90 protein-coding genes, 5 pseudogenes and 1 CRISPR repeat array (1 of these 96 cut by a window edge) are annotated in these 115,343 nt (G+C 57.1%); of the genes and pseudogenes, 54 read left to right on the top strand and 41 right to left on the bottom strand.

Features of this window, described 5'->3' with window-relative positions; all coding sequences use genetic code 11:
* Positions 1-48: 48 nt before the first annotated feature.
* Together OGM67_11060 and OGM67_11055 are read left to right on the top strand one after the other, a co-directional pair.
* On the top strand, positions 49-540 hold the full coding sequence (locus OGM67_11060; GenBank protein ID UYJ34115.1) for a DUF4365 domain-containing protein: 492 nt from the start codon (positions 49-51) through the stop codon (positions 538-540).
* Complete coding sequence (locus OGM67_11055) at positions 537-1,685, top strand: hypothetical protein (protein ID UYJ34114.1); 1,149 nt, start codon at positions 537-539, stop codon at positions 1,683-1,685. Before OGM67_11060 ends, OGM67_11055 begins: the two co-directional genes overlap by 4 nt.
* A gap of 293 nt (positions 1,686-1,978) precedes the next feature.
* Here OGM67_11055 and OGM67_11050 read toward each other — a convergent pair whose 3' ends face one another.
* Together OGM67_11050 and OGM67_11045 are read right to left on the bottom strand one after the other, a co-directional pair.
* Complete coding sequence (locus tag OGM67_11050; GenBank protein UYJ34113.1) at positions 1,979-3,415, bottom strand: tyrosine-type recombinase/integrase; 1,437 nt, start codon at positions 3,413-3,415, stop codon at positions 1,979-1,981.
* 53 nt (positions 3,416-3,468) lie between these two features.
* On the bottom strand, positions 3,469-3,702 hold the full coding sequence (locus OGM67_11045; GenBank protein ID UYJ34112.1) for a helix-turn-helix domain-containing protein: 234 nt from the start codon (positions 3,700-3,702) through the stop codon (positions 3,469-3,471).
* 1,189 nt (positions 3,703-4,891) lie between these two features.
* Here OGM67_11045 and OGM67_11040 point away from each other — a divergent pair.
* Entirely contained in the window at positions 4,892-6,247 is a 1,356-nt protein-coding gene (locus OGM67_11040; protein UYJ34111.1) for a GH1 family beta-glucosidase, read from the top strand.
* A gap of 272 nt (positions 6,248-6,519) precedes the next feature.
* Here OGM67_11040 and OGM67_11035 read toward each other — a convergent pair whose 3' ends face one another.
* A complete protein-coding gene (locus OGM67_11035; GenBank protein UYJ34110.1) occupies positions 6,520-8,955 on the bottom strand; it encodes a glycosyl transferase in 2,436 nt (811 codons plus the stop codon).
* Positions 8,956-9,425: 470 nt separating this feature from the next.
* Here OGM67_11035 and OGM67_11030 point away from each other — a divergent pair, with 470 nt between their 5' ends.
* From OGM67_11030 to OGM67_11015, 4 genes are all read left to right on the top strand, one after another.
* A complete protein-coding gene (locus OGM67_11030; GenBank protein ID UYJ34109.1) occupies positions 9,426-10,442 on the top strand; it encodes a LacI family transcriptional regulator in 1,017 nt (338 codons plus the stop codon).
* Between the two features lie 76 nt (positions 10,443-10,518).
* Complete coding sequence (locus tag OGM67_11025) at positions 10,519-11,976, top strand: carbohydrate ABC transporter substrate-binding protein (protein ID UYJ34108.1); 1,458 nt, start codon at positions 10,519-10,521, stop codon at positions 11,974-11,976.
* 138 nt (positions 11,977-12,114) lie between these two features.
* Positions 12,115-13,092 carry a sugar ABC transporter permease gene (locus OGM67_11020; GenBank protein ID UYJ34107.1) on the top strand — a complete coding sequence of 326 codons (978 nt, stop codon included), beginning with the start codon at positions 12,115-12,117 and terminating at the stop codon, positions 13,090-13,092.
* Between the two features lie 81 nt (positions 13,093-13,173).
* Entirely contained in the window at positions 13,174-14,004 is an 831-nt protein-coding gene (locus OGM67_11015; GenBank protein ID UYJ36225.1) for a carbohydrate ABC transporter permease, read from the top strand.
* 240 nt (positions 14,005-14,244) lie between these two features.
* Here the strand turns inward: OGM67_11015 and OGM67_11010 are convergent.
* Positions 14,245-14,400: pseudogene (locus OGM67_11010) on the bottom strand (ATP-binding protein).
* Between the two features lie 1,503 nt (positions 14,401-15,903).
* Here OGM67_11010 and OGM67_11005 point away from each other — a divergent pair.
* On the top strand, positions 15,904-18,261 hold the full coding sequence (locus tag OGM67_11005) for a glycoside hydrolase family 3 C-terminal domain-containing protein (protein ID UYJ34106.1): 2,358 nt from the start codon (positions 15,904-15,906) through the stop codon (positions 18,259-18,261).
* Positions 18,262-18,274: 13 nt separating this feature from the next.
* Complete coding sequence (locus tag OGM67_11000; GenBank protein ID UYJ34105.1) at positions 18,275-19,603, top strand: family 1 glycosylhydrolase; 1,329 nt, start codon at positions 18,275-18,277, stop codon at positions 19,601-19,603.
* Here OGM67_11000 and OGM67_10995 read toward each other — a convergent pair.
* Positions 19,598-20,806 (bottom strand): AraC family transcriptional regulator, encoded by a 1,209-nt coding sequence (locus OGM67_10995; protein UYJ34104.1) that lies wholly within the window; start codon positions 20,804-20,806, stop codon positions 19,598-19,600. The genes OGM67_11000 and OGM67_10995 overlap by 6 nt on opposite strands.
* Positions 20,807-20,942: 136 nt before the next feature.
* On the opposite strand from OGM67_10995, the gene OGM67_10990 reads away from it, so the two are divergent.
* From OGM67_10990 to OGM67_10975, 4 genes are read left to right on the top strand one after another with little or no spacing between them, the layout of a single operon-like run.
* Positions 20,943-22,364, top strand: a complete 1,422-nt coding sequence (locus tag OGM67_10990; protein UYJ34103.1) for an MFS transporter — start codon at positions 20,943-20,945, stop codon at positions 22,362-22,364.
* 4 nt (positions 22,365-22,368) lie between these two features.
* Positions 22,369-23,979, top strand: coding sequence for a hypothetical protein (locus OGM67_10985; protein ID UYJ34102.1), 1,611 nt, complete (start codon positions 22,369-22,371; stop codon positions 23,977-23,979).
* A gap of 54 nt (positions 23,980-24,033) precedes the next feature.
* Entirely contained in the window at positions 24,034-26,364 is a 2,331-nt protein-coding gene (locus OGM67_10980; protein UYJ34101.1) for a DUF4982 domain-containing protein, read from the top strand.
* A gap of 15 nt (positions 26,365-26,379) precedes the next feature.
* Entirely contained in the window at positions 26,380-27,603 is a 1,224-nt protein-coding gene (locus OGM67_10975; GenBank protein UYJ34100.1) for a hypothetical protein, read from the top strand.
* A gap of 916 nt (positions 27,604-28,519) precedes the next feature.
* Here the strand turns inward: OGM67_10975 and OGM67_10970 are convergent.
* From OGM67_10970 to OGM67_10960, 3 genes are all read right to left on the bottom strand, one after another.
* Positions 28,520-29,401 (bottom strand): nucleotidyl transferase AbiEii/AbiGii toxin family protein, encoded by an 882-nt coding sequence (locus OGM67_10970; GenBank protein ID UYJ34099.1) that lies wholly within the window; start codon positions 29,399-29,401, stop codon positions 28,520-28,522.
* Complete coding sequence (locus tag OGM67_10965) at positions 29,398-29,994, bottom strand: type IV toxin-antitoxin system AbiEi family antitoxin domain-containing protein (GenBank protein ID UYJ34098.1); 597 nt, start codon at positions 29,992-29,994, stop codon at positions 29,398-29,400. The genes OGM67_10970 and OGM67_10965 overlap by 4 nt, the downstream gene beginning before the upstream one ends.
* Positions 29,995-30,118: 124 nt before the next feature.
* Positions 30,119-30,910, bottom strand: coding sequence for a tyrosine-type recombinase/integrase (locus tag OGM67_10960; protein ID UYJ34097.1), 792 nt, complete (start codon positions 30,908-30,910; stop codon positions 30,119-30,121).
* An 874-nt stretch (positions 30,911-31,784) separates the two neighbouring features.
* On the opposite strand from OGM67_10960, the gene OGM67_10955 reads away from it, so the two are divergent.
* On the top strand, positions 31,785-32,432 hold the full coding sequence (locus OGM67_10955; protein UYJ34096.1) for a Gfo/Idh/MocA family oxidoreductase: 648 nt from the start codon (positions 31,785-31,787) through the stop codon (positions 32,430-32,432).
* Positions 32,419-34,434, top strand: coding sequence for an ABC transporter permease (locus tag OGM67_10950; protein ID UYJ34095.1), 2,016 nt, complete (start codon positions 32,419-32,421; stop codon positions 34,432-34,434). The genes OGM67_10955 and OGM67_10950 overlap by 14 nt, the downstream gene beginning before the upstream one ends.
* Before the next feature lie 200 nt (positions 34,435-34,634).
* Here OGM67_10950 and OGM67_10945 read toward each other — a convergent pair whose 3' ends face one another.
* From OGM67_10945 to OGM67_10930, 4 genes are all read right to left on the bottom strand, one after another.
* Positions 34,635-35,576, bottom strand: coding sequence for an AsnC family transcriptional regulator (locus OGM67_10945; protein ID UYJ34094.1), 942 nt, complete (start codon positions 35,574-35,576; stop codon positions 34,635-34,637).
* Between the two features lie 96 nt (positions 35,577-35,672).
* The gene (locus OGM67_10940; GenBank protein ID UYJ34093.1) at positions 35,673-36,014 is read right to left on the bottom strand and encodes an ATP-binding protein; all 342 of its coding nucleotides are present in this window, start codon (positions 36,012-36,014) and stop codon (positions 35,673-35,675) included.
* A 281-nt stretch (positions 36,015-36,295) separates the two neighbouring features.
* Positions 36,296-36,463: a hypothetical protein gene (locus OGM67_10935; protein UYJ34092.1), complete on the bottom strand. Its 168-nt coding sequence runs from the start codon at positions 36,461-36,463 to the stop codon at positions 36,296-36,298.
* Between the two features lie 132 nt (positions 36,464-36,595).
* Entirely contained in the window at positions 36,596-36,880 is a 285-nt protein-coding gene (locus OGM67_10930) for a TnpV protein (protein ID UYJ34091.1), read from the bottom strand.
* 162 nt (positions 36,881-37,042) lie between these two features.
* On the opposite strand from OGM67_10930, the gene cas9 reads away from it, so the two are divergent.
* From cas9 to OGM67_10905, 5 genes are all read left to right on the top strand, one after another.
* Positions 37,043-40,276, top strand: a complete 3,234-nt coding sequence (gene cas9 / locus OGM67_10925) for a type II CRISPR RNA-guided endonuclease Cas9 (GenBank protein UYJ34090.1) — start codon at positions 37,043-37,045, stop codon at positions 40,274-40,276.
* Positions 40,277-40,279: 3 nt separating this feature from the next.
* Entirely contained in the window at positions 40,280-40,546 is a 267-nt protein-coding gene (cas2, locus tag OGM67_10920; GenBank protein UYJ34089.1) for a CRISPR-associated endonuclease Cas2, read from the top strand.
* A gap of 47 nt (positions 40,547-40,593) precedes the next feature.
* Positions 40,594-40,893: a CRISPR direct-repeat array (repeat unit 36 nt; unit sequence ATTATACCATACCAAGAGCTATTAGGGAACTATGAC).
* A gap of 32 nt (positions 40,894-40,925) precedes the next feature.
* Positions 40,926-41,210, top strand: coding sequence for a hypothetical protein (locus OGM67_10915; protein UYJ34088.1), 285 nt, complete (start codon positions 40,926-40,928; stop codon positions 41,208-41,210).
* A gap of 116 nt (positions 41,211-41,326) precedes the next feature.
* Positions 41,327-43,333, top strand: coding sequence for a glycosyl hydrolase 115 family protein (locus OGM67_10910; GenBank protein ID UYJ34087.1), 2,007 nt, complete (start codon positions 41,327-41,329; stop codon positions 43,331-43,333).
* Positions 43,334-43,466: 133 nt separating this feature from the next.
* Positions 43,467-43,844, top strand: coding sequence for a hypothetical protein (locus OGM67_10905; GenBank protein ID UYJ34086.1), 378 nt, complete (start codon positions 43,467-43,469; stop codon positions 43,842-43,844).
* Positions 43,845-43,846: 2 nt separating this feature from the next.
* Here OGM67_10905 and OGM67_10900 read toward each other — a convergent pair whose 3' ends face one another.
* Together OGM67_10900 and OGM67_10895 are read right to left on the bottom strand one after the other, a co-directional pair.
* A complete protein-coding gene (locus OGM67_10900) occupies positions 43,847-44,176 on the bottom strand; it encodes a hypothetical protein (protein ID UYJ34085.1) in 330 nt (109 codons plus the stop codon).
* Between the two features lie 95 nt (positions 44,177-44,271).
* Positions 44,272-45,051, bottom strand: coding sequence for a hypothetical protein (locus OGM67_10895; protein ID UYJ34084.1), 780 nt, complete (start codon positions 45,049-45,051; stop codon positions 44,272-44,274).
* On the opposite strand from OGM67_10895, the gene OGM67_10890 reads away from it, so the two are divergent.
* From OGM67_10890 to OGM67_10880, 3 genes are read left to right on the top strand one after another with little or no spacing between them, the layout of a single operon-like run.
* The gene (locus tag OGM67_10890) at positions 45,032-45,265 is read left to right on the top strand and encodes a hypothetical protein (GenBank protein UYJ34083.1); all 234 of its coding nucleotides are present in this window, start codon (positions 45,032-45,034) and stop codon (positions 45,263-45,265) included. The genes OGM67_10895 and OGM67_10890 overlap by 20 nt on opposite strands.
* 27 nt (positions 45,266-45,292) lie before the next feature.
* Positions 45,293-46,105 carry a polysaccharide deacetylase family protein gene (locus tag OGM67_10885; GenBank protein ID UYJ34082.1) on the top strand — a complete coding sequence of 271 codons (813 nt, stop codon included), beginning with the start codon at positions 45,293-45,295 and terminating at the stop codon, positions 46,103-46,105.
* 30 nt (positions 46,106-46,135) lie between these two features.
* Positions 46,136-47,185, top strand: a complete 1,050-nt coding sequence (locus OGM67_10880; GenBank protein UYJ34081.1) for a glycoside hydrolase family 88 protein — start codon at positions 46,136-46,138, stop codon at positions 47,183-47,185.
* Between the two features lie 77 nt (positions 47,186-47,262).
* On the opposite strand, the gene OGM67_10875 is transcribed toward OGM67_10880, so the two are convergent.
* Positions 47,263-47,580, bottom strand: a complete 318-nt coding sequence (locus OGM67_10875; protein UYJ34080.1) for an L-rhamnose mutarotase — start codon at positions 47,578-47,580, stop codon at positions 47,263-47,265.
* Between the two features lie 18 nt (positions 47,581-47,598).
* A complete protein-coding gene (locus OGM67_10870; GenBank protein UYJ34079.1) occupies positions 47,599-48,951 on the bottom strand; it encodes a glycosyl hydrolase family 28 protein in 1,353 nt (450 codons plus the stop codon).
* Positions 48,952-49,293: 342 nt separating this feature from the next.
* Here OGM67_10870 and OGM67_10865 point away from each other — a divergent pair, with 342 nt between their 5' ends.
* Together OGM67_10865 and OGM67_10860 are read left to right on the top strand one after the other, a co-directional pair.
* Complete coding sequence (locus OGM67_10865; GenBank protein ID UYJ34078.1) at positions 49,294-49,995, top strand: hypothetical protein; 702 nt, start codon at positions 49,294-49,296, stop codon at positions 49,993-49,995.
* A 3-nt stretch (positions 49,996-49,998) separates the two neighbouring features.
* Complete coding sequence (locus tag OGM67_10860; protein ID UYJ34077.1) at positions 49,999-52,761, top strand: beta-galactosidase; 2,763 nt, start codon at positions 49,999-50,001, stop codon at positions 52,759-52,761.
* A gap of 138 nt (positions 52,762-52,899) precedes the next feature.
* Here the strand turns inward: OGM67_10860 and OGM67_10855 are convergent, their stop codons facing one another.
* A complete protein-coding gene (locus OGM67_10855) occupies positions 52,900-53,745 on the bottom strand; it encodes an AraC family transcriptional regulator (GenBank protein UYJ34076.1) in 846 nt (281 codons plus the stop codon).
* 417 nt (positions 53,746-54,162) lie between these two features.
* On the opposite strand from OGM67_10855, the gene gnpA reads away from it, so the two are divergent.
* From gnpA to OGM67_10825, 6 genes are all read left to right on the top strand, one after another.
* A complete protein-coding gene (gnpA, locus tag OGM67_10850; protein ID UYJ34075.1) occupies positions 54,163-56,322 on the top strand; it encodes a 1,3-beta-galactosyl-N-acetylhexosamine phosphorylase in 2,160 nt (719 codons plus the stop codon).
* An 81-nt stretch (positions 56,323-56,403) separates the two neighbouring features.
* Positions 56,404-57,762, top strand: a complete 1,359-nt coding sequence (locus tag OGM67_10845; GenBank protein ID UYJ34074.1) for an extracellular solute-binding protein — start codon at positions 56,404-56,406, stop codon at positions 57,760-57,762.
* 121 nt (positions 57,763-57,883) lie between these two features.
* Entirely contained in the window at positions 57,884-58,765 is an 882-nt protein-coding gene (locus OGM67_10840; protein UYJ34073.1) for a sugar ABC transporter permease, read from the top strand.
* A gap of 70 nt (positions 58,766-58,835) precedes the next feature.
* Complete coding sequence (locus OGM67_10835) at positions 58,836-59,564, top strand: carbohydrate ABC transporter permease (protein UYJ36224.1); 729 nt, start codon at positions 58,836-58,838, stop codon at positions 59,562-59,564.
* Positions 59,564-60,025, top strand: coding sequence for a hypothetical protein (locus OGM67_10830; GenBank protein ID UYJ34072.1), 462 nt, complete (start codon positions 59,564-59,566; stop codon positions 60,023-60,025). Before OGM67_10835 ends, OGM67_10830 begins: the two co-directional genes overlap by 1 nt.
* On the top strand, positions 59,985-61,274 hold the full coding sequence (locus OGM67_10825) for a right-handed parallel beta-helix repeat-containing protein (protein UYJ34071.1): 1,290 nt from the start codon (positions 59,985-59,987) through the stop codon (positions 61,272-61,274). Before OGM67_10830 ends, OGM67_10825 begins: the two co-directional genes overlap by 41 nt.
* A 91-nt stretch (positions 61,275-61,365) precedes the next feature.
* Here the strand turns inward: OGM67_10825 and OGM67_10820 are convergent, their stop codons facing one another.
* Genes OGM67_10820 through OGM67_10800 form a run of 5 tightly spaced genes read right to left on the bottom strand, consistent with a single transcriptional unit; the run spans position 61,366 to position 65,629 of the window.
* Complete coding sequence (locus OGM67_10820; protein UYJ34070.1) at positions 61,366-62,475, bottom strand: NTP transferase domain-containing protein; 1,110 nt, start codon at positions 62,473-62,475, stop codon at positions 61,366-61,368.
* Positions 62,402-62,743: a LysR family transcriptional regulator gene (locus OGM67_10815; protein ID UYJ34069.1), complete on the bottom strand. Its 342-nt coding sequence runs from the start codon at positions 62,741-62,743 to the stop codon at positions 62,402-62,404. The genes OGM67_10820 and OGM67_10815 overlap by 74 nt, the downstream gene beginning before the upstream one ends.
* A 9-nt stretch (positions 62,744-62,752) precedes the next feature.
* Positions 62,753-63,565: an ABC transporter ATP-binding protein gene (locus OGM67_10810; protein ID UYJ34068.1), complete on the bottom strand. Its 813-nt coding sequence runs from the start codon at positions 63,563-63,565 to the stop codon at positions 62,753-62,755.
* On the bottom strand, positions 63,562-64,545 hold the full coding sequence (locus tag OGM67_10805) for an iron ABC transporter permease (protein ID UYJ34067.1): 984 nt from the start codon (positions 64,543-64,545) through the stop codon (positions 63,562-63,564). The genes OGM67_10810 and OGM67_10805 overlap by 4 nt, the downstream gene beginning before the upstream one ends.
* Entirely contained in the window at positions 64,538-65,629 is a 1,092-nt protein-coding gene (locus tag OGM67_10800) for an ABC transporter substrate-binding protein (protein UYJ34066.1), read from the bottom strand. Before OGM67_10800 ends, OGM67_10805 begins: the two co-directional genes overlap by 8 nt.
* Before the next feature lie 146 nt (positions 65,630-65,775).
* Here OGM67_10800 and OGM67_10795 point away from each other — a divergent pair, with 146 nt between their 5' ends.
* Genes OGM67_10795 through OGM67_10785 form a run of 3 tightly spaced genes read left to right on the top strand, consistent with a single transcriptional unit; the run spans position 65,776 to position 69,293 of the window.
* Entirely contained in the window at positions 65,776-66,537 is a 762-nt protein-coding gene (locus OGM67_10795) for an FAD binding domain-containing protein (protein UYJ34065.1), read from the top strand.
* Positions 66,538-66,549: 12 nt separating this feature from the next.
* Positions 66,550-67,020 carry a (2Fe-2S)-binding protein gene (locus tag OGM67_10790; GenBank protein ID UYJ34064.1) on the top strand — a complete coding sequence of 157 codons (471 nt, stop codon included), beginning with the start codon at positions 66,550-66,552 and terminating at the stop codon, positions 67,018-67,020.
* Positions 67,017-69,293, top strand: a complete 2,277-nt coding sequence (locus tag OGM67_10785; protein UYJ34063.1) for a molybdopterin-dependent oxidoreductase — start codon at positions 67,017-67,019, stop codon at positions 69,291-69,293. Before OGM67_10790 ends, OGM67_10785 begins: the two co-directional genes overlap by 4 nt.
* Positions 69,294-69,376: 83 nt before the next feature.
* Here OGM67_10785 and OGM67_10780 read toward each other — a convergent pair whose 3' ends face one another.
* Both OGM67_10780 and OGM67_10775 read right to left on the bottom strand, forming a co-directional pair.
* On the bottom strand, positions 69,377-70,222 hold the full coding sequence (locus tag OGM67_10780) for a MurR/RpiR family transcriptional regulator (GenBank protein UYJ34062.1): 846 nt from the start codon (positions 70,220-70,222) through the stop codon (positions 69,377-69,379).
* 35 nt (positions 70,223-70,257) lie between these two features.
* Positions 70,258-70,935, bottom strand: coding sequence for a GDSL-type esterase/lipase family protein (locus OGM67_10775; protein ID UYJ34061.1), 678 nt, complete (start codon positions 70,933-70,935; stop codon positions 70,258-70,260).
* Positions 70,936-70,961: 26 nt separating this feature from the next.
* Here OGM67_10775 and OGM67_10770 point away from each other — a divergent pair, with 26 nt between their 5' ends.
* From OGM67_10770 to OGM67_10735, 8 genes are all read left to right on the top strand, one after another.
* Positions 70,962-71,297 carry a hypothetical protein gene (locus OGM67_10770; protein UYJ34060.1) on the top strand — a complete coding sequence of 112 codons (336 nt, stop codon included), beginning with the start codon at positions 70,962-70,964 and terminating at the stop codon, positions 71,295-71,297.
* Between the two features lie 156 nt (positions 71,298-71,453).
* Positions 71,454-72,809 carry an extracellular solute-binding protein gene (locus OGM67_10765; protein UYJ34059.1) on the top strand — a complete coding sequence of 452 codons (1,356 nt, stop codon included), beginning with the start codon at positions 71,454-71,456 and terminating at the stop codon, positions 72,807-72,809.
* A gap of 149 nt (positions 72,810-72,958) precedes the next feature.
* Complete coding sequence (locus tag OGM67_10760; protein ID UYJ36223.1) at positions 72,959-73,840, top strand: sugar ABC transporter permease; 882 nt, start codon at positions 72,959-72,961, stop codon at positions 73,838-73,840.
* Positions 73,841-73,854: 14 nt separating this feature from the next.
* The gene (locus OGM67_10755) at positions 73,855-74,826 is read left to right on the top strand and encodes a carbohydrate ABC transporter permease (GenBank protein UYJ34058.1); all 972 of its coding nucleotides are present in this window, start codon (positions 73,855-73,857) and stop codon (positions 74,824-74,826) included.
* Positions 74,827-75,096: 270 nt separating this feature from the next.
* Positions 75,097-76,026, top strand: coding sequence for a dihydrodipicolinate synthase family protein (locus OGM67_10750; protein ID UYJ34057.1), 930 nt, complete (start codon positions 75,097-75,099; stop codon positions 76,024-76,026).
* Positions 76,027-76,037: 11 nt separating this feature from the next.
* Positions 76,038-76,487 carry a YhcH/YjgK/YiaL family protein gene (locus OGM67_10745; GenBank protein ID UYJ34056.1) on the top strand — a complete coding sequence of 150 codons (450 nt, stop codon included), beginning with the start codon at positions 76,038-76,040 and terminating at the stop codon, positions 76,485-76,487.
* 210 nt (positions 76,488-76,697) lie between these two features.
* Positions 76,698-77,399 (top strand): N-acetylmannosamine-6-phosphate 2-epimerase, encoded by a 702-nt coding sequence (locus OGM67_10740; protein UYJ34055.1) that lies wholly within the window; start codon positions 76,698-76,700, stop codon positions 77,397-77,399.
* An 11-nt stretch (positions 77,400-77,410) separates the two neighbouring features.
* On the top strand, positions 77,411-78,331 hold the full coding sequence (locus tag OGM67_10735; GenBank protein ID UYJ34054.1) for an ROK family protein: 921 nt from the start codon (positions 77,411-77,413) through the stop codon (positions 78,329-78,331).
* A gap of 117 nt (positions 78,332-78,448) precedes the next feature.
* Here OGM67_10735 and OGM67_10730 read toward each other — a convergent pair whose 3' ends face one another.
* From OGM67_10730 to xylB, 3 genes are all read right to left on the bottom strand, one after another.
* On the bottom strand, positions 78,449-79,939 hold the full coding sequence (locus tag OGM67_10730) for a fucose isomerase (GenBank protein UYJ34053.1): 1,491 nt from the start codon (positions 79,937-79,939) through the stop codon (positions 78,449-78,451).
* A 139-nt stretch (positions 79,940-80,078) separates the two neighbouring features.
* A complete protein-coding gene (locus OGM67_10725) occupies positions 80,079-80,705 on the bottom strand; it encodes a DUF4867 family protein (GenBank protein UYJ34052.1) in 627 nt (208 codons plus the stop codon).
* Positions 80,702-82,186 carry a xylulokinase gene (xylB, locus tag OGM67_10720; GenBank protein UYJ34051.1) on the bottom strand — a complete coding sequence of 495 codons (1,485 nt, stop codon included), beginning with the start codon at positions 82,184-82,186 and terminating at the stop codon, positions 80,702-80,704. The genes OGM67_10725 and xylB overlap by 4 nt, the downstream gene beginning before the upstream one ends.
* A 133-nt stretch (positions 82,187-82,319) precedes the next feature.
* Here xylB and OGM67_10715 point away from each other — a divergent pair, with 133 nt between their 5' ends.
* Positions 82,320-83,090: an AraC family transcriptional regulator gene (locus OGM67_10715; protein UYJ34050.1), complete on the top strand. Its 771-nt coding sequence runs from the start codon at positions 82,320-82,322 to the stop codon at positions 83,088-83,090.
* A gap of 45 nt (positions 83,091-83,135) precedes the next feature.
* Here OGM67_10715 and OGM67_10710 read toward each other — a convergent pair whose 3' ends face one another.
* From OGM67_10710 to OGM67_10700, 3 genes are all read right to left on the bottom strand, one after another.
* Entirely contained in the window at positions 83,136-85,295 is a 2,160-nt protein-coding gene (locus tag OGM67_10710; GenBank protein UYJ34049.1) for an ATP-binding protein, read from the bottom strand.
* Entirely contained in the window at positions 85,285-86,103 is an 819-nt protein-coding gene (locus tag OGM67_10705) for a transporter substrate-binding domain-containing protein (protein ID UYJ34048.1), read from the bottom strand. Before OGM67_10705 ends, OGM67_10710 begins: the two co-directional genes overlap by 11 nt.
* Before the next feature lie 299 nt (positions 86,104-86,402).
* Positions 86,403-87,323, bottom strand: a complete 921-nt coding sequence (locus OGM67_10700; GenBank protein UYJ34047.1) for an alpha/beta fold hydrolase — start codon at positions 87,321-87,323, stop codon at positions 86,403-86,405.
* Between the two features lie 154 nt (positions 87,324-87,477).
* Here OGM67_10700 and OGM67_10695 point away from each other — a divergent pair, with 154 nt between their 5' ends.
* On the top strand, positions 87,478-88,410 hold the full coding sequence (locus tag OGM67_10695) for a PfkB family carbohydrate kinase (protein ID UYJ34046.1): 933 nt from the start codon (positions 87,478-87,480) through the stop codon (positions 88,408-88,410).
* Positions 88,411-88,590: 180 nt separating this feature from the next.
* Positions 88,591-89,442 carry a helix-turn-helix transcriptional regulator gene (locus OGM67_10690; GenBank protein UYJ34045.1) on the top strand — a complete coding sequence of 284 codons (852 nt, stop codon included), beginning with the start codon at positions 88,591-88,593 and terminating at the stop codon, positions 89,440-89,442.
* Positions 89,443-89,495: 53 nt separating this feature from the next.
* On the opposite strand, the gene OGM67_10685 is transcribed toward OGM67_10690, so the two are convergent.
* The 5 genes from OGM67_10685 to OGM67_10665 form a co-directional block, all read right to left on the bottom strand.
* Entirely contained in the window at positions 89,496-90,833 is a 1,338-nt protein-coding gene (locus OGM67_10685) for a sodium-dependent transporter (protein UYJ34044.1), read from the bottom strand.
* 5 nt (positions 90,834-90,838) lie between these two features.
* Positions 90,839-91,972, bottom strand: coding sequence for a metallophosphoesterase (locus OGM67_10680; GenBank protein UYJ34043.1), 1,134 nt, complete (start codon positions 91,970-91,972; stop codon positions 90,839-90,841).
* 323 nt (positions 91,973-92,295) lie between these two features.
* Positions 92,296-93,693 (bottom strand): NADPH-dependent glutamate synthase, encoded by a 1,398-nt coding sequence (gltA, locus tag OGM67_10675; protein ID UYJ34042.1) that lies wholly within the window; start codon positions 93,691-93,693, stop codon positions 92,296-92,298.
* A 2-nt stretch (positions 93,694-93,695) separates the two neighbouring features.
* Positions 93,696-94,538, bottom strand: a complete 843-nt coding sequence (locus OGM67_10670) for a sulfide/dihydroorotate dehydrogenase-like FAD/NAD-binding protein (protein ID UYJ34041.1) — start codon at positions 94,536-94,538, stop codon at positions 93,696-93,698.
* Between the two features lie 772 nt (positions 94,539-95,310).
* Positions 95,311-96,381 carry a branched-chain amino acid aminotransferase gene (locus OGM67_10665; protein ID UYJ34040.1) on the bottom strand — a complete coding sequence of 357 codons (1,071 nt, stop codon included), beginning with the start codon at positions 96,379-96,381 and terminating at the stop codon, positions 95,311-95,313.
* 190 nt (positions 96,382-96,571) lie between these two features.
* Between OGM67_10665 and OGM67_10660 the strand changes: the two genes are divergently transcribed.
* Complete coding sequence (locus OGM67_10660) at positions 96,572-96,883, top strand: hypothetical protein (protein UYJ34039.1); 312 nt, start codon at positions 96,572-96,574, stop codon at positions 96,881-96,883.
* On the opposite strand, the gene OGM67_10655 is transcribed toward OGM67_10660, so the two are convergent.
* Both OGM67_10655 and OGM67_10650 read right to left on the bottom strand, forming a co-directional pair.
* Complete coding sequence (locus OGM67_10655; GenBank protein ID UYJ34038.1) at positions 96,843-98,045, bottom strand: hypothetical protein; 1,203 nt, start codon at positions 98,043-98,045, stop codon at positions 96,843-96,845. The genes OGM67_10660 and OGM67_10655 overlap by 41 nt on opposite strands.
* 193 nt (positions 98,046-98,238) lie before the next feature.
* The gene (locus OGM67_10650) at positions 98,239-99,099 is read right to left on the bottom strand and encodes a YitT family protein (protein UYJ34037.1); all 861 of its coding nucleotides are present in this window, start codon (positions 99,097-99,099) and stop codon (positions 98,239-98,241) included.
* Between the two features lie 486 nt (positions 99,100-99,585).
* Here OGM67_10650 and OGM67_10645 point away from each other — a divergent pair, with 486 nt between their 5' ends.
* Positions 99,586-102,801 (top strand): response regulator, encoded by a 3,216-nt coding sequence (locus OGM67_10645; protein UYJ34036.1) that lies wholly within the window; start codon positions 99,586-99,588, stop codon positions 102,799-102,801.
* Between the two features lie 423 nt (positions 102,802-103,224).
* Here OGM67_10645 and treR read toward each other — a convergent pair whose 3' ends face one another.
* Positions 103,225-103,947, bottom strand: a complete 723-nt coding sequence (gene treR / locus OGM67_10640) for a trehalose operon repressor (protein ID UYJ34035.1) — start codon at positions 103,945-103,947, stop codon at positions 103,225-103,227.
* Between the two features lie 228 nt (positions 103,948-104,175).
* On the opposite strand from treR, the pseudogene treP reads away from it, so the two are divergent.
* Positions 104,176-105,579 (top strand): annotated as a pseudogene (gene treP / locus OGM67_10635) (PTS system trehalose-specific EIIBC component).
* A gap of 30 nt (positions 105,580-105,609) precedes the next feature.
* The gene (gene treC / locus OGM67_10630; protein ID UYJ34034.1) at positions 105,610-107,235 is read left to right on the top strand and encodes an alpha,alpha-phosphotrehalase; all 1,626 of its coding nucleotides are present in this window, start codon (positions 105,610-105,612) and stop codon (positions 107,233-107,235) included.
* Positions 107,236-107,468: 233 nt separating this feature from the next.
* On the opposite strand, the pseudogene OGM67_10625 reads toward treC, so the two are convergent.
* A pseudogene (locus OGM67_10625) lies at positions 107,469-107,588 on the bottom strand (MerR family transcriptional regulator).
* A 67-nt stretch (positions 107,589-107,655) separates the two neighbouring features.
* Positions 107,656-107,850 (bottom strand): annotated as a pseudogene (locus tag OGM67_10620) (GNAT family N-acetyltransferase).
* A gap of 148 nt (positions 107,851-107,998) precedes the next feature.
* Here OGM67_10620 and OGM67_10615 point away from each other — a divergent pair.
* From OGM67_10615 to OGM67_10595, 5 genes and pseudogenes are all read left to right on the top strand, one after another.
* Positions 107,999-108,589: a TetR/AcrR family transcriptional regulator gene (locus tag OGM67_10615; protein ID UYJ34033.1), complete on the top strand. Its 591-nt coding sequence runs from the start codon at positions 107,999-108,001 to the stop codon at positions 108,587-108,589.
* A 102-nt stretch (positions 108,590-108,691) separates the two neighbouring features.
* Positions 108,692-110,074 carry a DUF1254 domain-containing protein gene (locus OGM67_10610; GenBank protein UYJ34032.1) on the top strand — a complete coding sequence of 461 codons (1,383 nt, stop codon included), beginning with the start codon at positions 108,692-108,694 and terminating at the stop codon, positions 110,072-110,074.
* Between the two features lie 21 nt (positions 110,075-110,095).
* Positions 110,096-112,141 carry an MBL fold metallo-hydrolase gene (locus tag OGM67_10605; GenBank protein UYJ34031.1) on the top strand — a complete coding sequence of 682 codons (2,046 nt, stop codon included), beginning with the start codon at positions 110,096-110,098 and terminating at the stop codon, positions 112,139-112,141.
* 230 nt (positions 112,142-112,371) lie between these two features.
* Entirely contained in the window at positions 112,372-112,521 is a 150-nt protein-coding gene (locus OGM67_10600; GenBank protein UYJ34030.1) for a DUF3846 domain-containing protein, read from the top strand.
* A 145-nt stretch (positions 112,522-112,666) separates the two neighbouring features.
* Positions 112,667-112,783, top strand: a pseudogene (locus OGM67_10595) (M23 family metallopeptidase).
* 21 nt (positions 112,784-112,804) lie between these two features.
* On the opposite strand, the gene OGM67_10590 reads toward OGM67_10595, so the two are convergent.
* Positions 112,805-115,343 carry the final stretch of an InlB B-repeat-containing protein gene (locus OGM67_10590; protein UYJ34029.1) on the bottom strand. It continues 2,558 nt past the right edge of the window, so the window shows 2,539 of its 5,097 coding nt (coding positions 2,559-5,097); its start codon lies beyond the right edge, outside the window; its stop codon occupies positions 112,805-112,807.

Genomic DNA, 115,343 nt, shown 5'->3' with positions numbered 1-115,343 from the left:
GAAATAGTATTTTTAAGGGAGGCAGCAGAAATGTACTCAACGAAACATATGGAAGATCTACAGATAAGTTACATATCTGCACTATGCGCCTCGGTAGGGATTGATTATGACATACAGGGCCATGATGCGGATAGCACTGATGCCATTATTAAAAAGAAAATCATTTTGCCCAACGGAAGCTGGTATTTTTCCCAATTAAGAATTCAATTGAAAAGCACTTTCGGTGAATCGCAGTATGAAGATAAGGGAGACCAAATCAAGTACAAACTAAAGGTGAAAAATTATAATGATCTTTGTACACAGGCGACGGCTCCTATTATTTTAGGACTGTTCATTCTACCCAAAGAAGATTCTACATGGGTTAATTGGAGCATTGATGAATTACTTGTAAAAGGCACTATGTATTGGATGGATTTTTCATCAAATACGCCTTCGTCAAATTCAGAAACGATAACCGTTACAATTCCAAAGTCTAATGTGGTTAGTCCTGACACGCTTCTAGAAATATTAACTAAAATAGCAAAGGAGGAATGGCCATGATATACTCTGTCGATTTTAAGAAGTTAACGGAGAAGATTAATCCGCTCTCTTTTGTTAAATATTTAAAAGATACTGGTTGGATGCAATTCCCAACAAAGAAAACTTACGTCAAAATATTTCAAATTAGTAAATCAGATAGTGATTTTTTTCAAGTCACAATCCCGATGAATCGTGATTTGTTGGATTACCAAGACGCAATGTATCAAGCTATAGAAACTGTCGCATTTGTGGAGGGTCAATCAACGGAGCAATTGTTATTATTTTTGCTTAATCCCAATACAGATATACTGAAAATTCGGCTGGACCGAAAAAACATAGAAGCAGGTAGTATCTTATTTGATGATGCTATTCGTGTTTATGAAAATGCAAAAAAGCTTATCGCAGCGACAGCCCAGGATGTTCTTCATCCCAAAAAGTATCATCAAGGTCGTATTGATGATGCTGTGTCACAGTTTATAAATAACTGTAAATTTGGACAAACTGAAATTGGAAGCTATGTTGTCTCGGTGGTTTGCCCTTTCGCAGAATTAGATGATGCCGAAGGATACAAACAGTTAAGTATTTTTTCCGAAGAGGAACAGTGTGCTGATTCTTTAACCAGAAAAGTGACCAATAGGATTATGTCGAATGTTTCGTTCATAAAAAATACAATTGATGAAGGAAATTATTCCAGTCTTAGCGATTCTGACAATATAAGTGCGAATTTTTATGAAGCGCTCGCAGGGCTAAACCTTAAAGAGGATGATACGAATCTTGAATTCATTGCTCAGTGGTCTCCTACGGTGAAAAAAAATCGTGCTTCATGCGACAGGATTATGCTTTCAAACAATTACTATGAACCAATTTCTGTTGCAACTTCACAATTAAGGGAGTGTATTTCTACAAAGACAAAGATATTTGGTCGCATAAAAAAACTCGAATCTTCACCTGATCCAGAAAAGAGGAACTCAGGGAAAATCACAATTGTTTATCTTAACGAGGAAGATAAGCCTCGTACAATCACAGCCAATTTGAATAAAGTGGATTATGAGAAAGCTATCGAGGCACATAGTCATGGAAATCATGTTGAAATTGTAGGTGATATTACCAATAGCGGAAAGAAAAATGCCACGATTACGTGCGAGTCTTTTGCAATATTAGATTAAAGAGCATCTCGAATATTTATTGAAATTTTAAATGTTGTTTAAGAAATCACTGCATTTGGTGGGTATCTTTTTTGTCACACTCAGACAACAAAAGCTCGTTGAAACGACAAGTTTCAACGAGCTTTTTTCTACCTTATGGCAAAAGTGGTAACAAGCTGGTAACTTTGACCCCAAAATGACCCCAAAACGCAAAAACAACTGCGGGTAGACTGCTGATTTTTCAACAGTCTACCCGCTTTTTGTGGATAAATCTTGCGCAGTTGGAGGGTAAATATAGGTGCGGTGTGGCTGCCCTACCCTGCTTTCACCAGTACCAACACGCTGTTGTTTGGCACGACGATCTGTTCCTGTTTGGTGGGAATGGGCGGGTTCTTGTATTGGCGCAGGGCTTTTTGGATTTGCTGCTTGACCTCCAGCAGGGCGGCGTCCAGCGTGGGGGCTTGTGCGGTGACTTTGGGGAAGTCAGGAACATGGGCAGTGCAGCCATCCGTGGATAAGGTGCAGAGTACAGGGTAGGGCCGGTTCTCTACGGAAATACTGTACTGCATCCCGAACATATCGTTCATCTTGTCCATTTCACGCCGCTTGTGTTCGTCCATGCTGTGGACATAGGTGTCCATTGTGAATGCTACGGAGTAATGGCCGAGAATGGCCGACAGTGTTTTGTAGTCCATGCCGCGCTCCAGCGCACGGGTGGCGAAGGTGTGGCGCAGGGCGTGGAAGGTAAAGTGTCCGATGTTGGCATCCTTCAACAATCGGTCGTAGTAATCCTTGAAGGTTTTCTGCTCAAAGTAGTGTCCAAACTCGTTGGTGACGATGAAGCCATCGTCGATGTACTTATCCCCTACCCGCTGCTTGTCCTGCGCTTGCTGCTGTTTCCAACGGGCAAGCTCGTCTGCCATTGTGCGGGTCAGCGGAATCGTGCGGCGGGAGTTCTTGGTTTTGGGTGTGCCGAATACGATCTCGGTTTTGTTTTCGCCGTCGTGGGCTTCGTACTTGGCAAGGCGGTTGATGGTACGCCTAACATGAAGTTGAGCGGTGGAAAAGTCGATGTCCTCCCACTTTAGTGCCAGCAGCTCCCCCATGCGTAACCCTGTACACAGGTCTAAGCGGATAAACACGCCGTAGCGGTGGCGGTAGCTGGCTTGCACCAGCGCCCGCTGCTGGTCGTTGGTAAATACTACAATTTCGGGCTTTTCTCCGCTGGGCAGGGTCACGGCATCGCAGGGATTATAAACCAGTAGATGCTCTTTTACAGCTTGCTGTAAGCACTTATGCAATGCCATGTGGTAGTTGCGCAAGGTCTTGGGGGATAAGCCTTCCTCGCGAAATTTGTAGTTGTAAAACTCCTGCAAGGTGTGCGGTTCTAATTTCTTTAATAAAATCTTTCCCAGTACACAAAAGTGCTTGTTGAGATAACTGCGGTAGCTGGCGTAAGTAGATTGCTTGACGGTGTCCTTCATGTAGGTGTCCAGCCAGTATTCATACCATTCGCCCAATGTCACCGACATAGGATCGCGCCAGCCCTGTGTGCGGACTTCGTGGGCTTGCTGCTGCAGGATTGCGATTGCCTCTTGCCGCGTGTTGCAGCAGGTGGATGTACGCCGGGGCTTGCCGGTTTTGTAGTCGATTCCGGCTGACAGTCGCACCTCCCACCGCCCGTCGGTACGCTGGCGGATGTTGCCTTCGTTATGCCCGCGGCGCAGGGCTTTTTTGGATGTATCTTTCACGGTGCATCGTCTCCTTTCGTGACATAAAGACTACCACAGGTACGACCACAAAGCTATTCATCATACCCGACAATCTTCGGGTTCTCGTTTTGGGCTTTATTGACCTTTTGCCTTTCCAGCCAGTCCAGTAACTCATCCCGCCGCACTAACAGTCGGTTTCCAATGTGGAACGCCGGGAAACTCGCGTCATGGAATATGCGGTAGGTGGTCGAGCGTGAGATGCCGAAGTAAGTTTGTACTTCCTTGGGGCTGACAACATTGGGTAAATTTTGAAATTCCGTGTTCATGGGTTCCTCCTATGTAAATAATTTATAAAAAGGTCTTTACTATATAGCCGCTGAGAACGGCGAAAATTACGAGGTTTTTTTAAACTGTTTAGAAAAAGTTCAAATTTTTAGAAAGATTCCAAATCATATCATACAGATAAGAAGTTGCAATTTTTGCAACCGTCCTCAAAATTTTTGAAAAAGCACCTCTACTATATAGCCGCTGAGAAACGGTCAAATATGTCGCAAAGAAAAAATATTTTAAAGATTTCGCATCTGACTAAATGCCCAAATACACTTCAATACCAGCATATCACCCATTGTGCTAAAAACCCTTGCACTTTTACAAAATATCTAAATCCATTTTAACAAGCAACGGGGCAAAAACCCTGCCACATTACTCAAAATAAAACAGGCAAGCCGCAGATTAAAACGGCTTGCCTGTAGAATGACGATGCTGACGGTGATGACGATGTTTTTGACATACCCCTTTACCCTATCCCACGAACACCGTCACCATCGTCACCACCGTCACGCTTATAGTGAAATGACGCTTGCAGTTTACTACTGCTCAAAACAAAAATAGTGATACTACGAGAAACACGAAATCAGAATGACGCAGATGACGCTAATGACGCTGAATCTGGGATATGGTATAGGGATATCCCCAAAACAGCGTCATTAGCGTCATCTGCGTCACTATCGTCACACAAGAGCAGCGAGGGGGTCTGGGGTACACCCCAGAAATGTGCATGTGGATGACCACATGCTATGCTAGCAAAACATATTCTCTCCCAAGGCGTGAGCAATCAAACTGGACACCAATACAAATTCGTATATATTTCAGAGTGAATCACTTCTGATTCATCCAAAAATCTTGACTCGAAAAAGTGAATCCGTTCTGATTCACTTTCCAAAGTGCTGCTATTATTCCCCTTCCTCCACGCGCGTGGTCATCACGGCGATGCTCTTTTTTCCGGGAACGGGGTAACGCACCTTCTTAAATGGCAAGAAAAAACAAGAATATAGTCATGGCGTTTTCAGAGAGCCGTGTTAGTCTATCTGATTCTTTCCAAGTACATTGTCCGCGGTATTGCGCTCGGCAGCGTGAAAGGGTAAAATAACACTTACGGAGGTGCAGTGCGCTTGCGCTGCACCTTTTTTGGTGTTTATGCGAAAAAAAACGACAGAAAGAACGGAGGAATACACGATGTCATTTCCGGAAAATTTCGTCTGGGGCGCGGCAACCGCAGCCTATCAGATCGAGGGCGCAGTGCAGGAGGATGGCAGGGGACTGTCCATCTGGGATACCTTCAGCCATACGCCGGGCAAAACAAAGAACGGTGATACAGGGGACATCGCCTGCGACAGCTATCACCGCTGGGCAGAGGATATTGCACTGCTGAAAGAGATGCACCTGAAGGCGTACCGGTTCTCGATTGCCTGGCCGCGCATCTTCCCGCAGGGCACGGGACCAGTCAATCCGGCAGGTCTTGCCTGGTATGACCGGCTGGTCGATGCGCTGCTTGCGGCAGGAATCGAGCCTTATGTCACGCTCTACCACTGGGATCTGCCGCAAGCCCTGCAGGACAAGGGCGGCTGGCTGAATGATGATACGGCAAAAGCCTTCGCCGGGTATGCCGCCGCGGTGGCCGCGCACTTTAAGGGGCGGGTGCGGTACTATTTTACCCTCAATGAGCCGCAGTGCAGCGTGGGGCTGGGCTACAGCAGCGGTGTACACGCACCCGGTTTCCGTCTGGATGACGGCTCGGTGTTTACAGCGTGGCACAACACGATCTACGCCCACTGCCTTGCGGCCGATGCGATCCGCAGGGCTGACCCCGATGCCCGGGTCGGCATGGCCCCGACAGGGCGCATCTGCACCCCGGCAACAGACGACCCTGCCGATATTGCGGCGGCCCGCGAGGCAACCTTTGCGCTGGCGGACGGAGACTGGACCTTCACCTATGCCCCGGCACTTGATCCGCTGTGCGGGCGCGGCTGGCCTGTGATCGCGGGCGGTCAGGCCCAGCGTGTGGTGGATGCCATCCCGCAGGAGCAGCTGGACGCTCTGCCGCTGGGCAGGCTGGATTTCATCGGGATGAACATCTACAACTCCGTCATGGTGCGCGCCGGGGCAAACGGCAAGCCGGAATTCTGCCCCCGGGCCGCAGGACATCCGCGCACAGCCATCGGCTGGCCCATCACCCCGGAGTCGATGGAGTGGGGGACACGCTTTATCTGGGAGCGGTACGGTCTGCCCATCTACATCACCGAGAACGGCCTTTCCTGCACCGACAGCATCCATCTGGACGGCAAGGTGCATGACCCTGCGCGCATTGACTTCACCCACCGCTATCTTCTGGCGCTGCGCCGCGCGATTGACAGTGGCGTGGATGTGCGCGGCTATTTCCACTGGTCACTGCTGGATAATTTTGAGTGGAGCGAGGGCTATAACGAGCGCTTTGGTCTGATCTATCTCGATTACGCAACCGGCAAACGAACCCCCAAAGATAGTGCTGCCTGGTACGCCAAGGTGGCCGAAACGAACGGAAATAATCTGTGAAAAGGCACGGTATGGCCCCTCGCTATGTGTTTGTTTCCTCTAAGAGATGCCCTCTGCGCGCTGATGGTCGTGCTTGCGATCGATGCAGAGAAATGCTCGCGGAATAACCATACCTGACAGGCTGCACACAAAAAATACTCCCTTATTCTGCTGCGTGCGCAGCAGGATAGGGGAGTTTTCTGGTTCGTGAAGCAGCACGCCGGTGTATAAAGACCGTACAGAAAAAGCAGCAGCCCACTGCGGACTGCTGCTTTGCGGTAAAAGGCGGGCGGTCAGCCCATGACGACCTTGACCTCTACGGTCGAGCCGGCGGGAACAGGGGAGAGGATGTTGCCGCTTACGGGCTTGCCATCCACGGTCATGGCTTTGACGCCCTTTTCCAGATGGTCAGGGTTCTCCACGACGATTTCATAGGTTGCCCCGCGCCAGACACGGCGCAGGGTAAAGCCGTCCATCTCGTGCGGGATGCAGGGATCGATCTTCAGCCCGGCCAGCGTGGGCTGGATGCCCAGGATATACTGGCTCACATCCACAAAGGTCCAGGCCGCCGTGCCGGTCAGCCAGCTGTTTTTTGCTTCGCCAAAGGTGGCGGCGTCGCGGCCAGCCACCATCTGGCTGTAGACATACGGCTCGGTGCGGTGGATCTCACTGATGTCCTCAATGTATGCCGGGCAGGTCTTTTTGTAGATCTCAAACGCGCGGTCACCATGGCCGACTACAGTCTCGGCACAGCTGACCCATGGGTTGTTGTGGCAGAAGATGCCTGCGTTTTCCTTGTATCCCGGGGGATAGCTGGAAATCTCGCCCAGCTCAAGGTGATACTTGGTGTAAGCGGGCTGCAGCAGCACAATGCCGTACTTTGTGTCGAGCTTGTCTTTCACGCTCTGCAGGGCGGTTACGGCTTCGCCGGTGTTTACGCCGATGCCTGCCATGACGCACATACCCTGCGGCTCGATGAAGATCTTGCCTTCCTCGCATTCCTCACCGCCGATCACATGGCCAAAGGCATCGTAGGCGCGGCGGAACCAGCTGCCGTCCCAACCGGCGGTCAGGGCGGCGTGCTCCATCGCGGCGGTCTCCTCGCGCACGGCGGCAGCTTCGTCGGTGTGGCCGGTGCTGTCAAGAATTTCGGCAAACTGGTTGCCGTACTTGACGTACATACCGGCGATGAACACGCTCTCGGCTACGGGACCCTCGCTCGGGCCGGTGGTCTGGAAGCTCTCGCCCGGCTCCTTGCTGAAGCAGTTCAGGTTCAGGCAGTCGTTCCAGTCGGCGCGGCCAATCAGCGGCAGACCATGCGGACCCTTGTGGGTGCGCAGGTAGCCAAAGCTGCGGCGCAGATGCTCAAGAAGCGGCTGTGCAAGGCTGTGGTCGTTGTCAAAGTCCACCGGTTCGTCCAGAATCGAGTAGTCGCCCGTCTCGCCCAGATAGGCGTACACGGCAGCAATCAGCCACAGCGGGTCATCGTTGAAGCCGGAGCCGATGTCCATGTTGCCCTTTTTCGTCAGCGGCTGGTACTGGTGGTAGGCGCTGCCATCGGGGAATTGGGTAGCCGCAATGTCCAGAATGCGCTCCCGCGCGCGGGCGGGGATCAGATGCACAAAGCCGAGCAGATCCTGACAGGAATCGCGGAAGCCCATGCCGCGGCCCGTGCCGCTCTCATAATAGCTGGCAGAACGGCTCATGTTGAAGGTGACCATGCACTGGTACTGGTTCCAGGTATTGACCATGCGGTCGAGCTTTTCATCGCTGCTCTTGACCGAGTAGGTGGACAGCAGGTTGTTCCAGTGGTCGTGCAGCCTGGCAAGTGCCGCATCGACCTGCGCATCCGTGGCATAGCGGGCAGCCATCGCCTGGGCGCGGGTCTTATTGATGACGCCGGGCGCGGCCCACTTCTCGTCCTCCGGGTTTTCTATATAGCCCAAAACAAAAATCAGGCTGCGGCTTTCGCCGGGCTGCAGGGTGACATTGACTTGATGCACGCCAACGGGTGCCCAGCCGTGGGCAACAGAGTTGGTACAACGGCCGTTTTCCACGACCTCGGGATTCGCATTGCTGTGCCATGCGCCTAAAAAGGCGTCCCGGCTCGTGTCAAAGCCGTCAATGGGCGTGTTGACGGTGAACAATGCGTAATGGTTGCGGCGCTCGCGGTACTCGGTCTTGTGGTAGATGGTGCTGCCCTCGACCTCGACTTCGCCGGTAGAGAAATTGCGCTGGAAGTTGGTGGAATCGTCCACAGCATTCCAGAGGCAGAACTCCAGATAGCTGAATATAGTAAACGATTTCGGTACATCACTCTCGTTGGTCAGCACCAGACGGTCGATCTCGCAGTTGTCGCCTACCGGCACAAACAGCTCCAGCTTCGCGGTCAGACTGTTCTTTTTGCCGGTAATGATGCTGTACCCGAGGCCGTGGCGGCACTCATAGCTGTCCAGCTCGGTCTGGGTGGGCTGCCAGCCGGGATTCCAGACGGTATCGCCATCCTTAATATAGTAATACCGGCCGTTAGAGTCCGCAGGTACGTTATTGTAGCGGTAGCGAGTGATACGCCGCAGCTTGGCATCCTTGTAAAAGCTGTACCCACCGGCCGTGTGGGAAACAAGGCTGAAGAATGCCTCGCTGCCCAGATAGTTGATCCACGGCAGCGGCGTGCGCGGCGTGGTGATGACATATTCGCGTGCGGTATCGGAAAAATGACCGAACTTCATAGAGACCCTCTCCTTACTTATGGAAAGCAGATAAAATCGTAAGTTCAAATCGAAAACGATTAAGTTATTACCCTTACAATACCGCGTTTTTCGGATAATTGCAAGGGCTGCGGCTGAATTTAACGATGATTTGGCAGGTTTCACAATTTGTGCGGCCGAAAATTGTAACGAAAAGCGGATGCTACCTATTATTTATAAGGATACTTTCTGGCTGTGGACACCCCAAAAGCAGATGGCAGTCAGGCTTGCAGGCCATTACTGGGTCGGAAAAGGCAGAAGAAGGCGCAAATTATGTCTCTTTTTCAGCGAAACTCCAAACGAAATTACCAAAACAGGTGTTTTGGCTTTTTGCAAATCGCCAAATCGAATCGAAATGCACAAAAAATGCAAAAAAGGCATTGATTTTATGGTTGACATATTGTATAGTGAAGATGCGAAAACGATTAAGGATGATGCAAGGAGGCGATACCATGGCATCCATCAAAGACATCGCAAAGGCATGCGGAGTCTCGGTGGCTACCGTGAGCAAGGCGCTGAACGGTCACAACGATATCAGTCAGGCTACCAAAGAAAAAGTGCGTGAGGCTGCAAGGCAGATCGGCTACATGCCAAACTCCGCAGCGCGGGCCTTAAAAACGAACCGTACCTATAATCTGGGCGTCCTTTTCGTGGACGAGGCGCAAAGCGGTCTGACGCATGAATTCTTCGCGGCTGTTCTGGACAGCTTCAAACGCCACGCCGAGGGCAGAGGCTATGATATCACCTTTATCAACCACAACATTGGCCACGGACACTCCAGTTACTTAGAGCACTGCCGCTACCGCGGCGTTGACGGCGTGATTGCTGCCTGCATCAAGTTCGATGACCCGGAGGTTATTGAACTGGCTTACAGCAACCTGCCGATCGTCACAGTTGACCATGTCTTTAACAACCGGGCTGCCGTACTTTCCGATAACACCGATGGTGTCCACAAGTTAGTGGATCAGCTTGCCGCGCTGGGGCATGAGCGAATCGCTTATATCCACGGTGAGAATCACAGCGCAGTCACCCAGAAGCGCCTGGTCGGTTTCTACCGTGCCTGCGCCGCCCATGGGATCACGGTGCCGGATGCCTACATCGTGCCGAGCACCTACCGCGATGCGAAAAGCTGCGCCGCTGCGACCCGTCAGCTGCTGGCACTGCCGCAGCGCCCCACGGCAATCCTCTTCCCGGATGACTTCTCCGCCATCGGCGGCATCCAGACCATCCGTGAGGAAGGACTTCTGATTCCGCGGGATATTTCGGTGGCCGGCTATGACGGTAACCTGATCTCGCAGATCATGTCCCCGCAGCTGACCACCTACCGGCAGGACACCGAAGCGCTGGGCCGCGCCGCGGCAGAGCTGCTTATCGAGCAGATAGAATCCCCGCGCACGGCATTGCCGGAGCAGAAGCTGATCTCCGGCAGCCTGCTGAAAGGGCAGTCCGTCGATGTCCCCAATCCATAGGTTCAAACCCGCGAGGATGCGGGTCACAATATCTGATTCATACATGAGTTCTTTTTTAAAAGGAGGAAAAGACATTATGAAAAAGGCAATGAGTTTATTGACCGCCACTGCAATGGCAGCCACCTTGCTGGCAGGCTGCGGCGGAGGCGCCGCAAGCTCGTCCGCAGCCCCTGCCGCTGATTCGACCTCTACCGAAGCCAGCAGCACGGCCGCAGAACCTGCTGCCGATGCAGCCGCAGAGGAGGGCAAGGTCCTGAACATCTGGTGCTGGAACGATGAATTCCAGTCCCGCTTCAACGACTATTACCCCGGCGTCAAGGAGATTGCCGCCGACAAGTCCACCACGACGCTGGATAACGGTGTCACCGTAAAGTGGACCATCAACCCCAACGATAACAACAACTACCAGAATAAGCTGGACGAGGCCCTGCTCAAGCAGGACAGCGCCGCTGCCGATGACAAGATCGACATCTTCCTGATCGAGGCGGACTACGCGCTGAAATATGTGGATTCCGAATATACGCTGGATGTCAAGAAGGATGTCGGCCTGACCGATGATGATCTCAAGGATCAGTACCAGTACACCAAGGATATCGTTACCGTGGATGGTGTGCAGAAGGGCACCACATGGCAGGCAACCCCGGGCCTGTTTGCCTACCGCCGCTCCATCGCCAAGGATGTGCTGGGCACCGATGATCCGACCGAGGTTCAGGCCGCATTGAGCGATTGGGATAAGTTCAACGATGTGGCTGAGAAGGCCGCTGCCAAGGGCTACAAGATGCTCTCCGGCTACGATGATTCCTACCGCACCTTCTCCAACAATGTTTCCGCCGGTTGGGTGGACGGCACGACCGTCAAGGTCGACCCCAACATTATGAACTGGGTCGATCAGACCAAGACCTACACCGATAACGGCTACAACAACAAGACCAGCCTGTGGAGCGACCAGTGGGCCGCCGATCAGGGCCCTGCCGGCAAGGTTTTCGGCTTCTTCTACTCCACTTGGGGCATCAACTTCACCCTGCTGGGCAACTCTCTGGCCACGCCTGAGTCTGAGGGAGGCAAGCAGGAAGTCGGCAACGGTATCTTCGGCGATTACGCAGTCTGCCAGGGCCCTCAGCCTTATTACTGGGGCGGCACCTGGATCTGCGCAGCAGCCGGCACTGACAACATCCCCACGATCAAGGATGTCATGTACTCTCTGACCTGTGATGCCGACATCATGACCAAGATCACCGAGGATACGCAGGACTACACCAACTGCAAGAGCGCTATGGATTCCATCGCAGCTGACCCGAACTTCGGCTCCGCATTCCTCGGCGGCCAGAACCACATTGCCCTCTTTGCAGAGGTTGCACCTACCATTGATATGTCCAACGCCGGTCCGTATGATCAGGGCTGCAACGAGACCTTCCAGAGCTGCTTCAAGGATTACTTTGACGGCACGGTTGACCTTGAGACCGCGAAGAAGAACTTCGAGGATCAGATCAAGGTCAAGTATCCTGAGCTGAGCAGCGTCGAATGGCCCGCCTGATGCGCTGACCGCACCGCAAAACTGAATCCATACTTATAACACAAGCCACGCCGGGGGCGGGTCAGCGCCCGCCCTCGGTTTTGTATTGTAAAGGCCCTGCCCTTCGTGGGGCAACGCCCGATAAGGAGGGTGAGACCTGTGAAAACCAAACGCAAAGGCATGAGCTACGCCAAATGGGGCTACATATTTCTGGCGCCGTTCTTTATTACCTTTTTCATCTTCCAGTTCTGGCCGCTGGCAACGACCATCTACTATTCCTTCTTTGAATATTTCCGCAGTGGCTTAAAGATCATCGGCCCCAACTTTGTAGGGCTGAAAAACTATGCCGCTATGATCCGGGAGGTGCCGAAATACTTCAGCAATACCATGATCATGTGGCTGATGGGCTTTATCCCGCAGATTATTGTATCACTGGTGCTGGCAGCGTGGTTTACCGATCTGCGGTTGAAGCTGCGGTTTCAGGGCTTCTTCAAGACGGTCATCTATATGCCCAACCTTATCATGGCATCGGCGTTCGCTATGCTGTTCTTTACCCTGTTTTCAAACGCGGAGACAGGGCCGATCAACTCGATCCTGCTCAAGCTCGGCATCGTGGCCGAGCCGGTGCGCTGGCTTTCCAATGTCTGGACAGCGCGCGGTCTGGTTGGGCTGATGAACTTCCTGATGTGGTTCGGCAATACGACCATCATTCTGATGGCTGCCATCATGGGTGTGGACCCCGGCCTGTATGAGGCCGCCCAGCTGGACGGTGCATCCTCGACCACAATGTTCTGGCGCATCACGATCCCGCTGATCCGCCCGCTGCTCGTCTACACGCTGATCACCAGCCTCATCGGCGGCCTGCAGATGTTTGATGTGCCGCAGGTTTTGACCAACGGCAAGGGCGACCCGAACGGCTCGACCAACACCATTATCATGTACCTGAACCAGCACCTGTACAGCAAAAACTACGGCACAGCCGGCGCTATCTCGGTGCTGATGTTCCTGCTCTGCGCGGTGCTTTGCGTCATCATCTACTTTACCCTCACGCAGGAGGATGACGGCCTGACCCGTGAGCAGCGCAAGGCTGAGAAAGCCCGCATCAAGGCAGCCAAAGCGGCCGCTAAGCATCACTAAGGAAGGAGCGTGAACGGTATGCCGAACGAAACCAAAACTGCAGCCACCACTACCGCAAAGGCAAGCAAAATTTACGACCCTATGCTGACACTGCAGCGTGCAGTGGCCTATATCGTGCTGTTTGTCCTCTGCTTTATCTGCCTGTTCTTCTTCTATGTGCTGATTGTCAACGCCACGCACAACAACTTTACCATCCAGCAGGGGTTTGACCCGCTGCCCCGCGGCAGCTTTGGCGTCAACTTCTTTAACACCACCCATGATGCCAATGTACCGATCCTGACCGGTCTGCGCAACAGCCTGATCGTGTCGGCTGCCTGTGCGGCGCTGTCGGTCTATTTCAGCGCACTGACGGCCTACGCCATTTATGCGTATGACTTCAAGCTGCGCAAGCTGGCCTTTACCGTCATTCTGCTCATCATGACGATGCCCACACAGGTTTCGGCGCTCGGCTTTTTGAACCTGATGGACTCGATGAAGCTGACCAACACCCTCTGGCCGCTGATTCTGCCGAGCATCGCCGCACCGACAGTGTTCTTCTTCATGAAGCAGTATATGGATTCGAGCCTGCCGCGCGACATTATTGATGCGGCGCGCATTGACGGCTCGGGAGAGTTCCACACCTTCAACACGGTCATTCTGCCGATCCTGAAGCCCGCCATGGCGGTACAGGCAATATTCAGCTTTGTGGGCGCATGGAACAACTACTTTATCCCGGCGCTGATCATCAACGATGCCAAGTGGAAAACGGTGCCCATTCTCGTAGCACAGCTGCGCAGCGCGGACTTCTTGAAGTTCGATATGGGCAAGGTGTATATGATGATCACCATTGCAATCCTGCCTGTTATGATCGTCTATCTGCTCCTCTCAAAATATATTGTGCGGGGCGTTGCATTGGGCAGTGTGAAAGGCTAAAAAAGTTTTATAGACCGTAAAAAGCGGGCGAACAGAAATGTTCGCCCGCTTCAGTTTGTCGAAAAAGCCCTTTTTCGGGTAGAAATGTAGGGCGCGTGTCTATCTCCGCGCTAAGAGCCGCCGCTGTGCGGCGGTTGCGCTCCGAAACGCGCCTGCGGGCGCAGTGACCGCGCCGCACCGCTGGCTGCGCGCAGCGCATAAAATCGCGCCGGACGGCGCGCGGTTTCACGGTATATCGTACTATTGGATAGGCTCCATGCGCGTCTTGATGATCTCGCTGATTTTCTCGGCGTCGCTGTCGGGTTCGGTCAGCCCAACGATCTGCCCGTCATCCGCCATGCCGAAAATAAGCGCGCCGCCCAGCGTGTTCGCAAAAGCGCTCATGCTCTTGCACCAGCTTTTGCGCGAACTATCGGTGCTTTAATTATACAACTTGGCAGGGTCGGTTTGCAATCGTAAGTTGTACTCTCCGGTGGTAAGTTGTACGCATGGCCGTAAGACCATAGCGGGATGAATCCAATTTTTTGTAGTTTTACGGATAGGATACGATAGTATATTAGTATTTTATTTATTTAATTATTTATTTGTGCAGGATTTACCTGTACAGGGAAATCCCGTTCAGGTAAATGCCTTTGCGGTAAAATAAAAAATCCCCGGAAAACGGGGAATTTGGGGCAATATTTGGCTGGGAGGGCACCGCTCCGACGCGGTGTGAATGCGCCTAAACAAGGGCGTTTCTCGCGGTGACAGGGGCGGTGTGCAGGGATGGTGTAGAGTTGGCTTGCGTACAACTTCTTGCTAGAGAGTAAAATTTCATCACCAGTTCGTTGGGCTTTTCACTTGCGTGAACCCTGTGATATGAGTATGCAGGACATTGTGACGATGCTTTGTCCCCGACCAGTGTGTGTATGCCACGGAGCACAGGATCCCATTTATCCTGTTGATAGTGTTCAACAGGTAATAGATCGAGCTGAGCAGGTTTATCGTGACGCTGGGTGCACCGACCATTTCCAATCTGCCATTTTCCCTAACGCTGGTCATGTGTTTGAGGAAGAACAACAGAAATATGCAATCGATTTCTTGAATAAATGGCTCTAATAATTTCTAGGCGTATTTGCGTTGGGTAATCCTATGATTGTGTGGACTTTTCTAGTTTACGGTGTAAATCACAATAAATTTAGGAGGCCGCATATGGAAAAACGTAAGGAAATCACGCAGAAAATGGAAACTGTTGCCAAAAAAACTGATTCGACATTCTTTCTTGGAGGGCGTTGAAAAGTGGCCACCGGAATGTTTCGGATTGTACTATCAGCCGCACCGCCCGGAGAAAGCCTTGTCCAAAACGCAGAAGCATAAATAATAGAAATTTTCTCGTCAAAATATAAGCCCGTCGCATCTCAAATGCGGCGGGCTTTTTTATGCCTGCTTCTCGAAAAATTCACAAAAAGTTCAAATAATTAGAGGACATTTTCTGCGCTATTAGCCTTTAAGATGATGAGCAAGGGAAAAACGAGCAGAAAAGAGGTGAGAGTGTGTCAAGTGCCGATCGACGCCAAGCCGAAATATTAGAACTGTTGTATATCCCCAAAACAGCGTCATTAGCGTCATCTGCGTCACTATCGTCACACAAGAGCAGCGAGGGGGTCTGGGGAACACCCCAGAAATGCGTTTGTGGATATCCAAACGCTATGCTAGCAAAACACGTCTACCCCAAAACGATGACAAACAAACCCGATACCCGCACAAATTCGTATATGCTCTCAAGAGTGAATCACTTCTGATTCATTCCCTGCGGCAGCCAGCCAAAAATTACAATTGCATCACGAAAATTACAATACGCAGATTCCACGGCACGCTATACTGGATACAGAATTCATTTACGAAAGGGAGGAAAACTGTATGCGTGCAAAATTGAGCAACTTACAAAGCATCCCGCAGGTGGTTGCGGAGATGACGCTGGATGAAAAATTGGATATGGTGGGGTGCTACCGCGCCTGCCACACACGGCCTATCCCGGATATGGATGTGCCCGCCATCTATCTGATGGACGGCGCGACCGGGCTGAATGGCACCCATGTGGTGCTGGACTACTTAACAGACCCCTGCCGTGCCGATGACCCGCGTACGGCGTATGCCACGCCGGAAATGGTGGCGCTGAACCGCGTTGATCGCAACGAGGCCGCGGAAAAGTACAAGGGCGATGCACTGATGACCGACCTTGTGGAGCAGGCGGCAAAATACCGTCCGGGCGGTCGGCAGCATATCAGCTTCCCGTCGGGCATCAACATCGGCGCGTCGTTTGACCCGATCACAGCCGAGACCATCGGCCACGCGGTCGGACAGGAATTGCGTGACGCCGGGGTGGATGTCTGCTTTGGTCCCAACGTGGATATTGCCCGCGACCCGCTGGGCGGCCGTAACTATGAAATGTACGGCGAGGACCCGGAGTTGGTGGCCCAGACCGCGGCAGCCTTTGTACGCGGTATGCAGAGCGCCGGCATTGCGGCCTGTGCCAAGCATTTCCTCGCAAACAATCAGGAAACGAACCGCAACACAACAAGCTCTAACCTTTCAAAACGGGTTATGATGGAACTGTATGCCCGTGGGTTTGAGGCAGCCATCGAGGATGGTCACGTCCTGTGTATCATGAGCGCCTACAACGCCGTGAACGGAGAGTTCACCTCGTATAGCAAAAAGCTGCTGACAGATTTGCTGCGCGGGGAACTGCACTTCGACGGCGCCATTGTCAGCGACTGGGGTGCAGCCGGGCAGAACAAGGAAGGTACGCTGGCGGCGGGTATGGATTTGATTCAGCCCGGTCCAAACGATATGACCGCCTGCAAACAGGCGGTGCAGGAGGGGCGGCTTTCCGAGAAAGTTCTGAATGATCGCGTGACCCATATCCTGCAGCTTATCGTGGAGATCAAACAAAATCAACGCCGCATCCCCGCGCAGTATGACGCCGATGCACTGCTGCAAACCGCCTGCAGAACCATTGAAGACGGCGCGGTGCTATTGAAAAACGAGAATGCCGTCCTACCGCTGGCCGAGACCCAGCGTGTTGTGTTCTGGGGGGCGCGCAGCCGCGACACACTGGAGTGTGGCAGCGGCTCCACGGCGGTGGAGACGGCCCTGCACAGCAATGTGCTGGACGAATACCGCAAACTGCGCGGCGCGGCGGCCTTTGAGGAATGGACCGATGCCGACACGCTGGTGTACACGGCGGCTGCCCCGGCTGGGGAAAATGTGGACCGCGAAAGCATGGCGGTAGAGGAACAAGACCGCACCCGCATGACCGAGGTGCTGAAGCAGGCAAAGCAGAAAGGCATGAAAACCGTCGTGCTGTTGAATATTTCCGGACCGGTAGAGATGGCGGACTGGCTGCCTTACGCGGATGCAGTGCTTTGCATCTTTATTCCCGGCTGCATGGGCGGCGTGGCAGCGGCACGTCTGCTGACGGGGCTGGCCGAGCCGGGAGGGCGCCTGCCGGTGACGTTCCCGATTCGTTACGAGGACACGCCCGCCTACCCAAACTTCCCCGGTGAGGGCAACGATGCCTACTACGGTGAGGGCGTGTTTGTGGGCTACCGCAGCTACGCAAAGCGCAAGTTAGCTGTGCAGTATCCGTTCGGATGCGGCTTGAGCTACACGGATTTTTCTGTGGAATTGTGTGAAAATGACTTCCGCTGGGATATGCGCACACAGGAAACACTGAATGTGCCTGTGCGGGTAAAAAATGTCGGCAGCCGCCCCGGCAGCGAGGTCGTGCAGATTTATACCCGCGAGGAAAAGCCCCATATGCTGCGCCCCGACCGCACACTGGTGGGGTATGCCAAGGTGCGCCTTGCCCCCGGTGAGGAAACCGTTGTGAATGTATCGGTCAGCAAAAAGGCATTGCGCTGCTATGACGCACTACTGGATAAGTGGGTGCAGCCTATCGGGGCGCACAAGCTGTATCTGGCATTGTCGGCGGAGAACATTTTGGCACAAGCCCCGCTGATGATAGAGGGTAAGAACCCCTATCCCTTGAACGGTGAAAGCACAATTGGGGAAATTCTTGAAAATCCGCGCGCAAAAGAAATCGTAAATCAATTCACGAACGGTATGTTCGATATGATGCCGAAAGAAACACTGGACTTCATGGTGTACCGCAAGCTGAATGATATTCTGTCGGTGGGCATGATTCAAGTCATCCCCGACACAGTAAAACTGAGTGCAATTCTGCAGGGGCTGTATGACCGGCTTGCAGAACTATAAAGGAGGAAACAAGATGAGCTTTCCGAAGAATTTTCTCTGGGGTGCGGCCAGTGCTGCTTACCAGATCGAGGGTGCCTACAATGAGGACGGCAAGGTTCCCGGTATCTGGGATGCTTTGAGCGAGGGGCACGTCAAGCACGGCGAGAACGGTACTATCGCCTGTGATCACTACCACCGCTACAAGGAGGATGTAGCGCTGCTGAAAAAGCTGGGCGTCAAGGCGTATCGCTTTTCCGTCAGCTGGCCGCGCGTGATGTCCGGTCCCGACACGGTCAACCCCAAGGGTCTTACCTTTTACAGCGACTTGGTGGACGAACTGAAAGCAGCGGGCATTGAGCCGATGGTGACGATTTTCCACTGGAATCTGCCCATGTGGGCGCACGAAAAAGGCGGCTGGTACAATGCGGAAATCAGTGATGATTTCGCCAACTACGCCCGTGTAGTGGCGGATGCCTTGTCCGACCGGGTGCGGTTCTGGTTCACCGTCAATGAGCCGACGACCTTCATCGGCAACGGCTACTTTACGGGGGCGCACGCGCCGTTTGAAAGCCTGATGCAGGAGCAACCCGCCGTGATGATGAACAAGCTGGCGGTGCTGACAAAAAATGTGCTGCTGGCCCACGGCAAGGCGGTTCGCGTGCTGCGCAGCCGCGCCAAGCTGGCCCCGAGAATCGGTATGGCGCTGAACGGCAGTGTCTACCTGCCGGAGAACGAATCGCCGGATGACATAGAAAAAGCCCGCACCCAGATGTTCCCGGAGCAGGCATTCTTCTCGCATTTCAACTGGTGGGCAGACCCGGCCGTTCTCGGCTGTGTCCCGGCGGGTCTGCAGCCATTCTTCACGGCGGAGGAACTGAAGGTCATCTGCCAGCCGCTGGACTTCTTCGGCTTTAACTGCTACAATGCCTCCAACTATGATGAGTACATGGGTCCCAACCCCGCCGTTGTGCCGGGTATGCCCCGCACGGCAATGGACTGGCCCATTACGCCGGATGCTCTGTACTGGGCGGCACGTTTCTTGACGGAGCGCTACCATCTGCCCATTATCGTCACGGAAAACGGTATGGCAAACATAGACTTCGTCATGAGCGATGGCGCAGTGCATGACCCCCAGCGCATCGACTTTGTCAAGCGCTATTTGGCAGGTTTACAGCGTGCCGTGGACGAGAACATCCCGGTGACCGGGTATCTCTACTGGTCCATCATGGACAACTTTGAGTGGGCGGAGGGCTACGATAAGCGCTTTGGTCTTGTGTATGTGGACTATCAGACCCAACAGCGCATCCCGAAAGATTCGTTCTACTGGTATGCGGATGTAATCAAAAACAACAGAATATCATGATTCGGTATGGTGTTGCCTGCGATATTGCATCGGGGTAACACCATATTCTTTTTTGAATACGTTCTGAAAATAGCTCTGGCTCGAAAAGCAGAGGTAGCTGCTGATTTCGGTCAACGTCATATCGGTATAATACAAAAGGCTTTTGGCTTCTTCCAGCCGACATTCCGCAATATAATTGCCCAATGTCTGACCGGTTTCTTTCTTAAAGAGATTCCCGGTGTAGGACACACTGCGCCCGATAGAGGCAGCTACATCGTCAAGGCGCAAAGGGGTATTCACATGATTGCGGATGTAGGACATACAGGTGTATACCTCGCGGCTGATACCCGCAGGCAGGCGCAGTTCTCCGAGGCGGCGGCAGAAATCCAAGGCAGCGTTTAATTGTAAACGATCAATTTCCGGCACCGTCGCGGCGCGCTCACAGTCCAGCACATAGCTGTCTATCAGCTGGTAGGTTAGTTCGACGTCCATTCCGGCAGGGATGGCGGACATCATACCGATTTTAGTGATGCAACCGATGAAAATGTTTTTTGCCTGCCGCAGCGGGGTATCAGCCATTGTGCCGTGGCCCACCCGGGCTGAACTATCCTGCATCAGAAAAGCCATTAACCTCTCCGGGTCGCCCTGCCGAATCAAATCGTAAAACATCAACTCCCACTGGTAGCTGTTGTGGAATTTCTCATTTTCCTTGCGCTCCAGCAGGTTCTCGACGGTATCGCGGCCAACAGTAAAGCTGTCGCGGTCGTTCGTCAAATCAAAGTAGACGGACGGGTCAAGGATTTCACCGTCCATGCAGTAGTAGAGATACGCGGCCTTGTCGAAAAATTCCAGCAGACTCAGATTTGGTGCGGCCTCCAGAATTGTATCGGCTGCGTGGCGCTGCGCAGCCGGGATTTGATTTTCTGCCATAAAGGCATCCACAAGGCTTTCATTGAGCCTTGCGTTATAGACAGGGCCGATAACGATCCGCCAGCCGCCCTTGATCCGGATGGAAGCATAGCCTGCATGGCTGGGGGTGGTGCAGATGTCCAGCGTCCGTGCAGGGTCACGGCCAGCAAACAGTGCAGCTGTGTTGCGCTGCGGCTCCTCCGGGTACTGCAGGTGACAGGTATCTCGTTTGTCGTATAGGGAAAATGCGATCCCCTCGGCCCGGAAAAACAACATACAGAGATTGGTGATGCGGATATAGCGTGCGGTATCCACGGAGCAGACCTCCCCACAGATTGATAATCTTATTTTACAATATCCAGTCAAATAATGCAATATGCATGGAGAGGCAGATGCTATACTAAATTCAGAAACAAGGGATGAGTTCCCTAAAAAACAGGAGGAAGACAATATGGCATTCGGTAAAAAAGAGCGCCCCACTGTGGATAAGGACGGCGCAGCGCTCGTAATGCGCAAACGCGACTATCTCGCGGACTTCTCCGGCCAGTTGGGTCTGGGCCTTATGGCAAACCTTGTAGGTCAGCTGCAATACTTCTACACCGATAAAGTCGGGCTTGCAGTCGGCTCCGTGGGTGTGGTCATGGTCATCGCCAAGGTCGTGGATGCGCTGACGGACATCTGGTTCGGCAATATCATCGATCACTCCAAGGGCGGCAATATGAAGTATTACAAGTGGATGCTTCGTATGGCGGTCCCGGCCGCGGTTATCACGGTAATGATGTTCACGGTTCCCATCAAAGCCGGTCAGATTCCGGCTGTCGCTTACGCACTGGTGACAAACCTGCTGGTTACGGCGGTCATCTACACAATGATTGCCACACCCTTTGCGGCAACCATGATCGTGCGCACCAGGAGCCAGCAGGAGCGCGGCAACATGGGCATTCTGCGTGCGGTCGGCAACTATGCTTCCGGCATGGTCATTTCCATCGCAACGATTCCCATCACGAATATGCTGGGCGGCACACAGGCGGCGTGGATCAAGTACGGCGCGGTCATTGCACTGATCGTTCTGCTGAGCTTGCTCATCTGCTACGCCAACGGCAGCAAGGCTATGCGTAAAGCGGTCGAGGATGACACCGCAGCAGCAGAGCCGGAGGAAGAACCCGTTAATTTTCTTACGGCAGTCAAGTGCCTGTTCGGCAACAAATACTGGGTCATCGTGCTGCTGTTCAACTTGATTACAGCGGTTTCCTCGGCCATCGCCGCGTCGTCCGGCGCCTACTACTGCAAGTGGATTTTCGGCAATGATAATCTGGTAGCCATTGCCGGTTCGGCCGGTCTGCTCTCCACGCTTTTAGGCTTTGTACTGTCCAACCCCATCATCAAAAAGCTGGGCGTAAAGGGAACCATCAATCTGGGTCTGCTGGGGTACGCAGCTTCCTGCGCAGTGCGCTGCTTTGTGCCGACCAATCTTGCAGCGTACATCGGCTCCGATCTGGTAGGAAGCTTTTTACAGATCCCTTTGATGTGCCTGTACGGCGTTCTGTTGGCAATGGCGGTCGATTACAATGAGTACAAATATGATAAAAAGCTGGTGGCCGTCTCTTCCGGTGCGATTGGCTTCGGCAACAAGGTCGGCGGCGGTCTGGGTGCGTTGGTTCTGGCACTGTTCCTGATGATTGGCTCCTACGATTCCACCCTAAGCGCGGCCACCACCTCGATGCGCTATGCTATCTACGCATTTTCCAACTATCTGCCCATCGTACTGAATGTGGGCATGTTCTTGATTTTCCGCGGCTTCGATCTGGAGGAAAAGCTTCCCGCCATGCGTGCGGAAGTTGCCAAGCGGCATACACAAAAACCGGAGGAATAAGACCATGAAATTCACGATTCCCGCAAATGCACCTGCAAAGCCGTTCCATAAGCACTGGCAGTTCTGCGTTGGCAGCGGTCATGCAGCCATGGCAATGCGCACCGATTACTGTGAGCAGCTCAAGCAGATCCATGACGAACTGGGTATTGAACGGGTGCGTTTCCACGGTATTTTCAGCGATGATATGCATACCTATGACACCATGTCCACGGTCATGCCGATGCCCGGCTCCGAGCAGGTGCCGTTCTATGAGAATAGCTTCCGCCTGCCGGGACTGGTCTATGACAATGTGCTGAAAGCCGGCATGAAGCCCTTTGTGGAGTTGAGCTTCATGCCCAGCCCGATGGCCAAGCGCCCGACACGCGGCACCTTTTACTGGAAACCATGCATTGCCCCGCCGAAGGATGAGGCACAGTGGCAGGCGTATATTCAGAAATTTGTCCGTTTTCTGCTGAACCGCTACGGCAAAGAGGAAGTGGAAACATGGTTCTTTGAGGTCTGGAACGAGCCGGACTTGAAAACTCCGTTCTTTGACGGCACGCAAGAGGACTATTTCCGTCTGTATGAAATCACCGCCAAGGCTGTCAAAGCAGTGGATGATAAACTGAAGGTCGGCGGTCCCGCCACCAGCAACAGCAAGTGGGTCGCGGCGTTCGTGGACTACTGCAAGGCCCATGATGCGCCGGTGGACTTCATCACGACCCATCAGTATGCAGGAGATCCCATCAGCGAGGTGTGTGACCAGAAAGACGCGGATCACATGAAGGATACTGCGGAGATTCAAGCGGAATACAAGGTCGATTTTGCCCAGCTGTTTGCCGGTTTAAAGCCGGAGGATGGCTTGCTGCCCATGTTCCGCCGCACGATGCTCGACAACACCGAGACGGATGACCTGAATCGTGATCTGCTGCGCGATGCCGCCGAGCAGGTACAGAAGCAGGCTGACGGTCTGCCGGTATACTATACCGAATGGAACGGCTGCGCAACCTTTGGCGCGCCCGGTAACGATACCCGTAAGGTAGCCGCCTACGATGTGCGCGCGGCTCTCAGTGCTGAGGATTTCATCGACGGATCCAGCATCTGGTGCTTCAGCGATATTTTTGAGGAAATTCACCCCTTCCCGGAGGAATTTCACGGCGGGTATGGTCTTGTGACCCAGCACGGTATTCCAAAGCCGCTTTTCCACGCGCTGCGCCTGCTGGGGCAGGCCGGGGATAAACGGCTGGAGCTGCCCGGCGCACTGGACGGCGAGGTGAGTGTGGCAGCGTTCCGCGATGCTGCCGACACACAGCTTACCGTGCTGGCTACCAAACAGAACCTGCACCACTTTGCAGGGCAAAGCACCCCGGCCACCCCGGTGGAGATCGAGGTCGAACTGGACGCAAAGCCGCAGAGCGTGCAGCTTTGCCGCATCGACGAGGAACACGGCAACCCGCTGAAGTGCTGGCAGGCAATGGGTGAGCCGGAGGACATGACCCCGGCGCAGGTACAGCAGGTCATTGATGAAAGTGCAGTGGACTACGCCCCGGCTCCGTATGAATATGCGGATGGCAAACTCACCGTAAAGACAGAGCTTGTCACCAACGACTTGGCTTTTATCCGCATCGTAAAATAAAACTGCGGGGTGCATCCGATCGATGCACCCCGTTTTGCGTAAAAGGGAGTTATTATGATATTGGATTTTAACGCCGATTGGCGCTTTTACAAGGCAGATGGAAGCTGCCGCACCGTGCATCTGCCCCATGATGCCATGCTGGAGGAACCCCGGCAGGAAAACTGCCAAAACGGCAAGGACTGCGGCTATTTTCCGGGCGGGAAATATGCCTATGAAAAGACGTTCTCTCTGCCGGGGGAGCACCTGAATGAGGCACTGACATTTTTGTTTGAGGGCGTGTATCAGAATGCAGTCGTTTATCTGAACGGCGAAAAAATTGCCGAACACCGTTACGGCTATACGGAATTTACCGCCGATGCCACCGGAAAAGTGCGTGCCGGGGAAAACACCCTGCGCGTCACGGTGGATAACAGTCTGGAACCCAACTGCCGCTGGTACACGGGCAGCGGCATCTACCGCCCTGTGCATCTGATGGTAAAGCCGAAAGACGGCGTGCGCCCGGTAAAGATCCGCACGGTGTCGATTGCTCCCGCCGTAGTTGAGGTGCAGACCGAAACCGAACACGCGGCGGTAGAAATTTGGGATGGCGCGCAGTGCGTGGCAAAAGGAGCGCCGGGGGTCATCGAGATCCCGCAGGCTAAGCTGTGGGATGCCGAACACCCGAACCTGTACACCTGCGTGGTCAAGACCGAAAACGACGAGGAATCCGTCCCGTTCGGCATCCGCACACTGACATGGAGCGCAAAAACCGGTCTGTGCGTCAACGGCAAGGCGGTCAAGCTGCGCGGTGGGTGCATCCACCACGACAATGGCATTTTGGGCGCCTGCGGCTTTGCCGATGCCGAGGAACGCCGCATCCGCATTATGAAAAAGGCGGGTTATAACGCCGTGCGCTGCGCCCATAACCCGGCAAGCCGCGCCCTGCTGGATGCCTGTGACCGCCTTGGTATGTATGTCATGGATGAGGCCTTTGACGGCTGGTACACACCCAAGACCTACCATGACTATTCCCGCATTTTTGCCGAAAACTGGCAGGATGATTTGACCACTATGATTGCCAAGGATTACAGCCATCCCAGCGTGATTCTGTATTCCATCGGCAACGAGGTGTCGGAAACGGCCTTTCCGCAGGGCGTGGAAACGGCTGACAAGCTGACCCGATTCGTACACGCGCTGGATGATACCCGCCCCGTGACAGCGGGCATCAATGTGCTGCTGAACGTCTACGCACAAAAAGGCATTGGCGTGTATAAAGAAAGCGGCCCCTACAAGCCGGAGCCGCTGCCGCCCAAGCAGCCGGAGGAGAAAAAGAAAGAGTCGGGTTCTGCGTTCTTTAATATGGTCACGCAGAATCTCGGTCCGCTGATGTTCTACATGAGCAAGGGCAAAAAAGGCGACGCTGCCTGCCGCGATGTGGCGGAAAAGCTGGATGTTCTCGGCTTGAATTATGCGGCTTCCCGCTATGAGGACGACTGCAAAAACTATCCGAATCGCCTGATGGTGGGCAGCGAGACGATTATTGGCGAGCTGCCGTACAACTGGGCGCAGGTGCAAAAGCATACAGCGCTGATTGGCGATTTTGCATGGGCGGCCATTGATTATCTGGGCGAAGCGGGCATCGGTCAGATGATCCCGCAGGATACGCCGGGTCTGCCGATTGCGGCGGGCAGCGGTGCGATTGATTTAACGGGAAACATTACAGCGGAAAGTTATTTCCAGCAGGCGGTGTGGAGCCTGCGCAAAGCACCTTACTTGGGTGTGCGCCCGGTCAACTGGAACGGCAGAAAAATGACGGGCAGCGCGTGGCGTATGACGAACGCCGTGGAAAGCTGGACATGGCCCGGATGTGAGGGGCAGAAAGCCACGGTGGAAGTGTACAGCGATGCAGAATTTGTGGCGCTGTACTGCAATGATAAGCTGATTGGCAAAAAGCGCACAAAGAAATTCCGCGCGATTTTCAAGCTGCCCTACCGACCCGGCACACTGAAAGCCGTGGCACTGGATAAAAGCGGAATCGCCCTTGGAGAAACCACACTGCAAACAGCGGGACAGAAAACCCGGCTGCACCTCGCCCCGGAGAAAACGACCTTGCGCGCAGACGGTCAGTCACTCTGTTTTATCCCCATCACGCTGACCGATACGGCAGGCATCTGGAAACCGTGCGTCAACGCAAAGGTTCATCTGGAAATCGAAGGTCCGGCTGCCTTACAGGCCCTCGGCAGTGCTGCAACACAGACGGATGAAACCTACCTCGGCAGCAGCCACACCACGTGGCTCGGACGCGCTTTGGCTGTCATTCGTGCCGGAACCGAGCCGGGCAAGGTGCGCGTCACGGTCACGGCAGAAGGGTACGAGCCGCAATATGTGGATTTGACGGTGGAGTAAAAAAGGTGGGCTTTCATGCTGAAATTGTACGATTTAACAACAGAATACAAACGCGAACCGCTGGGCTGGACGGGCGATGTGACGGCGTTCTGCCCCACGGCGGCGTTCAATGAGAACATTATGCCGTTTATGACCAAGTGGCTTCGTGACTTGGCCAGTGAACTGGGTCCCGATGTCAGTATGCCGCAGGTCGTGCCGAACATTCTGGGCAACCAGCAGGACGGCGCGGCGTTCTGGGGCGATGTGGTGACCGTGCTGCCGTGGACACTCTACCGCGCCTACGGCGACAAGCGCATTCTGCAGCACAGCTACGACAGCATGAAGCACTGGGTCGAGTTTATCGAGAGCCAGTGCGGCGAAAACGGGCTGTGGCAGACGGGCTTCCAGTACGGCGACTGGCTGGGGCTGGACGCCGAGGCGAATGCCTTGGGTGATGAGCGCAAGGGCGCGACGGATGACTACTTTACCGCCAATGTCTGCTTTACGTGGAGTTTGCAGATCCTTGCGGATACCGACGCCGTTTTGCAGTACACCGAGGACGCGCGCCGCTGGAGCCGCCGCCGTGAGGAGCTTGTGCGGGCGTTCCGCGCCGAGTATGTGACCCCCACCGGGCGTCTTGTCAGCGAAACGCAAACCGCCCTGATCCTGGCGCTGCACTTTGACATGGTGCCGGACGAGTTCCGCCCGCGCCTTTTGGACGCGCTGGAAAAGAACATCGGTGCGCATAAAACGCATCTGCTGACCGGGTTTATCGGCACGCCGTTTGCCTGCCTGACCCTGTCCGAAAACGGCAGGCACGACCTTGCCGGCAGGCTGCTTTTGCAGGAGGACGATCCCAGTTGGCTGTATGAGGTCAAGATGGGTGCCACCACCATCTGGGAGCGCTGGAATTCCATCCGCCCGGACGGCAGCTTCAACCCCGCCAACACCACCGCCGAGCTGACCCTGCCCGAGCAGACCGAGACGCTGACCTTGGGCAGCGGCAGCTACCACTACGAGTACGCCACCGAAACCAGCTTGAAAATAGACCGCTATTCGTTGGAAACCCCGCTGCGCGTCATCATGGAGCATCCGGTGGCGCAGGCGATTTTCCGGCAGTACGCGCCGGAATTTCTGGAAAATCCGATGTTGGAGTATGTGAAAGACGAGCCTATTACAGCCCTGCTTGCCTACGGAGAATCCCTGCGCCCGCTGTTTGAGCAGGTGCTGACCGCCATGAACCAAGCTGATAAGCGGTGAGTCTGTATAAATTATACTACGCCCAACATGAAAACTGCAATCGTAAGTTGTACTCTCCGGTGTTAAGTTGTACGCATCACTGCAAGATTACAGTGGCAAAAATTCGTTTTTTTGTAGTTTTACGGATGGGATACGATAGTATCTTAGTATTTCATTTATTTAGTATTTATTTGTGTTGGATTTGCCTGTACAGGGAAATCCCGTTCAGGTAAATGCCTTTGTGGTAAAATAAAAAATCCCCGGAAAGCGGGGATTTTGGTGCGGTATTTGGCGGGACGGTACACCGCGCCGATAGGCTGCAAACTCCCGCAAACCGGGGCGTTTCTCGCGGTGACAGGGGCGGTGTGCGGGGGTGCAGTGGTGTAGGGCTGCGTACAATTTCTTACTAGAAAGTAAAATTTCATTACGGATTCGTTGGGCTTTTCACTTGCGTGAACCCAGTGATATTGGTATCCACATTTCTCAATGAGACCAATGCTGCGCATTTATTTGAGCGGTGCAAGTCAGAATCCGTCTCACGAATTTGCCCCCAAAACTGCCCCCAAAAGGGTTTGGAACGGGTCAGCACGATGCAGCACTCTTTTGTACACATGGGACAAAATCCGTTCTGAGCCTTGGTACGCAATACCACCAAACCCAACAAAACAGCACTGTAATGCACAAATCTTAGATTTCTCATAACCCGGAGGTCGCAGGTTCAAGTCCTGTCTCCGCAACCAACAAAAGCTCGTTGAAACGATAAGTTTCAACGAGCTTTTTTCTACCTTATGGCAAAAGTGGTAACGATCTGGTAACTTTGACCCCAAAATGACCCCAAAACGGAAAAACGACTGCGCCCGGACGGTTGAGATTTTCAACCGTCCGGGCGCTTTTTGTGGATAAATTTTGCGGAGTTGGCAGGTAAAAATAGGAGCTGTCAGCGTTCCAGTGTGTGTGAACGCTTTGCTCGTTCTCGCTGCTGCTCTAGCCGGTTTTCCATGATTTTTACGGATGCCATGATTTTGTGCCAGTCGTGTTCGAGGACATAATCGTTGTCCTTGCAGAACTTGTTCCAAATTTTCTGTATTTCGCCATTGGATTCTACGGATTCAAGGATGGCTGCAAATTGCGGGATAAATCCAGTCGTGCGGCGTGTGTTGCTGGTTGCGAGGAATGCACGATACAAGGTCGCGTCGTTGATTGCAATGCCGGGTTTCCCAGTTAGCATATAAATGTCGTAAAAATCGCGCATCCGTGTATTGCTTGTGCCACGGTACATGATGGTTTCCAGTTTCTCGGCAAGCAGCGTTTCGAGATTGTAGCTCATAATCTGCAAACTGCGGTTCTCAAACATAAGCGGATACCGATATTCAATGGCTTGCGGAGTGATGGCATCGCCGGTAGATATGTCGATTTTTACTTTCTGCCGCAGACCGTCAAGCGTACCAATCAGCGTGAAACGCAAGCCGGGATAGTCATGTTCTTCCATAATGCTTTCTGCATTGGTAATGCTGAAAACCACGCCGTCCTGCAGGTCGATATTGACGATTTCTTGAATCGTCCGTGTAGCGTCCTCCAATGTCAGCGGCAGGGCGACTACGGTGGCATCAATATCCATTGTGGCACGTTGGTGGATGCCGACCATTGAAGAAACCAGCATCCCGCCTTTCAGTACAAAATGGCTGTTGTACTGGGATGCGGCGAGACGCTCTAAAAAGCGTTCCATCATGTAGGTGCGCAGCAGAGTCTGCGATTTCAAGCTGTCGCCGTGCGCCAGATTTTTGATTTTATCCTTCAGCTGTCGTGAGGTCTTGATCATAATAAAAACACCTCCAAGTATCGTCTTACATCATCCTCAACTTTCAGTGCGCGGCTGCACTGAATGAGATGAGGCAGGTTTTTGTGACCGTGCAGCATATACTCGCGGATGGCAGTTTGGTAGGTTTGCACATCCATAGCACCCCGCTGGCGAATGACATCGCAGAGTGTGCGCTCACGGTCATAAGTGGGAACGGTATTGCCAAAAGTGGTAGAGGCAGAGGTCAGCCCCAGTGTGAAAATCTCCGGGGAAACTGTATGCACAATCACGCCCTGCTTGCGCAGATGTGTGGCGTTGTAACCCTGTTTGACCGTAACATAGATGTGGTGCGGCTCGCGCTCCATCATACCGTGGAGCGCCAACGCCGACTGGTGGGAAAAAATGATATTGCTGTTGCGCAGGTGGAGAACATACATATCATCCGGCCATGCATCGCGTGATTGGTATACGCCATGCGCGACACGCTCCAGTTCTCGGCTGCGGGCGTATTCGGCAAAATAGGGCTTTGAGATGCCCTGCGCTGTAACCGCGCGGGTCGTGATGTAGCCGTTCCCCTGTTCCAGCATGGAATCAAGTTGTTCAAATTTTGTCATGTGGCTCACCTAACTTTCGCGCTTTAATTATAACAGATAAGAGCGTAAAAGTAAATACAAGATGGTACGCCTACTGAAAATTTCAACAGACGCACCATGTGGTGTTAAAAACTATTCAGTGGCATTACCCTGCTTTGACGAGTACCAGCACGCTGTTGGTTGGCACTACGATTTGGTCTTGTTTGGTGGGAATGGGTGGGTTCTTATATTGGCGTAGGGCTTTTTGGATTTGCTGCTTGACTTCGAGCAGGGCGGCGTCTAGTGTTGGCGCTTGTGTGGTGACTTTGGGGAAGTCAGGAACATGGGCGGTGCAGCCGTCCGGGGATAAGGTGCAGAGTACAGGGTAGGGCTGGTTCTCCACAGAGATGCTGTACTGCATCCCGAACATATCGTTCATCTTGTCCATTTCGCGCCGTTTGTGTTCGTCCATGCTGTGAACGTAGGTGTCCATTGTGAACGCTACCGAGTAGTGACCGAGGATGGCTGACAGGGTCTTGTAGTCCATGCCGCGCTCTAATGCGCGGGTGGCGAAGGTGTGGCGCAGGGCGTGGAAGGTAAAGTGCCCGATGTCGGCATCTTTCAACAGGCGGTCATAGTAATCCTTGAAAGTTTTCTGCTCAAAGTAGTGTCCAAACTCGTTGGTGACAATGAAGCCATCGTCGGTGTACTTATCCCCTGTCCGAATCTTGTCTTGCTCCTGCTGTTTCTTCCAGCGAGTGAGTTCGTCAACCATTGTGCGGGTCAGCGGAATCGTGCGGCGAGAGTTTTTCGTTTTGGGTGTACCGAATACGATTTCGGTTTTGTTTTCGCCGTCGTGGGCTTCGTACTTGGCAAGGCGGTTGATGGTACGCCTGACGTGAAGCTGGGCGGTGGAAAAGTCGATGTCCTCCCACTTCAGCGTCAGCAACTCCCCCATGCGTAACCCTGTACACAGGTCTAAGCGGATAAACACGCCATAGCGGTGGCGGTACGAGAAACACAAAATCAGAATGACGCAGATGACGCTAATGACGCTGAATCTGGGATATGGTATAGGGATATCTCCAAAACAGCGTCACGAGCGTCATTAGCGTCACTATCATCACGCAAGAACAGCGCGGGGGTCTGGGTGACGCCCCGGAAATGCGTTTGTGGATATCCAAACGCTATGCTAGCAAAACATGTTCCCGCTCAAAGCGGGGGGTAATCAAAGCGGATACGCATACAAATTCGTATATGCTCCAGAGTGAATCAGTTTAGATTCATCCCAAAATCTTGACTCGAAAAAGTGAATCAGTTTTGATTCACTCGGCGGAAAAATCCACAATTCTCGGTATATGCACCATACAATCCCGACGTGTGTAATTGATGCGGAAATCAGGTATCCAAAGTCGACAACTGCTTGTGCCTAAAAATACAAAGGACGCTGTGTTTCACTCTGCATCACTTTTGCAGAGCACATATCAGCTTGTGCGCAATGCTTTGGGTCGCAATCGCCCATGTATCAACTCCGTCTATCAGGTCAAACAGCATGGAGGTTGTACCTAGTGTGATGCGTTTGCGCTTAGCATTGGGAAAGTATCGTTTATGCCACAGCGTAGCAAAACGCGTCTACCCAAAACAGTGGCTATCATGGCGCGCATACAAATTCATACATTCCTCGGGCGTGAATCACTGTGGATTCACGTCTGTCGAAAAAGTCCAAATTTCAGACATAGGTTTTTTGCATTGAGTTGGGGATGGGGCGCGTGCTACAATCAAAGCTAGAAAGCTGTGCCCTTTTCCGGGCAAGATTGTAGGAGGAACTGTCAATGAAACTTCGACTTGGCATCATCGGCGCGGGCAACATTGCCTCCGCCCACATCCAAAATGTCCTGGACGGAAAATGCCCGAATATCGAGATTGTGGCCGTGGCCGACCGCAAGGAGAGCCGCCGCCAGTGGGCTGCCGAAAAACTGCCCGATGCCCGCATTTTCACCGAGGGCAGCGACCTTATTGCCGCCAAATGCTGCGATGCGGTTCTCATCGCCGTGCCGCACTACCAGCATCCCACGCTGGCCATCGAGGCGTTCCGCGCCGGGCAGCACGTCATGTGCGAGAAGCCCGCGGGCGTCTACACCTTACAGGTGCGGGAGATGATCGCCGAGGCCGACAAGCACCCCGAGCTGACCTTCGGCATGATGTTCAACCAGCGCACCAACTGCGTCTACCGCAAGATGAAGGAGATGCTGGACGCGGGCGAACTGGGTGAGCTCAAGCGTGTGAACTGGATCGTCACCGACTGGTATCGCACCCAGTTTTATTATGACTCCGGCGCATGGCGTGCGACCTGGGCCGGTGAGGGCGGCGGTGTGCTGCTGAACCAGTGCCCCCACCAGCTGGATACGCGCAAAGAATTTTTCACAAAAATTCTGGAAGTAGTTTCCGTCTTGGGAGGTGAACAGAGTGAACACGTATAAGCTGATTTTCCGAAATGTGTGCAAGAACATTCGTGACTATCTGATTTACTTTCTTACGCTGACCCTTTCGGTCAGTTTGTTCTATGCGTTCAATTCCATTTCTGACCAGCCGGCTTTTTCCAATATGGGCATGACCGGCACGCTCTTATATCGTCAGCTCGGCATTATGCTTTCTACGCTTTCCACTATGATTGCGGTTGTTCTGGCTTTCCTGATTCTTTATGCCAATCAGTTTTTATTGAAACGCCGCAAAAAAGAATTAGGCGTGTATATGATGCTCGGCATGAAAAAAGGGCGTATTTCCCGGTTGTTTGCAGGCGAAACGCTTTGTGTTGGCATCATTGCGCTGGGCACAGGATTGCTTTTGGGCTTTTTCTTTTCGCAAGGGTTTTCTCTGATTACATTGCGGCTTTTTGCAATCAATCTTGAAAAGTTTCGGATCGTGTTTTCAGCCGGAGCGCTTCGCCAGACCGTGTTGTGTTTCACAATCATCTTTTTTATCGTCATGCTTTTCAATATTCGGTCTGTCACCAATGTTAAATTGATCGACCTATTGACGGACGGCAGAAAAAACGAAAGTATGCAGACTGAAAACCGTATCTTGCCGGTTTGTCTGTTCCTGCTCTCGCTGCTTTGCATCGGAATTTCTGCCGCGCTGTTCAACAAAAACGGGATTCTGCCATCGCATGAAAATAATCTGTTCCAGTTGGCAGCGGCGGCATTGGTCGCGGGAACTTTTCTGCTGTTCTACTCGCTGTCAGCCGTTTTCATGCAAGTAGCAAGTGCAAGGAAATGCTTTTACCTGAAAGGTCTGAATACGTTCCTTGTCCGTCAGATTGGAAGCAAAATCCGAACCAATTATCTTGTGGTAACGGTTGTATGCGGATTGCTGACCATCACGATCTGCGCCGTGTCGATTGGCGCAAGCACAGCGCTTGCTATGAACAAAATGTCCCAATCTGCAACGCCCTATGATTTGAACGTGCTTTCCAATGTTTCGGTTGACGGGGACAGCGATATTGCTGCCTATCTCGCTGCACACGATATTACCATAAGCAACTACGCCAAAGCTACAGAGCAAATCAGTGTTTACGAGGCCGATATGACCTACTCTGAACTATTTGAAGGACAGAAAGTCAAATTTTGGCCGATTGATGAAAAAGTTCCTGACAGCAAGGTTTCCGTAATCTCCATTTCGGACTTGAATCGTGCCTTAGCCATGCAGAACAAAGCACCCATCACGCTGAACGATGGCCAATACCTGTTGAACTGCAACTACAATGGAACGTATCGGTATGTTGCTGCTGCATTGCAGAGCCACCCGGAAATCACGGTTGGCGGGGCGACTTTACAGCGTGCAGAAGATAAAGTTTTGCAGGAAACATACATTATGACGTCGGTTAGCAACAATGACCGCGGCACCTTGATCGTTCCCGATTCCGTCACCGCATCTCTTGAAAAAGATGTAAATGCGCTTTTGGTGCAATATAAACCCGATGCAGATTCCAATGAAGTTCTGCAAAAGATGATTCCGATTGGATTGGATAGTACACACGGCTATCGTTATGCCGAAAAGAACATGATGTATGAGACGTTCTACGGCCTCGATGCCTTGGTGAGCTTCCTTTGCTGCTATATCGGGTTGGTCTTTTTGCTGATTTGCGCCGCACTTCTGGCGTTAAAACAGCTTACCGAAACGACCGACAATGTGTATCGCTATGGCTTGCTGCAAAAGCTGGGTGCAGGCCGCAGGAAAATCGATCATACGCTTTTTGTGCAGACAGTCGTCTTCTTTGCCATTCCGCTAGTCGTCGCTGGCGTGTATTCTGCTTTCCTGATTGGCAAAGCAATGGCTGTGGTGGAAGAATTTATGAACATCCATATCGCAACCAATATCGGACTGACAATCGTTCTTTTTCTGCTTGTCTACGGAAGTTATTTCCTTGCAACGTATCTTTCCTGTAAACGTATTGTCACAGAACAGCGAGAATTGGAGGTCTAAACTATGTTGCCCGAAAATGTAAACTGGAATGCCGTATTGCAAAGCATCACCGACACATGGCTCCCTTTAGAAGATCATAGGTTTCGAAACTTGGTGAGTTGTGTAGTGCCCACATTTACAAGCCGCCAATAAGACCAATACCGGCAGGACACAATGCTTACGATGTCCTGCCGGTATTATTTCTGATATGGTAGTAGAATTTAATCGTCAACTTCCCAATGCCCGCTGAAGCCGCGACCGATGTAGCGGACATTTCCCATCGCCTTGATATGGCGGCGGATGGTTTTGTAGCTGACACCCAGTGCCATGCCGAGTTTTTCGGTGCTGATTTTATTGTCTTTTTTGATTAAAGCCAGGATTTTGGCATCCAAATCATCTTGGGGGACACCTTGGGGGACACGTTGAGGGACATCTTGAGGGACACCATAATTCAGGTTCGGCATAACGACCGTAAACTGGTAGCGGTCAGAACGGAATGTGGGACGCTTATCCTCGGTGTAGTTGATTTGCGCTTTGTAGCCGTTCAGAATTTTCCCAAAGCCGCTGCCCTTGCGCTCCATGTAGCCAAGGCGGTTGAACACATCGGCTAACACCGGGTTGCGCCGGGTGGACGGCACGGTCAGCGGGTCGCGGTCTTGGATCATCGAGCCGTCCGGCATCCCGCCCGGTGAGTAGATCTCCAGACGGTCATCGTAAATGTCAATGTGGACCTCGCTGCCGTAGACGAGATAATCGCGGTGCGCCAGCGCGTTGACAAGCGCCTCGTGGTAGCTGCGCTCGACGTATTCGGGCAGTTCCTCCCGCGAGTTGGGTGTCTTGCGCCACATCATGCGGGCATTGCGCTTGATGAACGCTTCGCCGTTCTCAATCAACGAAAGCACACTGCCGGAATATTCTGCATCGTCCAGCGCGTCCATCGTGCCGCCGCTTTTGTCCAGTCCATTCCAGCGTGTGCAGAACAATCGTGACCAGCGGATCGGGCTTTCGTCGGCAATCAGGGCGCCGGCATTTGTCAAAAAGCCGCCCTCGTCTGCCAGCCCGAAGGAAACAAGGTCTTTGTTGTCAAAGCTGTTTCCCGTCCACTTCTTATAGCGCTCCCGCAGCTTGGAAAAGGCGTAGTCCTCCACCCTGTAAAGCGTCATCTGAGAGTCGTAGGAGGTGTTTCTGCCGCGCAGAACAAGGCGTTTCAGCTCGGTGGCAGATGCCCTGACGCTCTCGTTTCCAATGCGTACAAACGCCTATAAGGTGCCGTCGCCGGAGTAATAGTAGGGCGTTTCCTCGCCTTTGAACACATCAAGGATCAGCAGCACCTTGCCGTCATCGGTCTTGTGAAAGCGCAGCCGAAACTCCGGGATAGGCTCCATGCGCGTCTTGAGGATCTCGCTGATTTTCTCAGCATCGCTGTCAGGTTCGGTCAGCCCAACGATCTGCCCGTCATCCGCCATGCCGAAAATCAACGCACCGCCCAGCGTGTTCGCAAAAGCGCTGACACTCTTACACCAGCTTTTGGGCTTTCGTACTTCAAGCGCCGCTTTCTTGTCATATTCGGTTGTTTCACCGATCAGGTTCTCGATATCCATCTGTTCCGACCACCTTTTGCGCGAAATATCGGTGCTTTCAGTATAATATAAAGTCGGGCGTTTTTCAAATGATCTTTTTAAGTTCATCTGCGTAAAACCCCAAGCAATTAGCAAAGATGACGAATAGCTTTGACCATCCGCTCTTGGTAGTTCGCTTTCAGAGCCATAAATTCACGGCGAAGCTGCTGTACATCATTTTCGTGCACAGAATGATTTTCATTGCAGCGTTTGGCAATTTGATTGATACTACCGGCAATACGCCCAATGTAGCCGTTCGTCTCTCATAGAACGCTAAAATCATAGCATTTGATTTCACCGTCAAGCAGCATTCTGTTTGCAAATGCAGAAAAACTTGAGATTTTTGCTTCGGACATTTTGCCTGCGATGGAGTGCCACTCTTCTTCACTGAAGTATACGATTTTTGCGATGGGGCAAATACGTTGTGTCATTGTTGACCTCCTTCTGATTAGGAATCTATCAGGCTGATACGGGTTTCAGGGTGTCCCTGAAGAGCATATGTGAATTTCATATGCAATGCTTGCTAACCGTCGCTTACGCTCCGATTACCCCCTGTGGGGCGCTCAAAAGAAAATCAACTCTGCACATACAATTTCTTCGGCCTGTGCATGGAATGCTTGCATTTGTGCAGTCCATTCAAGAGGTTTGTGAAGCTTCAAAGCTGTCGAGGCACCAGCTTGTTTAGCAAGTTGCTTCGTTAAAGTTTCTATCTGCTCGCAGGCAGCGACATTAATTTCGGAAAGGTGACATAGCAATATGCCGTCCAATTGAGAAAGAATTTCATTGAAAAGTGCTTGCCTTTTTTGCTTGGCTATGCTATATTGTAAATAGTTCTTATACCATACCAAGAACTATTATGGTTACTATGATAAGGTCATAGGACCGTAAAGCTCTGACGCCCTGCCGTTTGGCAGGGCGTCATCTTTTTTGTTTGTTTTTTGTCGGGTTCGTTAATTGCCTTTTGCCTCGTCACGCGGTATCATAGGAGCAAAAAGAAGGGATGTGTATGTATGAACACTGCATATGGAATCGGGCTTGACATCGGCATTGCCTCCGTAGGCTGGGCAGTTGTAGCCTTAAACGAGGATGCCGAGCCTTATGGCTTGATTCGCTGCGGCTCCCGCGTGTTTGATAAGGCGGAGCAGCCCAAAACCGGTGACAGCCTTGCTGCCTCACGCAGAGAGGCACGCAGCACACGCCGCAGGCTGCGTCGGCGCAGCTTACGGAAGGCGGATCTGTATGCTCTGATGGAAAAAAGCGGTTTACCCGGCAGGGCGGCTGTCGAGGAAGCCGTGCTGGCAGGGCATCTGCCCGATATTTACGCGCTGCGTGCACAGGCTTTGGACGGTCCGGTAACCGCCATGGATTTTGCCAGAATCCTGCTGCACCTGATGCAGCGTCGGGGATTTCGCAGCAACCGCAAGGCGGACGATGCCCAAAAAGACGGAAAGCTGCTGCAAGCCATTGACGCCAACACGCAGCGCATGAAAGACAACCATTACCGAACTGTGGGGGAAATGATGTACCGTGACCCGGCATTTGCCACCCACAAGCGCAACAAAACCGAAAACTATCTTTCCACCGTCAGGCGGGATCAAATTGCATCCGAGGCTGCACAGCTTTTTGCTGCACAGCGCCAATACGGTGCAGCGTGGGCATCCCCGGAAACAGAGGCTGAATACCTGACCATACTGACGCGCCAGCGCTCTTTTGACGAAGGACCGGGCGGCAACAGCCCCTATGGCGGCAATATGATTGAAAAGATGGTCGGCACCTGCACATTGGAGGGCACAGCCGAGCCGCGCGCTGCCAAAGCAACCTGGTCCTTTGAATATTTTACGTTGCTGCAAAAACTCAACCATATTCGCATAGAGGAAGGCGGCAACAGTCATCCCCTGACCCATGCACAACGGCAGGAACTTCTCACCCTGTGCTACCAAACCGACAAACTGGATTTTGCGCGGATTCGCAAGGTGCTGGATTTGCCGCCGCAGGCGCGGTTCAATATGGTGCGCTACCGGGCCGACCAACCGGCGGATGCCTGTGAGAAAAAAGAGAAAATCACCGCCCTGCCCTGCTATCACAAAATGCGCAAGGCGCTGAACACTCTGCGAAAGGATTATATCCTCACGGTGGGTCATGACCGGCTGGACGCCGCCGCAACTGCACTGACCCTATATAAAAGCGAGGATTTGCTGCGGGAAAAGCTGCAGCAGGCGGATTTTGAGCCGCTGGAGATCAACGCGCTGCTGACCCTGCCCAGCTTTTCAAAATTCGGTCATATTTCGGTCAAGGCGTGCCGCAAGCTTATCCCGTATCTGGAGCAGGGAGAAAATTACAATGATGCCTGCCGCGATGCCGGGTATGATTTTCAAGGCAGCGGTCACGGCGAAAAATCCATACTTTTACCTGCTGAAGCGGAGGGATTTTCTGACATTACCAGTCCGGTTGTCCGCCGGGCGGTGGCACAGACCATCAAGGTTGTGAACGCCATCATTCGGGAGCAGGGCGAAAGTCCCGTCAGCATTCATCTGGAACTGGCGCGGGAGATGAGCAAAAGCTTCCAGGAGCGTGCAGACCTGGAAAACGCCATGAAGGAAAACAATGCAGACAACGAGCGCCTGATGCGGGATCTGCACGAGCTTTTCCCCGGGCGCAACATTTCCGGGCAGGATCTTGTAAAGTACCGCCTGTGGAAAGAGCAGGACGGACGTTGCGCCTACTCTTTGCAGCCGTTGGAGTTGCAAAGCGTTATCACGGTTTCCGGCTATGCTGAAGTGGATCACATTGTGCCGTACAGCATCAGCTTTGACGACCGCCGCACCAACAAGGTACTGGTGCTTGCCTCAGAAAATCGTCAAAAGGGCAACCGCCTGCCGCTGCAATATCTGCAGGGTACAAGGCGGGACAACTTTATCGTTTACACAAAAAACAACATAAAGAACTACCGCAAACGCCAAAATCTGGTGAAAGAAAACCTTAGTGCCGAGGACAGCAGCGGGTTTATGCAGCGCAATTTGCAGGATACCCAGTATATCGCCAGCTTTATGCTGAACTATATCCGCGGTCATCTGGCTTTTGCTGCGCATCCTATGGCAGGCAAAAAGCGGGTTGTCGCCGTAAATGGTGCTGTCACTTCGTTTCTGCGCAAGCGCTGGGGTATTGCCAAGGTGCGCGCAGACGGCGATTTACACCACGCGGTGGATGCAGCGGTCATCGCCTGCACGACGGACGGTATGATCCAACGGGTGTCGCGGTTTTATCAGCGGACGGAACTCTCCCACGCACGGGGAGAGCGCTTCCCCGAACCGTGGCCGCGTTTTCGGGATGAATTGATACAGCGCCTGTCGTCCTGCCCGCAGGAAAACCTGCTGACGATCAATCCGGTTTATTATGCCACCGCGGACATAGCGGGTATCAAGCCGGTGTTTGTTTCCCGTATGCCGCGTCACAAGGCAACCGGACCCGCCCACAAGGAAACCATCAAGGGGCGCTTGGACGACACCTATGTGACCCAGCGCCGCAGCATCACCGACTTAAAGCTGAACAAGGACGGCGAAATTGACGGTTACTTTAATCCCAGCAGTGACACCCTGCTCTACAATGCCCTGAAAGAGCGGCTAATCGCCTTTGGCGGAAACGGGAAAAAGGCATTTGCCGAGCCATTCTTCAAGCCCCGCGCAGACGGCACGCCGGGTGCGCAGGTTCGCAAGGTCAAGCTTTACAGCAAGGTCACCAGCACGGTTCCGGTTCACGGCGGAAACGGCGTGGCTGACAACGATACCATGGTGCGGGTCGATGTGTATTATATCCCCGGGGACGGCTACTATTGGGTGCCAATTTATGTGGCGGATACCGTAAAGCCGGTTTTGCCGAACTGTGCTGTTGTTGCTCATAAAAGCTATTCCGAGTGGAAGGAAATGTCCGAGGAAAATTTCCTGTTTTCTCTGTGCAAAAATGATCTGGTCTGCATAGAGGGCAAGCGTCCCATAAAGCTAAAGGCAGCCAACAAGGAAAGCACACTGGAAAGAGATCTGACCGTCCAGCGGGTGCTTGCCTATTTTGAGGGCGGCAACATCTCCACCGGTGCCGTTTCCGTAACCACGCACGATAACGCTTATATTGCCAAAGGTCTGGGCTTCAAGACACTGCAAAAGGTTGAAAAATATCAGGTCGATGTTCTGGGCAATTATACCCGTGTAAAAAAAGAAAAACGCCAGCTTTTCCCCGCCCAACGGAGGTGACGCGTGTCCTACCGCTGCCTTATGGTTGTCAACCCGGCCTGCATCCGATGCCAAAAGGAACAACTGCAATTTTCTGTTTATGCGCGGGTGTGCAACGGAAACGACGCCGTGAAAAAGCACGAGGGACGGCTGCGGGCTTCCCTGCCGCCGAATGGCTCTATACGTCTGCTTGTCGTTACGGAAAAGCAATACCAGTCCATTCAAATTCTTTTGGGAAATTATCAACCGGAGGACGCTCCCTTTGCCTGTGAGCAGCTGAGTTTTTTCTAAACAAAAAGCGCATCGGACCGCAATCCGATGCGCTTTTTGCATAGCCTATTATACCGTACCAAGAGCTATTAGGGAACTATGACTCAAATAGTATTTCTCCGGCACGCCCACCTATTATACCATACCAAGAGCTATTAGGGAACTATGACATCTGCACCAGCAGCGCCTTGCAGTCCCTGATTATACCATACCAAGAGCTATTAGGGAACTATGACCACTTCCACACAATTTTGCGGTGCGAGTTGATTATACCATACCAAGAGCTATTAGGGAACTATGACTACAATAGAAACTACTAAAGCCGCTTAGACATTATACCATACCAAGAGCTATTAGGAAACTATGACTGTGTGGGTGGTTGTGGGGGGAGGTCAGCGCATTGATATTTTTGCAGCTGCAATGCAGCGGCGCAGAAAACTGCCCCATCACCATCGGTGCTTATGGTGAAGGCGGTGCCCCCATCGACAACGACGGACAGGGCATCTGGTATCAGGATTATGGGTGCGCACCGGACTCGCCCACCCATGTGTATCACGGCTGGATTTTCCCCGCCGTGCCGCCGTGCTGCTGTACGATGCCGCCCGGCTCGGCAGCCACATCCATGCTGATCAAGTTCCAGAAATATCTGGTAGAGAGTATTGCCACAGACGGCATTAAGGGTTAAAATAAATAGAAAGAACGTAGGGGCGCATCCTGTATGCGCCCGTGGGGCCGTGCCGTTGGCAGAGCTGCACGGGCGGATAGGAAAACGCCCCTACATTTGTATATAGGGTGATTGCCATGCTTTTGAACAAAAATACCGTTCTCCCCGCCGCACCTGCGGCCAAGCCGGTGCAGTATGCGCTGAAAGCGCTGCGCCGCGATTTTGACCGCGTTTTCAGCGCGACCGAGGCCCCCGGCGGGCGTGTCCTGCTGAATGTAAACGATACGCTGGCCGCAGAGCAGTATGTTCTGACGGCCGGGGCGGACACACTGCTGCTCTCGGCTGCCGATGATCTGGGCTTTGTCTACGGCCTGTTTGAGATCAGCCGCCGGTATCTCGGCGTCCAGCCGTTCTGGTTCTGGAATGACCAGACCCCCGAAGTCCGGGAAGATGCGGCGATAGCGGCCGGCACGGTCGTGGAGTCCAAGCCGTACCGGGTGCGCTACCGCGGCTGGTTTGTCAATGATGAGACGCTGCTCTCCCACTGGAAGGTCGAGCGGCGCAGCGATCTGCCGTTCATCATGGCGTTTGAGGCACTGCTGCGCCTCGGCGGCAACATGGTCATACCCGGCACCGGCAAAAACGGCCTGCTTTACCGCCGGACCGCCGCCGATATGGGTCTTATCATCACCCACCACCACGCCGAGCCTTTGGGTGCCGAGATGTTCGCGCAGGCCTACCCCGATCTGGAGCCGATGTACAGCAAGTACCCGGAGAAATTCCGCGCGCTCTGGCAGGCGGGCATTGATGCGCAGAAGGATATGCGCGTTGTCTGGAACATCGGCTTCCGCGGGCAGGGCGACCGCCCCTTCTGGGACGATGACCCCCAGTACGACACGCCGGAAAAGCGCGGCGCGCTGATTTCTTCCTTAATAAAAGAGCAGTACGATCTGGTCAGGGCCAACGACCCCGAGGCCGTCTGCTGCACAAACCTCTACGGCGAGACGATGGAGCTGTACAAGGATGGCTTTTTGCAGCTGCCCGCCGATGTCATCAAGATCTGGGCGGACAACGGCTTCGGCAAAATGGTCAGCCGCCGTCAGGAAAACAACAACCCCCGTGTACCGGCTCTGCCGGCGCTGGGCGATACAAGCGCCCACGGTATCTACTATCACGCATCCTTCTATGACCTGCAGGCTGCCAGCCACATCACGGCGCTGCCCAACTCGGCAGCCTTTGTGGCGAAGGAGCTGGCCGATGTGCTGGCCCACGGTGCCGATGATTACTGGCTGGTGAACTGCTCGAATGTCAAGCCCCATGCGATGCTGCTGGATCTGATCGCCCGCTGCTGGCGGGACGGCACGGTGGACGCCGGGCAGCAGTGCATTGCCTACACCGCCGCCTACTACGGCCTTTTGTACCGGTGCGAGATCGCACAGTGCCTTGCGGATTATGCACAGTTTGCCGTGCCCTACGGCCCGCATGAGGACGATCATGCCGGTGACCAGTTCTACAACCATGTGCCGCGTATGCTGATTTCGCAGTTTATCCAAGACCGCACCGCCCCCGCCGAGAACCTGCGCTGGCTGTGTGAGCAGCCGACCTTTGCCGGGCAGCTGCAGCACTGCACCGCCGTCTTTGACAAGGCAGTCCAAAGCTATGCAGCCTACCGGCGCGAATGTGAAAAGGTGCTGGCCGAGTTGACCGGCCGCCCGCGCGTGCTGTTTATGGACAGCGTGATGCTGCAGGCGCGGCTCTACGACCTGTGGGCGCAGGGGGCTGCGTTTGTCTGCCGGGCGCTGACCGCCGGCCTTGCCGCCGACTGGCAGCACTGCTTCTACTACGCAGGCTGCGCCAAGCGGCTGTATGTGCAGGCCTACCGCGCCATGCAGGAACGCGAGCATGGCAAATGGGTCGGCTATTATGCCAACGAATGTCAGACCGATGTGCGCCAGAGCGCACAGGTCTGCGGGTATCTCATGGGCTTTGCCCGCACCCTCGGCGAGGGACCGCACTACTACGAGTGGATGCGCGAGTTCGGCGACCCCGAGGACGAGCGCCGCATCATGCTGATCCTGAACACCGAGCCTCACCCCGGCGATGACGACCTCTGGCTGCTGATGGAGCAGCGGTGGGGCTTCTGATGCAGCTGCCCATGTAGGGGCCGGGCATGCCCGGCCCGCAGCTTTCCCGCAAACGCTCGTTTGCCTTTCACTTGCGGGCCGCACATGTGCGGCCCCTACAACTCTGCCGTTAGGTACAAAGGGTTCTCTCCTCATGCTCACCCGCTTCAAAAAACGGTTTCTTGACCTGCCCATTTCGCAGAAATTTGTCAGCATCTTTTCGGTGATGACGCTGTTCAGCTGCGCCCTGATGGTCGCGGCGCTGCATATCGGGCTGTCCGTCTTTGAGGAAAAGCTCTACGAGAAATCGCTGCAGGAGCTGGACTTCTTTGTCCAGCGCGTTGATGATGACCTGCAGCAGATGGATGTGCTGACCCGCAGCATTGCGGTGGATATCACGATCCAAAGCCAACTTGCCCAGCTGACAGCGGCAGACCCAGAGCCCGGCGATGACCGCCGCGCAAAGCTGACCGATGCACTGGACAGCACCCCGGCAGCTTTGTACTGCTGCCGCCCCAAAGTACCGGCATAGAATTATTCCTCCGTTCCCCAGACTTCGATCTGCGTCAGCGCCGGGAACGGCGACGCATCATCGGCCTTTTTCAGTTCAAACAGCTTCAGGCTCTGCACGGTGCGCGGGGCAAGGGCAAACACCTGCGGCGCGGCGGTTTTGGTCAGCTGCAAAACCTCGCGGCTGCCGTCATCAAACGCCACAGTCGCCTGCGTCCAGTAGCTGTCGTGCGGGAAGTCCGCGCGCAGCGTCAGCCGCAGCTCGTCCACCGTGACCGGGCGGCCAAACTCGATGGTCAGCAGATGCGTACATTTTGTTTTTGCAAAAGATGTGGTATCATAAAGACAACACAAGGGGCCGACAAAACAAAGTCCCAATAGGGAAGGAGAAAAATCCAAGGCTGCGCTTGGTGAACGCCTCGCCGTTTTTTGATGCACGAGGCCTGTGCTTATGTATCCAGCCCGTAGGGTACCGGGTGCTTGCCGTAGCGGTTGGCCGGGCTGCCGGTCAGGGTCAGCGTCAGGGTGTTTTCGCCGGGGGTCAAAAGCCCCGCCAGCGGGAATTTGTGCGGCGGCCAGAAGGAGACGCCCGCCGGCTGGTCGTTGACAGTCAGCTCGGCCATCTCCTGCCCGGGCAGGGTCAGCAGCGGCGTGGCGGTCTGCAGCTCCGTTGCTGTGATCTGCAGTGTGGCGCGGTAGGTCTTGGTGAGATGGGCCGCGTCCTCGTCCGCAAGGGTAAAGTCTGGTGCGGCCAGCGACAGATAGGTGGGCGGCAGGGGAAGGGCCTCGCTTTCCCGCGCAGTGCAGGTGAACAGCAGCAGGCTGCCGCGCGCGGGCAGCTCCAGCGGCAGGCAGGCCCCCTTGGCGGTACGCTCGGCCGGGCAGGCGCAGGGCTGGCCGTTCCACAGATCGTACCGGCAAAGCGGAGCATCCACCGGCAGGGTCAGTCGGGTCTTGATGGGGGTGTTGCCCTCGTTGACCAGCAGCCAGCAGGTGCGCCCTTCCTTGCCCGCCACCGAGCAGCCCGCCACAAAAACCGACCCCTGCAGGTTGTACAGCACCTGCAAAAAGACATGCCCGATGGAGTACAGCGCTGAGTTCAGCCCCAGCGGCAGACCGATGCGCACAATCTGGCGCAGGGCTCCGGCATCAAAGCCGCAGGGCAAAACAGGCAGCGCAAGCTCTGTGCAGCGGCGGCGAATGTAAAAAATGCTGCATATCCACGACAAAAACAGTGCAATCGCCGTGGCTGCCGCTACCGCCGCCGCCAACACCGCCTTTGGCGCTGAGCGCTGCAAGGCCCGCTATATGTGGGTGGGCGCAAAGCAGGACAACGCCCACCAGCAAAACGCCGGCGCCTGCCGCACGGCACAGGCTTTTGTGCAGCAGCTTTTGCAGGATACCACCCCGGCACTGGATGTGCTGCGGGCGAATTTCAAATAAATTTTGACAAAAAAGAAGGTTTTGTTTATGAACTACACCGAACCGAAGGTCATTTACACCTGCTTCCCCGGCGGCAAGCATAAGGTGCTGACGATGAGCTATGATGATGGCCGTTTGGAGGACCGCCGCCTTGTCGAGCTGTTCAACCGCTACGGCATCCGGGGCACCTTTAACCTGAACGGCGGCCTGCCCCGCCCCGAGCGCATCCCGGAGAGCGAGTGGGTCGAGCTGTACAAGGGCCATGAGGTCGCCTGTCACACCTACCACCACCCCACCATCTCCCGCAGCCCGCTGGATCAGACCGCACGGCAGGTGCTGGCCGACCGTATGCAGCTTGAGGGCGTCATGGGCTACCCTGTGCGCGGCCTTGCCTACCCCAACGGCAGCTGGACACCGGAGATCGCCGCCCTGCTGCCCGCGCTGGGCATCCGCTACGCCCGCGTTGTGGGCGACACCCACGACTTTGCGATGCCCCACGATTTTATGACATGGAAAGCCACCTGCCACCACACCCACAACCTGCTGGAGGACGGCAAGCGCTTTGTAGAGCTGTACAAGACGCAGTATCTCTACATGATGTATGTCTGGGGCCACAGCTTTGAGTTCCGCACCGAGGAGGACTGGGCATTGATGGAGCAGTTCTGCCAGCTGGTCGGCGGGCGCGAGGACACCTGGTACGCCACCAATATCGAGATCGTGGACTACATGGCCGATGCCGCCCGCCTGCAGTACACCGCCGCGGGCGATAAGGTCTGCAACCCCAACGCCCAGTCCATCTGGGTCGAGGTGGACGGCCGCCACTATGAGATCCCCGCCGGAAAGACAGTGGCGCTGGTATAAGCGGATTCGCAATTTAAAAAGGAGAGAGCAATGGCAAACCTGATTTTTGACAAGGCCCAAATTGAGGCTACCATCGACAAGATCGTGGACCGCACGATGCGGATGGATATGACATGGGACTGGCCCTGCGGTGTTGCCTACTACGGCATCTGCGAGGCGTATGAGGTCACCAAAAACGAACGCTACCTGCAGCTGGTCAAGGACCGCGTGGACGAGTATATTGAGCTGGGCCTGCCGAGCTGGACGGTCAACACCTGCTCAATGGGGCACTGCCTGATCACCCTGTATGAGCATACCGGTGATGAAAAGTATCTGGACATCGCCAAAAGCAAGGTCGAGTATCTGGAAAAGGAGGCACTGCGCTTCGGCAATCATGTTCTGCAGCACACCGTCTCGGTCAACAACGACTTCCCCGAGCAGGCGTGGGCAGACACACTCTTTATGGCGGGCTTCTTCCTGCTGCGGATGGGCGTGCTTTTGAAGGACGAGGCCCTGATCGATGATGCGCTGAACCAGTATTACTGGCACATCAAGTACCTGCAGGACCCTGAGAGCGGGCTGTACTACCACGGCTACAACAACATCACCGGCGACCATATGTCGGGCATCAAGTGGGGGCGCGCCAACGCATGGGCGGCCTACACGATGGCGCAGGTCGGCGTGCGGCTGCCGCAGTGCTACCTCTACCCCAAGTTCTTGGATGTGGTCGGCAGCCTGAACGACCAGCTGGCCGCGCTCAAGCTCTGTCAGACCGAGAACGGCCTGTGGCGCACGATCGTGGACGATGCCACCTCCTATGAGGAGGTCAGCGCGAGCGCCGGCATCGCCGCCGCCATGATCACCAAGGGCAACCCCCTGCACATCAAGTACATCAACAAGGCCATCCCCGGTATGCTGGCCAATGTCAGCCCGGACGGCCGTGTGCTGAATGTCTCGGGCGGCACGGCGGTCATGAAGGACGCCGATGGCTACCGCGGCATCAGCCGCGACTGGATTCAGGGCTGGGGTCAGGGTCTGGCGCTGGCATTCTTCGCCGGTGTGCTGAACTACGACAATGTCCGCTCGGACGGCGCGTTGTAAATTGTCTGACAGGGCAAAAGCCCCCACTGCCATAAGCAGCGGGGGCTTTTGCCTGCATATCGATGTTTTGCCCTTTCTCAATCTAGCCGGAACACCTGCTCCAGCTTGGGCTGGGCACCGGTGACGGGGTCCATTTCCAGCTCCAGAATGTCCTTCATGTAGTCGTTCCAGCGGTCAACGACCGGGCTTTCGGCCTGTACCTTTTCGGCGTAGGCAACACCCTTTTCGCACTCGTAATAGCCGAACAGCTCATCGTTGCAGTAGAAAATGCTGTAATTGCAGATGCCTGCATCCTTCAGCACCTTGACCATCTCGGGCCAGATTTCCGCGTGGCGGCGCTGATATTCTGCCTTGCAGCCGGGCTTGATGCGGCCCTTCCATGCCATATGCTCCATTTGTATACGCTCCTTTTGTTATATAAGCTTTTCCAAATCCAGCTTTGCGCGGCGGCAGTGCTCCAGCTCGGCTACGCTGCCGTCCCATGCCTCGTTCTCACCGACAAAGCGCACCGTGCTGTCCCTGACGGTCAGGCCGTCCACGCAGCGGGCGTACAGCGCCGGGATGGCGTGCGGGTAGATGTGCCGGGCCGAGGGTTGCTCGTCAAACAGGCCGCCGGGCTGGGTGCCGCGGTGCTGCAGCGTCAGGTGCATCTCGCTGATGCGCAGGTCCTGAATTTCGCTGTCCGGCTCGCCGGCCGCAAAGGCGCAGCTTTCACTTGTCAGGTACAAATGGTCAAAGCTGACGCGGCGGATCACGCCTGCCGGGCCGGTCTTGTCCTTGCGCGGCGTGGCGCTGACAAACACCGGCTCGCCCTTGCCCCACCAGCCCGGCGCACCGGGCAGCTGGTAGGAGTCGGCGTAGCGGCGGGTGCAGCCGGTCAGATGGTGGACATGGATGTCCTCCACCGTGCCGCCGTCCCGCACCCAGACGCCCACCGCGCGGGAGCAGTCGTCAATGACGCAGTCGCTCAGCGTCACATTGCGGATCACACCGTGGGTCTCGGTTCCGATTTTCAGCGCAGAATCGCGGGAATGTAAGATGCAGCCCGTGATGGCCACATTCTCGCTTGCACCGTAGCGGCGGGACATCGGCCCGGTGGATTTGACCACGATGGCGTCATCGCCGGTGCGCACGATGCAGTTGGAGATGACGACATCCTGACAGCAATCGGGGTCGATACCGTCATTGTTGGCGCCGCGGTCATCGTTTAAAATCATGATGTTCTGGATACGCACATGCCGGCAGCCTGCCATGTGCAGCGTCCAGAACGCCGCGTCCTGCAGGGTCACATCGCGCACGGTAAAGTTTTCGACTGCTTCAAACAGCATCATGCGCGGGCGGAATGCCTCGCAGAATTTCGGGCATTCGTGGAAGCCGTTGTCCACATCCTTGTCCAAAAACACCTTGTCGCCCTGACCGTAGATCGTGCCCATGCCGCTGATGGTCACATTTTTGGCGTGGCTGGCCCCCAAAAAGAAGCCGCCCTCCCAGCCGTCGGCGGTGTCGTCAGGGTCGGTGCCGTCCCCGCCCTGAGGGAACGGGGTAATATCGGCGGGGTTCAGGCTGCTGATAAGCACCGCGCCGCTCTCCAGATGCAGCTCCACATTGTCCTTCAGCAGCACGGAGCCGCTCAAAAAGCGCCCGGCCGGCACGATAACGCGCCCGCCGCCCGCCGCTGCGGCTGCATCGACCGCCTGTTGGATGGCTGCCGCGCAGTTGGTCACACCGTCTGGCACAGCGCCGTAGCGTAAGATACTGTAGTCCATCGCTCCTGCTCCTTATTTTTTGTCTATGGCAACACCGCACAATTCCCGCCTGACGGCTTAAGCACCGCTCCGGCGGCTGCGGCACGGCATCTGCGTTGCCAAAATGCTCGATAAGACATCCAGTATTATCTGCGCTTTTGGCTTAGCAGCTGCCGCACCTCGCTCGCCGTATCGGCACTTAGAATTATGCGGTATTGCCCTATATTCTTCCTTCAGCATAGCACAGAAGCAGGGGTATGTAAAGTGCAATTATCACAAAGAATACTGCACTATGCCGCATATCTTTTGCTGCCCGGGCATTGTACAATAAAGAATAATCACAAGATAAAGGAGAGGAATGTTATGCCCTGCACACTGCCTGCATCGCTGGCCGATGCCGCCGTCTGCCGCGGCTCCTTTCATGCCGTTTTGGGCGGGGAAGCCGGTGAGGCCGTTTTTGCCGACTTTTCCGCTGCGCTGCAAAAAGCACAGGCGGAGGGGCGGATCCTGACCGCAAGCCTTTTCCGGTATGAAAACCACCTGTTTTTTTATGCCGAGGGGCTGAACCGCCCGTTCACACCGCAGGGGCTTTGCCCCGCGCTGGACGCGGCGCTGCTGCCGTGGCCGCCCGCTCTGGGTGAGGCGGCACCCCGCCCATGGGCCGCCATGCAGCCGTATTTTTACCACGATGTACCCACCACCGCCGCCGACTGGCAGCGGGGCCGCTGCCCGCAGCGCCGCCGCGGGCGCATTGCGCTGCTGCCGCCCGACAGCTGGTGCAGCTATATGGAGCATCACCTGCGTATTGTTACCGAGGGGCTGGTCGAGGGGGACCGCTGGCATCTCATCTGTGTGCAGGAGGGGGTGCTTTTCTCCTACCTTGAGGAGCCGCGCACCAATGTGAACATCAAGCACCGGCCGGGCGCGCACAGCCCCGAGCTGGACGCATGGATCGCCGCCGACCCCGAAAGCCACTTTGCACGCTTTACGCCGGAGCAGAAGGCCCACCCGGACAGCGGCCACAACTTTGTATTTTTGCCCCGCATTGCGGGAACGGAGGACTGAACCATGACTCCCGACCTGAAATGGCTGACTGACCCGACCGTCTTTGCTGTGAACCGGCTGGATGCACACTCGGACCATGTTTGCTACCGCAGCGAGGCGGAGATCCGGTTGGGCGGCAGCTCGCTGCGCCAAAGTCTGGACGGCAGATGGCGCTTTGCCTACAGTGCCTGCCCCGCCGCCCGCCCGGCGGATTTCTACCGCGAGGACGCGGATCTCTCGGCCTTCGGCACGATCTGCGTGCCTGGGCATATCGAGCTGCAGGGCTACGGCCAGATCCAGTACACCAACACCATCTACCCGTGGGACGGCCGCAGTTATCTGCGCCCGCCGCAGATCGACTGGGACGACACCCCCGTCGGCAGCTATCTGCGGGAGTTCGATCTCGATGAGGGGCTGCGCGGGCAGCGCGTCTGCGTCAGCTTTCAGGGTGCCGAGCAGGCACTGTATGTCTGGTGCAACGGCCATTTCGTCGGCTATGCCGAGGACAGCTTTACCCCCTCGGAATTTGACCTGACGCCGTATATCAGGCAGACCGGCAACCGCCTGTGCGTTGAGGTGTACAAGCACAGCAGTGCCTCGTGGCTGGAGGATCAGGACTTTTTCCGCTTCTCGGGCCTGTTCCGCTCGGTCTATCTCTACGCCAAGCCCAAGGTGCATATCCGTGATATCTGGCTCAAGGCGGAGCTGGCCGAGGGCAACACCACCGGCCTTCTGACCCCCATCGTCAAGCTGGACGGCGAGACGGACGGCGCGCGGGTACACCTGCGCCTGACCGATGGCGAGGAGTTCGCCCTCTTTGATGAGGACATTGACGGCAGCACCATCGAGCTGAGCGCCATCCACCCGTGGAGCCATGAGACGCCGGTGCTGTACCATGCCGTGCTGACCCTGTATGACGCCGACGGCGCCGTGCAGGAGGTCGTGCCCTACGACATCGGCTTCCGCCGCTTTGAGATGAAGGACGGCATCATGTGCTTAAACGGCAGCCGCATCATCTTCAACGGTGTCAACCGCCATGAGTGGAATGCCGAGAAGGGCCGCGCCATTGACGAGAGTGATATGCACGCTGCGATGGCCGTCTTTAAGCGCAACAACATCAACGCTGTGCGTACCTGCCACTACCCCAACCAGAGCCGGTGGTATGACCTCTGCGATAAAAACGGCATCTATATGATGGACGAGACCAACCTTGAAAGCCACGGCAGCTGGCAGAAGCTGGGCGTGGTGGAGCCGAGCTGGAATGTCCCCGGCAGCCTGCCTGAATGGCGGGACTGCGTGGTCGATCGCGCGCGCAGCATGTTTGAACGCGACAAAAACCACGCGGCAGTGCTGATCTGGTCCTGCGGCAACGAGAGCTATGCCGGCGAGGATATCCGCGCGATGGCGGCGTTTTTCCGGGAAAACGATCCCGGCCGCCTTGTGCATTACGAGGGCGTGTTCCAGTGCCGCGCGTTTGACGACATCAGCGATATGGAAAGCCGGATGTACGCCAGCCCCGCCTCCATCAGGGAGTATCTGGACGCCGACCCTCAGAAGCCGTTTATCCTCTGTGAGTATATGCACGACATGGGCAACTCGCTCGGCGGGATGGAAAGCTACATTGCGCTGATCGACCGGTACGAAAAGTATCAGGGCGGTTTCATCTGGGACTACATGGATCAGGCGCTCTGGCATACCGATGCAATGGGCCGCCGCGTGCTGGGCTACGGCGGAGATTTTAACGAGCGCACGACCGATTACAACTTCAGCGGCAACGGCATCGTCTATGCGGACGGCACCGAAAAGCCTGCCATGCAGGAGGTCCGCTACTGGTATGACACCCCCGCGCGCCGCGCCGCGCACGATGCGCGCAACAGGCTGGCTGCAGAGCGCAGCGCCGCCGCGCTGGCCGCTGCATGGCAAAAGCGCCCCGCACACCCCCTGACGGTGGTCGAGGGTGACGGCAACATCGGCGTCAAGGGCAACGGGTTTGAGGTGCTGTTCTCCATTGCGGAGCAGGGCCCGATCTCGCTGCGCAGGGACGGGACCGAATGGCTGTGGCGCGCCCCGCGCCCGGCGTTCTGGCGTGCCTCCACCGACAATGACCGCGGCTGCAGCTTTCCGCAGCGGGCCTCTGTCTGGATGGGTGCCGATGTCTTTGTGCAGAGAATGGGCTTTACCGTGCAGGAAAAATCCGAGCAGCGCGTGCGGGTGCAGTACCGCTTCGGCGTGCCCGGCGTGCCCGGCGCCCTTGTCGAGATGACCTACACGGTCGAGGCACAGGGGGCTTTGCAGGTCGAGGCCGTCTACCATGCAGTGCCCGGCGCGCCCGATCTGCCCTGCTTCGGCGTCAAGTTTGAGACGACCGCCCCCGTGGTCCGCACCTGCTGGACGGGCCTTTCGGGCGAGACCTACCCCGACCGCTATAAGGGCGGTGTGTTCGGCTGCCATGCGGAGACCCCGCACATTGAGCCGGCGCTGGTGCCGCAGGATTGCGGCCTGCACATGTACACCCAGCAGGTGTGCCTGCAGCTGGCCAACGGCAAGACCCTGACGATCGAGCAGACCGGCGAGGCGTTTGCCTTCAGCGCGCTGCCCAACACGGCGCAGCAGATCGAAGCCGCGCAGCACCTCTGCGAGCTGCCCGAAACCGGCCGCACCAGCATTACGGTGCTGGGCGCCGCGCGCGGTGTAGGCGGCATTGACAGCTGGTGCACTGATGTGGAGGAGCCCTACCGCCTGAGCGGCGAGTGCGACCGCAGCGTGAGCTTCCGCATCGTGCTGTAAAAGATGAAATAAAAAGGCTCGTTGAAGCGCTGCTTCAACGAGCCTTTTTTGAGCAGGTCAAAAAATCACATTTTTGACCTGCTGAATGTGTAGGGGCGGCCATTGGCCGCCCGCCAACTTGGCGAGCATTGCGCGCCTTTACAAATTGCCCGGAGGGGCTTTGCGGGCGGCGGTTTTGCGGTATTCGTTGGGGCTGATGTCCTCGACCTTGCGGAAACACTTGGAAAAGTAGGCCAGCGAGCGGAAGCCGATCTGCTCGGCGATCTGGGTCAGACTGAAATCGGTGCTGGTCAGCAGGGCTTTTGCCTCGGTGATGCGGCGCTTCATCAGGTAGTCGATGGGGGAGGCGCCGTACTCCCGCTTGAAGGAGTGGGAGAGGTAATATTTGTTGACATGCGCGATCTCGGCCAGCGAGTCGAGCGTGATGGTGCGGCTGTAGTTTTCGTCAATGTAGCGCTTGGCGGCGGCGCACTCCTTGCTTTCGGCCGGCGGGGTGCTGACCCGCAGCGAGAGCGAGGCCGTGCGCACGAGCTTGACAAGCAGCACCTCGGTCAGGTCCTGGCAGACCATCTCGCAGCCGTCCTCGCGCGCGTCGATCTCACGCAGCAGCATCTTGGTCAGGCCGAGCATATCCTCGCGCATGGCACCGCACTTGACCATCGTGTAGCCCTGATCCCGCTGGTTGAAAAGGATCTCAACCCCCTCGATGCCGAGCACGATATACTCGAGCGGACAGGCCTGATAGCTTAACTCGGTGTGCAGCGTGCGGGGGTTTACGATGACCATGTCATCGGGGGCGACATCGAGCATTTTGCCCTCGACATTGAACTGGCCGCGCCCGTCCACGCAGTAGAAAACCTCGGTGCAGGAGTGGGTGTGCGGCACCGAGTTCCAGTCGCCGCCGAAGCGGCTTTTGCTGACATACATCAGCCGGATGGCCTCCCGCGGGGGAACATCCATGTTCAGCTCATACCGTGTGTTCATGGAAAATACCGCCTTTTCTGAAACGATGACAAAATGGTGAAAACCCTGCGCGCAAGATAAAACAAAAACAAAACAAGATGCGACAAACAAAAGCGACGGCAGGAGGATGATTTTTCTGCTATTATAGCGCAGATGGCGCAATATTGCAACGCTGTTTTGTTAAAAAAACAGCGTTGTTGCTCAATTTTGCGCTTTAGCACACTAAACAGACGGTGAAAACAGCAGATTGCACAAGAAAATGGGTCGGCTTTTGTACAATATTTTTGTCGTGGCAGAATGTTGCCTGCAAAACAGACAAGCATAGCAAGATAGTGCAAATGCGCAACAAGAAATGGTCTGTTCAAGTCCGCAAGAAACCGGTATGATGTTGTCAATGAAACATGGTCTGCCTACGGCGGACCGGAAAGGGACGGGAATATGGAGCAGCTTGGAAGATTGACACTTCCCACAGACGCAGATGTGGTGGAGGAGACCCTGCGGCTGAAAAATCTGTTGGGCGCGGATGCGCTGCGCGACTGCGACGGCACCGAAATGCCGCAGGAATTGCTGACGGACCCCGCCAAAAAGTACGCTACCTATTATACGACCCGCAAGGATAACGCCTGGGCCGAGGCAAACCCCGATGAGGTCCAGCAGGAGTATCTCATCAGCGACCGCCACACGGCGCGCGGCACAAAGCTGCGCATCCATTTGATGGACGGCTTCCACACCCAGCAGCTCAAGGTCAACACGCTGGACGACCCCAAGCGCTGGTGGGAGGTCATCGACCGCACGACCGGTGAGGTCGTACCCACCGACAAGTGGTTCTTTGACGAGCCGACCGGTGAGGTTGAGATCGAAACCGTCCCCTACCACGAGTATACAGTCAGCTTTCTGGCGTTTTTGATCTGGGACCCCGTACACATGTACAACTTCCTGACCAACGACTGGAAGGACACGCCGCACCAGCTGACCTACGATGTGCGCCAGCCCAAGACGCAGGCGTATGTAAAAGAAAAGCTGCGCCGCTGGTGCGAGGCCAACCCCCATATTGATGTGGTGCGGTTCACGACCTTCTTCCACCAGTTCACGCTGACCTTTGACGACCAGAAACGCGAGAAATTCGTCGAGTGGTTCGGCTACAGCGCCAGCGTCAGCCCCTACATTCTGGAAAAGTTCGAGAAGTGGGCCGGCTACAAGTTCCGCCCTGAGTTCATTGTGGATCAGGGCTACCACAACACGATGTTCCGCGTGCCGAGCAAGGAATTCCGCGACTTTATCGAGTTCCAGCAGCAGGAAGTCTGCAAGCTGGCCAAGGAGATGGTCGACATCGTCCACTCCTACGGCAAGGAAGCGATGATGTTCCTTGGCGATCACTGGATCGGCACCGAGCCCTACGGCAAGTATTTCGCCTCCATCGGGCTGGACGCTGTGGTCGGCTCGGTCGGCAGCGGCGTTACGCTGCGGATGATCTCCGACATCAAGGGCGTCAGGTACACCGAGGGCCGTCTGCTGCCCTACTTCTTCCCCGATGTGTTCACCGAGGGCGGCGACCCGATCGGTGAGGCCCGCACCAACTGGATGAAGGCCCGCCGCGCCATCCTGCGCAGCCCGCTGGACCGCATCGGCTACGGCGGCTACCTCAAGCTTGCCAGCAACTGGCCCGGCTTTATTGACGAGATCCAGAATGTGGTCAGCGAGTTCCGCCAGATCCACGAAAATATGCAGGGCACAAAGTCCTATGTTGCGCCGTTCAAGGTGGCCATCCTCAACTGCTGGGGCGGCCTGCGCAAGTGGATGAGCAATCAGGTCCACCACTCTATCTACCACCGCGAGACCTACTCCGCCGAGGGGGTTCTCGAATGTCTGAGCGGTATGCCGTTCGATGTTGAGTTCATCGACTTCAATGACATCCGCAACGGCATCCCTGAGGACATCGGCGTCATCATCAACGTCGGCGATGCGTACACAGCCTTCAGCGGTGCCGAAAACTGGATCGACGAAAAGGTCGTGACCGCCATCCGCAAATTTGTGGACGAAGGCGGCGGCTTCATCGGCGTGGGTGAGCCCACCGCCTGCCAGCATCAGGGGCGGTACTTCCAGCTGTCCGATGTGATGGGTGTGGACCGCGAGATGGGCTTCTCGTTAAGCACCGACAAATACAACACCTGCGACCCGCACCACTTTATCTTGGAGGATATTGACACCGCCGTTGATTTCGGCGAGGGCACGAGCCGCATCTACGCGCAGGGCAAGCACTACCAGATACTGGCGCAGGACGGCGAGTACAGCCAGCTTGTTGTGAACGAGTACGGCAAGGGCCACAGCGTCTACTTTGCCGGGCTGCCCTACTCCCCGCAGAACTGCCGCATTTTGCTGCGCGCCATCTACTACGCCGCCGGTATGCCGGAGGAGATGAAGCACTATTATGTGACCAATGTGGACACGGAGGTCACGGTCTTCCCCGAAACGAAGCGCATCGCGGTCATCAACAATGCAGATGCCGAGGAAAAGACAGACCTGTACATCAAGGGGCATCTGATTGACAGCCTGACGCTGGCCCCGCGCGAGATGCGCTGGGTAGACGATGCCGAATAACACCCGATAATTTATGCCCCGCCGTGGGACATACGTTATACAGCCAAAGAATGGAGAAACATTTTTAAGGAGGAAACCCCCATGAAAAAGAAGAATGCAGCAGCCCTTATGGCGGCAGCTATGGCAGCATCCCTGCTGGTCGGCTGCGGCGGCGGTGCCGCTAGCAGCGAAGCCACCTCTGCCGCTGAGAGCAAGCCCGCCGAGTCCACCGCAGAATCCACTGCCGCCGACACCACCGCTGACGGCGATGAGACCCTGACCGTATGGGCATGGGACCCGAACTTCAACATCTATGCGCTGAAGCAGGCTGAGGCCATCTACCAGAAGGATCACCCCAACTTCAAGCTGAACATTGAGGAGAACGTCTACAACGACATCGAGACCAAGCTGATCACCGCTGCCACCAGCGAGGACTACAGCACCCTGCCCGACATCTTCCTGATGCAGGACTACTCCTTCCACAAGATGGTCGCCAACTTCCCCGGTATCTACACCGACCTGACCGACTCCGGCTTGGATTGGGACAAGTTCTCCGGCGGCAAGCTGGCTGATTCTACCGTCGATGGCCACCACTACGGTCTGCCCTTCGACAACGGCGCTTCCGTCATGGCGGTTCGTTCCGATATGATCGAGAATGCCGGTCTGACCGTCGACGACTTCAAGGATCTGACCTGGAGCGAGTTCGAGGAGAAGGCGCAGAAGGTTGTGGACGCCAACGGCGTGCCGATGCTGACCTCCTCCGGCGGTTCCGAACTGATCATCGAGATGATGCAGTCTGCCGGTGCCTCCCCCGTGGTGGACGGCGAGGTCAAGATCGCCGACAATGCCGCGCTGAAAGAGTCCCTGACCGTCTACAAGGACATGGTCGACAAGGGCATTCTGGCCGAGTACACCGACTGGGACCAGTACATTGCTTCCATGAATGACGGCAAGGCTGCCGGCGTCATCAACGGCTGCTGGATCATGTCCAGCGTGCAGGCTGCCGCGGATCAGTCCGGCAAGTGGGCTATCGTGAATATGCCCAAGCTGGACGGCATCGACGGTGCCACCAACTACGCAAACTGCGGCGGCGCAAGCTGGGCCGTTTCCTCCAACTGCAAGAACACCGAGCTGGCCTTCGACTTCCTGAAGAGCACCTTCGGTTCCAGCGTCGAGCTGTATGACGATCTGCTGCCCAACGCCGGTGCCATCGCCAGCTACCTGCCCGCTGCCGAGAGCGACGTCTACAACCAGCCCTCCGAGTTCTACGGCGGCCAGACCGTTTACAAGGACATCGTCAACTTCGCCGGTCAGGTTCCCGCATTCGACTGCGGCGCTTACTACTCTGACGTGCGCAGTGCCCTGACCGATGCCGTCACCAACATCGTCCAGAACAACGCCGACATTGACAGCGAGATGCAGAACGCTCAGGATACCGTGGAGTTCAATATCGCTGGCTAAGCAAAACATGACACACACTGTGTCCGGTTACAACTGAGAATTTGCCAAGGGCACGGTTTGCATCTGATACGTCCGCTGCAAGCCGCGCCCTTGCTTTTGTGGCAAAATAGGAGACACTACGATGAAGAAAAAAGGACTTGATATGGAGCAAAAACGCAACCTGATCGGCTGGGCGTTTCTGCTGCCTGCTACGATCCTGATATTTATATTCTGCTTCTATCCCATGGTACAGGCGCTGATCCTCTCGTTCCAGAAGGGTATGGGCAGCAATGTACAGCCCGCGGGTTTTGCAAACTACGCGCGCATTTTAAAGGACGCCACCTTCCAGCAGTGCCTGTTCAACACGGTATTTTACTTTGTGATCCAGGTGCCCATCATGCTGATTCTGGCGCTGATTTTGGCGCAGCTGCTCAACAGCCCTGATCTGAAGGGCAAGGGCATCTACCGCACCATGATCTTCCTGCCGTGTGCAACCTCGCTGGTTTCCTACTCCATGATCTTCAAGTCGCTGTTTGCCAACGACGGCCTTGTCAACCGGATGCTGTCCACCGTGGGCATTCCCACAGTGGATTGGTTCCAGAACGCATGGGCGGCGCGCTGGGTCATCGTCATTGCGCTGGTCTGGCGCTGGACGGGCTACAACATGGTGTTCTATCTGGCCGGCCTGCAGAACATTGATTACTCGATCTATGAGGCGGCCCGCATTGACGGTGCCTCCCCGCTGCAGCAGTTCATCCACCTGACGATCCCCCTGCTCAAGCCGACGATTCTGCTGACCGCCATCATGTCCACCTCCGGCACGCTGCAGCTGTTTGACGAGTCGGTCAACCTGACGGCGGGCGGCCCCGGCAAGGCGACCATGACGCTGACGCATTATATCTACAATATCTCCTTTGTGGAGACGCCCAAGTTCAACTATGCGGCGGCCCTGTCGGTGTTTATCCTGATTGTAGTGGCCGTGCTGTCCGCGATCCAGATGAAAGTAGGTGACAAGCGTGACTAAGGGCAAAAAGATTCTGACCCACGCCATCCTGATTTTGGCAAGCTTCCTGTCGGTGTTCCCGCTGTACTACATGCTGTGCGGCGCTACGAACCCCAGCATTGATGTTATCCGCGGCAAGCTGATCCCCGGCACCTATCTGATCGAGAACTTCAAGGCGCTGGTCGCCAACCAGAATCTGGCGCTTGCCATGACAAACTCCTTCCGCAATGCGATTTTGATGACCTTCATCACGCTGCTGGTCTGCTCCATCGCAGGCTACGGCTTTGAGATCTATCACGATAAGGCGAAGGATATTCTCATGAGCGTTCTGCTGCTGGCCATGATGCTGCCGTTTGTCGCCATCATGATCCCGCTGTTCAAGATGATCTCCGGCTGGGGCCTTGTCAACAGCTGGGCGGCCTTTGTGCTGCCGTCCATCTCGACCCCGTTCATGATCATGCTGTTCCGTCAGGCCGCGCGCAGCTTCCCCAATGACATCATCGAGGCCGCGCGGCTGGAGGGCCTGAGCGAGATCGGCATCTTCTTCCGGATGTTCATCCCCATCATGCGCTCGACCTACGGCGCTGCCATGACCGTTACCTTCATGAACGCATGGAACAGCTACCTCTGGCCGAAGATCGTATTCCAAAGCAACGCATCCATCACAATGCCGATGCTGGTCGCAAACCTCAAGAGCGGCTACAGTGTGGACTACGGTATGCTGATGCTGGGCGTTCTGATCTGCACACTGCCCACCGCGATCATCTTCCTCTGCCTGCAGAAGAGCTTTGCCAACGGCATTACGGGTGCCGTCAAGTGATGGAGCAGACCTACTGTTTGACCCCGGCGGAATGGCGCTATGCGCAGGGCTGCCTGACGCTGGCCAAGCGCCTTGGGCTGATCGAGGACGACACCCCTGCCGCGCTGGAAAAGCGCCGCGCCGCCAAAAATGCTGCGGCCGCCCGCTGTAAGGCAGACGGCACGACGGTGTACGGCGTGCGCCACTATTCTGCGCCCGCCTACCTGCAGTATGAGCTGACCCGCTTTAAGCTGGACTTTGTCGAGCCGTGCGGGAAGATTCGCGCGCTCGGCGTCTGCCCTGATTTTACCGAGGCGCAGACCCGCGCGTGGTATGACGCGAACCGCGATCTGTTCACCCGCTATTTCGGGGACAGCTTCTCCTACGAGGAATCGCGCCAGATCATTGAAAAGCGTATGCGGGAGGAGGTGTACGACAACCTTGTGCAAGACATATTATGTGAATCCGCTGACCGGCAATGACGAGAATGACGGCCTGCATGAGGATCGTGCCTTTGCCACGCTGTTTGCGGTCAACCGCCTTGCGCTGGCACCGGGCGACACCGTCCTGCTGAGGCGCGGCTGCCGCTTTGAAAAGCAGTTTTTGCAGCTGCAGTGCAGCGGCACCGAGGGCAGCCCCATCACCATCGGCGCTTATGGTGAAGGCTGCGCCCCCTGCATTGCCGCCGACGGACAGGGCATCTGGTATCAGGACTATGGGTGTGCGCTGGACTCGCCCACCCATGTGCATCACGGCTATGTTTCCTCCGCCGTGCTGCTGTATGATGCCGCCTATGTCACGGTGCGCGATCTGGAGGTCACCAACCGCGCCGAGGCTGTGATCGGGGAGCGTTACTCTCAGGCCGACAAGATGCAGCGCACCGGCGTGGCTGTGGTTGCCAAGGATAAGGGCATCCGCCGCGGCATCACGCTGCAAAACCTGCAGGTGCATGATGTAAACGGCAATGTGTACGACAAGCACATGAACAACGGCGGCATCTATATGACCGCCCTGCGCCCGCAGAACGAGGCCGCCACCGGCGCGGCGCGCTTCGGGGATATTCTGGTCGAGGGCTGCTATGTCGCGCATGTCAGCCGCTGGGGCATCGCCGTGGGCTATACCTACGCGCATGCACAGTTTCAGGGCGCGGCGCTGGACGAAAAGCCCTTTGCGGCATACGGCCATGAGAACATCGTCATCCGCGACAACTATGTCAAGGCGGCCGGCGGTGACGGCATCACCGTCATGTATGCGCTGCGCCCGCTGGTCGAGCACAACACGGCGGATTCCGTTGCCTGCGAGATGAACGACCGCATCTACAGCGAGCCGGGCAACCGTCTGGGCAAGGTGGCGGCAGCCATCTGGCCGTGGAAGTGCAAGGACGCGCGGTTCCGTTATAATGAGGCCGTTGACACGCGGCTCAATCAGGACGGCATGGCCTACGATGCGGACTCCGGCGACGGCACGGTGTACGAGCACAACTACAGCCGCATGAACGAGGGCGGCTGCGTGATGTTCTGCCTGCAGGAGGCCATTCACAACACCTTCCGCCGCAATGTCAGCTATGACGATCTGGGCGGCACGATCAGCCCCTCCGAAAACCCGGACGCACGGATAGTGGAGAACACCTTCTATGTCCGCAACGGCGTCCCCTTTGTCCGCCCCCACATGGGCGGCGGCAGTTATACCGAGCGGGACAACACCGTGATCCCCCTGCCGGAAAAAGAGTAAGAATAAAGATGCGCCCCGGATGCTGAGAGTTTCAACATCCGGGGCGCTTGTTTGTGGAAAAACGGCGGGCAATAAAGCAAAAATGCGGCATTTACCCCTTGCCCCCGCGCAGCGCCTCAAGGTCGCTGCGGGTGTCGATGTCCCGCAGCTCGGCGGCGGGGGTGGGCAGCAGGCGGATCGCCTGCGGGTGGGCGCGCAGCACGGCGCTGCCGCCGCTGCCATCCGGCAGGTGAAGGAGGGCAGCAAAATAATCCCGCCCGAACAGCACAGGGCTGCCCGGTGTGCCGTCGGGTGCGGCCGGCCGCCGGATCGTGTCCGGCGCGGCACCGATCGCCAGCGCCTCCAGCGTCTGGCGGGTCAGGCAGGGCTGGTCCCCCGGCAGAAACACACACCCCTGCAGGTCGGGCTGCTGCGCCAGCAGCGCGGTCAGGCCAAGGCGCACCGTATCGCTGCGGCGTGGCTCGGCATGGCGCAGCACGGGGAAGCCCCCTGCACGGCAGAGGGCCTCGACCTCGGCCGAGCGGGTCACGGCAATGCGCCCGGCAAACACCGGCGCGGCGGCCAGCGCCAGCGCATGGGCAGCCAGCGGCCGGCCGTTCAGCTCGGCCATCAGCTTGTTGCCGCCGAACCGCCGCCCCAGCCCCGAGGCCATGACGATGCAGCCCAGCGGCGGCACAGGGCAGTCCAAATCGTACACAAAGGCGTCCGGGTCGGCGCAGAGCGCGCGCAGGAACGGGGTGTCCTGCTTGCGGACGACCGCGAGAACGCGGCAGACCTTCAACAGATCCAGCACGCTTTGTTGAAAATCCGCGCAGCCGCTCTCCAGATAGCCAAGCTCGTCCAGCACGGCCCAGCCGCCGGCCGCCGCCATCCGCTGCAGGGCGGGCAGTCCCACGGCGGCAAAGCCGGCCGGCACGGGGCGCATCCGGTTTTCACCGGGGGGCAGGGCGGCATCAAACCTGCCGATGACCGCCGCTGCCCCGGCGGCTGTATCGCGCATCTCGACCCATCTGCCCGGGACAGCAGCGGTGAGAAGCATCGGGGCATCGGGGCAGAGGGATGGCATAAGTGCGCGCAGAAGCGTTGTTTTGCCGCTGCCGCGCCCGCCGGTCAGCAGCAGATGGCGCTTACCGCTGGCCAGAAAAGAACGCAGAATAGAGCTCGCGGCTGGTCTGTACACAGGCATCACGGTAGGCCTCATACCTTTCTAAAAATTGGCGGGCCTCGGCGGTCAGGGTGCTGCCTCCGCCGCCCCGCCCGCCGATGGTCTTGCAGGTCAGGGCAAAGCCCAGTTCTTTTTCGGCGTGCTGCACAAGCCGCAGCGCCTTGGAGTAGGAAAGCCCCATCTGCGCCGCTGCGCTGCGCAGCGAGCCGGTCTCCTCGATCAGGTGGAGCAGGCGGCAGGGCCCCTCGCCAAAAAAGCGTTCGCCTGCATCATCGCAGAGCATTACGCGCAAAGCAGGTTTCATGGTATCACCTCACAGCGGCAGCAGGGCCAGACGGCGTCGGCCCCGGCAGTCGGTAACGGGCAGCAGCTCCAGCGGGCCGTACACGGCGGCAAGGGCTGCTTGCAGCACGGCAGGCGGGTCGGTTCTGGGGTGCAGCACCGCCGCGACCCCGCCGCCCTGCAATACCACCAGTATATCACAGCTGTCCAGCGCCAGCGCGGGGTCGTGCAGGCAGACCAGCGCGGTCTTGCCGCCGGTGTGGACCAGCTGCGCCAGCAGCGCGGTCATTCGGCTGCGGTTCGCAAGGTCAAGCGCACTGTCCGGCTCGTCCAGCAAAAGCAGCGGCGCATCCTCGGCAATCGTGCGCGCCAGAATACAGAGCTGCTTCTCGCCGCCGCTCAGCGTCAGGTAGTCCTGCCCGGCCTTGTCGGCCAGACCTACGGTGCGCAGGGCCTCGTCCGCAGCGGCGCGCATGGCGGCGGTGGGGCTTTGCAGGACCCCCAGCCGCGGGTTGAAGCCCATAAGCACGACCTCCCGCGCCGAGAGCGAGACCGAGATGCCGCTCTGCTGCGGGATATAGCTGACGGTCTGCGCCAGCCTGCGGGTGGACAGGCTCTCCAGCGGGACGCCGTTCAGAAGGCACTGCCCGGTGTGGGGCAGCAGCCCGGCGGCGGCCTTGAGCAGTGTGGTCTTGCCGCTGCCGTTCACCCCCAGCAGACCGATCAGCTGTCCGGAGACCGGGACAGAAAAGCTGACTCCTTGCAGCACGGCCGCTGTGCCGTACTGCACGGTGAGGTCCTGCACGCAAAGCCCCACGGGCGGGGGCGTGGCTTGTGGCATCATGACGCATCCCTCCCCGGCCGCAGGATCAGATAAAGCAGAAACGGTACGCCCAGCAGCGAGGTAAAGATGCTGACCGGCAGCTCAGTGGAGGCTGCCGTCTTGGCCAGCGTGTCGGCCGCCAGCAGCAGGGCGCTGCCCAGCAGCCCGCTCAGCAGGCAGGCCGAGCGCCGGTTGTGCCCCGCCAGCAGGCGGGCGCTGTGGGGGGCCAGCAGCCCGACAAAGCTGATAAGCCCCGTCACGCTGACAACGGCAGCGACCGTCATGGTGGCAAGCGTCAGCAGCAGCAGGCGCATCGCACCCACCCGCACGCCGAGCAGCCGGGCCTCGCCCTCCTCGATCGAGAGCAGCAGCGCCTGCCGGTGCAGCGCAAAGATCGCCGCGCAGCAGACCAGCACGACCGGCACCGGGAACCACACCCGGCTGCGGGTCACGGCGGCCAGACTGCCCATGATCCAATACTCGATGCTGGCCAGCTCCTTCTCGGGGTCGGCGGTCAGCTTGAGCAGCATCAGCAGCGTCTGGGCCAGCGCGTGGACGGCGATGCCCGCCAGCACCAGCGACATTTTGCTGCGCCCCGGCGCGGCGGCGGCCAGCCCCAGCGAGAGGAACACCGCCGCCAGCCCGCCCGCAAAGGCGCAGACCGTGGTGGACAGCGCCCCTGACGATACGAACAGGATGGCGAACGCCGCGCCGACACTGGCCCCCGAGGATACGCCGATGATGTCGGGGCTTGCCAGCGGGTTGCGGAATACGGTCTGGTAGACAAAGCCGGCCGCCCCCAGCCCAAAGCCGCCGACCAGCGCCATGACGGCGCGGGGCAGCCGCAGCACGGTGAAGGTGCGCACCGCCATGGCATCACCGGCCAGCAGCGCTGCCGGTGTTATGGGGTAGCGGCCCAGCGCAAGGGCCGCACCAAAAGCCATAAAAACGCAGAGCGCTGCGCCCAGAAGGCACAGCGCCGTGCGCTTGCGGTTATTCATAGGAGGCAGGGGTGAAGCCGTAGTAGGCCGAGTAGAAGGCATCGGCGCAGTCATGGTAGAACTGCTCACTCACCTGCTCGGGATGCAGCACACTGCCCAGATAGACGCTGCCCAGGAAGCTGCCGGGCACGGGGGAGTCCACAGCCTCGATGGCGTGGGGCAGCTGGTAGACATGGCCCTCCTTGACGGCGGTGCAGTCGGCCAGTGCGGCATCGTTCAGGACGGAATCGACATCATAGTCGGCATCGGACGCCAGAATGATGTAGTCGGGGTCCCAGTCCAGCACCTGCTCATAGGAGACCTCGGCCCAGTAGGTGTCCTCGACACTGGCGGCGGCGTTGAGACCGCCGGCGTTCTCGATCATATAGTTCTGGTACATGGCGGGGCCGGCGGTCTGCAGCACAGAGCTGTTGCCGGCCATGTAGACGGTGGGGGCCTCGGCATCGCCGATGGCCTCGCGCAGGCTGAGCAGGTTGTCCTCGATCGCGGACTTCAGCGCCTCACCGCGGGCAACGGTGTTGGTGGCCTGTGCCAGCAGGTCGATGGCACCGTACAGCTTGTCCTGATTCTCCGGCTTGACGGCCAGCACGGTCAGGCCCAGCTCCTCCATCTGGGGGATGGAATCCTTCAGCTTGGCGGGCACGATGACAAGGTCGGGGGTCAGCGCGGCGCAGCCCTCAAGGTCAAACTCCTTGGCGGTGCCGATGCTGGGCAGGCTCTGCAGCTCAGGTGCGGAGAGGCTGTAGATCGTGCGCTTGTCGGCCTTGGCCTCGACGCCGACCAGCTCGTCCTGCACGCCGAGGGCGATGAGCAGGCTGGTGGAGATGTAGTAGCCGCTGGCCAGCGTCTTGGGCTCGGTCTCGATGGTGACCTCGCGGCCCAGCTGGTCGGTGACGGTCAGCGGGTAGGTGACGGCGGTATCGGCGGCAGTGGGTGCAGCGGCAGCCTCCTCGGGGCTGGCGGTGACCTCGGGGGCAGCGGTGGCGGAGGCGGCGGCCTCGCTGCTTACGGCGGCGGTGCTGCCGCAGGCGGTCAGCGCCATGGCGGCGGCCAGCAGCAGAGCGGTCATTTTGGTCATTTTCATGAATCTTCTTCCCTCATGCAATAAAAAATATCGTTGTATTTTTAAAACAACAACGGTATTATACCAGATTTTATGGTAGAATAAAAGTACCTATCCACGAAAAGTGTGATTTTTTCGCCCAAAACAGAAAAAACGGAGATTGACCCATGATGACGATACGCGAATATGCCCGCCCCGCCACGCTGGAGGAGGCATGGCAGCTGAACCAGAAAAAGCCCAACCGCGTGCTGGGCGGTATGCTCTGGCTCAAGATGGAAAAGATCAATGTCGGCACGGCCATCGACCTGTCGGCCTTGGGGCTGGATACGATCGAGGAGACTGACACCGAGATCATCATCGGCGCTATGGCAACGCTGCGCGATCTGGAAACGAACGCCGCCCTGAATGCCTACACCGCGGGGGCTGTGCGGGAGGCTGTGCGCCACATTGTCGGCGTGCAGTTCCGCAACTGCGCCACGGTGGGCGGCAGCATCTATGGCCGGTTCGGCTTTTCCGATGTGCTGACGCTGTTTTTGGCGCTGGACTGCGAGGTCGAGCTGTACAGGGCGGGCCGGATGCCGCTGGCGCAGTTTGCCGCGATGCCCTATGACCGCGATATTCTGACCCACATCTGCCTGCGCAAGACGCCGGGGCTGAAGGTGCAGTACCAGTCGGTGCGCGCGACCCAGACCGATTTCCCGATCCTGACCTGTGCGGCCGCCCGCACGGCGCAGGGGCAGTACCGCTTTGCCATCGGCGCGCGCCCGATGAAAGCCGTGCTTGTCACGCCGGACTGCGACCCGGCGCAGATGCCCGCCGCCGTGCAGGCAGCCGTCAAGACCGGCAGCAACCTGCGCGGCAGTGCCGAGTACCGCACCCACCTGACCGGCGTGCTGGTCCGGCGTGCCGTGGCCGCGCTGGAAAATTGACGGAGGTATACCATGCAGATCACATTTACCTTAAATCATAAAAAAGTCACCGCCGAAATCGCGGCTGACACCGTGCTGCTGGACCTTGTGCGCAGCCTCGGCTGCAAGAGCGTCAAGCGCGGCTGCGAGACCGCCAACTGCGGCCTTTGCACGGTCTTTCTTGATGAAAAGCCGGTGCTGTCCTGCTCGGTGCTGGCGGCGCGGGTCAACGGCCGCAGCGTCACCACGCTGGAGGGGCTGCAGGAGGAGGCTGCCGAGTTCGGCGCCTTTATCGCCGATCAGGGTGCGGAGCAGTGCGGCTTCTGCAACCCGGGCTTTATTATGAATGCGCTGGCGCTTTTCCGGGAAAACCCCGACCCCGGCGAGGATGAAATCAAGGAGTATCTGGCCGGCAACCTCTGCCGCTGCTCCGGCTATGAGGGCCAGCTGCGGGGCATTTTGAACTTTTTAGCGTGGAAAAAGGGGAAGGAGGCTGCCCAATGAAAACCGTGAACCAGTCCATGCGCAAAAAGGACGCCATGCAGCTTGTGACCGGCCAGCCCGTCTACATGGATGATGTCATCCCGCAGGACTGCCTGATCGTAAAGCTGCTGCGCTCCCCCCATGCCAACGCCATCGTGCAGGAGATCGACACAAGCCGTGCCCTGCTGGTGCCGGGCATCGAGGCGATCTACACATGGAAGGATGTGGACCAGCAGGGCCGCCGCTACACCCAGGCGGGCCAGACCTACCCCGAGCCGAGCCCCTATGACCGGCTTGTCATTGACCGCCATGTCCGCTTTGCGGGGGATGTTGTCGCAATTTTGGCCGGCAAGGATGAAAAATGCGTCGATAAGGCGATGAAGCTCATCAAGGTCAGGTATGAGGTCCTGCCCGCCGTGCTGGACTACCACACGGCGCTGGATAACCCCGTCCTTGTCCACCCGGAGGAAAACTGGGAGTCGCTGGCACCGGTCGGGGCCGACAACAAGCGCAACCTGTGCGCCCACGATGAGAGCGGGGCGGGCGATATTGAGGCGGTGCTGGCGGGGTGCGATGTCGTCATCGACCATACATACCACACCCGCGCCTGCCAGCAGGCCATGATGGAGACCTTCCGCACCTACTGCAGCATAGATGCCTACGGGCGGCTGAATGTCCTCAGCTCGACCCAGATCGTTTTCCACTGCCGCCGGATTCTGGCCAATGCACTGCACATCCCCAAGTCGATGATCCGGGTGGCCAAGCCCCGCATCGGCGGCGGCTTCGGCGCCAAGCAGACCTCGGTCTGCGAGGTCTACCCCGCCTTTGTGACATGGAAAACCAAAAAGCCCAGCAAGATCATCTTCAGCCGGTACGAGAGCCAGATCGCCTCCACCCCGCGCCATGAGATGGAGCTGCATGTCCGCCTCGGTGCGACAAAGGACGGCATCGTCAGGGGCATCGACCTCTACACCCTGTCCAACACCGGTGCCTACGGCGAGCATGGCCCCACAACGGTGGGCCTGTCCGGCCACAAATCCATCCCGCTCTACGGCAAGGCCGAGGCGTTCCGCTTTGTCAGTGATGTCGTCTACACGAACCACATGTCCTCGGGCGCTTACCGCGGCTACGGCGCGACCCAAGGCCTGTTTGCGGTGGAGTCCGCCGTCAATGAGCTGGCCGACAGACTGGGCATTGACCCGTTTGTGATCCGCCAGCGCAACATCATCCGCGAGGGCGATGTGATGCCCGCCTACTACGGGCAGGTCAACACCAGCTGCGCGCTGGACCGCTGCCTGCAGGCCGTGCATGACAACATCGGCTGGGACGAAAAATACCCCGTGCGCGACATGGGCAACGGCAAGGTGCGCGCCGTGGGCATGGGCATGGCGATGCAGGGCTCCGGCATCACGAGTGTGGATGTGGGCAGCGCCAGCCTGAAGATCAACGATGACGGGTTCTACACCCTCTCGATCGGTGCAGCCGACATGGGCACCGGCTGCGACACGATTCTGGCGCAGATTGCCGCCGAGGTGCTGGAGTGCCCGCTCGACAATGTGACGGTCCTCGGCGCGGACACCGATTCCTCGCCCTACGATTCCGGCTCCTACGCATCCAGCACGACCTATGTCACCGGCAAGGCGGTTGAGCAGTGCGCCGAGCAGCTCAAGCAGAAGATCTGTCAGGTCGGCGCGGGGCTGTTGGGCCTTGACGAGCGTGCGGTCGTCTTTGCGGGCGATGCCGTGACGAGCGAGGACGGCACGCAGCGCGCCACGCTGGCGCAGATCGCCGCAGCCTCCCAGTGCGGCAGCAATACGGCGCTGGAGGCAGTCGTGACCCACAGCTCGGAGATCTCGCCCCCGCCGTTCATGGTGGGCGCGGCCGAGGTCGAGGTCGATCTGGAAACCGGCGAGGCGCAGGTCATCCGCTATGAGGCGGCTGTTGACTGCGGCACACCGGTCAACCCGAACCTTGCGCGGGTGCAGGCCGAGGGCGGCATCCTGCAGGGCATCGGTATGGCGCTGACCGAGAATGTCACCTACGATGACCGCGGCATGCCGCAGGAAAACTCGCTGATGCAGTACAAGATCCCGGCGCGCAACGACATCGGGCATATCCATGTCGTGTTTGAGAGCAGCTACGAGGGCACCGGCCCCTTCGGTGCCAAGAGCATCGGCGAGGTGGTCATCAATACCCCGCTGCCCGCCGTGGCCGATGCGATCTACCACGCCACCCACAAGCGGTTCTATGAGCTGCCCATCACCCGCGAGCAGATCGCGCTGGCCGGGCAGTAAAAGGCAGGGCAAGGCGAGAAAATAAAAAATTGCAAGCCGGCAGATCGCCGGCTTGCAATTTTTTTTTGGAGGAAGGGCATCCGTCAAAGCAGCTTGCTGCCCAGCGCCTGACTGGTGCGGGAGAGCGAGAGGTTGGCAAGCTCCTGATTGTCAAGGGTGTAGCGCAGGACCAGCACATTTGCGACAAAAAGCATCGCCAGCTTGGCGGGGATGCTGCCCGAGTCAAGCGGGTTCTCCTGCGCGCCGCAGAGCAGCACGACATCGGCCAGTGCGGCGCCGGGGGCGTCATCGTAGTGGGTGATCAGGATGACCTTGGCACCGTTCTCCTTGGCGAGGCGCAGCGTGTCCATCATGTCGCGGGTCGAGCCGGAGTAGGAGACGAAGAGCAGCACATCCTCGGGGCCCATCAGGCTGGCCGTGATGGCCTGCATGTGGCTGTCGCCCGCCGTGCGGAACTTGGTCGAGATCATCGAGAAGCGCGCCCAGATGTCCTCCGCCAGCACCTGACTGCCGCCCTGACCAAGGCAGTATACCTGACGCGCGCGCTGCAGCAGCGTGGCGGCGTGGTCGATGGCGTCGGGGTCCAGCACGCTGCGGGTGCCGTTCAGCGCCTCCACGGCGGTGTTGTAGGCGTGGGTGACCAGCGTCTGGGTGTCCACACCCGGCTCCAGCTTGAGCGCGACCGGCATCGCGGTCGCGGTAGCCTTCGCCAGCGCGATCTTCATTTCGTTGTAGCCATCAAAGCCCAGCGAGCGGCAGAACCGAAAGATCGTTGCCTCGGCCACGCCGCAGGCCTTTGCCAGCGAGGAAATGGAAAGATACTGGGCGTCCTCAGCGTGCTGGACAAGATAATCGGCCACGATGCCGCCTGATTTTGTCAGGCTGTCGCGCTTGGTGCGCAGCATCTCCCAAAAGCTCTGTTCTACCATGGTTCTCGGGGTCCTTTCTCAAGCAAATAATGCGGTCAATGGGCGGCGGGGGCGCTGCCGGTCAGCAGATTGTACAGCCCCTGCGCCAGCGCCCTGTGGGCTTCCTTTGTCATGTGCATGCCGTCCACCGGCGAGCATACCGCGCCGGGCAGGGTGTTGGCGTCCAGAAAGCGCACGCCGGGCAGGCCCTGCAGCATCGGCGCAAGGCGGGCGGCAATGCCGGCGCAGCGCTCGTGGCAGCCGGGGCCCATCTCCTCGCGGAAGATCAGCCTGTCATATGCCGGTGTGATGACCGGCGGCACAATGACCAGCACATCGGGGTGGGCGTTGTCGCGCCAGCACTCGGTCTGCAGCGCCTTTTTGGTCAGCCGCGCAATGCCCTGCGCGATCTGGTAGGAGTCACAGGCAAACCGCGCTTTGCAGTCGTTTGTGCCCAGCATGATCGTCACGGTGTCAAGCGGTGCATGGCTCATCAGGATCGGGTTGATCAGGCGCAGGCCGTTCATCCCCTCGGTGATGGGGTCATCAAACACGGCGGTGCGGCCGGGCAGGCCCTCCTCCGCAACGGCCCAGCCGGGACCCAGCAGGGACTGCAGCACCATCGGGTAGCGCTCATCGGGGCCATAGCGGCCGTCACGCACGGGGTCGTAGCCGTAGGTGTTGGAATCACCGAAGCAGAGAACCTGACGCGCAGTGATATTTTCATAGGTCATGGCAAAGGCTCCTTTTGTCAGCAAAAATGAAAAGATATTTCTTTTCTCTTATTATAACGATTCTAAAATGGGCTGGCAATAGGCAAAAGCGCCATTTCCAAGTATGCCTTTTTGTACAACATTGCCCTTTCAAGGGAAAAAACTGCCTGCCGACTGCGGACAGCACGCAGCCTGTGCAGGACTTTTTCTATAAGGAAAAATCCGTTTCACAGCGGCCCACAATGGCAAAAAAACGGCAAAAACAGACTTTGTCTGGAAATTGTTTTCTTTTTGTAACCGTTGCGGTGGTGCGGCTAAAGGGAGCTTTTCACCGCTGCGGGCGGATATTTCTTGCACAAAACGCCGTGTTTTGCACAAAATGAAACCAAATTTGTGCAACCTGTACACAAAACGGCCTGATTCTTGGTGATTTCACATCTGGACAAAATGAAAAAGATTTTCTAAAATAGAGTCATCACAAGGGGCGCAGACGCAGTGACCCCTTACAAATGCCGAAAGGCAAAAGAAGGAGAACCACTATGAAGAAGCAAGTATCCGCTATCTTGGCTGCCGGTATGGCTGCCAGCCTGCTGGTTGGCTGCGGCGGCGCTGCCTCCAGCGCAGCGTCCTCTACCGCTGAAAGCACCTCTACTGCCGCTTCCAGCGAGGCCGCCGCCACCACGGAGGCCGGTCAGGCTGCTGACATCACCCTGTGGACCTACCCCATCGGCAAGTGGGGCGATTCCGAGTCTGTTGACACTCTGCTGGCGGACTTCAACGCCAAGTACCCCGACATCCATGTGACTGTTGAGTATCTGGACTACACCAACGGTGACGATCAGGTCAACACCGCCATCGAGGGCGGTTCTGCCCCTGACCTCGTTATGGAAGGTCCCGAGCGTCTGGTTGCCAACTGGGGCGCCAAGGGTCTGATGGTCGATCTGAGTGACCTGTGGACCGATGACCAGAAGGCTGACATCAGCGCCAGCGTGGAGGCCGCCTGCAAGGATTCCTCCGGTGCTTACTACGAGTTCCCCCTCTGCATGACCGCCCACTGCATGGCCATCAACAAGACCGTGTTTGAGGCTGCCGGTGCGATGCAGTATGTCGATGCCGAGAACCACACATGGACCACCGAGAACTTCCTGAAGGCTGTTCAGGCCGTCTACGACTCCGGCAAGACCGATGTGGGCGCTATCTACTGCAGCGGTCAGGGCGGCGATCAGGGCACCCGTGCTCTCGTCAACAACCTCTACGGCGGCACTTTCACGGACGATGCGCACAGCAAGTACACCGCCGACTCTGCCGAGAATGTCAAGGCCCTTGAGGCCCTGAAGGCACAGGACGGCATCAACTTTGACGCCTCCATCAACGGCGGCGAGGAGATCACCCTCTTCCGCAACGGCACCCTGCAGATGGCTTTCTGCTGGAACATTGCCCAGCAGAAGAATGAGGATAACGGCCCTGCCGGCACCACCAACAGCGGCGATGAGATCCTGTTCATGGGCTTCCCCTCCGAGAGCGGCAAGCCCGCGCTGCAGGGCGGCATCTGGGGCTTCGGCATCTTCAACAACGGCGACGAAAACAAGATCGCTGCCGCCAAGACCTTCATCAACTTCATGGCCAACTCTGAGGAGACTGCCAAGGCCGTCAAGACCTCCAGCTACTTCTCCGTCAAGAACTCTCTGTCTGACCTGTATGCCGACGACGAGATCATGAACGAGTACCAGAAGCTGATGCCTTATCTGGGCGACTACTATCAGGTCACCCCCGGCTGGGCCGAGGCGCGTACCGCTTGGTGGAACATGCTGCAGCAGGTCGGCGCTGACGAAGATGTCACCACCGCCGTCACCGAATTCTGCACCACTGCCAACGCAGCCGCCAGTGCATCCTGAACCAAACTGTAAATCGTAAGATCTGCAGCCATCCTACGGCGTCCGACCTCTGACATGAAACGCAGCGGTGGGACGCCGCTTTTTATGAAAAACGGAAAGGAGAGATCCTCTTGGCATTTTCTGCAGCTGCCAAAAAGAGCGAGCCCAAGATGAGCCGTGCGCTTGTCCGGCAGGAGACCATCGCCGGTTATCTGTTCCTGCTGCCCAGCCTGATCTTCTTCGTCGGCTTCGTCATCTACCCCATGTTCATGTGCGTGTTCACCAGCTTCTTCGACTCGACAATGAACCGTGCCGATGTCTTTGTCGGTCTGGCTAACTATGTGGAGCTTTTCGGCGACAAGGTGTTTCTGGGCGCATTGCGCAACACCCTCATCATTGTTATCGTGTCGGTGCCTATCACCTGCATCTTCTCGCTGTGGGTGGCCTCCGCCATCGTCAACATGCCCCCGTGGGCAACCTCGCTGTTCCGCGTCATCTTCTACCTGCCCGTTGTCACCGGCTCTGTTGCCGTCACGGTCGTGTGGAAGTGGATGTTCAACAACTACTACGGCATCTTTAACTATCTGGGCAAGTCGATGGGCCTCCTCGACCAGAACATCAACTGGCTGGGTGATCCCCGCTATGCGCTGGGCTGCATTATCCTGATCCTGCTCACGACCTCGGTCGGCCAGCCCATCGTGCTGTATGTCTCGGCCCTCGGCAATGTGGACCAGTCCCTTGTGGAGGCTGCGGAGGTTGACGGCGCCACCAAGCTGCAGGCCTTCTGGAAGATCAAGTGGCCGCAGGTCATGCCTACCACGCTGTACATTCTGGTCATCACCACGATCAACTCCTTCCAGTGCTTCGCACTGATCCAGCTGTTGACCTCCGGCGGCCCGAAGCATGCCACCGACACCATCATGTACTACATCTACTACACCGCCTTCAAGCTGTACCGCTACGGCTACGGCAACGCGATGGGCGTTATCCTCGCCATCATGATCGCCGTGCTGTCCGCTGTGCAGTTCAAGGTCACACAGTCTAACGAGTAAGGAGGGAAATCGAAATGGAAGCAACGAAAACCGCTGCCCCTGCTGCAGTCGAGCAGACCAAAAAGAAAAAGAAGAAGATTTCCCCCTACATGGTGTTCAGCACCGTGGTCATCGTTGTGCTGGCCATCGCGTTTGCGTTCCCGCTGTACTGGATCATCACCGGTTCCTTCAAGACGCAGGTGTCCATCAACGCCACCACGCCCGAGTGGTTCCCCAGTGAGTGGGTCGGCACCAACTATGCCAAGCTTTTCAGCCGCCAGAAGGCCCCCCTGTGGGAGTTTGCCGTGCCGTTCAGCAGCCACTTCAGCGCCGACGGCAAGGATGTCATCTGGTGGGCCGGCCCGCAGGTGCCCGCCGCTATCCGCTGGCTGGTCAACACGGTCTTTATGGCCGTTGCCTCGATGATTTTGACCTGCGTTACCTCCGCCATGGCGGGCTATGCGCTGGCCAAAAAGCGCTTCATCGGCCGCGGCGTGCTGTTTACGCTGATCGTCTGCGCCATGGCCCTGCCCAAGCAGGTCATCCTGATCCCCCTACTGCGTGAGATGAGCAGCCTGCAGCTGTACAACACGATCTGGGCGGTCATCTTCCCGATCGTGGGCTGGCCGTTCGGCATCTTCCTGATGAAGCAGTTCAGCGAGGGTATCCCCGGCGAGATGCTCGAGGCTGCCCGCATTGACGGCGCCAGCGAGCTGACCACCTTTACCCGCATTGCGCTGCCCATCATCAAACCGGGCATCGGTGCGCTGGCGATCTTCACCTTCATCAACTCTTGGAATGACTACTTCATGCAGTTGATCATGCTGTCCAGCACCAGCAAGCTGACGATCTCTCTGGGCATTGCCAAGCTGCAGGCCGAGAACTCGACCGACTACGGTCTGATCATGGCCGGTGCCGCGCTGGCTGCCGTGCCCATCATCATCGTGTTTCTGGCGTTCCAGAAGTATTTCACAAAGGGCATCACAATGGGTGCTGTTAAGGGCTAAAAAAGCCTTCCCCCTTGGGGGAAGGTGTCTGTGGGCCCGACCACAGACGGATGAGGGGCAGTCTGCCGGGGATTGCCCGCAAACGGGCCGTGTCAGCAGGCTTCGCCCTCATCAGTCACCTTCGGTGACAGCTTCCCCCGAGGGGGAAGCCTTTATATAAAATAAAAGTAAATGTTCCCGCAGCCATAAACGGGTACGGGCGCAGCAGAGCCGCGCCCCTACATTCATTTTAAAATCCATACCAAGTTACGAACAGGGAGTGTTTGTATAATGAAAGACATCAACAAATACCGCGGCATTATCCCCGCATTTTATGCCTGCTATGCACCGGACGGCTCGATCTCGATCGAGGGCGTCAAGGCGCTGACCCGCCACCTGATCGCCAAGGGCGTCAAGGGCGTCTATGTCGGCGGCTCCTCCGGCGAGTGCATCTACCAGCACCCCGATGAGCGCAAGGCCGTGCTGGAGGCCGTCATGAGCGAGGCGAAGGGCAAGATCACCGTCATTGCGCATGTCGCCTGCAACAACACGGCGGACTCGGTCGAGCTGGCCGCCCACGCCGAGAAGTGCGGCGTGGATGCGATCGCTGCCATCCCGCCGATCTACTTCCACCTGCCGAACTACGCCATTGCCGACTACTGGAACGCGATGAGCGCCGCCGCCCCCAACACCGAGTTCGTCATCTACAACATTCCGCAGCTGGCCGGTACCGCCCTGACGATGCCGCTGCTGCAGGAGATGCTGAAGAACCCGAATGTCATTGCCGTCAAGAACTCCTCGATGCCCACGCAGGACATTCAGCTGTTCAAGGACGCCGGCATCGCCGCCCGCGGCGAGGATGGCTTTGCCGTCTTTAACGGTCCCGATGAGCAGTTTGTCTCGGGCCGCGCCATGGGTGCCGACGGCGGCATCGGCGGCACCTACGCCGTCATGCCGGAGCTGTTCATCCGGATGAACGAGCTGGTCGAGCAGGGCAATCTGCCCGCAGCCCGCGCCATCCAGTACAAGGCTGACCGCATCATCTACAAGATGTGCGAGGCCCACGGCAACCTGTACGCCGTGCAGAAGGAGATCCTGCGCCGCATGTACGGTCTGGAGCTGGGCGGTGTGCGCGCCCCGCTGCCGAACCTTATCCCCGAGGACGAGGCCGTTGTGGCCGAGGCGCAGCGTATGATCGAGGCTGCCGTTGCAGAGCTGTAAAGGAGTGCGGGATGCTCGTAGATTCGTTTGATTATATTGCGTGCTACAAGGGGCTGCACCCCAATCTGGACACGGCCATCGACTGGCTGAACAGCCACACGCTGGATGCGCTGGAGAACGGCCGCACGATCATTGACGGCGAGAATGTCTTTGTCAATGTGATGGACGCCGACCTGCGCGATGCCGAGGGCGCAGCGTTTGAGTACCACCGCCGCTACGCTGATCTGCAGATCGACCTTTCCGGCGGCGAGCATTGGGGCTGGGCATCCGAGGGCAGGCCCGAGGGCGAGTTCAGCACCGAGAGCGATGTGGGCTTTGCGTCCGGCCCGGAGCATGCGGGCGGCGAGCTGGGAGAGGGACGGTTTGTCATCTTCTTCCCCGGTGAGCTGCACAAGCCCAGCTGCAAAACGCCCGGCTGCGACCATGTGAGAAAAGCCGTGGTCAAGATTTTGATGAAATAATAAAAGTAATGCATTGTGGTTCTGTAGGGAGCGGTCTTGACCGCTCCGCGGGACCTTGCACCGGCCACTGCGCTCCCGGGTGGCATGTATGCCACCCTTACAAGTAGGGGACGCATATATGCGTCCCGGGAGCTTTGCGGTTGCCGCGAACGGGCACGGAGGGGTCAAGACCCCTCCCTACAATGCTTACATAAAAAGGAGTTTGCCACCATGACCCACGAACAAATTTTCAACCAAATCAAGGGCGGTCTTATCGTGTCCTGCCAGGCGCTGGAGCATGAGCCGCTGTACACGAAGGAGGGCGGCGTTATGCCGCTGATGGCAAAGGCCGCCGCCCAGTCCGGCGCGGTGGGCATCCGCGCCAACACCGTGCGTGACATCACCCAGATCAAGGCGGTCGTTGACCTGCCGATCATCGGCATCATCAAAAAGGATTACCCCGGCACGCCGATGTACATCACCGTCACGATGAAGGAGGTCGATGAGCTGGTTGCCTGCGGCGTGGATATTCTGGCCGTGCAGGGCACCGGTGCATTGCGCCCGGACGGGCAGACGAGCGCGGACTTTATCCGCGCCGTCAAGGAAAAATACCCCGACCAGCTTGTCATGGCCGACTGCGACAACATCGAGAACGCCATGGCGTGCGCGGCGGCCGGTGCGGACTTTATCGGCACGACGATGCGCGGCTACACGCCGGAGACGAAGGGCATCGATGACGTCGACTTCGGCTTCATTGCACAGCTGGCGCGCGAATGCCCGGCCAGAATCATCGCCGAGGGGCATATCCACACGCCGGAGCAGGCCGTGCAGGCACTCTACGCCGGTGCGTTTGCGCTGGTCGTAGGCGGTGCGATCACCCGCCCTGCCGAGATCACAGCCCGCTACACCGCCGCCATCAAAAACCACAAATAAGCAGGTGCGCTATGAGTACAATCTATCTGGGCGTTGACATCGGCGGCACGGCGGTCAAGCTGGGCCTTGTCGATGAGACCGGCCGCGTGCTGCGCCGCGCTGAGCGCAGTGTCAGCTTTGACGGCTATAAGACGCCGATTATTGAAACGGTGCAGCGTGCGATCCGTGATTTTCTGGCCGAGGACGCACCGAAGCTTGCGGGCATCGGCGTGTCCGCCACCGGGCAGATCGACAGCCGCCGCGGCGTGGTCGCGGGGACCTGCGGCAATTTCCCGGGGTGGATCGGCGTTGACATAAAGGGCACGCTGGAGCGTGCCTTCGGCCTGCCGGTGACGGTGGCCAACGATGCCAACTGTATGCTGCTGGGTGAGGTATGGGCCGGTGCGGCCAAGGGCTGCACCGATGTTGTCGGTGTGACGCTGGGCACGGGTGTCGGCGGGGGAATCCTGACCGGCGGCCGTCTGCTCGAGGGTGCGCGGGGCCTTGGCGGTGAGCTGGGGCATTTCCGGCTGCACGCGCTGGACGGCGTGGCCTGCACCTGCGGTGCCATCGGCTGCTATGAGCGGTACGCCGCCACGACCGCGCTGGTGCGCGATGCGCAGCGGATGGGGCTGGACGCCCCGGACGGCCGCGCCATCTTTGAGGCGGCTGCGGCCGGTGACGCCCGCACACAGGCCGTGCTGAACCACTGGATCAACGAGATCGCACAGGGCCTTGCCGGGCTGGTGCATATCTTCAACCCGCAGCTGATTTTGATCGGCGGCGGCGTCAGCGCGCAGCAGGCGCTGCTGATCGACCCGCTGGCTGAAAAGGTGCGCGCCAGCGTTATGCCTGCTTTTGCCGAGGGGCTGGAGGTCAAGGCCGCCGCCCTGCAGAATGACGCCGGTCTGGTCGGCGCGGTGTATTATTTCAGGGAGATGCACGAAAGATAAAAAGAGCGCCTTCCCCCCAGGGGGACGCCTTAACAAACAGTAAACCCCCGACCGCCCGTAAAACAGGCGGTCGGGGGTTCTTTATGGCTTTAGGAAATAGCTTTGGCTGCGCGGGAATCAGGCAAACGGATTCTCGGTGGGATAGGGCAGGCTCTTGGGCTGGTTGTAGGCAATGTCCGCGATGCCGAAGAACTTCAGCACCTCAAACAGGGTCTTGCCATAGTGGCCGAAGGCAACCGCGCCGTGGTGCGGGTAGCGCTTCTGGATAAGCACATGGCGGTAGAAGCGGCCCATCTCGGGGATCGCAAAGATGGCAATACCGCCGAAGGACCGGGTAGCCACGGGCAGGATCTCGCCCTCAGCGATGTAGGCGCGGAGCTGGCCCTCGCTGTCGCACTGCAGGCGGTAGAAGGTGATGTCAGAGGGGGCAATGTCGCCCTCCAGCGTGCCGCGGGTAAAGTCGGGATCGCTGCCGACCGGCTCCAGCAGACGGTGCTGGATCAGCTGGTACTTGACGGCGCGGTCGCCGCACATCTTGCAGGCGGGGGTGTTGCCGCAGTGGAAGCCCATGAAGGTGTCAGTCAGCTTGTAGTCAAACTTGCCGCTGATGTCCTCGTCATAGATGTACTTCGGCACGCTGTTGTTGATATCCAGCAGGGTGACGGTGTCGCCAGAGGCGCAGATGCCGATGTACTCGGACAGAGCGCCGTAGATATCGACCTCGCAGGAGACGGGGATGCCGCGGCTGACAAGGCGGGAGTTGACATAGCAGGGCTCAAAGCCGAACTGGGAGGGGAAGGCGGGCCAGCACTTGTCGGCAAAGGCAACATACTTTTTGCTGCCCTTGTGGTTCTCGGCCCAGTCGAGCAGGGTCAGCTCAAACTGTGCCATGCGGGCCAGCAGGTCGGGGTAGTAATGGCCCTCGCCCATCTCGGCAGCCATGTCCTTGCAGACCTCCTCGATGCGGGGGTCATTGGCATGCTCTTTGTAGGAGACGAGCAGGTCCAGCTCGGAGTTCTCCTCGATCTCAACACCCAGCTCATACAGGCCCTTGATGGGGGCGTTGCAGGCAAAGAAGTCCTGCGGGCGGGGGCCGAAGGTAATGATCTTCAGGTCGCGGACGCCCAGAATGGTGCGGGCGATGGGGACGAACTCGGCCATCTTGTCGGCGATCTCCTCGGCGGTGCCGACGGGATACTCGGGAATATAGCCCTTGAGGTGGCGCATACCGAGGTTGTAGGAGCAGTTCAGCATACCGCAGTAGGCATCGCCGCGGCCGTTGATCATGTCGCCGTCACCCTCGGCAGCGGCCACGAACATGCAGGGGCCATCGAAGAACTTGGCGATCAGGGTCTCGGGGGTCTCAGGGCCGAAGTTGCCCAAAAAGACGGTCAGCGCGTTGCAGCCGGCCTCGGTCACCTCGGCAACGGCCTTCTGCATGTCATGCTCGTTTTCCACGGTGGTCTTGCACTCGTAGAGGGCAACGCCCTTTGTCTGGCAGGCGGCCGCAATGGCAGCGCGGCGCTTTTCGCTCAGTGCGATAGGAAAGCAGTCACGGCTGACGGCGATAATGCCGAGCTTGACCTCAGGAATGTTGGTGGATTTCATGGTGGTTTCCTCCCTTTTATGTGATGCGCTGTAGGGGGCGGGCATGCCCGCCCCGCAACATTGCGTTTGCTGCCCGTGAATGGGTTGCGGTTTGTATGTACAGGGCCGGACATCTGTGGCCCCTGCGGCGCGGCAAGAATCAGATATGGATATTCTCCCCGACCAGCCCGACATAGGCACCGGCTTTGGCCTCGGTGCTTTCGGCGTGGGCGAGCAGCCATTTGTTGCAGGCCCACAGCAGCGGGTCATCGCCGCCGTTGTTCTGGATGTCCGGCTTGGCGGTGTTTGTGCCCTTGGGCAGCGCGACCAGCACGCGGAAGCCCTTGTCGGCATCGACATGGCAGGGCGCGTAGTGCAGGGTCGTGGCGTAGACCTCGACCAGCGTGCCGGCCGGGGCGCGGAAGGCTTTGACCTTGGCGGTGTCAAGCTTGCCGTCCTCGATGTCCTCCATCCGGGCCAGCAGCAGGACGAAATCCTCGGTGCCGAGGTTGAACTCGCTGTCGCGGTGATATTCCAGACAGTTTAAGTAGGTATTGTGGCCGTTGCACCAGCCCAGCTGGCAGGGCATGCCGCCGAACAGATGCTCCGACACCTCCACGGCGGCGGGCAGCTCCTGCAGGCGCTCGTCCTCTGCAACATAATCCGTTGCGGCGGGCAGCGGGGTGGTTGCCAGCGCGGCCAGTATCTCGGCCTTGGCGGCCTCCAGCCCGGTCACAACACGGCCGTAGGGCTTGAATTCCGGGTCATTTACCGAATAGATCTTCATTGCAGTGCCTCCATTGCGGCGTAGGACGCCTTCAGTGCGGGATAAAGCGTATGCCACAGGGCATAGCGCGCGTTGTATTTTTCTACGATTGCGGGGTCAGGCTCGGTCGTGCTTTTGGCGTGTACCAGCGCATCGGCACAGGCCTGCACGCTGGGATATGCCCCGCAGGCAACGGCCGCCAGCATGGCGCCGCCGTAGCCGGGGCCCTGCTCGGTCTGGGGCAGCGTCAGGGGGATGCCCAGCACATTGGCCAAAATTTCGCGCCAGAGCGGGCTTTTGGCACCGCCGCCGCAGAGGGTGCTGGCGGCGATCTCAACGCCCTGCGCACGGGCGATCTCCACACAGTCGCGGATCGCAAAGGCCACGCCCTCCAGCACGGCCTGTGTCAGGGCGGCGCGCGGGGTGTCCATCCGCAGGCCGAGGAAGGCACCGCGGGCGGCGGGGTCGTTGTGGGGGCTGCGCTCGCCCATCAGGTAGGGCAGGAAGTAGACATCATTCGCGCCCAGCTTATCGGGGGTGATGGGGGCCTGCTCGGCGGCAAAGTTCTGCGTGTGCAGGATCTCCTCATTCCACCACTTGTTGCAGCTTGCGGCGGAGAGGATGCAGCCCATCAGGTGGTAGCCGCCGTCCGCGTGGGCAAAGCTGTGCAGGGCGTTGCGGCTGTCAACGCCGAAGGCGTCGCTTGTGATAAAGACGGTGCCGGAGGTGCCCAGCGAGATGTTACACCTGCCGCCGCCCACCGCGCCGCAGCCGACTGCCGCAGCGGCGTTGTCGCCCGCGCCGGCGCAGACGATGACATCGGCCGGCAGACCGAGCCCGGCGGCGGCCTCGGCGGTCAGGGTGCCGACAGGCTGCCAGCTTTCAAAAAGCTTGGGCAGCTGCGCCTCGCGCACGCCGCAGAGGTTTAGCATCTCGCGGCTCCAGCATTTATGCTCGACATCGAGCAGCAGCATGCCGGAGGCATCGGAGTAGTCGGTGCAGTGGACACCGGTCAGCCTGTAGTTGATATAGTCCTTTGGCAGCATGATCTTCTCGATGCGGGCGAAGTTCTCCGGCTCGTTGTCGCGCAGCCAGAGCAGCTTGGGCGCGGTGAAGCCGGCAAACGCGATGTTGGCGGTGTAACGGCTCAGCTTGTCCTTGCCGATCTCGTTGTTCAGGTAATCGACCTGCTTCTGGGTGCGGCCGTCATTCCACAGGATGCAGGGGCGGATGACTTTGTCATCTTTATCCAGAACGACAAGGCCGTGCATCTGGCCGCCTGCGCCGATGCCCTTGACCAGAGAGGCATCGAAGCCCTGCAGCAGCGCGGGGATACCGTCACAGACGGCGTCCCACCAATCGGCAGGCTCCTGCTCGCTCCAGCCGGGGTGAGGGAAGGCAATGCCGTACTCACGGCTGACGATGTTGTCGATCCGGCCGGTCTCGTCCATCAGCAGCAGCTTGACGGCGGAGGTGCCCAGATCAATGCCGATGTAATACATAGCGGTTTCTCCTTCTTGGAAACAGAATTCCTTTTTAAAACTATTTTACCTGTTACCCCCTTGCACTGGCAAGAAAGAGTGTATAAAATAATAGACATAAGTTTGGATTTTGCGTCGAAAAGGAGTGCGTACAATGCTGATCTACGAGGCCGAGCGCTCAGACCGGCGGGGGTATCTCTACTGCCAGCGTGACCACAATTTCAGCTTCCCCGCGCATCTGCACCACAGCTATGAATTTTTGACCGTGCAGGCCGGGACTCTGACCTGTACACTGGAAACAGATACCTTTGAAATCCACCCCGGCGAGGCCCTGCTGGTGCTGCCGGACCAGATCCACAGCTACCACACAAACGGGGCCTCCCAAAGTGTGCTGTGGATATTTTCTGACGATTGGGTGCCGGAATTTTCGGCCCAGCTGGGGCAGCGGGCCTTTGCGGACCCGGTGTTCCGCATTGAGGCTGCGCCCCTGATGGAGCTGCTTTGGCAGGGCAACAACCGGTGCAAAAAGCTTGCGGGGCTGTACATGATCTGCGGTGCTGCGCTGGAGCAGTGCCCCCTGCGCCCGCGCCCCCAGCAGGACGCGGACGCCCACCTGTCGGCCCGCATCATCAACTATGTGCAGCAGAACTATACCGGCAGCCTGACGCTGGAGCAGATGGCGCGTGACCTTGGTTATAATTATACCTATCTGTCGGCGTATTTCAACCAGCGGCTGCACACGGGCTTTCAGGATTTTGTGAACCAGTACCGGGTCAGCCATGCGGCCATGCTGCTGCAGGGCAGCAGCATCCCGGTCACCCAGGTGGCGGAGCAGTGCGGCTTCGGCACGATCCGCAGCTTCAACCGCGTATTTTTAAAGTCATTGGGCATGTCGCCAAGCGCCTTCCGCAAGCAGAACCGATGAAAAAGGCCCTCCCCACCCGGGGAGGGCCTTGGTGCTGCAGGCGGGTCACCGCTGCAGGTATTTTGCAAGGGTGCGCAGGAGGGTGTCCGGCTCAAGCGGCTTGGTCAGATGCTCGTTCATGCCGGACTCATGGGCGCGGCGGCGGTCCTCGGTAAAGGCGTTGGCCGTCATCGCAAAAATGGGGATCGCTGCGGCATCAGGGCGGTCAAGGGCGCGGATGGCGCGGGTCGCCTCGTAGCCGTCCAGCTGCGGCATCATGACATCCATCAAAATGGCATCGAAGGTGCCGGGGGCGGACGCGGCAAAAAGCGTCACCGCCTCCTGCCCGTTGCGGGCGGCGGTCGTGCGCAGACCGGCGTTTTGCAGCAGGAACTCGGCGATCTCAAGGTTCAGGTCGTTGTCCTCGGCCAGCAGGATATGCTTGCCCTGCAGCGCCGAAAGGTCGGCCGGTGCGCCGGGCAGCGGCTGCGGTGCCGCTGCGTGGTCGACCGCAAAGGGCAGCGTGATATAGTAGGTCGTGCCCTCGCCCTGACGGCTGGTGAACTCGATGGTGCCGCCCATTGCATCAATAAGGGCCTTGGCAATCGGCATGCCCAGCCCTGTGCCGCCGTAGGTGGAGCGGGCGTCCAGCAGCTCCTGCGCGAACGGCTCAAACAGATGCTTCTGGAATTCCTCACTCATGCCGATGCCGGTATCGGCGCAGGTAAAGCGAATCCAGGCTTTGTCGCCCTCGCTGCGCAGCTCATGCAGGGTCAGGGTGATGCTGCCGTTGTCCTTATTGTACTTGATGGCGTTGGAGATGATGTTCATCACAAGCCGCTTTACATGCAGCGGGCTGCCGATAAGGTCGGGGTGGGGCAGTGCGATGTCCTCGCAGCGGATGGTGATGCCACGCTCGGCGGCCTGCTTTTCCAGCACATCGCACAGGCCGGTCAGCAGCGTGACCATATTGAAGGGGCGATGCTCCAGCACAATCTCGCCGGACTCCAGCTTGCCCATGTCCAGCACCTCGTTGACCAGCTCAAGCAGCAGGCCGGAGGCCTCCCAGATCTTTTCGCGGCATTCGGCCTGCTTGGCCATGTCGGTGCTGTAGTGGTTGCCAATCTCGATCATGCCGCGTATGCCGTTGATGGGGGTGCGGATGTCATGGCTCATCCGCTGCAGAAACTCGGTCTTGGCGATGTTGGCAGCCTCGGCCCGGTGGGCGGCCTGCTCGAGCGAGGCCTGATAGGCGTGCTCCTGCCGGGCTTTTTCCTGCTGATAGTTCTGCAGCGTGCGGCGGCGCACCAGCTCGATCATCAGCACGATGAGCAGATAAGCCACCGAGGTAAACATCAGGTTTTTGATGGTCTTGGTGTAGATCGTGCCCTCGGGCAGGTAGGCGTAGACATAGAAGTCGCGCCCCTGCGTGGCATAGCCGAAATACCCCCGGGAGCGTATGTCAGCATCCCGCACATAGACCATCTGGTCAAAGCGGCCGTGCTCACGCAAAAGCTGCAGCGGCAGCACAGCATCGGGGGCAAGCCCGAGCAGGCTTTCGTCATTGGAGGCGATGATCGAATCGCCGCGGGCCACAACAAGGGTACCGTCGCCGGGGATCGTGAAGCCCGCCAAAAGATGCTGGCAGTTGAGGTTATAACTGTGTACATAGTCGGTCGGGGTGTGGTAGAACGCCGCTACGATGCCGTCCGCATCAGTCCTGGCCGATGCGGCAAGGTCAAGGTAGGAGTCATCGTCACAGACCAGCCGGACGGAGTAGGTCTTTTTCGGGTGGTCGGCCACATCCAGCAGCGGCGCGGTGGCCAGCTCCTGCAGCAGTTGCTGCGGCAGCGCCCCCTCCTTGCTGAAGTACTGCACCACATTGCCGTCCCGGTCCAGCACGGCTACACCGGTCAGGTAGTGGTTTTCCGCACAGCGGGACAGCACCTCCGCCTCAACCGCATCGGTGCCGGTTTGAATATCGCGCGCACACTGCTCGCAGGCCTCGGCAATGCGCAGCATGCTTTTGGACTCGGTAGCCAGCGACAGGCTGGTGTAGTCATCGCACTGATCCTTTATATAGTCCACACGGCTGGCAAAATTCTGCTCACCCTCAAAGTTGTCGGTCCGGATCGAATACGCGCCGATGATCAGCAGAAGCAGCAGACCGATCACAACGGTCAGCAGGCGAAAGCCGAGGATGGCGCGGCGGGGTTTAGTCTGCATAGCCGTCTGCCTCCAGATATTTGTCGGGATCTGCAAGGTAGCCTGCCAGAATGCTGCGGGTGGTGCCATCGGCCTGCATCTCCTCCAGCGTGGCGGAAAGCGCCTGCGCAATGCCGCGGTCATCGCTGCGGGAGAAGGCAACGCCCAGCTCCACGGCTTCAAGCGGCTCCTCAAGGATGCGGAACTCGAAGCCGTAGTCCTTCATAAACTGCAGGATCGAGATCTCGTGCGCGGCCACGGCATCAGCATAGCCCTTGGCAAGGTAGCTGTAGATCAGCTCCCGCTTCTGCAGCGAGTGGAGCGCGCGTATCTCGGGGATGCGGGGGTCATTGCCATCGAGAAACAGGCTCTCGGGCTTGGTGGTGGCCTGCACGACCACAGTCTTGCCCGCCAGATCGGCAAGCGTCTGAATGTCGCTGTCCGGCATGACGGCTACGACCTGTTGGCTGTACATATACGGCCCGGCCCAAGTGTATTCGTCCGCGCGGCCGCTCATTGAAAAGCTGCTCCAGATGCAGTCGATGACGCCGTTTTCAAGCAGCTCGTTTTTTTCGGCCCAGTTGATCGTGACAAATTCGGGGCGGTAGCCCATGCGGCGGAAGGCCTCGTCGGCCAGCTCCACATCAATGCCGACAGGCTTTCCGTCGGAGTCTACATAAGTAAAGGGCGGGTAGTTATCGCAGCCGACGGTGATGACCGGCAGGTCAGCATTTGCGTCGGCGGTGTCTGCGGCACAGCCTGCCAGCAGCACGCCGGTAAGCCAGAGAGCCAGAAGCAGACAGAGAAGATGCTTGCGCGGTTGTTTCATAGGGCGGCCCCTCGTTCTCAAAGCTACTGTGTTATAAGTCATACTATAAAAGGCAACACCGCACAATTCCCGCCTGACGGCTTAAGCACCGCTCCGGCGGCTGCGGCACGGCATCTGCGTTGCCAAAATGCTCGATAATACACAAAGTATTATCTGCGCTTTTGGCTTAGCAGCTGCCGCACCTCGCTCGCCGTATCGGCACTTAGAATTATGCGGTATTGCCATAATTGTAGCACTGCAGTAAAACCGCGTCAAGGCTAAGGTTGTACGATTTAACAAACGATTTGGCAAACGCTGCTTTACCCGAGGTACTGTGTTAAAAACCGGACGGTGGTCTGCCGCAGGGCCTTGTCAAGGGCGGCGGCCGTGGCGGGGTCATCGCTGAGATAGTTGTGGTTGCCGGCCGCAAAGGGGTCCAGCACGACCTGACCGTCCGGCAGGCTCTGCACGGCGGCGATCGTTTCGGCCTGGGTGGTGCTGCTTAAAATGCCCTCGCTGCCGCTGTAGGTCAGCAGGGTGGGCAGGGCGCTTTCCCGCAGGGCGGCGTTCGGGTCAGAGGTGCGCATCTCGTCCATATAGGCCGCGCTCAGCTCGACTCCCCAGGCAGTAACGCTGCCGTTGGCCTCGGCCTCGGCGGCCATGGCCTCCACTGCGGAGAAATCGTCGATGTTTAAAAATTCAAGGCCGTTCAGCCCGGCACCGTTGGCGGGGCTCCAAAGCACGAGCGCGGCGATGCCGCCCTTTTGCTGCGGGTACAGGCTGGCCAGCCGCCCGCCCATGCTGTGGCCGACCAGCGCGGTCGGGCCGGTGCCGTAGGTGCTTTGCATGTACAGGATCGCACTTTCAACATCATCGGCCATGTTGGAAAGCGTATAGGCGGTGAACGGCTCGGTGCTGTCGCCGCAGCCGGGGAAATCCAGCCGCACCGTGGCGATGCCCTGCGCGGCCAGCTCCTGCGCCAGCGGGGCAAAGTGGCCGTCACCCGCGCGGCTGCCCGTAAAGCCGTGGCAAAGCACGGCCAGCGGCATATCCCCGCTGCGGGCCAGCTTGCCCGGCAGCTGCACCGTGGCGTAGATGGTGCCCCGCGTGCCGGGGATGCTGACATCCTGCGCGGCAGGGGTGCGGCACAGCGGCGCCAGCGCCGCCGCAATGCAGAGCGCCAGCGCGGCAATGCAGCCGGTCAATACATAAAACGCGCGTTTCTGCGCTTGATTTTTCATGGGCGAACACCTCCGTTTGCTCCTATTAAACCGTATGCGCACACAGATGTCAAGGGGGCTTTTGGGATACAAAATGCGGGGGCGGCCTGTGTTTGCGTATTTGTCGGACTTATGGTAAAATACAGGTAAAATCATCTAAGTGAGGACCTTTACCATGGGTATTGTTGTGATCGGTGCTGTTTTTGTGGATATTAAAGGGTATCCGCTGTCCACCTACATACCGGGCGGGCGCAATGCCGGCCGGGTCGAGCAGGTACACGGCGGCGTCTGCCGCAATGTGGCCGAGGATATTGCCAATGTGGAGCTGCGCCCCACCTTTGTCAGTCTTGTGGATGAAACCGGCTCCGGTCAGGATGTCATCGACAAGCTGGCCAGACACAAGGTAAACACCCGGTACATCCGGCGCGTGCCGGACGGCATGGGTACATGGCTGGCCGTGTTTGACAATGACGGTGATGTATGCGCCGCCATCTCCAAGCGGCCCGACACCACACCGCTGACACGGCTGCTGCAGGAGCAGGGCGATGAAATCTTTGCGGACTGTGACGGCATCGCCATCGAACTGGACCTTGAAAAGGAGACCGTCAAGCAGGTGCTGCAGTTTGCCAAAAAGTACCGCAAAAAGGTCTATGCGGCGGTGTCCAACATGAGCATTGCGATGGAGCGCCGCGACTTTTTGCAGCAGATCGACTGCTTTGTCTGCAACCAGCAGGAGGCCGGGCTGATGTTCTCAGACAATTATGAGGAGCTGGACGCGGACGAGATGTGCCGCACGCTGGCCGGCAATGTACACAGCGCCAACATCCCCTGCATGGTGGTCACGATGGGGGACAAGGGCGCCGTCTACGCCCGCAGCGGCGGCGAGTGCGGCACGGTCCCGGCCAAAAAGGTCAATGTCATCGACACGACCGGCGCGGGCGATGCCTTTTTTGCCGGCACGGTCATCGGCCTGACTTACGGCAAGACGCTGGCGCAGGCCTGTGAGATCGGCAGCCGGCTGGCGGCCTCGGTCATCTGCATATCGGAGAATGTCTGCCCGCGCTTCCGCCCGGCGGAGTTCGGCCTTGATGTGCCGGTCACGGACTAAAAAACGGCGCTTGCAGCATGAAATGCCAGAAAATGCCAATTTTCCGATTTCGCACATTTTGCCTTTTTAGCAGCACATTAAACGCATAATTCTTTGGATGCAAGCTGAATTGTTCTTTTTAACACTATAATTTTAAAAGCACAATTTGCGGAATTTTAAATTATTTGTTATAATATAACCATGGAAAGACAACAAAAGGCAACCCCGCAGGGGCTGCATACGCTGGCCGGGGGGATCTGGCTCAGCTTTACCCGGCTGGACAGCCACCTTGCGCCGCTGCCTGTGCAGGCTGCGCGGCTGCTGGTCTTTGACTTCTGCCGCGCCGGGCGGCGGGCCATCCCCGACGGGCCGGAGGAATACGCCATCGTGACAGAGGCACACGCCGCCGTCAGCTTTGCTGCGCCGGATGAGCCGTTCTACCTGCCGGGCGGCCAGTATGAGGGGCTGCAGCTTTTCATCGACCCGGACGCCGTGCAGGCAGACAGCTTTTTGACCGTGATGGGCCTTGAGATCGGCGGTATTGCGGACTACTTCTGCCGGGACGGCGTCCACTGCTGCCCGGTCAGCGAGGCCATCACCGATATTCTGGACGAGCAGTGGAGCGATGCCGAGTACGCCACCCCGGGCGAGCTGCGCTACACGGCGGTGCGGCTGCTGTATGAGCTGCTGCGCCTGCCCGATGACGCCGAGGCCGCCCGCTGCCCCGCGCGGCAAGTTGAGCTGGTGCGCGAAACCGAAACGCTTGTGCTGCGAGATCTCTCGGTGCGGCATACGGCCAAGGCGCTGGCCGATGGCTTCGGCCTGAGCGAGAGCGGCTTCAAGCTGTACTGCCAGAATGTGCTGGGCGAGGGGTATCTTGCCTATTTCCGCCGCCGCAGGCTGGAAAAGGCCGCCGAGCTGCTGCGCACGACAACGCTGCGGGTGCAGGACATAGCGGCCGGTGTCGGCTATGAGAGTCAGGGTAAATTTGCCAAGGCGTTTTATGACCAGTTCCGCCTGATGCCGATGGAATACCGCCGTCTGGCAAAATAAAGCGCAAAGCCCCGTCACCCGGGAAATCGGGCGGCGGGGCTTTTTGGGCGGCGTTACCGCCAGGTAAAGGTCGCCATGCCGTACACATAGATAAAGGCGATGGCGCAGGGGACAAAAAATTGAAAGACGGGCTTCATCCACGGCCGGAGCTTGAGGCCCTTGCCGGTGTTGGCCTCGGCCACAAAGCGGTCCCAGCCCCAGCCAAAGCGGCTGCAGCAGAAGAGCGCCAGCACCAGAGAGCCGAGCGGCAGCACATTGTTGCTGACGATGAAATCCCAGAAGTCCAGCCACGCGCTGCCCGGCGCAAACGGCTGAAAGTGCAGCACGCTGTAGCCCAGCGCCGTGGTCAGCGCCAGCAGAAAGATGCCGACACCGCAGACAAGGCAGCCCTTGGGGCGGCTCCAGCCGGTCAGCTCCCGGATCATGGCAAGGATGTTCTCGCAGACGCCCAGCACGGTGGAGAGCGCGGCAAACACCATGAACAGGAAGAAAAGGGTGCCCCACCAGCGGCCGCCCGCCATGTGGTTGAATACGCCGGCCATCGTGTCAAACAGCAGGCTCGGCCCGGCAGTGACCTCCAGCCCGTAGGTGAAGCAGGCCGGGAAGATGATGATGCCGGCCAGCACCGCGACAAAGGTGTCCAGCAGGATGACATGGACCGATTCGCCCATCAGTGCGCGGTCCTTGCCGATATAGCTGCCGAAGATCGCCATGCCGCCCATGCCGACCGACAAAGAGAAGAAGGCCTGATTCATGGCCGCCACGATGACTGTGCCGTTGATCTTGGAGAAGTCCGGCACCAGATAGAACCGCAGCCCCTCCGCCGCGCCGGAAAAGGTCAGGCTGTGCAGCGCCAGCACCAGCATCAGCACCAGCAGGGCTGTCATCATGTATTTGGTCACGCGCTCCAATCCGCCCTGCAAGTTGAAGCTGAGCAGTACGAACGCCGCCACGACTACCACAAACAGATAGGTCACATTGACTTTCGGGTCGGCGATCATCTGCGCAAAGCCGAAATCGGCGTTGCTACCGGTCAGAAATTTGACAAAATAGTACAAAATCCAGCCTGTGACAACGGTGTAAAAGGCCATCAGCGCAATGTTACCAATCAGGCTGATTACGCCGAAAAGCCCCCACCTCTGGCCGGGCTTTTCAAGGCGCTGGTACATATAGATGGGGCTGGCCTGCGCTGCGCGGCCCACGGCAAACTCCATGACCATAACGGGCAGGCCCAGCACCAAAAGGCAGAGGATGTAGAGCAGCATAAAGCTGCCGCCGCCGTTCTGGCCGCACATCCATGGGAATTTCCAGACATTGCCGCAGCCGATGGCGCACCCGGCAGACAGCATGATAAAGCCAAGGCGGCTGCCAAGGCGTTCGCGTTCCTGCATAGCTTTTACATTTCCTTTTCGGTAGTGATCTCAGCACAGACGATCTCTGTGCGGCCCTGAGTGCGGAATTTGTAGCCCCAGGTGCCGGTGCCGCCGCTGACAATGGCGGTGCAATGGTCGTTAATAACCTTTTTGCCGTAGTTTCGCTCGTTTTTGGCAACCATGCCTACGGCGCCCGCAGGCCATACCTGCCCGCCGTGGGTGTGGCCGCTCAGGATCAGATCGGCCCCCGCCGCTGCTGCGGCCTTGAAGTCCCGCGGCTCATGGTCAAGCCAGACCGTGTAGTGGTCGTCCGGGCCGCCGGGCATCAGCTGCGCAGCCGTAAAACGGCTGCCGTTCGTGTACAGGTAGTCCTTGCGGCCCACGATGCGCACCCCGCAGGGCAGCATGACGGAGGTATCCTCCAGAATGCGCACCCCGGCGGCAGCAAAGCTGCGCTCCAGCTCGGCGCGGCCAAAGCTTGGCTCCCGCCAGTGGTGGAACAGGTCATGGTTGCCCAGCACATAGTATTTGCCCAGCGGCGCGCGCAGCGCACCGAACAGGGCACAGAAGGCTTCCAGCTCCTCCGGCTCGGTGAACTCGTCGAAAATATCGCCGGTCAGCACCAGCAGGTCGGGGTGGCAGGCCTCGATCTTCTCGCGCAGCTCAGGGATGCGGGTGCGATCCATTGCTGCGCAGGCGCGCGGGTGGACATCACTGACCTGCACGATGGTCAGCCTGCCGTTCGGCAGATTTTTCCGCGTTGTCAGGCTGTATTTTGTCGTACAGAGGCGCAGCGCCCGGCGGCGGCCCCACCACATGATTCCGGCAGTCAGCAGCCACGGTGTTGTGCCGCCAAGCCAAAAAATATGCCATACGGCCAGCGGCGTGCCGCCGATGCGGCGCAGCACCAGCCCAATGCCGGTGCCGATGCAGTAAAAGGTCACCAGATGCCCGACAAAGACGATGCCAAGGCCCAGCGGGTCCCGGCTGATATAGGCCAGCAGCGCCATCAGCACCAGCGGCAGGCCGTAGTACAAAACCGGCCACTGTGCCGCAAGCTGCAGCGGCGGCAACTGTAAAAAGTTGAGATACAGCAAAATATCCAGCGCCGCCTGCCCGAGGCGCGGAAGAACAAATTGGAAGAATGGATGATACATGGTGTCAGCCTTTGTTTCGTGAGAGTGCCTTCCCCCAAGGGGGAAGGTGTCTGCGGCCCCGCCCGCAGACGGATGAGGGGAGCGTGCGGCGTGATTGCCCGTATATGGGATAGTATGGCAAGGTTGTCGCAATTGTCCGTACATGGGACAATATGGCAAGGTTGCCCCTCATCAGTCGCCTGCGGCGACAGCTTCAGTCTCCGTGCCAAGTGCCGCCTACGGCGGTTGCACTCCGACACGCGCCTGCGGGCGCAGCCCCACGGGGAAGCCTTTTTAACAAAAATTCCCCCGCACCTCGCGGTACGGGGGCTGAAATTTAATTTTTACTGTTCCTTTGCCTTGATGGCGGCGTCAATCGCGCGGGCAGCCTCTTTGCCGGCACCCATGGCCAGAATAACCGTGGCGGCACCGGTAACAGCGTCGCCGCCGGCGTAGACCATCGGGCGGGTGGTCAGGCCGTCGGGGCCGTTCGTGATCAGGCAGCCGTGCTTGTCGGCGTCCAGACCCGGCGTGGTGGAGCGGATCAGCGGGTTGGGGCTGGTGCCCAGCGCCATGATCATCGTGTCGACATCGAGGACAAACTCGCTGCCCTCCTTGACGATGGGGCGGCGGCGGCCGGAGGCGTCCGGCTCACCCAGCTCCATCTCCACGCAGGTCATACCCTTGACCCAGCCGTTCTCGTCGCCCAGCACCTCGGTGGGGTTCGTCAGCGTCTTAAAGACGATGCCCTCCTCCTCGGCGTGCTCGACCTCCTCCTTACGGGCAGGCAGCTCGGCCATGCCGCGGCGGTAGACGATGTACACATTCTCGGCACCCAGACGCTTGGCGCAGCGGGCGGCGTCCATGGCCACATTGCCGCCGCCGACAACGGCAACAGACTTGCTCTTCATGATGGGCGTGCGGGAATCCTCCTTGTACGCCTTCATCAAATTGACGCGGGTCAGGTACTCGTTGGCGGAGTAAACGCCGTTCAGGCTCTCGCCGGGGATGCCCATAAAGCGGGGCAGACCGGCACCGGAGGCAACATAGACAGCCTCGAAGCCGTAGTCGTTCATCAGCTCGTCAATGGTCAGCACCTTGCCGATGACCATATTGGTTTCAATGTCAACGCCCAGCTCCTTCAGACCCTCGACCTCGTGCTGGACGATGTCCTTGGGCAGACGGAACTCGGGGATGCCGTACATCAGAACGCCGCCCGCAACATGCAGGGCCTCGTAGACGGTGACCTTGTAGCCCAGCTTGGCCAGATCACCCGCAACGGTCAGACCGGAAGGGCCGGCGCCGATGACAGCGACCTTGTGGCCGTTGGAGGCGGGGGCAACGGGCTTGGTGTGGACATTGTTGCGGTACCAGTCAGCAACAAAGCGCTCCAAGCGGCCGATACCGACAGCCTCGCCCTTGATGCCGCGGACGCACTTGCCCTCGCACTGATGCTCCTGCGGGCAGACACGGCCGCAGACGGCGGGCAGCGCGCTGGACTGGGCAATCACGTTATAGGCGGCCTCAAAGTCGCCCTCGGCCACATGCTTGATGAAGCCGGGAATATCAATTTCAACGGGGCAGCCGCTGCGGCAGGGGTGGTTCTTGCACTGCAGGCAGCGCTTGGCCTCGTTCACGGCCATCTCCTCGGTGTAGCCGAGGGCGACCTCCTTGAAGTTTTTGTTGCGGACATTCGGCTCCTGGCTGGGCATGGGGCACTTTTTCGGGTCCATATTCGGCATGATCACTGCACCTCCTGCTTCAGCAAATTGCACTCGGCCTCGCGGGCGTGGGCCTCAAAGGGCTTGTACATCGTGCCGCGGTGCATAGCCTCGTCAAAATCGACCTCAAAGCCGTCAAAGTCGGGGCCGTCCACACAGGCAAACTTCGTCTGGCCGCCCACGGTCAGGCGGCAGCCGCCGCACATGCCGGTGCCATCGACCATGATGGGGTTCATCGACACAACGGTCTTGACATTGTGGGGCTTGGTCGTCTTGACGACAAATTTCATCATGATAAGAGGTCCGATCGTGATGACCTCGTCAAAGTTTGCGCCCTCGACGATCTTCTTTTCCAGCGGCGCGGTGACAACGCCCTTCTCGCCGTAGGAGCCGTCATCGGTCATGATGATGAACTCATCGCAGCAGGCGCGGAACTCATCCTCGAGAATGACAAGATCCTTGTTGCGGAAGCCGACAATGCCGGTGACCTTGGTGCCCTGCTCGTGCAGTGCCTGCGCCACGGGCAGCGCAATGGCGCAGCCAACGCCGCCGCCGACGACGCAGACGTTTTTCAGGCCTTCGATCTCGGTTGCTTTGCCCAGCGGGCCGACAAAGTCGTGCACAGCCTCGCCCTCTTTGAGGGAGTTCAGCTGCATCGTACCTGCGCCCACGACCTGAAAGATGATAGAAACGGTGCCAGCTTCGCGGTCAAATCCGGCGATAGTCAAGGGGATGCGCTCGGAATCCTCCTTCGCACGGACAATGATGAACTGGCCGGCCTTCGCCTTTTTGGCGATGAGCGGCGCATGGATCCAGAGCTCGGTCACGGTGGGGTTGAGCTCCCGCCGTTTGATGATAGTAAACAAAGCGATCTCTCCTTCTCCTTGTTATTCTATAAAGTAGGTGCTTATATTGTAGCGTATTTCCCGGGGAATGTAAAGAAGAAAGTTAAGACGAACAAACAGGAAAAAACAGGGAAACGCGATATGGCGGTAAGTTTCGGCGGGGTGAGGGCACCCCGCCCTACGCACGGATTTTCAAGTGGGGTCGTAGGGCGGCCAGCCCTCTGGCCGCCGTGGCCGTTTGCGATGGCGGGAAGTGCCCGGGAGGGATGAATCCCTCCCCTACGGATTGACCGTGAAAGGGATATGACGGCAGGTCGCGGGCCGGGCATGCCCGGCCCCTACAAACAGACGGAAGGTTTACGGCAAGGATTGTAGGGGGCGGCGTCCTCGACGCCCCGCAGGGGGCCAAGCTCCTCAGGAAAAACAAAAAAACGAGACGGCCACTGCCCCGTCTCGTTTTTTTAAAAAGAAGGAGAAAAACAGAACGTCTCGCCGGCGCCTGAATACGAACGGAACCACCCCTCTACAAGTGATACCCTCCCTACGGATTCGGCAGGGCGCTCTGGTATTCTTCCTCTTCACTTTTGTTTGAAAGCGTTTCGCTTTCGATGTACTTATATTACATCATTTTTGTCGAATTTGCAAGATGTGTGCTTGTACAATGTGCTGTAAAGCACGGTAGTTGTTTTGTGCATGTTGCACAATCGTTCATAGAAATGTCATAGAAAAAGCGCTTGCGGCATCGTAAACCGCAAGCGCAAGAAAGTTTCTTTAATTTGTTTCTGAATATGGATTATTCGACCGGGACGATCCAGCCCTTGGTGTCGGGCAGCTTGCCCCACTGGATGCCGGTCAGGGTGTCGTACAGCTTCTGGGTCAGCTCACCGATCTTGCCGCCGCTGATGTGGGCAACCTTGCCCTCCCAGTCAAGCTCCTTGACGGGGGAAACGACTGCGGCGGTGCCGGTGCCAAAGACCTCCTCCAGCTTGCCCTCATCGGCAGCCTTCATGATGTCGGCAATGGCAACGCGCTCCTCATGCACGGGGTAGCCCCAGTCCTTCAGCAGCTCAATGATGGAGCGGCGGGTGACGCCGGGCAGAACGGTGCCCACGCAGGGGGCGGTGTAGATCTCGCCATCGATCTTGAACATGATGTTCATGGAACCGACTTCCTCGACATACTTCTTTTCAACGCCGTCCAGCCACAGCACCTGAGAGAAGCCGCGCTCCTCGGCCAGCTCACCGGCCTTGATGGAGGCAGCGTAGTTGCCGCCGCACTTGGTAAAGCCGGTCAGGCCCGGGGCGGCGCGGATGTACTGATCCTCGACATAGATGCGCACAGGGTCAAGGCCCTCGGCGTAGTAAGCACCGGAGGGCGCGCAGATGATCGCAAAGCGGTAGTGCTTGGCGGCATGCACGCCGAGGCCTACATCGGTAGCGATGCAGAACGGGCGGATATACAGCGATGCACCGTCAGAGTGGGGCACCCAGTCGCGGTCAACATCGACCAGCGCCTTGACGGCCTGCACAAAATCCTCCGGCGGGATGGCGGGCATGCCCAGACGGTCGGCCGAATCATTGAAGCGGTTTGCATTGCACTCAGGGCGGAACAGCTGTACCTTGCCCTCGGCGGTGCGGTAGGCCTTCATGCCCTCAAAAATTTCCTGCGCGTAGTGAAAAACGGTGGTGGCGGGGTCCATCTCCCACGGGCCGTAGGGAACGATGCGGGCGTCATGCCAGCCCTCGCCTGCGGTATAGTCCATCAGGAACATATGGTCGCTGAACTTTTTGCCAAAGCCGAGCTTGGACTCGTCCTGCGGTTTTTCTTTCGGATGGGTTGTTTTGGTGATTTTGATGTCCAACATGATGTACACTCTCCCTTATCTATTCAAGCGCACCGCCGCACAGCAGGTGCGGGTGATGGTTACTGCTATTATAGCGCTCTGAATCGGTAAATACAACCCCTTATTTACAAAATGTGTATTTTGTGTTGCGTAAAACGCAAAATACGCTTTTCACAGGTTTCCACAGCTTTCCACAGGTGGGCGGTGGAAAATGTTGAAAATAATCCCTTGCGCACCGTGGAATTTTCCGGTTTTCCGCTTTTTAACGGGAAAAGGACGGGGAGTTTTCCACGGTTTCAACGGAGTTTTCAACATTTCCACGGTGGATAACCGTTATACACCGTGGATAACTTGCGGCGAATATACGGAATGTGAACGGTATGTGAACAGAAAAAGCGGCCTGTCTTTGCCCGCCTGCCCCGCGCCCAACCAAAAAAGCGTGCCGCTCTCTTTCCCACAAGAGAGCGGCACGCAGTCCAAACTCAATTTTCTTTTCGGTGCACCACAAACATCACCATGCTGAACACCAGCATGAACGCGGCCAGCCCTGCCGCAATCAGCAAAATCAGCTGGAAGACCTTCACGTTAAAGTTCGTCTGCAAATTCTCCCGTGCGGCGGAGATCGCATCCGACCCCGAGGAGACGGCGGACTGGGTGCCGTCGGCCAGCTCATTGGCGGCAGCCAGCGCGGCTGCAGCAGCATCGCTGTCCCCCAGCGCGGCCAGCGCATCGGACAGGGCCTGCCCGCCCATGGCGACAAGGCGGTCGTTCGTCTCGCTCTTGACCTTTTCATGGTTGACGGCCCCAGCCAGATATTCGGCAAACAGGTCGGCCGCACCGCGCACAGCGGGGGCGTAGTCCTCCTTGATCTGCCAGCCATTGACCGACCACATGCCGTTCATGTAAAACAGCAGCTGCATGCCGGAATCATCAAGCAGGGCACGGTAGACAGCGTCCGCAAAGCTGCTGTTGGAGGTGTCCTGCGTGCCGAAGCTCAGCGAGATAAACTCCTTGGCGCGGTCGTACTCGGTCAGATTCTCATAGTAGCTGCGCAGGGCATCGGCCAGATCGGTGTCCTGCGTGACCTTGGAGCCGACGATCACCGAATCCATATCGGCGCGCAGGTCCTGATCGCCGAATTTGCTCAGTGAGCCGTCATCGTCAATATTAAAGGTAGCGCGCATCGCGGCGGCGTACCCGGCGGCGTCCTGCGCCTGCCCGTAATACTGCTGCGCCAGCTGCTGGCAGTCGCCGCCCCAGCTGCCGGTGATGGGGATGCCGTTGTAGACAAGGTTCATCGAGGCCAGCATATGGCCGAAGTCGATCTTCTCGCCGGTGGGCAGGGTTACGGTGTTCAGGGATTGCAGCGAGGCCAGCTCGGCATCGCTGCTGTTGACATAGCTCTCAAACTCGGTATCGCGCACGCCGGCGGTCAGCTGCCAGATCGTGGTGTTGTAGTCACCCGTGCGGGTGTAGGAGAGGGTCAGCACAATGGGGTCGGGCGCATCGTCCCGGGAGGAGGAAAACTCCCGCGCCAGCGCCTGCAGGCGGGAAAGACGGTCCAGCGTGGTATTGTAGTCATCCTCAGCATGGGCGGGCAGTGCTGCCGCACAAAAAAGCCCCAGCAGCAAAAACAGCATAGCCAGCAGGCGGGGCATACGGTTCGATGTGGAATTCGTAGTCAAGCACCTCCGGTAACACACGACAACACCGGGGCGTCAAGGTTTGCAGCCCGCGCCCCGGCAAATTCGTTTTAACCAAATTGTAATATTTAGTATACCACACCCGGACAGGGTTTGTCACCTGTTTTTTGGAATAAATCCGTTTGCCCGGCAGCAGCAGAAAGACCGACAGCGAGAGATAAGGCGCTGTGCGGGCTTATGCTTTGGGTTGATACCGTATGTCCGACACAGTGTAGACGGTGATGAACGCCTGCGGGTCCTCGCGGTTCATAAAGTTCATCAGCCGCTGGTACTCGGCCTTATCCACAATGGTGATGATCTCGCGGTGCTTTTCCATGTTGTATGCGCCGTAGGATTCATACACCGTTGCACCGCTGTGCAGATCGTCCAGAATGAAGCGGCGCAGCGCCTCCTCCTTTTTGGTGATGATGCAGACCCGCCGCTTGATGTTGTGGTCAAAGATAAAGTGGTCCAGCACCAGACCGTTGAAGTAGGTGCCCAGCACACTCAGCACTACGGTCTTTTTATCATAGACCAGTGCGGCTGAGAGCGCCACACAGATGCCGGACAGCGACATTGCGCGGCCCAGCTCAATATGCAGGTATTTGTTCAGGATCTTCGCCACGATGTCCAGCCCGCCGGACGAGGCGTTGCGGTTGAACAGGATGCTCAGCCCCACGCTGACTACCAGAATGTAGCACAGCACATCCAGCTCCTGACTGTCGGTCAGTGAGCCGATGCCGGGGAAAAGCCGCTCCAGCAGGGCGAGAAAGAGCGGCAGCAGGATGCTGGTGTAGACGGTCTTGGCGCCGAACTCCCGCCCGCAGGTCAAAAAGCCGATGATGAGCAGCACGACATTCAGGATCATTGTGATGGCCGACAGCGGCAGCGGCACAAAGTTTGCCAGCACGATACCAAGGCCCGAGATGCTGCTGACCGAGGCGTGGCTCGGCACCAGAAAGAAGTAGACCGCCGCCGCAATGATCGCAACCGCCCCGGTCAGGGCGGCAAGCTCCTGCACGGCGGCAAGCGGGGAAGTGTGTTTTTTGTTTGTCATCTTGATTTTCTCCTCATTCGGCCTGTTCCGGCCGGAGAATATTATACCGCCAACCGGTGGCTTTTTCAACACAAATCGGGGGAGCCTGCAGCCTGCTTCTGCGTGTCAAAAAATCGCATTTTTGGCCCATTGAATGTGTAGGGGCGACCATTGGTCGCCCACAGGAAACGCCCGCCACACCGTAGGGGCGCATTCCATATGCGCCCGCAAGGGGGCAGCCGCCTGCGGGGCATCGGGGACGCCGCCCCCTACAGCTACCCGCACAGTGCATGCAGCTCAAAAAACTCCCTCCGCGAGGGGGAAAAACGCACCTTTTTTTGCAGGTCGCAGCAAACTGCACAAGTTTTTTTCAAAAATTTCAAAAGCGCTACTTTTCAAGAACTTGAAAAAATGATATGCTATATCCGGCTATGTTACACGGATTAACGGCGCGGCGATGCTGTATCAGCCGGCAATTTTTTTGGGGTAAGGCGCAGAGGGACGAAAATGAGTTACAAAAACAGCTATGAAGACGGAATCTATTCTTCTGACATGACAAAGCTGGGAGACAGTGTGCTTCAATCGATGCAGGAAACGATTCAAAAAAACGGCGGTGTCGGGACCATTACCGGGTACTTTGACGCTGATCTGTCGATTTTGTCGATCGGTGATTTGCTGCTGCACAATCTGGGGTACAGCTACGAATCCCTTATGGCGCAGACAAAGGGCTCGCTGAAAAAGCTTTTTTACGGGGAGAATGTCACTTTCCTTGAGAATGACCGCTTTCGTCAGATTCATGGTGCGGGAGAAGGGCAGATCCTCACAGCGGACGGTGCCCCCGTCTATGTGTGCCTCTACAAAGAAAATACAACGGATGCCGCCGGAAAGCCGGTCTGGGTCATGTCCGTGCAGATCAACTGGGCGTATGAGAATCTCGCTCTGGTCAATGAATCCATACGCTCGGCGCTCTGGTATTTTGACTGCAATGAAAACAGTGAGATCGTCAATGTGTATTGGAGCCATGCGTTTCGGCGCCTCCTTGGGTATCGTGATAGTCTGGATTTCCCGAGCGAGCTGGCTGCATGGTCGGAGCTTCTGCATCCGGAGGATAAGGACCGTGTCCTGAAGCTGCTGCAGGACACGATTGCAGACAAAACCAATCAGACAAAGTATAAGGTGGAGTACCGACTGAAGACAAAGGTTGGCCGATACCTGTGGTTCCGGGCGTCTGCGGAGGTGATACGCCGTCTGGATGGCTCGGCCAAGCGGATCGCCGGAATCCTCAGCAACATTGACGCAGAAAAAAGAAGCCGGATGCAGGCGCAGCGGGCAGCCGCCTTTCACCGCGCGTTCACCAGCGCAAACCTCTGCGAATACTATGTGAACCTTGAAGAAAACACATTTGACACCTTCAAGGTGGAAGCCTCCCTGATGACGGCCTTTGAGCAGAGCCATACATGGGATGAGCTGGTCAGATTCCTTGTGGACAACTATGTCGTTGAACAGGACAAAAAGGCTGTGACGGATTTCTATAACCGCGCCTACATTGCAGAAAAATTGAAGGGACTGGATACCGAGCTGTGCCAGGAATGCCGCATCATGCTGAATGGCGAGGAGCGGTGGGTCCGCAATGTCGTCATGCGCGGCGAGATCGAAGATTCCGAATATGCGATGATCTTCCTGCGGGACATCACCGAGTCCAAGGCCGAGACGGCGCGGCGGATGCAGATGGCGTCGGACAACGCCTCCATGGAGCTTCTGATCCAGAGCATGGTGCGGCTGCTGGATCGCTTTGTTGTCTGCGATCTTGAGAATGACCGGTATCGGTTCTATAATCTGCAAGGTGAAATGATATACGCGCCGACCGGCACCTACCATGCTTTTGTGGAGCAGGTGATTGCAAAGTATAAAACGTTCGAGCCGCTGGAAGCTTTGAAGACGGCGATGTCCCCGGAAAATATCCGTAAGAACCTGACCGCAGAAAGCGATGTCTATAAATTTGAATACTGCTCTCTGGACGAAAACACCTACAAAATCGCCTCATTCATTCCGCTGGAGTGGGAGGGCACAAGGCTGGTAAAGGTTCTGCTGGCCTCTATGAATGTTTCACAGGAGAAAAGGGCCGAGATTGAATCCCACAGGGCGTTGAAGGAGGCCTACCGCGCGGCGGAGAATGCAAACCGGGCCAAGACGGAGTTCCTCTCCAATATGTCCCATGATATTCGGACGCCGATGAATGCAATCGTTGGCCTGACAGCGATTGCAGGTGCGAATATCGAGAATCCGGATAAGGTGATCGAGTGCCTTGGCAAAACCACCAAGGCGAGCCGCCATTTGCTGGGACTGATCAATGAAGTGCTGGACATGGCGCGCATCGAAAGCGGAAAGATGTCCCTTGCCGAGGAGGACTTTAATCTGCCGGAGCTGGTCGATAACCTGATTACCCTTACAAAGCCTGCCATCGATGAGCATCGGCATAATTTTGAAGTCCATGTGGACCGTATTGAACACGAGGCCGTCTGCGGCGACAGCCTGAGGATCCAGCAGGTCTTTGTAAACCTGATGAGCAACGCCGTCAAGTACACCCCGGATGGCGGCAATATCACATTCTCTATTAAAGAAAAGCCGAACGGCTTCTCGGAGCTTGGCTGCTACGAGTTTTCGATTGCAGATAACGGCATCGGCATGACGCCCGAATTCCAGAAGATCATGTTTGAGCCGTTCAGCCGGGCAGACGATCACCGGACGACCAAGGTGCAGGGCACGGGTCTGGGTATGGCGATCGCCCAAAATATCGTCAACCTGATGAACGGCAGCATCAAGGTCAACAGTGCGCCGGGCAAAGGCACAACAATCACGGTGACGATCTATCTGAAGCTGCAGGAGAGCGAAAAGGAGCAGGAAAAAGAACTGCTCGACCTGCCGGTGCTGGTTGTGGACGATGACAAAACCTGCTGCGAAAGCACGGTTGCAACCCTCAAGGACATTGGCATAGCAGGCGAATGGGTGCTTACGGGCAGGGAGGCCGTGGAGCGCTGCTATGCGCGCCATGAAGCCGGGTGCGACTACTTTGCCGTGATTCTGGATTGGAAGATGCCGAAAATGGATGGCATCGAGACGGCCAGAAAAATTCGTGAGCAGGTAGGCAAGGATGTGACCATCATCATCCTGACCTCCTTTGAATTCAGTGAGATCGAGGAGGAGGCCCGGGCGGCAGGCGTGGATGCGTTTATTGCAAAGCCGCTGTTCCGTTCCCGCCTGACGGCGACCCTGCGGCAGTTTACATCCGGCAAAAAGGAGAAAAACGCCCGAAGCCTTCTGGAAAGCTTTGCCAAAACCGATTACACGAGCAAGCGGGTCCTTCTGGTGGAGGACAACGAGCTGAACCGTGAGATCGCTGCCGAAATTTTGGGTATGACGGGCGTGGCCGTTGACATTGCCGAAAACGGAAAAATAGCGGTCGAAAAGGTTGTGGCAGCCCCGGAAAAATGGTATGACCTGATCTTTATGGACATCCAGATGCCGATCATGAACGGGTACGAGGCTACTGCGGCGATCCGCTCTCTTCCCGGCGGGCGCGGAAAGGTGCCGATCATTGCCATGACGGCGAACGCCTTTGCCGAGGATGTACAGCTGGCAAAGAACACCGGCATGAACGAGCATATCGCAAAGCCGCTGGAGCTTGATAAGCTCAACGATGTTCTGAAGCAATGGCTGCAATGAGTTTGGGGAAAACATAAAAGGGGCTGCTGCAAGAGGAATTTTCCCTCGTGCGGCAGCCTTTTTTTCATTTATAGCAATTTTCAATAATACAGCACAGTACTTTAACTTTTGAGCAAAAAGAGGTATAACAGAGGCAAAGAAGGTGAGAACTATGCTGCACAATGAAGCTCGAAAATTGATTCTGGAAGCATACGACAAAGGCGTTAGCGTAAAAGAACTGGCAAAGTGCTTTTCTGTAAACACCTGCTCGATATATCGTTTGCTGAAGCGTCGGAACGAAACAGGAAGCTACGAAACTCAAACGAATCTCCGTGGAAAGAAGTCCAAATTGTCAGATGTAGATCATCAGCACATCCCATTTTGCCGGAGCCCCGGCCCAGCGCAAAATCCCGGGTGAATACCCCTGCGCCGGGTGTCTGCCGCTCACTTTTTCCGCGTGGCAATGTCCTGAAAGCAGAAATAGTCCGGTTGGTGGCGGGACTGGGTGTACTCAAACAGCAGACCGGCGGAGTTGAAAGTCTGGTTCACGACGACGGCCACGCAGCCATAGGTGCCCATGTCCAGCAGCTTTTCGTCGCGGGCTGTGGCGTGTTCCACCGTCATGCGGCGCTTGCTGGTGATGATCTGCATTCCCAGTGTGTTCTCAATGTAATCGTAGATTGAGCTGGCCGCGATCTGCGGCGTCAGGCCGGGGACAAACTCCTTTAAAAAGTAGTTGACGTCGAGAATCAGCGCTTTGCCGTCGAGATACCGCACGCGTTCAATACTCCATAGCTCATCCCCAACCGAGAAACCGCTCTTGGCGGCAAAGCACTCATCGGCGATGACAGTCTCAAACTTCGTGACCTTCGTCACGGCGCGCAGATGGTTGCGGCGGGCGGTCTCCTGAAAGGTCTCGATGCCGCCGATGGTAAACGTCGTTTTGCCCACCGGCTGGTAGATGACCCGCACGCCGCGCCCCTGCATGGTCTGCACATAGCCGTCGGCTACCAGCTCCGCCAATGCGCGTCGAACTGTGTTGCGGGAGCAGGCGTATTCCTCTATTAAGGTATTCTCGCTGGGCAGCAGCGATTGATAGGGGTAATCCTGCGCCTCGATGCGTTTTTGGATGCTGTGATAAATGCCTTCATATTTTGCCTTTGGCATGGTGTGTACCTCGCAGCTTGTTCAAACATTTACTTTAGTATACCGTCTTTTCGGCTAAATTTCAAGTGGGTAACTTGTGAGCAGTGCCGAAAATAGGCGTACTGCACTGCTTTTTTGCAAAAGCATATTGACTTGTATGAACAAGTCTGGTATTCTGTGGCTGTAAGGAGAACTTGTATGAACAAGTTCAAAGATGCCCGCTCTACCGGGCAAAAGGAGGAAAACACTATGGGTAAATACGAACAGGACGCGCGGCTACTGCTTGAGTACGTCGGCGGCAAGGAGAACATTGCGGCGGTATCTCACTGCGTATCGCGTATGCGCTTTGTCCTCAACGATCCCGCCAAGGCGGACGTTGCCAAAATTGAAGCACTGAAATCCGCCAAGGGCACCTTCACCCAGGCGGGCCAGTTCCAGGTCATCATCGGCAACACGGTCAACGATTTCTACAATGATTTCATTGCGGTCTCCGGCATCGACGGTGTCTCCAAGGAGGCTGTCAAGAGCGCGGCCAAGCAGAACCAGAACGCCCTGCAAAAAGTTATGACCGTGCTGGCCGAGATCTTCGCCCCGCTGATTCCTGCCATCATTACGGGCGGTCTGATTTTGGGCTTCCGCAACTGCATCGACAGCATCTATTTCTTCAATAACGGCACTCAGACCTTGTGCGACATCAGCCAGTTCTGGTCGGGCGTGGACAGCTTCCTCTGGCTGATCGGCGAGGCCGTTTTCCACATGCTGCCGGTCTGCATCTGCTGGTCCGTCACCAAAAAGATGGGCACGACCCAGAGCCTGGGCATCGTCCTCGGCCTGACGCTTGTTTCCGGCCAGCTGCTGAACGCCTACGCCGTCGCGTCCACGGCAGCGGCGGACATCCCGAAATGGAATTTCGGCTTCTTCACCATCAACATGATCGGCTACCAGGCACAGGTTATCCCTGCCATGCTGGCCGCGTTCACGCTGGTGTATCTGGAAAAATTCTTCCGCAAGATCTGCCCGCCGGTCATCTCGATGATCGTTGTACCGTTCTGCTCGCTGGTCCTGTCCGTCATCATCGCTCATACCATCCTTGGACCCATCGGCTGGAAGATTGGCTCCGTCATCTCTGATGTTGTCTACGCCGGCATTTCCGGCTCCTTCCGCGTGGTCTTTGGCGCTATCTTCGGCTTTGTCTACGCCCCGCTCGTCATCACCGGCCTGCACCACATGTCCAACGCCATTGATATGCAGCTGATTGCCGACTTCGGCGGCACGATGCTGTGGCCGATGATCGCGCTGTCCAACATTGCGCAGGGCTCTGCCGTCCTTGGCATGATCTACTTACAGCGCAAAAATGCTGACGCCCAGGAGGTCAACGTACCCTCCTGCATCTCCTGCTACCTCGGCGTTACCGAGCCCGCTATGTTCGGCGTCAACCTCAAATTCCACTTCCCGTTCATCTGCGGCATGATCGGCTCGTCCATCGCGGCAGCTGTCTGCGTGGCTACTTCCACCACGGCCAACGCCATCGGCGTCGGCGGCATCCCCGGCATTCTGTCCATCCAGCCTGCCTATATGCTCAGCTTTGCGCTGTGCATGGTCATTGCCATCGTTGTGCCCTTTGTGCTGACCGTCAGCGTCGGCAAAAAGAAAGGCATTGCCTGATTTTGTGAGGTGTGTACCATGAATGATTTTAAAGATAAAGTTGTCTACCAAATTTACCCGAAATCCTTCATGGACTCGAACGGTGACGGCTTCGGCGATTTGAAGGGCGTCACCGCGAAACTGGACTACCTCGCCGACCTCGGTGTTGATTACCTCTGGCTGACGCCGTTCTTCCCCTCGCCCCAGCGCGACAACGGCTACGATGTGGCCGACTACCGCGCCGTCGACCCGCGCTACGGCACGATGGAAGATCTGGAGGAGCTCATCCGCGAGGCGGACAGGCGCGGCATCGGCCTGATGCTGGACATGGTGTTCAACCACACCTCCACCGAGCATGAGTGGTTCAAAAAAGCACTGGCGGGCGACAAAAAGTACCAGGACTATTACATCTTCAAGGACGGCACGCCCGACCGTTACCCGACAAACTGGGTGTCGAAATTTGGCGGCCCTGCGTGGGAATACGTGCCGTGCCTTGGCAAATGGTATCTGCATCTTTACGACGTCATGCAAGCCGACCTGAACTGGGAGAACCCCGCCGTGCGGGAGGAAATGGCCGACATCCTGCGCTTCTGGAAGGCGAAGGGCATCAAGGGTTTCCGTTTCGACGTCATCAACGTCATTTCCAAGCCTAAATTTTACGAGAATGACTACGAGGGCGACGGCCGCCGCTTCTACACCGATGGCCGAAACGTCCACAAGTATCTGAAGGAGCTGGTCGCCGCGGGCGGCATCGACGGCATGATTACGGTGGGGGAGATGTCCTCCACCACGCTGGAAAACTGCATCGGCTACACCGCTGAGGGCAACCACGAGCTGACGATGTGCTTCAATTTCCACCACCTGAAGGTCGACTACAAGGACGGACAAAAGTGGGAATTGAGGGAGCCTGATTACCTCGCTATGAAGAAACTGTTCCAGACCTGGCAGGAGGGGATGCAGGCCCACGGCGGCTGGAATGCGCTGTTCTGGTGCAACCACGACCAGCCCCGTGCGGTCAGCCGCTTTGGCAGCGACACGACCTACTGGAAGGAAAGCGCCGAGATGCTGGCGGCGGCCATCCACTTTATGCGCGGCACACCGTACATTTATCAGGGTGAGGAGCTGGGCATGACGAACCCGCACTTTACGAAAATCGAGCAGTACCGCGACGTCGAGAGCCTCAACTACTACAAAATCCTGCGAGAGCAGGGCAAGACCGAGGCCGAGACGCTGGACATTATCGCCCAGCGCAGCCGCGACGACAGCCGCACCCCGATGCAGTGGGACGCGAGCGAGAACGCCGGGTTTACCACCGGTACGCCGTGGATCGGCATTGCCGACAACTACAAGGCCATCAACGCCGCTGCCCAAATTGACGCCCCAGATTCCATCCGCAGCTTTTACAAAACGCTGGTGGCCCTGCGCAAGAAAATGCCGGTCATCAGTGCGGGAAAAATCGAGTTCTTGTACCCCGACAACGCGGATTTGTTAGCCTATCGCCGGTACGACGGCGAGACGGAGCTGCTGGTTCTCTGCAACCTGCGGGAGCGGGAAATTGCCAAGCCCCTGCCCGTAGGCTGGACCGATGCCGAGAAACTGCTGGGTAACTACCCCGACACCGCCGACACGCTGCGCCCCTATGAGTGCGTGGTGCTGAAAAAGTGAAGGCTGCCGTATTAGCTTTTCGCTAGTGGGAGTTGACCGTATCCTTTGCGATAGTAACCTCATAGTGAGCAAGACAAAAGCACTTTCCCTTATTTGCAATGCAAATATAAGGGAAAGTGCTTTTTTGTAAGGGCAATACCGCATAATTCTAAGTGCCGATACGGCGAGCGAGGTGCGGCAGCTGCTAAGCCAAAAGCGCAGATAATACTTTGTGTATAAACCATCCATCCATTTTAGCTATGCGCGTTTTCATATGCTTTTTGGATTCCCTCTGGTAAGTGGTCGGGAATCAGTGCCTTTAGTCTATCCTCGCTGCCGTCTTGGATCGCCTGCTCATAATACCAGCACTTGAATGTGTAAAATCATGGGGTTCTCTTAACTGCTGCTGTTTGTTGCGAATCTGTTCGACAAACTGGAATTTCATAAACGCATTTGCTTCTTAAACGCAAACATTCCCTCATTGCCATCGCCGACAAAATCGTCCGGTGTATCCGGCATAGGGTGTTTTTCATTAAAAAATTCTGTAATATGAAAGCCGCAGACATTCACATAAAAATGAATATTGCGCTTATCAAAGTACGGCGTACAGGTTTCCCATACTTTCGTGTTCGGATACCGGAGTCAAAGCTGCCAAGTGAGGCTGTTGTGATGTTTGATCAAGCATTGTGATCCTAAAAAAACATAATTCTTATTCAAGCAAGCACTTGATTTATTTTGCAGAGTCTGATATGCTATTATAGGAAACACTGGATAATGCACAGAAATGGGGGATTATGTTTTGAGGGAAGAAAAGAAAGCCGAAAAGAGGAAGGATCTTGTAGGCATCTGCCTTGACTGCTTTGTCGAAAAGGGACTGACCGTTGCCACGACAAAGGACCTCTGTAAGGCGGCAAAACTGCAAAACGGCGGCATCTACTATTACTTCTCCACCAAAGAGGAAATCGTTCTTGCCTGCGCCGAGGAAGCGATCAGTCGAATTGAAAAAGCTGCGTTTGCCATCGTGTTTGAAGATATTAGTGACATCAAAAGCATGATGGATCATCTCGGTGAGCTGGCGGATAAAATGTCGCCTACCATGCGCTTTCTGGTCAGCGTATGTGTGTCGCGCGAATACGGAGAAAAGGTAAAGCCTTCCCTTGTGCGGCTTGCGGCAAGATACCCTTATTACACGGGCAGGATTGCGGAGATCCTCGACTGCACCGACGAAGAGGTTGCGCCGTTCGTTCATCTGTCGATCCTTGCCATCAACAATTATATGATCTTTGCCGAGCGAGCGCTGTTTGACCCACAAATCGAAGCGGTCAAAAAAGAGCTTTCAAGGCTTGCAGAAAGAAAGGGGCGGAATAATCGATAGTTTACCATAAAGAGAAAATCACAAACGACTTCATAGTCAATCCATACGCACAAACCGTTCCGAGGAGATGACCAAAACAGAAAAGAATCATAGGAGGACAACATGAAAAAGATACTTGCAATTCTACTATCGCTGCTTACGCTGCTTTCCTGCGGGCTTCTTTCCGCCTGCTCTGCCGAAAAAACGCAGCCGGATACATTGGATACTGAAACCGTGTGGGAAACGGTCAGCGAAGCATACATCTATGCGTTCCCGCTGGTGCTGACCGACGCAACCAAAACATTATCGACCAATACGGACGGAACCATGACTGGCCGTGCGCCCATCAATCAGTTCAACCATGCAAAAAAGCTGGCGGACGCCTCTTTCCGCACCGTTGTGACGCCGAACGTCGATACCGTCTATTCGCAGGCGTGGCTTGACATCAGTGAAGAGCCTATGATCTTCGTTCTGCCGGAGACAGATCGCTTCTGCAATGTGCAGCTTCTGGATGCGTGGACGAACACCGCCGCCGTGCTGGACAAGGCGGGTGCTTATGCCATCGCGCTTCCCGGCTGGGAGGGTGAGCTGCCCGACGGTGTGACGCGCGTGGACGTGCCCACCGCAACGATGTGGTCGATCACCCGCACGGTGCTGTCCGGGAACGAGGATCTGCCCAATGTCTATGCCATTCAGGAGCAGATGCAGCTCCTGCCGCTTTCGGCTTATGTACAGGGAGGCGAGTATACCGCACCGCAGGGAGCTTATAAAGAGGAAAATGACTTTGTTCCCGTGAACAAGGTGCTTTCCATGACGCCAGCAGAGTTTTTCAATACGGCGAACGCTCTGATGCAGGTCAACCCGCCCGCCGATGCGGATGAGGAGCTGCTGAAGAAACTCTCCGCCATCAACGTGGGCGCGGGCAAGACCTTCGACGCCGCCCTCCTGGGCGAAGGAGCTGCCGAGCGCTGGAAGCAGATGCTTCAGGGGCTTCGCGCCACGCTTGCCGCCGACGGCGCGAAGTATGCGCAGAAACTCGGTCAGTGGATCTATTACGGCAAGCCCATCGGCGACTTCGGAACGGAGTATACCTACCGCGCGATGGTAGCGCTGGTGGGGCTTGGCGCCAACACCGTGGACGTGGCGATCTATCCCAAGACAGCGGTGGATGAGACCGGCGCAGCGCTGACCGGAGAGAAGACGTATACGCTCCACTTTGAAACCCTTCCTCCCACGCTGGAGGGCGGCTTCTGGTCCGTGACCGCCTACGGAGAGGATGATTTCCTCATTGACAATTCCATCGACCGCTACTGCATCAACGACCGCTCCGACTTCAAGCTGAATGCGGACGGCACATTGGATATTATCCTGTCCAAGGATGCACCAGAAGACACCTCTAACTGGCTGCCTGTTTCCGACGGGGAATTTCATCTGTTCATGCGGATCTATGTACCGGATATGACAGCACTGGATAGCTGGCAGCCACCTGTTATCCGCGAACAATAAGGAAATGGAGAAAGAATGGCTATGAAACGTATTGCAGCAATGCTTCTTGCATCGGTACTGCTGCTGTACTGCGTTGGCTGTGCGCAGGATGGGCGCAAAGAGCCGGGCGCGGAAAAGGCAGACCTGTGTCTGACCGCCGAGGTCAAGCCCGCCACAGACTTTACGGCAAAGGCAAATGCCGCCGTCTACGATGAACTTGACTTCGATGATAAGCAGGAATATGAATTCGCCACCCGTGGACTGATCGACGCGCCGGAAACACTGGAACTGAAGGACGAGGATGGGACGATCCTCTGGAGTCAGGAAGCCTATGCGTTCCTGGACGATTATGAAAAAGCGCCTGACAGCGTAAATCCCAGCCTCTGGGAGAACACGAAGAACAACCATGCCTATGGCCTTTTTGAAGTGACGGATGGCATCTATCAGGTCCGCGGCTATGACATGGCAAACCTCACCGTTGTCAAGGGCGATACCGGCTGGATCGTCTTTGACACGCTGATGAGCGTGGAGTGCAGTCAGGCTGCCATGCAGCTGATCGAAAAGAATCTTGGTAAATTCCCGGTCAAGGCCGTCATCATCTCTCATTCCCACGCCGACCATTTTGGCGGAATCGCCGGCGTGATGGCGAAGGAGGATAAGGCAGACGAGACACTTTCTATTGAAGACCAGCTCGCCAGCGGCAAGATCCCCGTGATCACGCCTGTGGGCTTCACGGAGCACTCCGTGAAGGAAAATGTCTACGCCGGTAAGGGTATGGGCCGCCGCAGCAATTATCAGTATGGCATCCTTCTGACCCCCGGCGTGACCGGCAAGCTGGCGCAGGGCATCGGCATGGGACAGTCCACCGGAACGGTCTCGTTCATGACGCCCAGCTATGAAATCACGCAGTCCGGCGAAAAGCTGACGATCGACGGTGTGGAGCTGGAGTTCCAGCTCACGCCGGGTACGGAAGCGCCCGCCGAAATGAACACATGGCTGCCCCAGTACAAGGCACTGTGGATGGCGGAAAACTGCACCGGCACACTCCACAATCTCTACACGCTGCGCGGCGCGGAGGTGCGCGATGGCGCGGCATGGGCAAGCTATATCACCGAGGCCATTTCCCTTTACGGCAAGGAGGCGGAGGTCACCTTCCAGTCCCACAACTGGCCGCACTGGGGCAATGACGTGGTAAACGACTACATGGTCAACACAGCTGCCGTGTATAAGTACATCAACGACCAGACCCTGACCTATATCAATCAGGGCTACACCAGCGACGAGATCTCCAACATGATCGAGTTGCCGGAAGCACTCAACAAGATCTGGTACACCCGCCAGTACTACGGGACCGTCGCCCACAACGCCAAGGCGGTCTACCAGAAGTTCATGGGCTGGTATGACAGCAACCCTGTCAACCTGAACCCCCTCATGCCCAGCGACAGCGCAAAAAAATGGGTGGAGTACCTGGGGGATGTTGACAAGGTCCTGCAAATGGCAAAGGCGGATTTTGACAAGGGTGAATATCAGTGGGTCGCCGAGGTCACAAACACCATCGTCTTTGCCGATCCGACGAACACCGATGCGAGGCTTCTGTGCGCCGATGCACTGGAGCAGCTGGGGTATCAGGCGGAGTCCGGCCCGTGGCGCAACGAATATCTGACCGCCGCACAGGAGCTGCGCCATGGAAACGCCAATTTTACCGCCTCCACCAAGTCTACCGGCGACATGGTCAAAGCTCTCTCCGCACCCATGCTGTTTGACTACATGGCCATTGTCATGGACAAGCAGGCGCTGGCTGACCGCGACTTCACCATGAACGTGATCCTGCCTGACGTGGGCGAACAGCACATGCTCCGCGTGAAGAACGGTGTGTTGCTGGTCTATGCAGATACCCTGTCTGATGATGCGGACGTGTCCATCACCTGCCCGAAAAACGCGCTCTTTGCGATCCTGACCAACAATCAGGAAACGGTTGCAAAGGCCGTCAAGGTCGAGGGCAGCGCAGAGCTGCTGACGCTGATGATGGAGAATATGAACCAGCTCCCGATCACCGGGACCAACCCCTTCAACATCATCGAGCCGTAACGGCTTCGCGGGGCGGTCCGTGGGAAGACCGCCCCGCTCGAGAGAAAACAGCAAGATGCTTTCAACGTAAATCAAAAGCTGTCTGTTTCTGTTGGAAACAGACAGCTTTTGCAACCTTACGGTTGCCCTGCACACCCGAATCTGTCAGCCAACAGTAGAAAGTTGAATTACTTCCTTATCACTGTTAAGCCAAGGCATAGCGGAATTTTTATTTACAAAGGAGTTTTACTATGCCCAAAGAAGCCCAAATCTGCGTTCTATATGTTCAGCCGGGCAAGTATCCGGAGGAACGGGTCATCGAGCACACCCTCGCGGCTATGCAAACCCTTGACGGCGGCGATATTGAAGCCGTGTACCCTTGGGAGAATATAGACGCCTGATGAACCCGATTGAGGAAAGCGTCGAGTCCAAGCTGATGTGGGAAGGGATCAAAAAGTATCTGCACAAGCTGACGCAGAAAGAGTGCGAGGTTATGATCTCTTTATGACGCAAACTGCCGTTACCGCAGGAGAAGCGGTAACGGCAGGGCAGGTTATAGGTTATGTAGGCAGTACCGGTGACAGCACCGGCAACCACCTGCATTTTGAGGTAATGCAGAATGGCGTGCGTGTGAATCCTATGGATATGGTTTCCGTGCGCTGATATAGCCGATACCCATTTTGTTTACTTGCGATTGGCTTTCCTGCGCAGTACGAAAATTGCCGCCAGCGCGGAGCCGCTGACAATCAGCAGCGCAAACCACAATGCGGGGTTGGCGGTGTCGCCGGTGCGCGGAATCGGGGAAACAGGCTGCACCGTCGCCTGGGGCTGCGCCGTCTGCGTCGGCTGTGCTGTAGGCTGCGGGGTCACAGTGGGCTGCGGGGTTGCCGTTTCAGCCGGCTTTGCCTTAACGGTGAACTTAGCTGTTGCCGTACCGCTTTTAGAAACGATCGCAAGCGTATGCTCACCCACGGAAAGTGTAGCAACAAAATCATGGTTCAGCGTGATTATCGTGCTGCCCTCCTTCTTCGTATAGTTCTTTTCGTCCAGCGCAGTGCCATCAAGCTCTACACGAAGGAAATCGGCGAAGGATGCGTCAGAAGTGAAAGACAGCTCCTTTTTCTCGCCCTGTGTGACCGTTGCACCATCACCGGCCGTGATTTTCGGGGGCAGCTTCGCCGTTACGGTTTGAGCCTTGGTGATTTCCTGTGTTGCTTTGGCGTCCTTGTAATACTTGTTGCAGCCGTCGCAGTACCAGTATTCGATATTGCCCTCAGAAGTCTTTGTTGCCGCCTTTGCATCTATATGCTTGAGGTTGGCGTGGTTGTTCGGGTCAAGCTTTCCGTAGCTCTCGCCGCAGACCTCGCAAATCGCCTTGTCCTTGCAGGTGGCTGTGCCGCCGGAGTGCTCGTTTTGAATGGTAACCTTCTTTTCGGCAGAGAAGTCAAAGCCGTCAGCGGTCTTTGCACTCACGATCAGCTTAAAGCTGTTTTCTTTCGCCGGATATGTGGATGCTTTTATGATACCGCTGTACAAACCATTCTCAACGGTCGGCGTAAGAGGACCGTCACCAAATCCGATAAATTTGTATCCGTAGGCTGCGCCGGTAGCTCCTTCCGGCAAAGTAAAGCTGAATTTGTAATCCTGCGTTCTGCAAACCTTGTCGGCACCGCTGATGTTAATGGTCGGAATATCCTTTTTCGCAGTTTCGTGATTGCAGAATTTGCACTTCTGCCAATACTGTCCGTTTTCGCTCTGCCACTCGTAGGTATGGCCGTTATTTACGGTCACGGTAACCCTTGTCTCGTTGCCTGCCTTGTCGGTCACAACAATCGTTTGCTCTCCGCTTGCGGGGGAAAGAGCAAATTGACTGTTTTTATCAAGGATGACTTTCGTGCTGTTCACCTTCACGGTGCCGATATACTTTTCGTCAACGGTAATAGTCTGTGCTGCGCAATAGGTTTTGCCGGCTTCAATGCCGGAGATAACGGGGACTGTTGCGTCCAGCACGATGCCGTTTGTGTTAATGTAGGCAACGTTTCCGCTGGTATCGGTCAGTTTTGCATAAATAACATACTCGTTATCGGGATTGATACTGAACGGTGCGGAATATGCCGTGAAAGTCATTCCCGCAAGTTCCGATTCGGTAAGCGCCTTATCGCTCAGCAGGTATTCGACTGTCACCGCTTTGCCGCTGTTGTCCGCAGCGGTAACGGTTACCATCTGCGTATCCTTAAAGAACAAATCGAAGGTGATGGTGTTGAAGAAAGACTTCCAGTCGTTTTCGGCAATCTTGATTTCGCCTGTAGGTGCTGCAATATCACGCCACTGAGCCGTGATCGTCAAATTCTCGGCGGGCATGGTTGTCGGGAATGTTTTATCCCAACCGTTGAACTGATAGCCATCTCTTGTCAGGGTCGGAGCGGTAATCGGTGTGCCGTAATCCTGCGTTATGGTAATATCCGCTTCGCCGTTTTCGGGCTTGACTGTGACGGTATATTGATTGATTTCCCACTTCGCCCAATATTCCTTGTTGCCCGCTTCGGTGTCGCCGATTGCCGTAACAGGAGAGCCGGTCAGACTCTCGTTGTTATACCAGCCCTTGAACGTGTGGCCTGTGTAGGTCATATCGTCGGCTGTCGGGAGTGTTGCGCCCACGCCGTAGGTGTAGGAGGTGACATTGCCGCTGTTGATAGTGCCGTCGCCCGCGTTCAGCGTGACGGTATAGGTCGGGGCTGTCCACTGCACCGTCAGTTCCGTCACATCAGCAGGAACACTGGCACCGGGGGCGTAGGAATTGCCATTGCCGTCAAGCCACATGAAGTAGCTGCCTGTATTTCCGTCCGGGCGGGTCATGCCGTCGGACGCGGGAGCGGTAAATGCGCTGCCGTTTTTCACGATGATGTGAATAGCATCGGAGCTGCCGCCCAGCTTGCCGCCGCCAAGGTTGAGGGTAACGGCTTTCAGCCCGTCAGCGCCCAGCGTGCCGGGGTTCGGGACTTCAAGGACGGGGCGGAAGCCGAAGGTCGGGTAAGAAGAAGAAGACGAGGTATTGTAGCTGGTCCAGAAACGGGCCGAACGGTTCCACCCGCGAACCGCACGGGACGACGCCGAAATTCTTATAGTAGTATCTTGTCCACACGAAAGCATCTCCCTCCAGTTTTTGATATATCCGTCGTCCTTATCCAGTATCTTATCCCATTCGTTGCTTTTGGGCGTGCCG

Source organism: Oscillospiraceae bacterium (assembly GCA_025757985.1).
Taxonomy (GTDB): Bacteria; Bacillota; Clostridia; order Oscillospirales; family Ruminococcaceae; genus Gemmiger.
Note: the sequence above shows the minus strand (reverse complement) of the source record. Positions and strands in the feature narration are given on the sequence as shown.

Bases quoted from the DNA above. Each gene is read 5' to 3' on its own strand.
- OGM67_10860 (UYJ34077.1), top strand. From the start codon at position 49,999: ATGACTCCCGACCTGAAATGGCTGACTGACCCGACCGTCTTTGCTGTG.
- OGM67_10870 (UYJ34079.1), bottom strand. From the start codon at position 48,951: ATGGACTACAGTATCTTACGCTACGGCGCTGTGCCAGACGGTGTGACC.
- OGM67_10700 (UYJ34047.1), bottom strand. From the start codon at position 87,323: ATGAAAAATCAAGCGCAGAAACGCGCGTTTTATGTATTGACCGGCTGC.
- OGM67_10910 (UYJ34087.1), top strand. From the start codon at position 41,327: ATGCTTTTGAACAAAAATACCGTTCTCCCCGCCGCACCTGCGGCCAAG.
- OGM67_10885 (UYJ34082.1), top strand. From the start codon at position 45,293: ATGAACTACACCGAACCGAAGGTCATTTACACCTGCTTCCCCGGCGGC.
- OGM67_10685 (UYJ34044.1), bottom strand. From the start codon at position 90,833: ATGCAGGAACGCGAACGCCTTGGCAGCCGCCTTGGCTTTATCATGCTG.
- treR (UYJ34035.1), bottom strand. From the start codon at position 103,947: ATGCCAAAGGCAAAATATGAAGGCATTTATCACAGCATCCAAAAACGC.
- OGM67_11000 (UYJ34105.1), top strand. From the start codon at position 18,275: ATGAGCTTTCCGAAGAATTTTCTCTGGGGTGCGGCCAGTGCTGCTTAC.
- OGM67_10695 (UYJ34046.1), top strand. From the start codon at position 87,478: ATGGGTATTGTTGTGATCGGTGCTGTTTTTGTGGATATTAAAGGGTAT.
- OGM67_10955 (UYJ34096.1), top strand. From the start codon at position 31,785: ATGAAACTTCGACTTGGCATCATCGGCGCGGGCAACATTGCCTCCGCC.
- OGM67_10650 (UYJ34037.1), bottom strand. From the start codon at position 99,099: ATGACAAACAAAAAACACACTTCCCCGCTTGCCGCCGTGCAGGAGCTT.
- OGM67_10815 (UYJ34069.1), bottom strand. From the start codon at position 62,743: ATGAAACCTGCTTTGCGCGTAATGCTCTGCGATGATGCAGGCGAACGC.
- OGM67_10760 (UYJ36223.1), top strand. From the start codon at position 72,959: ATGAGCCGTGCGCTTGTCCGGCAGGAGACCATCGCCGGTTATCTGTTC.
- OGM67_10845 (UYJ34074.1), top strand. From the start codon at position 56,404: ATGAAAAAGAAGAATGCAGCAGCCCTTATGGCGGCAGCTATGGCAGCA.
- OGM67_10935 (UYJ34092.1), bottom strand. From the start codon at position 36,463: ATGACACAACGTATTTGCCCCATCGCAAAAATCGTATACTTCAGTGAA.
- OGM67_10680 (UYJ34043.1), bottom strand. From the start codon at position 91,972: ATGTATCATCCATTCTTCCAATTTGTTCTTCCGCGCCTCGGGCAGGCG.
- OGM67_10980 (UYJ34101.1), top strand. From the start codon at position 24,034: ATGATATTGGATTTTAACGCCGATTGGCGCTTTTACAAGGCAGATGGA.
- OGM67_10610 (UYJ34032.1), top strand. From the start codon at position 108,692: ATGAAAAAGATACTTGCAATTCTACTATCGCTGCTTACGCTGCTTTCC.
- OGM67_10665 (UYJ34040.1), bottom strand. From the start codon at position 96,381: ATGTTGGACATCAAAATCACCAAAACAACCCATCCGAAAGAAAAACCG.
- OGM67_10830 (UYJ34072.1), top strand. From the start codon at position 59,564: ATGGAGCAGACCTACTGTTTGACCCCGGCGGAATGGCGCTATGCGCAG.
- OGM67_10600 (UYJ34030.1), top strand. From the start codon at position 112,372: ATGCCCAAAGAAGCCCAAATCTGCGTTCTATATGTTCAGCCGGGCAAG.
- OGM67_10990 (UYJ34103.1), top strand. From the start codon at position 20,943: ATGGCATTCGGTAAAAAAGAGCGCCCCACTGTGGATAAGGACGGCGCA.
- OGM67_10725 (UYJ34052.1), bottom strand. From the start codon at position 80,705: ATGAAGATCTATTCGGTAAATGACCCGGAATTCAAGCCCTACGGCCGT.
- OGM67_10810 (UYJ34068.1), bottom strand. From the start codon at position 63,565: ATGATGCCACAAGCCACGCCCCCGCCCGTGGGGCTTTGCGTGCAGGAC.
- OGM67_10775 (UYJ34061.1), bottom strand. From the start codon at position 70,935: ATGACCTATGAAAATATCACTGCGCGTCAGGTTCTCTGCTTCGGTGAT.
- OGM67_10865 (UYJ34078.1), top strand. From the start codon at position 49,294: ATGCCCTGCACACTGCCTGCATCGCTGGCCGATGCCGCCGTCTGCCGC.
- OGM67_10880 (UYJ34081.1), top strand. From the start codon at position 46,136: ATGGCAAACCTGATTTTTGACAAGGCCCAAATTGAGGCTACCATCGAC.
- OGM67_10715 (UYJ34050.1), top strand. From the start codon at position 82,320: ATGCTGATCTACGAGGCCGAGCGCTCAGACCGGCGGGGGTATCTCTAC.
- OGM67_10965 (UYJ34098.1), bottom strand. From the start codon at position 29,994: ATGACAAAATTTGAACAACTTGATTCCATGCTGGAACAGGGGAACGGC.
- OGM67_10780 (UYJ34062.1), bottom strand. From the start codon at position 70,222: ATGGTAGAACAGAGCTTTTGGGAGATGCTGCGCACCAAGCGCGACAGC.
- OGM67_10645 (UYJ34036.1), top strand. From the start codon at position 99,586: ATGAGTTACAAAAACAGCTATGAAGACGGAATCTATTCTTCTGACATG.
- OGM67_10740 (UYJ34055.1), top strand. From the start codon at position 76,698: ATGACCCACGAACAAATTTTCAACCAAATCAAGGGCGGTCTTATCGTG.
- gnpA (UYJ34075.1), top strand. From the start codon at position 54,163: ATGGAGCAGCTTGGAAGATTGACACTTCCCACAGACGCAGATGTGGTG.
- OGM67_10890 (UYJ34083.1), top strand. From the start codon at position 45,032: ATGCTGCATATCCACGACAAAAACAGTGCAATCGCCGTGGCTGCCGCT.
- OGM67_11060 (UYJ34115.1), top strand. From the start codon at position 49: ATGGAAGATCTACAGATAAGTTACATATCTGCACTATGCGCCTCGGTA.
- OGM67_10765 (UYJ34059.1), top strand. From the start codon at position 71,454: ATGAAGAAGCAAGTATCCGCTATCTTGGCTGCCGGTATGGCTGCCAGC.
- OGM67_10905 (UYJ34086.1), top strand. From the start codon at position 43,467: ATGCTCACCCGCTTCAAAAAACGGTTTCTTGACCTGCCCATTTCGCAG.
- OGM67_10960 (UYJ34097.1), bottom strand. From the start codon at position 30,910: ATGGGGGAGTTGCTGACGCTGAAGTGGGAGGACATCGACTTTTCCACC.
- OGM67_11045 (UYJ34112.1), bottom strand. From the start codon at position 3,702: ATGAACACGGAATTTCAAAATTTACCCAATGTTGTCAGCCCCAAGGAA.
- OGM67_11025 (UYJ34108.1), top strand. From the start codon at position 10,519: ATGAAAAAGGCAATGAGTTTATTGACCGCCACTGCAATGGCAGCCACC.
- OGM67_11015 (UYJ36225.1), top strand. From the start codon at position 13,174: ATGCTGACACTGCAGCGTGCAGTGGCCTATATCGTGCTGTTTGTCCTC.
- OGM67_10750 (UYJ34057.1), top strand. From the start codon at position 75,097: ATGAAAGACATCAACAAATACCGCGGCATTATCCCCGCATTTTATGCC.
- OGM67_11030 (UYJ34109.1), top strand. From the start codon at position 9,426: ATGGCATCCATCAAAGACATCGCAAAGGCATGCGGAGTCTCGGTGGCT.
- xylB (UYJ34051.1), bottom strand. From the start codon at position 82,186: ATGTATTACATCGGCATTGATCTGGGCACCTCCGCCGTCAAGCTGCTG.
- cas9 (UYJ34090.1), top strand. From the start codon at position 37,043: ATGAACACTGCATATGGAATCGGGCTTGACATCGGCATTGCCTCCGTA.
- OGM67_10790 (UYJ34064.1), top strand. From the start codon at position 66,550: ATGCAGATCACATTTACCTTAAATCATAAAAAAGTCACCGCCGAAATC.
- OGM67_10855 (UYJ34076.1), bottom strand. From the start codon at position 53,745: ATGAACACACGGTATGAGCTGAACATGGATGTTCCCCCGCGGGAGGCC.
- OGM67_10975 (UYJ34100.1), top strand. From the start codon at position 26,380: ATGCTGAAATTGTACGATTTAACAACAGAATACAAACGCGAACCGCTG.
- OGM67_10705 (UYJ34048.1), bottom strand. From the start codon at position 86,103: ATGAAACAACCGCGCAAGCATCTTCTCTGTCTGCTTCTGGCTCTCTGG.
- OGM67_10770 (UYJ34060.1), top strand. From the start codon at position 70,962: ATGAAAAGATATTTCTTTTCTCTTATTATAACGATTCTAAAATGGGCT.
- OGM67_10840 (UYJ34073.1), top strand. From the start codon at position 57,884: ATGAAGAAAAAAGGACTTGATATGGAGCAAAAACGCAACCTGATCGGC.
- OGM67_10735 (UYJ34054.1), top strand. From the start codon at position 77,411: ATGAGTACAATCTATCTGGGCGTTGACATCGGCGGCACGGCGGTCAAG.
- OGM67_10795 (UYJ34065.1), top strand. From the start codon at position 65,776: ATGATGACGATACGCGAATATGCCCGCCCCGCCACGCTGGAGGAGGCA.
- OGM67_11055 (UYJ34114.1), top strand. From the start codon at position 537: ATGATATACTCTGTCGATTTTAAGAAGTTAACGGAGAAGATTAATCCG.
- OGM67_11005 (UYJ34106.1), top strand. From the start codon at position 15,904: ATGCGTGCAAAATTGAGCAACTTACAAAGCATCCCGCAGGTGGTTGCG.
- OGM67_10985 (UYJ34102.1), top strand. From the start codon at position 22,369: ATGAAATTCACGATTCCCGCAAATGCACCTGCAAAGCCGTTCCATAAG.
- OGM67_10615 (UYJ34033.1), top strand. From the start codon at position 107,999: ATGGGGGATTATGTTTTGAGGGAAGAAAAGAAAGCCGAAAAGAGGAAG.
- OGM67_10605 (UYJ34031.1), top strand. From the start codon at position 110,096: ATGAAACGTATTGCAGCAATGCTTCTTGCATCGGTACTGCTGCTGTAC.
- gltA (UYJ34042.1), bottom strand. From the start codon at position 93,693: ATGCCGAATATGGACCCGAAAAAGTGCCCCATGCCCAGCCAGGAGCCG.
- OGM67_10875 (UYJ34080.1), bottom strand. From the start codon at position 47,580: ATGGAGCATATGGCATGGAAGGGCCGCATCAAGCCCGGCTGCAAGGCA.
- OGM67_10785 (UYJ34063.1), top strand. From the start codon at position 67,017: ATGAAAACCGTGAACCAGTCCATGCGCAAAAAGGACGCCATGCAGCTT.
- OGM67_10800 (UYJ34066.1), bottom strand. From the start codon at position 65,629: ATGAAAATGACCAAAATGACCGCTCTGCTGCTGGCCGCCGCCATGGCG.
- OGM67_11040 (UYJ34111.1), top strand. From the start codon at position 4,892: ATGTCATTTCCGGAAAATTTCGTCTGGGGCGCGGCAACCGCAGCCTAT.
- OGM67_10690 (UYJ34045.1), top strand. From the start codon at position 88,591: ATGGAAAGACAACAAAAGGCAACCCCGCAGGGGCTGCATACGCTGGCC.
- treC (UYJ34034.1), top strand. From the start codon at position 105,610: ATGAATGATTTTAAAGATAAAGTTGTCTACCAAATTTACCCGAAATCC.
- OGM67_10745 (UYJ34056.1), top strand. From the start codon at position 76,038: ATGCTCGTAGATTCGTTTGATTATATTGCGTGCTACAAGGGGCTGCAC.
- OGM67_10730 (UYJ34053.1), bottom strand. From the start codon at position 79,939: ATGAAATCCACCAACATTCCTGAGGTCAAGCTCGGCATTATCGCCGTC.
- OGM67_10805 (UYJ34067.1), bottom strand. From the start codon at position 64,545: ATGAATAACCGCAAGCGCACGGCGCTGTGCCTTCTGGGCGCAGCGCTC.
- OGM67_10755 (UYJ34058.1), top strand. From the start codon at position 73,855: ATGGAAGCAACGAAAACCGCTGCCCCTGCTGCAGTCGAGCAGACCAAA.
- OGM67_10940 (UYJ34093.1), bottom strand. From the start codon at position 36,014: ATGGATATCGAGAACCTGATCGGTGAAACAACCGAATATGACAAGAAA.
- OGM67_10945 (UYJ34094.1), bottom strand. From the start codon at position 35,576: ATGACGCTTTACAGGGTGGAGGACTACGCCTTTTCCAAGCTGCGGGAG.
- OGM67_10970 (UYJ34099.1), bottom strand. From the start codon at position 29,401: ATGATCAAGACCTCACGACAGCTGAAGGATAAAATCAAAAATCTGGCG.
- OGM67_11035 (UYJ34110.1), bottom strand. From the start codon at position 8,955: ATGAAGTTCGGTCATTTTTCCGATACCGCACGCGAATATGTCATCACC.
- OGM67_10820 (UYJ34070.1), bottom strand. From the start codon at position 62,475: ATGAGGCCTACCGTGATGCCTGTGTACAGACCAGCCGCGAGCTCTATT.
- OGM67_10710 (UYJ34049.1), bottom strand. From the start codon at position 85,295: ATGCAGACTAAACCCCGCCGCGCCATCCTCGGCTTTCGCCTGCTGACC.
- OGM67_10835 (UYJ36224.1), top strand. From the start codon at position 58,836: ATGCTGTGCGGCGCTACGAACCCCAGCATTGATGTTATCCGCGGCAAG.
- OGM67_10660 (UYJ34039.1), top strand. From the start codon at position 96,572: ATGTTGAAAATAATCCCTTGCGCACCGTGGAATTTTCCGGTTTTCCGC.